Origin of the sequence: Niastella sp. OAS944, assembly GCA_024809215.1 — a bacterium.
GTDB lineage: Bacteria > Bacteroidota > Bacteroidia > Chitinophagales > Chitinophagaceae > Niastella.
Window position 1 is genome coordinate 115,344 of the sequence record JANUBW010000011.1, and the last position, 115,343, is coordinate 230,686.

The 115,343-nt window shown below is 44.5% G+C and carries 80 protein-coding genes (2 of these 80 cut by a window edge); 22 read left to right on the forward strand and 58 right to left on the reverse strand.

Annotated elements, in window-relative coordinates:
• The 5 genes from GGD38_RS32005 to GGD38_RS32025 all read right to left on the reverse strand — a co-directional run.
• Positions 1–410 carry the 5' end (the start) of a DUF5018 domain-containing protein gene (locus GGD38_RS32005; protein WP_375296441.1) on the reverse strand. It extends 1,273 nt beyond the left edge of the window, so 410 of the gene's 1,683 nt are visible here — the first part of the coding sequence; its start codon is at positions 408–410; the stop codon falls past the left edge of the window.
• A 60-nt stretch (positions 411–470) separates the two neighbouring features.
• Positions 471–2,177, reverse strand: a complete 1,707-nt coding sequence (locus GGD38_RS32010) for a RagB/SusD family nutrient uptake outer membrane protein (RefSeq protein ID WP_375296442.1) — start codon at positions 2,175–2,177, stop codon at positions 471–473.
• Between the two features lie 20 nt (positions 2,178–2,197).
• Positions 2,198–5,392 carry a SusC/RagA family TonB-linked outer membrane protein gene (locus GGD38_RS32015; protein WP_375296443.1) on the reverse strand — a complete coding sequence of 1,065 codons (3,195 nt, stop codon included), beginning with the start codon at positions 5,390–5,392 and terminating at the stop codon, positions 2,198–2,200.
• A gap of 48 nt (positions 5,393–5,440) precedes the next feature.
• Entirely contained in the window at positions 5,441–7,288 is a 1,848-nt protein-coding gene (locus tag GGD38_RS32020; RefSeq protein ID WP_375296444.1) for an FAD-dependent oxidoreductase, read from the reverse strand.
• A gap of 252 nt (positions 7,289–7,540) precedes the next feature.
• Positions 7,541–8,755, reverse strand: coding sequence for an AGE family epimerase/isomerase (locus GGD38_RS32025; RefSeq protein WP_375296445.1), 1,215 nt, complete (start codon positions 8,753–8,755; stop codon positions 7,541–7,543).
• A 177-nt stretch (positions 8,756–8,932) separates the two neighbouring features.
• Here GGD38_RS32025 and GGD38_RS32030 point away from each other — a divergent pair, with 177 nt between their 5' ends.
• Positions 8,933–10,165 carry an ROK family transcriptional regulator gene (locus GGD38_RS32030; RefSeq protein ID WP_375296446.1) on the forward strand — a complete coding sequence of 411 codons (1,233 nt, stop codon included), beginning with the start codon at positions 8,933–8,935 and terminating at the stop codon, positions 10,163–10,165.
• A 460-nt stretch (positions 10,166–10,625) separates the two neighbouring features.
• The gene (locus GGD38_RS32035) at positions 10,626–11,840 is read left to right on the forward strand and encodes a copper amine oxidase (protein WP_375296447.1); all 1,215 of its coding nucleotides are present in this window, start codon (positions 10,626–10,628) and stop codon (positions 11,838–11,840) included.
• 63 nt (positions 11,841–11,903) lie between these two features.
• Here the strand turns inward: GGD38_RS32035 and GGD38_RS32040 are convergent, their stop codons facing one another.
• On the reverse strand, positions 11,904–12,941 hold the full coding sequence (locus GGD38_RS32040; RefSeq protein WP_375296448.1) for a Kelch repeat-containing protein: 1,038 nt from the start codon (positions 12,939–12,941) through the stop codon (positions 11,904–11,906).
• A 276-nt stretch (positions 12,942–13,217) separates the two neighbouring features.
• Between GGD38_RS32040 and GGD38_RS32045 the strand changes: the two genes are divergently transcribed.
• On the forward strand, positions 13,218–13,595 hold the full coding sequence (locus GGD38_RS32045) for a VOC family protein (RefSeq protein ID WP_375296449.1): 378 nt from the start codon (positions 13,218–13,220) through the stop codon (positions 13,593–13,595).
• A 161-nt stretch (positions 13,596–13,756) separates the two neighbouring features.
• Positions 13,757–14,542, forward strand: coding sequence for an RMD1 family protein (locus tag GGD38_RS32050; RefSeq protein WP_375296450.1), 786 nt, complete (start codon positions 13,757–13,759; stop codon positions 14,540–14,542).
• 74 nt (positions 14,543–14,616) lie between these two features.
• On the opposite strand, the gene GGD38_RS32055 is transcribed toward GGD38_RS32050, so the two are convergent.
• The 4 genes from GGD38_RS32055 to GGD38_RS32070 all read right to left on the reverse strand — a co-directional run bounded on the left by GGD38_RS32055 (position 14,617) and on the right by GGD38_RS32070 (position 21,245).
• Positions 14,617–15,231: an SET domain-containing protein gene (locus GGD38_RS32055; RefSeq protein WP_375296451.1), complete on the reverse strand. Its 615-nt coding sequence runs from the start codon at positions 15,229–15,231 to the stop codon at positions 14,617–14,619.
• A gap of 727 nt (positions 15,232–15,958) precedes the next feature.
• Positions 15,959–18,319 carry a beta-L-arabinofuranosidase domain-containing protein gene (locus GGD38_RS32060; RefSeq protein ID WP_375296452.1) on the reverse strand — a complete coding sequence of 787 codons (2,361 nt, stop codon included), beginning with the start codon at positions 18,317–18,319 and terminating at the stop codon, positions 15,959–15,961.
• Between the two features lie 253 nt (positions 18,320–18,572).
• The gene (locus GGD38_RS32065) at positions 18,573–20,279 is read right to left on the reverse strand and encodes a DUF885 family protein (protein WP_375296453.1); all 1,707 of its coding nucleotides are present in this window, start codon (positions 20,277–20,279) and stop codon (positions 18,573–18,575) included.
• A 48-nt stretch (positions 20,280–20,327) separates the two neighbouring features.
• Complete coding sequence (locus GGD38_RS32070; protein WP_375296454.1) at positions 20,328–21,245, reverse strand: dihydrodipicolinate synthase family protein; 918 nt, start codon at positions 21,243–21,245, stop codon at positions 20,328–20,330.
• A gap of 188 nt (positions 21,246–21,433) precedes the next feature.
• Here GGD38_RS32070 and GGD38_RS32075 point away from each other — a divergent pair, with 188 nt between their 5' ends.
• From GGD38_RS32075 to GGD38_RS32085, 3 genes are all read left to right on the forward strand, one after another.
• Positions 21,434–22,312 carry an AraC family transcriptional regulator gene (locus GGD38_RS32075; RefSeq protein WP_375296455.1) on the forward strand — a complete coding sequence of 293 codons (879 nt, stop codon included), beginning with the start codon at positions 21,434–21,436 and terminating at the stop codon, positions 22,310–22,312.
• Positions 22,313–22,744: 432 nt separating this feature from the next.
• Positions 22,745–28,666, forward strand: coding sequence for a T9SS type A sorting domain-containing protein (locus GGD38_RS32080; protein ID WP_375296456.1), 5,922 nt, complete (start codon positions 22,745–22,747; stop codon positions 28,664–28,666).
• Positions 28,667–28,919: 253 nt separating this feature from the next.
• Complete coding sequence (locus GGD38_RS32085) at positions 28,920–30,848, forward strand: T9SS type A sorting domain-containing protein (protein ID WP_375296457.1); 1,929 nt, start codon at positions 28,920–28,922, stop codon at positions 30,846–30,848.
• Positions 30,849–30,919: 71 nt separating this feature from the next.
• Here GGD38_RS32085 and GGD38_RS32090 read toward each other — a convergent pair whose 3' ends face one another.
• Positions 30,920–33,703 (reverse strand): hypothetical protein, encoded by a 2,784-nt coding sequence (locus GGD38_RS32090; RefSeq protein ID WP_375296458.1) that lies wholly within the window; start codon positions 33,701–33,703, stop codon positions 30,920–30,922.
• 505 nt (positions 33,704–34,208) lie between these two features.
• On the opposite strand from GGD38_RS32090, the gene GGD38_RS32095 reads away from it, so the two are divergent.
• Entirely contained in the window at positions 34,209–36,449 is a 2,241-nt protein-coding gene (locus tag GGD38_RS32095) for a DUF5723 family protein (protein WP_375296459.1), read from the forward strand.
• A gap of 75 nt (positions 36,450–36,524) precedes the next feature.
• On the opposite strand, the gene GGD38_RS32100 is transcribed toward GGD38_RS32095, so the two are convergent.
• A complete protein-coding gene (locus tag GGD38_RS32100; RefSeq protein WP_375296460.1) occupies positions 36,525–37,109 on the reverse strand; it encodes a DUF4136 domain-containing protein in 585 nt (194 codons plus the stop codon).
• Between the two features lie 710 nt (positions 37,110–37,819).
• A complete protein-coding gene (locus GGD38_RS32105; RefSeq protein WP_375296461.1) occupies positions 37,820–39,955 on the reverse strand; it encodes a response regulator in 2,136 nt (711 codons plus the stop codon).
• A gap of 75 nt (positions 39,956–40,030) precedes the next feature.
• On the opposite strand from GGD38_RS32105, the gene GGD38_RS32110 reads away from it, so the two are divergent.
• Both GGD38_RS32110 and GGD38_RS32115 read left to right on the forward strand, forming a co-directional pair.
• A complete protein-coding gene (locus GGD38_RS32110) occupies positions 40,031–40,435 on the forward strand; it encodes an Hpt domain-containing protein (RefSeq protein WP_375296462.1) in 405 nt (134 codons plus the stop codon).
• On the forward strand, positions 40,432–41,124 hold the full coding sequence (locus GGD38_RS32115) for a LytR/AlgR family response regulator transcription factor (protein ID WP_375296463.1): 693 nt from the start codon (positions 40,432–40,434) through the stop codon (positions 41,122–41,124). Before GGD38_RS32110 ends, GGD38_RS32115 begins: the two co-directional genes overlap by 4 nt.
• 1,007 nt (positions 41,125–42,131) lie before the next feature.
• On the opposite strand, the gene GGD38_RS32120 is transcribed toward GGD38_RS32115, so the two are convergent.
• The 5 genes from GGD38_RS32120 to atpG form a co-directional block, all read right to left on the reverse strand.
• Positions 42,132–43,535, reverse strand: coding sequence for an MBL fold metallo-hydrolase RNA specificity domain-containing protein (locus GGD38_RS32120; protein WP_375296464.1), 1,404 nt, complete (start codon positions 43,533–43,535; stop codon positions 42,132–42,134).
• Positions 43,536–43,649: 114 nt separating this feature from the next.
• On the reverse strand, positions 43,650–44,132 hold the full coding sequence (locus GGD38_RS32125; protein ID WP_375296465.1) for a DUF4442 domain-containing protein: 483 nt from the start codon (positions 44,130–44,132) through the stop codon (positions 43,650–43,652).
• 63 nt (positions 44,133–44,195) lie between these two features.
• Positions 44,196–45,410: a diaminopimelate decarboxylase gene (gene lysA, locus GGD38_RS32130; RefSeq protein ID WP_375296466.1), complete on the reverse strand. Its 1,215-nt coding sequence runs from the start codon at positions 45,408–45,410 to the stop codon at positions 44,196–44,198.
• A gap of 213 nt (positions 45,411–45,623) precedes the next feature.
• The gene (scpB, locus tag GGD38_RS32135) at positions 45,624–46,811 is read right to left on the reverse strand and encodes an SMC-Scp complex subunit ScpB (protein ID WP_375296467.1); all 1,188 of its coding nucleotides are present in this window, start codon (positions 46,809–46,811) and stop codon (positions 45,624–45,626) included.
• 9 nt (positions 46,812–46,820) lie between these two features.
• Positions 46,821–47,702 carry an ATP synthase F1 subunit gamma gene (gene atpG, locus GGD38_RS32140; protein WP_375296468.1) on the reverse strand — a complete coding sequence of 294 codons (882 nt, stop codon included), beginning with the start codon at positions 47,700–47,702 and terminating at the stop codon, positions 46,821–46,823.
• 368 nt (positions 47,703–48,070) lie between these two features.
• Between atpG and GGD38_RS32145 the strand changes: the two genes are divergently transcribed.
• The 4 genes from GGD38_RS32145 (at position 48,071) to lpxB (ending at position 51,172) form a co-directional block, all read left to right on the forward strand.
• Complete coding sequence (locus tag GGD38_RS32145) at positions 48,071–48,721, forward strand: SDR family oxidoreductase (protein ID WP_375296469.1); 651 nt, start codon at positions 48,071–48,073, stop codon at positions 48,719–48,721.
• A 115-nt stretch (positions 48,722–48,836) separates the two neighbouring features.
• A complete protein-coding gene (surE, locus tag GGD38_RS32150) occupies positions 48,837–49,634 on the forward strand; it encodes a 5'/3'-nucleotidase SurE (protein WP_375296470.1) in 798 nt (265 codons plus the stop codon).
• Positions 49,634–49,927, forward strand: a complete 294-nt coding sequence (locus GGD38_RS32155; RefSeq protein WP_375296471.1) for a hypothetical protein — start codon at positions 49,634–49,636, stop codon at positions 49,925–49,927. The genes surE and GGD38_RS32155 overlap by 1 nt, the downstream gene beginning before the upstream one ends.
• A gap of 129 nt (positions 49,928–50,056) precedes the next feature.
• Entirely contained in the window at positions 50,057–51,172 is a 1,116-nt protein-coding gene (gene lpxB, locus GGD38_RS32160; RefSeq protein WP_375296472.1) for a lipid-A-disaccharide synthase, read from the forward strand.
• Positions 51,173–51,232: 60 nt separating this feature from the next.
• Here lpxB and GGD38_RS32165 read toward each other — a convergent pair whose 3' ends face one another.
• Entirely contained in the window at positions 51,233–51,403 is a 171-nt protein-coding gene (locus tag GGD38_RS32165) for a DUF6728 family protein (RefSeq protein WP_375296473.1), read from the reverse strand.
• Positions 51,404–51,568: 165 nt separating this feature from the next.
• On the opposite strand from GGD38_RS32165, the gene GGD38_RS32170 reads away from it, so the two are divergent.
• Positions 51,569–54,139, forward strand: a complete 2,571-nt coding sequence (locus tag GGD38_RS32170) for a zinc-dependent metalloprotease (RefSeq protein WP_375296474.1) — start codon at positions 51,569–51,571, stop codon at positions 54,137–54,139.
• A gap of 115 nt (positions 54,140–54,254) precedes the next feature.
• On the opposite strand, the gene GGD38_RS32175 is transcribed toward GGD38_RS32170, so the two are convergent.
• The 8 genes from GGD38_RS32175 to GGD38_RS32210 form a co-directional block, all read right to left on the reverse strand.
• Positions 54,255–54,716 (reverse strand): hypothetical protein, encoded by a 462-nt coding sequence (locus GGD38_RS32175; RefSeq protein WP_375296475.1) that lies wholly within the window; start codon positions 54,714–54,716, stop codon positions 54,255–54,257.
• Between the two features lie 576 nt (positions 54,717–55,292).
• Positions 55,293–55,688: a group III truncated hemoglobin gene (locus GGD38_RS32180; RefSeq protein ID WP_375296476.1), complete on the reverse strand. Its 396-nt coding sequence runs from the start codon at positions 55,686–55,688 to the stop codon at positions 55,293–55,295.
• Complete coding sequence (locus GGD38_RS32185) at positions 55,685–56,452, reverse strand: ABC transporter permease (RefSeq protein ID WP_375296477.1); 768 nt, start codon at positions 56,450–56,452, stop codon at positions 55,685–55,687. Before GGD38_RS32185 ends, GGD38_RS32180 begins: the two co-directional genes overlap by 4 nt.
• 7 nt (positions 56,453–56,459) lie before the next feature.
• Positions 56,460–57,170 (reverse strand): ABC transporter ATP-binding protein, encoded by a 711-nt coding sequence (locus GGD38_RS32190; RefSeq protein WP_375296478.1) that lies wholly within the window; start codon positions 57,168–57,170, stop codon positions 56,460–56,462.
• A gap of 123 nt (positions 57,171–57,293) precedes the next feature.
• Positions 57,294–58,526, reverse strand: a complete 1,233-nt coding sequence (locus GGD38_RS32195; protein ID WP_375296479.1) for a nitrous oxide reductase family maturation protein NosD — start codon at positions 58,524–58,526, stop codon at positions 57,294–57,296.
• 4 nt (positions 58,527–58,530) lie between these two features.
• On the reverse strand, positions 58,531–59,550 hold the full coding sequence (locus tag GGD38_RS32200) for a nitrous oxide reductase accessory protein NosL (RefSeq protein WP_375296480.1): 1,020 nt from the start codon (positions 59,548–59,550) through the stop codon (positions 58,531–58,533).
• A 54-nt stretch (positions 59,551–59,604) separates the two neighbouring features.
• Positions 59,605–61,584, reverse strand: coding sequence for a Sec-dependent nitrous-oxide reductase (gene nosZ, locus GGD38_RS32205; RefSeq protein WP_375296481.1), 1,980 nt, complete (start codon positions 61,582–61,584; stop codon positions 59,605–59,607).
• 182 nt (positions 61,585–61,766) lie between these two features.
• Positions 61,767–62,240 (reverse strand): c-type cytochrome, encoded by a 474-nt coding sequence (locus GGD38_RS32210; RefSeq protein ID WP_375296482.1) that lies wholly within the window; start codon positions 62,238–62,240, stop codon positions 61,767–61,769.
• Between the two features lie 310 nt (positions 62,241–62,550).
• On the opposite strand from GGD38_RS32210, the gene GGD38_RS32215 reads away from it, so the two are divergent.
• From GGD38_RS32215 to GGD38_RS32225, 3 genes are all read left to right on the forward strand, one after another.
• On the forward strand, positions 62,551–63,150 hold the full coding sequence (locus GGD38_RS32215; protein ID WP_375296483.1) for a Crp/Fnr family transcriptional regulator: 600 nt from the start codon (positions 62,551–62,553) through the stop codon (positions 63,148–63,150).
• 360 nt (positions 63,151–63,510) lie between these two features.
• On the forward strand, positions 63,511–64,071 hold the full coding sequence (locus tag GGD38_RS32220; protein ID WP_375296484.1) for a ferritin-like domain-containing protein: 561 nt from the start codon (positions 63,511–63,513) through the stop codon (positions 64,069–64,071).
• 208 nt (positions 64,072–64,279) lie between these two features.
• Complete coding sequence (locus GGD38_RS32225) at positions 64,280–65,752, forward strand: MFS transporter (RefSeq protein ID WP_375303695.1); 1,473 nt, start codon at positions 64,280–64,282, stop codon at positions 65,750–65,752.
• 50 nt (positions 65,753–65,802) lie between these two features.
• Here the strand turns inward: GGD38_RS32225 and GGD38_RS32230 are convergent, their stop codons facing one another.
• Complete coding sequence (locus GGD38_RS32230) at positions 65,803–67,224, reverse strand: chloride channel protein (RefSeq protein WP_375303932.1); 1,422 nt, start codon at positions 67,222–67,224, stop codon at positions 65,803–65,805.
• A gap of 213 nt (positions 67,225–67,437) precedes the next feature.
• On the reverse strand, positions 67,438–67,599 hold the full coding sequence (locus GGD38_RS32235) for a hypothetical protein (protein WP_375296487.1): 162 nt from the start codon (positions 67,597–67,599) through the stop codon (positions 67,438–67,440).
• A 56-nt stretch (positions 67,600–67,655) separates the two neighbouring features.
• On the opposite strand from GGD38_RS32235, the gene GGD38_RS32240 reads away from it, so the two are divergent.
• On the forward strand, positions 67,656–67,952 hold the full coding sequence (locus tag GGD38_RS32240; RefSeq protein ID WP_375296488.1) for a hypothetical protein: 297 nt from the start codon (positions 67,656–67,658) through the stop codon (positions 67,950–67,952).
• 31 nt (positions 67,953–67,983) lie between these two features.
• Here GGD38_RS32240 and GGD38_RS32245 read toward each other — a convergent pair whose 3' ends face one another.
• From GGD38_RS32245 to GGD38_RS32360, 24 genes are all read right to left on the reverse strand, one after another.
• On the reverse strand, positions 67,984–68,736 hold the full coding sequence (locus GGD38_RS32245) for a hypothetical protein (RefSeq protein ID WP_375296489.1): 753 nt from the start codon (positions 68,734–68,736) through the stop codon (positions 67,984–67,986).
• A 192-nt stretch (positions 68,737–68,928) separates the two neighbouring features.
• A complete protein-coding gene (locus GGD38_RS32250; protein WP_375296490.1) occupies positions 68,929–69,204 on the reverse strand; it encodes a zinc ribbon domain-containing protein in 276 nt (91 codons plus the stop codon).
• A gap of 294 nt (positions 69,205–69,498) precedes the next feature.
• Entirely contained in the window at positions 69,499–70,797 is a 1,299-nt protein-coding gene (locus GGD38_RS32255) for an MFS transporter (protein ID WP_375296491.1), read from the reverse strand.
• Between the two features lie 64 nt (positions 70,798–70,861).
• Positions 70,862–71,521 (reverse strand): bifunctional 4-hydroxy-2-oxoglutarate aldolase/2-dehydro-3-deoxy-phosphogluconate aldolase, encoded by a 660-nt coding sequence (locus tag GGD38_RS32260; protein WP_375296492.1) that lies wholly within the window; start codon positions 71,519–71,521, stop codon positions 70,862–70,864.
• On the reverse strand, positions 71,521–72,528 hold the full coding sequence (locus tag GGD38_RS32265) for a PfkB family carbohydrate kinase (protein ID WP_375296493.1): 1,008 nt from the start codon (positions 72,526–72,528) through the stop codon (positions 71,521–71,523). Before GGD38_RS32265 ends, GGD38_RS32260 begins: the two co-directional genes overlap by 1 nt.
• Positions 72,528–73,928, reverse strand: a complete 1,401-nt coding sequence (gene uxaC, locus GGD38_RS32270) for a glucuronate isomerase (RefSeq protein ID WP_375296494.1) — start codon at positions 73,926–73,928, stop codon at positions 72,528–72,530. The genes GGD38_RS32265 and uxaC overlap by 1 nt, the downstream gene beginning before the upstream one ends.
• 109 nt (positions 73,929–74,037) lie before the next feature.
• Positions 74,038–75,693 (reverse strand): UxaA family hydrolase, encoded by a 1,656-nt coding sequence (locus GGD38_RS32275; protein WP_375303933.1) that lies wholly within the window; start codon positions 75,691–75,693, stop codon positions 74,038–74,040.
• Positions 75,693–77,207, reverse strand: a complete 1,515-nt coding sequence (locus GGD38_RS32280) for a tagaturonate reductase (RefSeq protein WP_375296497.1) — start codon at positions 77,205–77,207, stop codon at positions 75,693–75,695. Before GGD38_RS32280 ends, GGD38_RS32275 begins: the two co-directional genes overlap by 1 nt.
• Positions 77,208–77,386: 179 nt before the next feature.
• Positions 77,387–79,324, reverse strand: coding sequence for a glycoside hydrolase family 88 protein (locus tag GGD38_RS32285; RefSeq protein WP_375296498.1), 1,938 nt, complete (start codon positions 79,322–79,324; stop codon positions 77,387–77,389).
• Positions 79,325–79,440: 116 nt separating this feature from the next.
• Positions 79,441–81,087 carry a glycoside hydrolase family 28 protein gene (locus GGD38_RS32290; protein ID WP_375296499.1) on the reverse strand — a complete coding sequence of 549 codons (1,647 nt, stop codon included), beginning with the start codon at positions 81,085–81,087 and terminating at the stop codon, positions 79,441–79,443.
• Positions 81,088–81,574: 487 nt separating this feature from the next.
• A complete protein-coding gene (locus GGD38_RS32295) occupies positions 81,575–83,275 on the reverse strand; it encodes a RagB/SusD family nutrient uptake outer membrane protein (RefSeq protein WP_375296500.1) in 1,701 nt (566 codons plus the stop codon).
• A 33-nt stretch (positions 83,276–83,308) separates the two neighbouring features.
• Positions 83,309–86,578, reverse strand: coding sequence for a TonB-dependent receptor (locus GGD38_RS32300; protein ID WP_375296501.1), 3,270 nt, complete (start codon positions 86,576–86,578; stop codon positions 83,309–83,311).
• A gap of 149 nt (positions 86,579–86,727) precedes the next feature.
• Positions 86,728–87,822, reverse strand: a complete 1,095-nt coding sequence (locus GGD38_RS32305; protein ID WP_375303934.1) for a FecR family protein — start codon at positions 87,820–87,822, stop codon at positions 86,728–86,730.
• A gap of 232 nt (positions 87,823–88,054) precedes the next feature.
• The gene (locus GGD38_RS32310) at positions 88,055–88,639 is read right to left on the reverse strand and encodes an RNA polymerase sigma-70 factor (protein WP_375296503.1); all 585 of its coding nucleotides are present in this window, start codon (positions 88,637–88,639) and stop codon (positions 88,055–88,057) included.
• Between the two features lie 111 nt (positions 88,640–88,750).
• Positions 88,751–90,355: a glycoside hydrolase 43 family protein gene (locus tag GGD38_RS32315; RefSeq protein ID WP_375303935.1), complete on the reverse strand. Its 1,605-nt coding sequence runs from the start codon at positions 90,353–90,355 to the stop codon at positions 88,751–88,753.
• A gap of 254 nt (positions 90,356–90,609) precedes the next feature.
• Positions 90,610–91,587: a pectinesterase family protein gene (locus GGD38_RS32320; RefSeq protein ID WP_375296504.1), complete on the reverse strand. Its 978-nt coding sequence runs from the start codon at positions 91,585–91,587 to the stop codon at positions 90,610–90,612.
• Positions 91,588–91,612: 25 nt separating this feature from the next.
• Positions 91,613–92,479 carry an alpha/beta hydrolase gene (locus GGD38_RS32325; RefSeq protein ID WP_375296505.1) on the reverse strand — a complete coding sequence of 289 codons (867 nt, stop codon included), beginning with the start codon at positions 92,477–92,479 and terminating at the stop codon, positions 91,613–91,615.
• 374 nt (positions 92,480–92,853) lie between these two features.
• Positions 92,854–93,588: a rhamnogalacturonan acetylesterase gene (locus GGD38_RS32330; protein ID WP_375296506.1), complete on the reverse strand. Its 735-nt coding sequence runs from the start codon at positions 93,586–93,588 to the stop codon at positions 92,854–92,856.
• A gap of 376 nt (positions 93,589–93,964) precedes the next feature.
• Entirely contained in the window at positions 93,965–95,377 is a 1,413-nt protein-coding gene (locus GGD38_RS32335; RefSeq protein ID WP_375296507.1) for a polysaccharide lyase family 1 protein, read from the reverse strand.
• An 11-nt stretch (positions 95,378–95,388) separates the two neighbouring features.
• On the reverse strand, positions 95,389–97,029 hold the full coding sequence (locus GGD38_RS32340) for a DUF5123 domain-containing protein (protein ID WP_375296508.1): 1,641 nt from the start codon (positions 97,027–97,029) through the stop codon (positions 95,389–95,391).
• 21 nt (positions 97,030–97,050) lie between these two features.
• The gene (locus GGD38_RS32345; RefSeq protein ID WP_375296509.1) at positions 97,051–98,904 is read right to left on the reverse strand and encodes a RagB/SusD family nutrient uptake outer membrane protein; all 1,854 of its coding nucleotides are present in this window, start codon (positions 98,902–98,904) and stop codon (positions 97,051–97,053) included.
• A 10-nt stretch (positions 98,905–98,914) separates the two neighbouring features.
• Positions 98,915–102,145: a SusC/RagA family TonB-linked outer membrane protein gene (locus GGD38_RS32350; protein WP_375303936.1), complete on the reverse strand. Its 3,231-nt coding sequence runs from the start codon at positions 102,143–102,145 to the stop codon at positions 98,915–98,917.
• 316 nt (positions 102,146–102,461) lie between these two features.
• Complete coding sequence (locus GGD38_RS32355; protein ID WP_375296511.1) at positions 102,462–104,282, reverse strand: RagB/SusD family nutrient uptake outer membrane protein; 1,821 nt, start codon at positions 104,280–104,282, stop codon at positions 102,462–102,464.
• Positions 104,283–104,300: 18 nt separating this feature from the next.
• A complete protein-coding gene (locus tag GGD38_RS32360; RefSeq protein WP_375296512.1) occupies positions 104,301–107,498 on the reverse strand; it encodes a SusC/RagA family TonB-linked outer membrane protein in 3,198 nt (1,065 codons plus the stop codon).
• 521 nt (positions 107,499–108,019) lie between these two features.
• Between GGD38_RS32360 and GGD38_RS32365 the strand changes: the two genes are divergently transcribed.
• Positions 108,020–109,060 carry a LacI family DNA-binding transcriptional regulator gene (locus GGD38_RS32365; RefSeq protein WP_375296513.1) on the forward strand — a complete coding sequence of 347 codons (1,041 nt, stop codon included), beginning with the start codon at positions 108,020–108,022 and terminating at the stop codon, positions 109,058–109,060.
• 156 nt (positions 109,061–109,216) lie between these two features.
• Here GGD38_RS32365 and GGD38_RS32370 read toward each other — a convergent pair whose 3' ends face one another.
• Entirely contained in the window at positions 109,217–109,483 is a 267-nt protein-coding gene (locus GGD38_RS32370; RefSeq protein WP_375296514.1) for a hypothetical protein, read from the reverse strand.
• A 340-nt stretch (positions 109,484–109,823) separates the two neighbouring features.
• Between GGD38_RS32370 and rpiA the strand changes: the two genes are divergently transcribed.
• Both rpiA and GGD38_RS32380 read left to right on the forward strand, forming a co-directional pair.
• The gene (rpiA, locus tag GGD38_RS32375) at positions 109,824–110,507 is read left to right on the forward strand and encodes a ribose-5-phosphate isomerase RpiA (RefSeq protein ID WP_375296515.1); all 684 of its coding nucleotides are present in this window, start codon (positions 109,824–109,826) and stop codon (positions 110,505–110,507) included.
• Between the two features lie 148 nt (positions 110,508–110,655).
• Positions 110,656–112,095, forward strand: a complete 1,440-nt coding sequence (locus GGD38_RS32380) for a PLP-dependent aminotransferase family protein (protein ID WP_375296516.1) — start codon at positions 110,656–110,658, stop codon at positions 112,093–112,095.
• A gap of 59 nt (positions 112,096–112,154) precedes the next feature.
• Here GGD38_RS32380 and GGD38_RS32385 read toward each other — a convergent pair whose 3' ends face one another.
• The 4 genes from GGD38_RS32385 to GGD38_RS32400 form a co-directional block, all read right to left on the reverse strand.
• The gene (locus GGD38_RS32385) at positions 112,155–112,763 is read right to left on the reverse strand and encodes a molybdenum cofactor guanylyltransferase (protein WP_375296517.1); all 609 of its coding nucleotides are present in this window, start codon (positions 112,761–112,763) and stop codon (positions 112,155–112,157) included.
• Positions 112,764–112,798: 35 nt separating this feature from the next.
• Entirely contained in the window at positions 112,799–113,086 is a 288-nt protein-coding gene (locus GGD38_RS32390) for a SelT/SelW/SelH family protein (RefSeq protein WP_375296518.1), read from the reverse strand.
• Between the two features lie 289 nt (positions 113,087–113,375).
• On the reverse strand, positions 113,376–114,863 hold the full coding sequence (locus GGD38_RS32395; protein ID WP_375296519.1) for a rubredoxin: 1,488 nt from the start codon (positions 114,861–114,863) through the stop codon (positions 113,376–113,378).
• A 166-nt stretch (positions 114,864–115,029) separates the two neighbouring features.
• A protein-coding gene (locus GGD38_RS32400) for a molybdopterin-dependent oxidoreductase (protein WP_375296520.1) crosses the window boundary here: on the reverse strand, positions 115,030–115,343 show its final stretch. Its footprint extends 3,205 nt past the window's final position; 314 of the gene's 3,519 nt are visible here — the last part of the coding sequence; the start codon falls outside the window, past its right edge; it ends in the stop codon at positions 115,030–115,032.

The window sequence follows — 115,343 nt, forward strand, 5'->3', positions numbered from 1 at the left end:
GTTGCTTTATCCAGTTCAAGGTCGGCAACCTGTTTGGCCACCAGTACATAAGAACTTACAGCACCATCGCCCGAAGTAACCTTTAAATTTACAGGGCTACTGAGGTCCATAGGCTCACCTAACCCCGGCAACAATGTTGCATCGGTGGGAATTGTAGCTCTTACAATGAGCCTTTTAAGATCAGTGGCGTTATCAGATTCTTCGGGTTGAAAGTATGGAATGGAAAAGTAGAAGGTATCGTTGCTGAAACGAGATTCAAATAAACGTTCTTTGCCCTTCCCTTCCAATGTCATAAACATATCACTGATAACATTTCCACCGGCGCGGGGCACAGCATCTGCTTTTCTACAACCGCTTGCTATGCCGGCGGCAATTGTAGGGATAATTATATATGCTAGTAAATTCTTCATTGCGTTGTGTATTTGGTTTTCGTGAATTGCCCATTGCTTATTGCCTATTGCTTATTGATTTTACCAGCCTTTAATTTGTGTAAGGGCTGTATTATTCAGCAATTCAGCTGTTGGAATAGGAATATAGTACAGGGCGCCGGTAAACTGCCTGTTGGTATTATCGGCATTTACTACTTCATAAGTATAGCCTCCGCCGGCCGGTGTAATTTTATGTCCTTTAAAACGTACATTATTCAAAACCGTATGTGCTTTGCGCCATCTTCTCAGGTCCCAGTAACGATGCCCCTCAAACGCCAGTTCTACTTTACGCTCATGCTCTACTGCCTCCATCAATTGCTCAACAGTTGAAGCATGTGTATTAGGCAGCTTTGCCCGGTTGCGCACCTGGTTCAATGATTGCTGGGCACCGGAAATATTATTCAGTTTGGTAAGGGCTTCGGCATGTATCAGTAATACCTCGGCATACCGCATTTCAATCCATTGCTGCGTACTGCCATTTATAACAAAATTTGCATTGGCCGAATCGAGCATCTTTCTTACATAATACCCGGTCACTGTTTTGCGGGGCTCGGGTGTTGTACCGTATTCAACATAACCTTCGGCACTGCCGGGGGTGGTGTTAATGATCCTGTCATTTTTCCATTTAGCAGTATTAAACAGAATAGTAGCATAGAAACGCGCCTCGCGGCCTGCATACGGATTGGCAGCATGTGTAGTATTGCTCCATAGGAATTTTGTACCGTCATTCATTTCAAACTCATCAACCAGGTTGGCAGTAGGCACACCATATACCAGGGCCTGACTGCTTGCATCCAACGGTGGCACAAAACCCAGGTCGTACGTATGCGTTACTTGTGGCGCAACAAAATTCAAACTAAACAATGATTCCTTGGTTGCCTTATTGGTAAACACATTGGCAAAATTGTTTTCCAACGCATAATAGCCTGCGTTGGCCAGGTCAATTACAGACTGGGCGGCATTGGCAGCATTTTGATAATAGGTTTGAGCGTTTGCAGCATTTACACCGGTAAGCTCATCGCCATTGAATTGTTTTTTATCGTACTCTGCAATTGATGCAGCATATAACCAGGTACGGGCCAACATACCATAGGCGGCGCCCTTGGTGGCACGGCCTGTTTGGGCCGTGCCCCATTGCACAGGCAGGTTCTCTGCGGCATATTGAAAATCAGCAGCAATGAATTTCCAGCAATCTTCTTCTGATGAACGCTTGTTCTCTTTGCTGGTGTACTGGCCCATATTATCGAACAGAATTACACTGCCATGTAATTTCACCAGCCAGAAATATACATAACCTCTTATAAATCGGGCTTCGGCCTCGTATTGCTTTTTGGCTGCATCGTCAACCTTGGAATATTTATAAATAGCATCGATGAATTCATTCAGGCGGCGAATACGCTCATACCCATTGCCCCAGTAATTTAACTGCGGACCTGCAGCATTTACCCGCGAAGCGTCGCTGGCCAGAATGTTAACCGTGCCGTTACCCGATACGGCTGAAGTATATTTCATAATGTCGGTCAATGCATCGGTGGCATTGTCGTACCCAATAGGAAACTGCCCGAACTTAAACCTGTTGAACTCTCCATAATTCTCAGCCAGGTATAATGGAATATTTGCCGGGTTGCTCCAGATGGATTCTTCAGAATATCTGCTGGTGGGCATAACGTCTACTTCACACCCCTGCGTCATCATTACCACACCTGCCGCCAGCATTGTATTTTTTATGATAGAGATTATTTTGCTCATAGCCTTCTTTCAATTTTTGATTAGAGAGTAATGTTTACGCCACCTGACACCATGCGTTGTTGTGGATAGAAACCATTGTTCACGTTGGGCATTTCAGGATCGAGGTACTTGAGTTTATCCCAGGTAAACAGGTTAAAGCCTGAAACATAAAAACGTACTTGTTTCAGTTTGGCTGCACTAAGCCATTTTGCAGGGATTGTATAACCCAACTGCGCCGATTTCAAACGTACATATGAACCATCGCGCACCCAGCCCGAATTAGCATGAGCGTTATGCGCACTTAAGGTTGCTTTGTAAGAGCTAAGGCGGGGGAATTTTGCACCTGGATTATCAGGCGTCCATGAATCTTCTACGAGGTAATAAGGAGAGTTACCAAAATTGTAGAACGTTTTTGTAAATGGTGTATTATCATCAATACCCGACACATTGCTTGAACCTTCATAGGTTCCGGCCAGGCTTACATTACACAGGGTTGCACCCTGGATCAAAGCAGAAAAATCAAATCCTTTATACTTAAGATCTATGTTCAAACCAAACATAAGCTCGGGCGTATTGGCGCGGCCAATAAAGGTCATATCATCGGTACGGGTTAAACGGCCATCGCCATTGAGGTCTTTATATTTGAAAAAGCCAGGTGCAACATCACCACCGCTCGGAGATATACCATTGGAAGCTTCTTCCCAGTTCTGGTACATACCTTCAACTACAAAACCCACTTTTTCTCCTACACGTCTGCCAACGGTACGCATCCATTCAGGCAAACCAGCCTGTTCATTTCTACGAATGATCTTGTTCCTCGACCAGTTGAGGTTACCGGTTACGCCATATTGGAATTCTCCAATATGATGATTATGTCTTATCTGCAGATCGAATCCACGGTTATCTACTTTACCGTAGTTAAGCCGTGACGGATAATAACCACCCAATGAACTGGGGTATAATGCTGTAACGTCTGCAAGAATGTCATCGGTCTTTTTATAGAAGAACTCAAGATCAACACCTAATAAACCATTCAGGAAAACCGACTCAAAACCACCATTTATCATGGATGATGTTTCCCATCTCAGATCAGGATTAGGCACCGCATTGGTATAAAGACCAGCTACGGGACTTCCGCCAAACACATACACCGGTTTGGGTGTTAAACCATAAGTTGCCATATAAGAGAATGGCGGTACATTCCACTCGGCACCCATTTTACCATACGATGCTTTTAATTTTAAAAAGCTTACTGTTTTGCTTAGCTCATCAAAGAATGACTCCTTGCTTATCACCCAGCCCAAACCCACACCGGGAAACGCTTTCCAACGGTTTTTTGGCGCAAAACGTATTGATGCATCCCAACGATTTGCCACTTCAAACAGGTACTTGTCTTTAAATGAATAGTTCAGGCGAACTACATAACCAGCTCTTCTTTCTACGGAATCAAAACCGGTTGGACTGATCCAATCAAGTTGATCCTTACTTCCATAATTTATTTGTTGCAGATCGGCAATGGCAAAATTGCTGGCGCCGGTAGAGAAATTATTGGTTTGGTATTGCGACCACTCATACAAAGCCAATGCGTTCACATTATGATCCCCGAATGTATTGTTATAAGTAATACTTGGCTGGAATGTTTTGCGGTTGTACTGGCTATATGCCTGGCGCAGGGTAGTTTTTGTGATACCGGGCGGATTGGGAACCAGTTCAAAATCACCGGTCACCTTTTCACGGTCGCGGCCCATCATCTGATAAGGGCTCAGCCAGTTCTTGGTCTCTGTTATATTTCTATCGTACGCTACCAGTAATTTTCCTTCCAGGCCTTTTACCCAGGGCGCCTTCACATTAAAGGTCATGTTACCCTGAAAAACGTTTTCCTGCCTTTTTTGATAACCCGATTGTTCTACAGCAGCAATGGGGTTTACCCAGCCGGCACCGGCGCGATAGGCCACCGGCAATCCATTGGGGGCGTACTCAGGCAGGTTAGGCAACATACGAACAGCCTGATAGAACGGGTTCATATAAGCGTCGTTATCTGGCGCTATACCGGGCGTATTGCCCAATTGTTGACGAACAGCCAGATCGAGCGATGCAGAAAAAATATCATTTAACTGCGCATCAACGTTGGTGCGTGCATTGTACCGTTTATAATCGGTATTCTTCACTACCCCATCCTGATCGAAATAGCTGAGGCTTGAAAAGAATTTTATTTTTTCACTACCACCACGAACCGTGATGCTGTGCTGTTGCGAAGTGGCATTATTACCGGCCAGCATGCCCACCCAATCAGTATTTCCCAATAAAGGGTTGGTATTGGTACCGTTTCGTACAGCGTCAATTTGTTCCTGTGTATATAAAGGCGCCACAGGACTGGCGCTGGTATGCATATTATAGTCGTTATCCATTTCAACGCCCTTATTATACCAGGTCATGTAATCGGGGCCATTGAGAAATTTAGGAAAACGGGTATTACTGTTTACGGTTACAGCGCCATCATAACTTACAGAAGGCTTTTGGTTCTTACCTCTTTTGGTTGTGATTAGAATAATACCATTGGCGGCCTGCAATCCATATACGGCGGTTGACACGGCATCTTTTAAAAAGGTCACACTTTCAATTTCACTGGGGTCCAGGTTACTGAACGAAGGGCGTTGTACGTTGTCGATAATGATCAATGGCCCACTGCTCACATAACTGCTTACACCGCGAATACGCAGCATGGCATCGTCGTTACCAGGCCGGCCGCTTTGTTGAACGGCAACCAGTCCAGGAACGCGACCGGCAAGCATATTGGTAACGTTCATGGTTGGTGCTTTCTTTAATTCGTCGCCATTGATCTGTGCAACAGACCCTACTACACTTCCTTTCTTTTGTTTACCATAAGCTACCACCACAACCTGTTCCATATCGTTGGTGTTATTGGCCAGTTTCGCCATTACCTGAATACCAGCTTTGGCTACAATGGTAAGGTCGGTAAAACCGGTTCGGGAAATAACAAGGGTAGCTTTGTCGCCGGGAATTCGTAAAGTGAATTTACCGCTGGCATCAGTAGCCGTTCCCTGGGATGTGCCTTTAATTACTACAGATGCACTTTCAAGGGGCGCACCATCTGTATTGGTTACAATACCCGACACCAATTGTGCCTGGCCGTAAGAAAAATGGTGACACAGGAGTAGGAATGCGCAAACGCTCATTGCGCGTACTGCCAACAAAAAATGCCTCAAATGTCTCATACAGTTACATTGGTTAAAAAAGTGGAGGTTGCTGGTTTATTCGCCGGGTTATTCAAGACTTCCTGAAATAAGTACCGGCTTTTCATAAGGATGAAGGTATTGATGAAGCAGAACGGCAATGGCCCGCCTGCTTAATGGATCTGCAGCACCGGCGATTTGCACGCCGGCACTTTTCAGATCCTTAAACACCTGTTGCTCTGATATAACCACACCAGCCTGCGTTATGATCTTTACGATCTCCGGCACCGTGCACAAGGCGCCGGAAGCAGACCAGTAATTTTTTAAAGAAGAATAATACAACCTTAGTCCCTGCACCAGCTCATAAGCCGGCATTGGTTGGTTGGGGTAGAACCATGTTTGATTGGCCCACATATACGGCACACCTGTTCCTTTAAGAATTCCGGTTGCGCCTATTTTTTGTATGATGGTGAATTGCGGGTCGGTAGTTGGTACATCTATGAACGGCATAATGTACCCGTTGGCGTTTAATAAAGCAGTTTGTACATCGCGAACTTTCAACTTAGCGGGTTGCACCTGTTGTTGCACACACAGCGCCGCCATAATACCTGCGGCCTGGCCCAGTTGCATTACAACCGGCTGCAGCCGTGTAGCGCCATTTACAATGTTGCTTACGCTTATACTTTTTTCGGCTACTATTAATCCATCAACATCCTGTGGTATTAAACTGCCCATGGGCACGTTGTACGATGGCACTTTTATCTTTACAAAATCTATGGTAGGCGCCGATATATTTTTAAGATGGTGATGATCTATAGTGTAGTCGCCTACAGCTATGCCGGTACGGTATAATGGGTCGGCGGTTTCGTAAGGTTTGGCTACATGTGGCAGCGTAAAAGTAACCAGTCCCTTCAGTCTTCTCGATTCGCGATGATACGCGATCATCGGCAACTTATCGACCGTGGTAAATTCATCATCGGCAAGCCCAAGGTTCTTATAACCCAATACTGTTTGCAGATAATATACAAACCGCAACGTATGCAGTTTGGCTTCTTTTAACAACTGCTCCCTTTCGGCCGGTGTTTTTTCAATAAGGTTTACGTAATAATCGTTTCCGCACTTGGGCCAGTTGATCATGTATTTGTTCTTTGGCAACCGGCCATACTGCATCATTTTGTAGCAATTGTTGCTAGGGCTGTCGAATGATGCGGGATCGCTTACATCGCAACTACAATCGAACACATGCTGATCATATCCTGCTGGTTTGGAAATTGTTTTATCAGCGTTCTTACCATAATCTTTTAAAACAGCTACATAAGTGAGGTCCTGAATAATGTCGTTCGCTTTTTCGGGAGCCTGCTCTTCGCCGGTATCGTGCCTGCTGTCCATACCAATACGATAGCCTGCACCAGCGGCAGCCATTACATCGCCCAGTTCGGTAGCGTCAATTAATATAGTAGCTGAAATAATGCGTTGCTTCTTGCCCTGGGTTACAATAACTGTCCATTGTTGCTGCTCGCGTTTAACACTTACCCAGTTGGTGTTGTACCAGATCTGCAATGACTTTTCGGCCCCAGCCATTTTTTGCAATAGCTGATTGCCAACATGTGGTTCAAACAAAGTATTGCTTACCCAGCCTGTTTCAACAGAATCGGCGCCGCCGTAATAATTATATAAGTGTTGTCTGAATTCGCCCCATAAACCAGCGGGCATGCGATGGTTGCCATCGATGGCCGACACACCTGCAGAAGTAAGCATACCGCCAAGCCAGTTGGTAGCTTCCACTATCAACGTGTTTACGCCCATACGGGCCGATTGAATGCCAGCCATTGTGCCGCTGGCGCCGCCGCCAATGATGAGCACATCTGTTTTGGTAACAGGTTGAGCCGCCATGGAAAGGCTGCTCATAAGCAGTAATAGTATCAGTTTATATTTCATTGCAGCATTCATTCTTTTTACGGTCAATGGTCAATGGTGAATGGTCAATGTAAAGCTGCAAGCCGCAAGCTTTAAGCTGCAAGCAAGCAAATCGTTGTTCGTGAATCGGCAATCGGCAATCGTGAATCGGCAATAGTGTCCGAAACTTCAGGCCTCGCGAGTAGTGAAACGTGAAACGGCAATGTGAAAGCGGAACTTTATTACCTCTATCAACTTTTCAACTTCCTCGTCAACTCGTTAACAGGTCATTCGTCAACTCTTTTCCAGCGTCTTCCACACCTGATACAACGCCCTCGGAATATGAAAACACCCTTTCCACTTCCCCCCTTTCTGATTCAGCAGCACTTCGCCCTGGCGGTTCAGGTAGCCGAACCATTCGCCAAATTGTTCATCGCGAAAATGCGCCCAGGTATAATCATGTACTTTTTTAAACCATTTCATGCAACGCTCATCACCGGTCAATGCGTATCCTTTTGCCAATGCAACCAGCGCTTCCACATGCACCCACCATAACTTCTGGTCCCACTCCAGTTGCTGTGGCGGAAAACCAAGCACATCCATAAAATACAGGATGCCGCCATGTTCTTTATCCCAACCATACTCAAGCGTATGCAACATAATGTCACATGCCTTGCGTATCAACGCCTCATCGTTCAGGCGTTTGCCAAGGTCCATAATAAACCACATGGCCTCAATGGTGTGGCCAGGGTTAATAGTTCTTCCTTCAAAACTGTTGCTGAACCTGCCATCGGCATACACGTTCTCGAGGATGAGACCGTATTCTGATTTGTAGAAAACATCCATCACCTCATGTATCACAACAGGCGCCAGTTCATTTACGCGGTTAGTACCTATAATGTGCTCCAATTCCAACGAAAGGTTGCACAGGATCATGGGTAAACTAAAACTTTTTAATGCGCGGGTACCAGCATAGGCTTTATTATAAACACCTTTCCAGTTATGCTGCCTTCTGATGATGTTCTCAAAAGTATTTACTGCAATTTCTTTGTAGCGGTCTGTAGGCAGTGCTTTATCGAGCGAAGCAAAGGCCATGGCTGCAAAACAATCGCTGAAAATATTATAAGGTTGAACCAGTGGTTTGCCCTCGGCCGTGAGTGAAAAGTACCAGTTGCCCTGATCATCCCGGCCATACTTCTCCATAAAATCGGCGCCATGCAGGGCCATTTTTAACCAGGCGTCGTTTTTAGCTACATTATTATACATATAGCTGAACGTCCACACTTCGCGTCCCTGCAGCCACATAAATTTATCGGTATCATACACTTTTCCATCACGGGTTAAACAGGTGAAATAACCACCGTTCTGCTCGTCTTTACTGTGGTTCATCCAAAAAGGTAACACACTCTCAAGCAATTCGTTACGGTATAATTCAGCGTATTGTCCTATCGATAGGTCGGTTTTGGTTTTCTCTGCTACTAAATCAACATTCCTTTCATCAGCAGTCATAGTTCGGTAGTATTTAATTTATTTTATCTTTGCTGAGTAAATTTATAATTATTTTTATTTAATAGAACTTAATTACTAAAATATTTTATTTACAAGATACCTAGAACATCTTTTTCTTATTAAGAATCACTGAATTACCTTAGATAATTAAAAAAGTATTAAAAGCTTTATACCTCCATGACTGGCCAGCAAAGCATTTTTGAACTATTTTCGGATGAAACCACCTCGGGCGTTGCGTTTAAGAACAAAGCTTTAAAGCGTACGATCATCAATCACCTCGATGTTATCGGCAACACCACTATTACCGATCTGGCGCAGGCATTGAACATCAGCGTGCCTAAGATCACCAGCCTAATAAATGAGCTTATTAATGATGGATTGGTAAAGGATTACGGTAAGGTGGATTCGAAAGGAGGGAGAAGGGCCAGTATGTACGGACTGGTTGCTGAGTCGGGCTTTTTTATTGGGGTAGACGTAAAGAATTACTATGTGAACCTGGGCCTGCTCGATTTTAAAAAGAGCCTGGTATCGAGCGAAATGCATGTGCCTTTTGTGTTGGCCAACACCCAGGAATCGTACGACCAGCTTATAAAGATCATCCAACGTTTTATAGAAAATCTGTCGGTGCAAAGCCGGAATATCCTGGCAATGTGCGTGAACCTGTCGGGCCGCATCAACAGCGAAAGCGGTTACAGTTATAGTTTCTTTCATTTTCATGAAGAACCGTTAAGCGCTACCATTGAAAAAACAACGGGCATTCGCACCTTTATCGAAAACGATTCGCGGGCCATGGCCTATGGCGAATTTCACAATGGTATTGTGTGCGACGAAAAGAATGTGCTGTTTGTGAACCTCGATTACGGTATTGGTTTGGGTATTATGATCGATGGAAAGATCTATCGCGGCAAATCGGGTTTTGGCGGTGAGTTCGGACATATTCCATTATTCGCGAACGAGATCATTTGCCATTGCGGTAAGAAGGGCTGCCTCGAAACTGAAGCCAGCGGCCAGGCGCTGCTGCGTTTGTTCAAAGAAAAAATAGAACAGGGATCGTCGTCTTCCCTGCTGCAAAATCATAAACAGCCCGATGATTTGCGTTTGGCCGATATTATTCAGGCCACCAAAAATGAAGATGTTTTGAGCATTGAGCTTATTGCCGAAATAGGCGAAAAAATAGGCCGGGGCATATCGGTGATCATCAATATTTTCAATCCAGAGCTGGTAATTCTCGGCGGCACCCTTGCCGAAACCGGCGATTATATACGGCTGCCCATACGCAGTGCACTGAACAAATACTCCCTCAGCCTGGTGAATAATGATACCCAGCTGGTTATGTCGAAACTGCATGAAAAGGCAGGTGTTATTGGCGGGTGTTTGATTGCCCGGGATAAGTTGTTGTCGATGAGTTAGTTCACAGTTCACAGTTCACAGTTCACAGTTCATAGTTCATAGTTTACAGTTTATAGTTCACAGTCGGGGCTCGCGGCAGGTTTCCAGTTACCAGTTTCCTGTTTCCGGGTATTCAATTTCGGGACTCGCGATCATGCTCCGGTTTTTGGTTTGCCGTTCCCAGGTCCTTCAATTCCGGAGCTCGCGACTATTGGCTTCCGGGCTTACCATTTGTTTGGATCCACCCCACCGCGAAGGCACGAATGTTCGTATCTGCATTGTACCATTTTCAACAAGGTCAGGAAACGGGTGGGAAAACTTACGAGTTGACAAATGCGCGGCCTTCACTACCCTTCAGTAGATTTTAATCGCTTTCTCATAAAATTCTTCTTCACTTATGACTTATTCATAAATATTATAATTAAGTTTGTTATAGTTAATAATATTTTTTATTTACTCACTCTATTTCATCCTAATTATTATGAAACTGCTGAAGAAACGATCACTTTCCCCATATATGTTGGCTTTAGTCGCTGCTCTGATGGCCCACGCTGCGGCAAAAGCGCAGGAAACGCCAACCCTGGATGCTGAAACAAATAAGAAACTATTGAATGCTTCGCAAGGCGCCATAGTAGATCTGCCCGGCAGTATATTGACGGAGAAACTGCCTATGAATTCTTACCAGAAAATAGTGATGCCCGGGCCGCAATACCTCATCTCCGATGATCCTGAATATATTCGGGTGCCCGAGGCCATTGCCTTTCGTGAGGCGGTAGAGCCTGGCACCGTTCGTTTCTATTTATATAATGTAAACGGTGTAAAAGAGCCGCAAAAGATCAACACCAAAATAATAGCAGTTATAAAAAATACCGGCAAAGCGCCCATGCACCTGCGCATGCTTAAATTCTCTTCTCAAAAACCAACCACCAGTTATTTCTATGCCGGCAAACAGGGACTGGCCGATTTCTTTGCATCAACTCCTCAAACCACTTTCCGCACCATTCAACCTGGTAGTGTTGTAGCCATTGACCCTGCACAGGAAAAATTCACTGTGAAATACGATGAACTGGTACATGGCATTTATGAATTTGTAATTGATCAACCCGGTGAAGTGAGTGTGTTGCAAACGAGCCCGTCAACATCAACGACAGCGGCTTTTGCCCGCATCACCAATGTATTACCCGGTAAAAGTCAAAGCGGTGCCGGCCGTGGTATTTTTGGTGTAAGCAATTATCGGCTGTTAACCCAAAACACAATCGATACAAAAAATGGCGTATCGCAGATCATTGTAGCCGATGGCAAACAAGATACCTGGGTATTGGGTAAAGAAAGCACCAGCGGCAGAATAGCAACGCTGGCTGGTAACTATGGTGTGATGTATAATATGGAGATAAAATGGAAAAGCACCGATGGACGTGGACTTGCACTGGTTACCTGGAACTCACGCAGCGATAACGGCCAGTGGTGTGGCGCTATGGCCAATACTATGGTGGTTAGCAAAGGAAAATTCAAAGACGGCATTATACAATTACCTTCCGATAAACTGGTAACGAAAAAAGCGCCGGAAGCGGTGCTGGTACAGGTATTTCCACCGGCTGCAAACGGCGAAGAGCAAACGATCAAGCTCACTTATTCGCCACCAGGCGCCTCCTGCTTACCTACTCCGCTGATATTTATTCCTGTTACAATGGAATAATTATTACGTCATGATAAATGAAGAGCCCCGCCAATGAGCGGGGTTCTTTGTTTATGTATTGTGTTAATCGCCTTCTACTTTTGAAACAAAGGGATTGAACTCAAACATATTGTCCATATAAAGCGTACCATTATTACCCGTTAGTACAAAACAACGGTCCTTTACCACAAAGGCCACCGCGCCGGTGCGGGGTTTATTTTCGAAACCAGTAAATTCAGTCCAGGTATCGGTATCGGCTTTATATCCCCAGGTGCTGGTAACATAAGCGCCGTTTTCACCGGTAGCAATAAAGGCGTAACCACCTTGCACAAAAGCCACTGCATTCTGGCGAATAATGGAAGTATACCTGTCGTCGTACGATTCATTACTGTAATTATACAGCGGACGTTTGGTTGTCCATTTATTGGCCGGCGGCGGATCGTACTGATACAACTCTTTTTGAATTTCGCTACTGCTGTTAATGCCGGTAACCATATATCCTTTATTGTCTAATGTAAAGGCAACTGCAGCGCGGGTTTTGCTAGGGAAGCTTGCTCTTTCAGTCCATTGTTGGCCTTTAGGCTGCGAAGGGTCAAACTCCCAGGTATCGTTAAAAGCTTTACGGCCATTGGTGCCGCCGCACACATATGCTTTTCCGTTGATTACAAAAGCTGTTGCATCATAACGAACATCGCCGGGCATGGCATCTTTTTCGATCCAGGTTTTGGCAATGGGATCGTATTCCCAAAAATCGTGCATAAGCATTTTGTCGTTGTACCCGGTACCAATGTATCCTTTACCATTAATAGCAAAAGCAACACTGCCATTGCGGGGCTGGCTGGGCAGAGATGTTACCTGGGTCCAGTTGTTGTTATCAACATCGTAGGCAAACATATCGTTATAGGCGCCGCCATTATATGTCGACGTGCCCGTTAACACATATGCCGTGTTATTAATAACAAAGGCTGCGGCTTCACTTCGTGTGTCGCCTTTGAAATCGGCGGCAACATGCCAGTTACCAGAAAGTTCGGTAGAAGAAGATGGATCTCTTTTACAAGAAGAATAGATCACTAAAGTGCAAAGCAATGCATAGCGTACAGGTTTCACGTACACACTTTTCATGAGTAAAATGTTTTATTGTTTTAGACAGGTATACCACACCTTGACAAAAACGTTGCATAAAACACTTGCCCCGGAGCGCTAAGTTGTTCCTAAAATCGATTAAATGGGGTTTGGGGCGGATGGGAGGGGTTGGGGAGTCTATCAACCTCATAAATTACCGTACTTTTATACTATCTATTAACCTGCACGGTTCCCTGATTTGTACGCTGATTCTTAAAACGGAAATCAAACACCGGAAGCCTGGCTAAAGCTTTGCTTCCAGAAAAATCAGATGGTATGAAAATCAGACTAACCAGCATTTACGTTGAGGACACGTTTAAGGCATTTACCTTTTACACGGAAGTATTGGGATTTATGCAACGTTATTATTTGCCAGATGGCTATCTGGCTATTGTGGCCTCACCTGAGGAACCCAATGGCACCGGTCTATTGCTTGAACCAAACAGCAACCCCATTGCATCTACTTACCAGAAAGCTTTGTACGATGCAAATATTGCGGTGATCATTTTTAGTGTAAACAACATAGAGGAAGAGTACGAACGCCTTAAAAGTAAAGGGGTAGTATTTACAAAAGAACCTACCAATACCGACTGGGGCATTGAAGCCGTGTTTGATGACACCTGCGGTAATCTGATACAATTGCTTCAGCTATAAAATTCTACAACATATATGAATAGCCGCGGGGCCAGGCATCCTTTATTCCCAATTCCTTCCTTACATATTCTGTGTTAAGTGTTTTTGAAGCCTTTTGCGTTAAGCATTTAGCTTTCGTACCTTTAAGGATAGAATGGGATAAATGGATAAAAAGGATGCATATGTTGAAAGTTTTATCAATACAAATAGCCGACAGCATTGATATTAAACAATTTAAGACTGTGTTTAAGGCCGAGTTGTTGCACGAGGATTCTGACGAATTGTTTTACCGGGTTAAGTCGAACCCACAAAAGTTTGCCTATATTTTTAAATACGGCATTGTAAGCCTGTTAAGTTATAACGAGGTGGAAACGATGGCATTTATTCAGGCCATTACCCCCTATTGTAAGAACCCGCTTGAACAGCATATAAGCGATGAATTTGACATTGAAGTAAATGCAGGCCGCAATAAACTTGGTTATAATAAAATTGAGATCGAGAACGCTACCACCGATAGTCTTCGGCTTATTATGCTGAATGTTTCGCAATCGGTTGCATTAGATCATTTCAGTCAGCAAACCAATTTATTGTTAGAAGAAACAACCCGGCACACCCAAATACTGGAACGCAAAGGGCGGCTCGATCTTTCGGGCACCAATCTGAAAAAATTCATTGGACGTACGCTTAATCTTAAAAACCGCATCGAAGCCAATTTGTATATCTTCGATTCACCAGAAGAAACCTGGGAAGATGAAGAACTGAACCGGCTCGATCTTGGCCTTAAAAAGACATTCGACTTACAGGCCCGTTTTAGAACTATTCGGGAAGGGTTGGAAATTGTTAAGGAAAACCTCGACCTGTTTAAAGATCTGCTTCAATACAGGAATAGCATAGTGCTGGAGTGGATCATTATAATACTGATACTGGTAGAAGTGATCAATTTATTCATTGAGAAACTTATGAAATAGCCGGAAACGACGAAACATCATTACAGTCTCCTGCTAAAAAAAAAGAGCCCCGATTCATCATCGGGGCTCTCTGTTTATGCTAATACTTTTTTACTTTTTACCTTTTTCTTTGCCACTTTTCCGTTCACTTTTTTACCATTCACTTTCGTTCCATTCACCTTGGTGGCTTTTCCGTTTACCTTCTTGCCATTGGTAGTTTTACCATTTACCTTCTTGCCGTTGGTAGCTGTACCATTTACTTTAGCACCATTAGCAAGCAGTTTCTTTTTCTCTTTTTCATCGATACGGATGTTATGGCGTATCACCTGCCAGTATTCGGGACCATAGCCTACGAAGATCTCACCACCGGCTGGAATATCTTTAGTTGCTTCAATAAATACACGCACCCCTTCTTCTACATACTCAGCATTGTTGTTTAAATCTTTAACACGCTGCAAACCCCGTGCGTCGTTGGCATAGCGGGCCAGGGCCTTTTTATCGTTCAAAGCATCGATAACAAAATTCCGCTTAACATAATAGATATAAGGGCTTTCGTCTTCGTCTTTCTGCACTTCTTTCCAGGTCCTTGTTCTGCCTTTATACTCTACAATACGGGTTCCTTTAGGAATGAATTTTTTGGTAAATAATCCTTTTCCAGCGTTGGGTAAGGTGGATGTTTTAACGTACAACTGTTTCTCCAGGAATGCCATTCAATAAATAAATAAGTAGTTTAAAAGATGCTTTTACTATAAATCAAAACCAACAGGCCATTAACCGTACTATATATTGGTTTATTGTGTGAATTACGATAATATTCCGTTTGCCAGTAACCGAAATCCTAAAAATTTAACAGGCGCCGAAGATAAGAACTAAAGTTAAATTTTTTACATGCCGTAATTATCTAACCTGCATATTCTCATCCACTACCGGCAAAAAGATCAATTTCTGTTTCAGGCAACATCGTTTGCTCAAGACAAAAAATACTGCGTTTTGTTGCCGGCAACGTTCCCGGAATTTGATCTGCGCCAATTATGACCATACCTACATCAATAGCTTTACACCTTTCAATTGGCGGGCCACAAACGATAGGATCCAGACTTTTACCCCACGAACATCAATACAAATTTACACTTACCGCTCTTTACACACTTCACTCATCGGTTTTCTCCCACCTACCCTTCACGGAATTTAATCACCAGGGAAAGTTTCCATTTGGCTCAGCTTGCTAAAATGTTAATTGTAAGCCAGTTACATTTTGGCCTACCAATATCGCTTTTACTGATAATAATAATCACACCACCTTTGATGCTACCTCAACTTCGGCAACTCCTTCAACAAAATGTAGTTGACGAGTTGACAAGGTTACATAAAAAGGCCTCCCGATATACCGGGAGGCCTTTCCTTTATCAACCATATCAACTTTATTACCTTTTCGACTTACTCTCTCATCATCCTCACTTCACCATACACCGGACCTACCATGTTATTGGTTGCAGGTTTGAAGGTAACTTTCACTTTATCTTTTCCCTTTGTAATTTCGGCAGGAATGGAATATACTATTTCATAGAATTTACTTGACTTGTATTTGTTAAGGTCTTCTGTGGCGATCTTTACATCATTCACCAGGATATCGAAAGTGCGGCCGCGATTATCCATTCCCCAATAAGAACACATTAAACTGTTCACTTTTTCAGCATCCACTTTCATGTTGAATGAAAAATAACCACCCGGATATGCCACCCTGAACTTGCGGGTATGCTCTTCGCCTGTGTTTACTTTGTCGCCGGTAAAACCATGATCACGCTCAGGCTGCATTTCACCCAGGCGTAACAGATCAACCGTTTTTATTTCTATCTCACGTTTCCTTTTACGCTCCGCTTCATATACCTTTTGCTGTTCGGCCCAGCTTTGCGGTGTAAACAAGTCCCAGTACACACTATAAAATTCCTTTTGCACCTGGTTAAATGGCACCAACGTAACCTCCTGTGGCCGGCCTACATTAAGGGAGTGAAAAACCAGGGGTTTGTTATTATCTGCACTCAGCCATTTGGCAGGGTCAGTTTCTGAAGATACCAGCACCGGAATACCCGTAACCGGATCGGGTTCTTTATTACCAAACACACCTGCCAGCACCAATGGTCCATAAAATACCGCCACGCGGTTGGGATTGTCGGGCATTGACTGGGTATACAATTGCAGATCGGGTTTAAAAGTAACTGCGTCTCCGGTCTTCCACGTACGGGTTATGGTGAAATATCCATTGGCATCGGGTTGAATATTCGTTTGCCCTTTTCCGTTCACCGCTATCCATACCTTTTGTTTTGCCCAATATGGATTGCGTATACGCAAGGGAAACGATACCGGCCTGGCTGCTTTAATAGCAAACCGTACCCAGTTGCTTTGCGGCAATTGTGTTTGTTGTTCTATCACTACGCCTTTTTCTTTCCAGTTCAATTTTGAAGCTATGAACAGGTTTACATACAGGCTGCCATCCACACCCTGGTAGTAAATGCTTTCTCCATACTTAACATGGTTTTCCATACCTGAACCTACACAGCAGGTAAATGTATTGAACGAATCGCTAAACTCTTTTTGAGTACCCATGCGCAACGGCACAAAATAACACATCATGCCGTCGTTATGATTTTGAGAAGAAAGGATGTGATTGTTCAAAGCACGCTCGTAATAATCCATCAGTTGGGCCGATGGCTGCAAGGCAAACATATGCCGTGTTAACTTCAGCATATTGTAGGTATTGCAGGTTTCCATGGTATTATCGGTAAGCGTTTCATTGAGCTTGCCGGCCGGCCCCAGGTATTCATAGTTACTATTACCCCCAGGCGCATAGGTATGATCGGTTACCACTGTTTTCCAAAAGAAATCGGCAATGGTTTTGTCTTTTTCGCTGGCAGTAAGCTCGTACCGGCGAATACAACCAATAACTTTTGGGATCTGGGTGTTGGAATGTTTACCGGGAAGAATATCTTTTTGCAGTGCCAGTGAATCAAGAATGCGTTTATCGTGGAATTTGTACGAAAGATCGAGGTACTTTTTTTCACCGGTGAGTGCAAAGGTGTTCACCAGCACATCGTTCATACCACCGTATTCACAAAACAACATGCGTTGCAACGAACTATCGGGCAGGTTGCGAATGATGTGGGCCGTCCAGTCGGCCATGCCTTTTTCTACCGCCAATGCCTGTTTGTTATCGCAGTACAGGTACGCATCGAGCAACCCGGCCATGATCTTGTGCACCGTATACCAGGGCGACCAGGCGCCGTTAAGATCGAACCCACGTGAACGGATATTTCCTTTTTCCACTTCGGCCCACATGCTGTCTTCTTTGGGAATGGCGCCTACATACCCGTTTCGTTTTGGCTGCACTTCGGCCAGTTCGGTAACTATATAATTTACTTTATCGAGAAATGTTTTATCGTGGGTTACGGCATAATGCATAGCGCAGGCAGATAAATAATGGCCAAGACTATGGCCCGCCAGTCCGCTATTTTCCCAGCCACCATACCGGGCGCCTTTTGCTTTCAGGTTGGCATGCTCCCTAAAATCGGCCAGTAACCTGTCGGGTTCTACCAAACGCAGGTAACGCACATCTGCCTCCATAGCTGTTTTAAATGGCCCATCGAGCAATTGTACATCCTGCAGGTGAAAGCCATATGCCTTTATCGGAACAACCGGCTTTACCTTCATTTTGGGTTGTTGCTTTTCGGGCACATAGCTCTGGGCCTCTAATACAAACCTTAGCAGGCATAGAAAAATTGTGAATACGAGGTGCTTTTTCATTTTTGGGAAAGGTTATTGAGTTCTTAGTTCTAAGTTTTTAGTTCATAGCCTGAACTTCAGGGCTCGCGAGTAAGAGTTTCAGGTTGCAAGTTTCGGATTACCGTTACAGTGTACGGCGTGGCGTGAAACTGAATTTGCTTATAGCTTACAGCTGTATTTATTTCACGTTTCACGTTTGCCGTTTTACGAATAACGAGGCCGGGAAATTTGGAAACCATTGCCGATTCACGATTGCCGATTGCCGATTCACCATTCACCTGTAAAACTTCCACTCCGCTTTATAATCTTTCGGAATATTCTGATTGGTAAGGATAGCCCGAACCATTGATACCGGCATGGCGTTTTCCTGCAACACGGCATCGTGGTATTGGGCAAAGGTCATTTTACCACTGTCTACCAATTCTTTTTTCATGGCATAGAATTGCAGTCCGCCAATCATATATGCCAGCTGGTACAACGGACTGTAGCCACCTACAAATGAACGGCGTACTTCGCCTTCGGCATTGGCGCGTTCGTGGCCAACCCGGTTCACCAGGAAATCGATGCATTGCTGCGGCGTCCATTTACCCAGGTGATAATTCAACGAAAAGATGATGCGGGCGCACCGGTGCATTCGCCAAAACAACATACCTACCCTATCTTCGGGCGATTGCGGAAACTGCTTATCCCACAACAACATTTCCCAATACAGGGCCCAGCCCTCGATCCAGAACGGCGTTTCAAAATTGCGGTACATTTTGTACCGGTTGCTCATAAAGCCTTGCAGGTGGTGGCCGGCAATAAGTTCATGATGTACAGTTGCCCGTGAGAAATGCGGATTGTTACCCCGCATGCTCATCATTTTATCGCCCTCGTCCATGGTGTTGGTGGGGTAAGAGACACTTAACACTTCACCACCCGTAAAGAAGGGATTTACCAACTGCCGCTCCGGCGTCATCATGATCATGCGCCAGGTTTCTTCGGCCACAGGCGGAATGGTGAGCAGGTTATTCTTTTTCAAAAAATCAACCGACTCGTTATACAACTTCATGATGGCCTCTGGTTGTTTACCCGGCGGCACATACGTGTTCTTTACTTTTTCAAGGGCAGCTTTCCAGTCTTTCCCAAAACCCATTTGCTCTGTAGCCTTTAGCATTTCGGCATCGCACCAGGCAAATTCTTTATTGGCTATATCTATCAACTCTTCAGGCGTGTAGGGTATGAACTCCAGTTGTAACTGCCGAACGATCTCTTCTTTCCCAATGGGATAACCGATAATACCGCTGCCATCATCTTTTCCGCCGGGCGCCGCTTTCGATCTCTTTTGCCATAGTTGAGCATAGGCAGTAAGCGCGCTATCGAGCCCTTTATAAGTATTAGGCAGCCACCAGGTATATTCAGGATCATACCCATTATAAAAATCGTGTACGCTTTTAAGCGCAGCCTGTAATCCTTTTACCGTACCCTGTGCCCTACGTATTAAGTTGATGGGGATAGAGGAATCTTTCTCCAATGACTTCATCAGGTCGCCAATATCCTTTGTAAGGGCTTTCATATTGTAGGCCCATTTCTGTCCTTCTACAGCTCCGGCGCGTGTGCGTCCTTTTTCCAACGTATAGATCCAGGGAGAAATAGTAAACCAGATTTTCAGCTGGTCACATTCTTTTTTCTCCACCTCCAACAAACGCAATTGCTCATCGAGGTTTCTTTTAAAAAGAATATAATCTACCCGGCTGCCGGTTGGCAGGCTTTCGTAATTCAATTGTTGCAATTGTTTCAGGTAACCGGAGTATAGTGTTACCAGCCGCTCGCGGCGGTAAGGCGAATTCTCAACAAAATAAAAGCGGGTAAGACTGCCCCTGTCGGCTTCGTATTGCACCATCAGGTTGTTTACTTCGCTCGATTGTTGGTATAAAGTTGTTTGACTAATGACTGTTGCTGTAGATAGCAAGCAGAGGATAAGAATAAGTAGCTTTCTCATAATGGTTTTGGTTTACTAGTTCACAGCTCATAGTTCACTGTTCACAGTTTATAGAGCCATTTTCATATACTCAGGCAATACCGGCCTGTTAGCTATACCTTCATTAATAACTTTCAATACCCGCTCACGCTCCTCGCCTACTAACGTTAAGCGGGGCGCGCGAACGTATTCTGATCCCAGGCCAACCTGCGCTTCGGCCAGCTTAATATATTGTACCAGTTTGGGATGAATATCCAATTCAAGCAATGGCATAAACCAACGATAAATGGCGCGGGCCTCATCGAGCATACCTGCTTTTACCAGGCGGTAAACGGCTACCGTTTCGCGCGGGAAAGCAGTTACCAGTCCGCCTACCCAGCCATCGGCGCCCATTACCAATTCTTCCATGGCCAGGGTATCAACGCCGCATAATATCTTATACCGGTCGCCAAAATTGTTGATCATGCGCGTTACGTTCGATACATCGCGGGTTGACTCTTTAACGGCCTGTATATTTTCACACTCCAGCAGTTGTTCAAACATCTCGAGCGTTACTTCAATTTTATAATCAACCGGGTTATTATAGATCATAATTGGCAAATCGGTTGACTGCGCTACTGTTTTAAAGAAAGTTAATGCTTCACGGCTGTCGGCTTTGTAACGCATGGGCGGTAATAACATCAAACCTTTGGCGCCCCAGCTTTTACCTAATGCCGCCTGCCTGATAGCTTCTTTAGTGGCGCCTTCAGCAATGTTTAATACCACCGGTACCGGTCCTGCTATTTCGATGGCGAGTTTTACCAGCGTTTCCTTTTCTTCGGTTGTAAGGGTACTGGCTTCCCCCAGGCTGCCTCCCAGCACAATACCATCTACACCGGCATCCAGTTGCGACTGCAATCCTTTTTCAAACAATGGCAGATCGAGGGTATCGTTGGCTGTAAACTTGGTAGTGTAGGCAGGAAAAACACCTTTCCATAATATACTCATTCGTATTAATTTTTAATAAAGGTATTATGAAGCAGTTAGTTGCTCGTAGCCTGTTTTAATCAGTTTGTTACCAATATTAACAAGCTGGCCTCCTTCTGCAATTAATCACTTCTTTACCAATATTAACCTTCTGCACCGGGTTATGGGAAAAAATTGGTAATATTGGTTAAAGACCAAACCAACTGCACATGAAAGTCGTTCAATTTACCATACCTGTTTCCCAGGAACATTCGATCATGGTTCAGGAGGATAAGTTACCACATTTTTATAATCACCTGCACCGTCATAACGAAACCCAGCTTACCTGGATCATCAAAGGCGAGGGCACCCTTATTGCCGGCACCTGTATGCAGCGCTTTCAATCGGGCGATATTTATATACTGGGCGCAAATCAACCCCATTTGTTTAAAAGCGACCCGGCCTATTTTGAAAAGAACAGCGATAAAGACATTCATGCCCTTACTTTATTTGTTGATCTGCGCGGCCCATTTGGAAAGATCATGGAACTACCGGAAATGAACAATGTGAAGAAGTTTATGGAAGCCACCCGCAGGGGATTGCAGGTTCCGCCCGAGCAACAGCACGACATTATGAAAAAAATGATATTGGTAAAGGAAGCAAGGAACGGTATAAGGCTGGCATTCTTTATACAATTACTGCAAACCCTTAGCAGGATAAAACAATACAAATCACTTTCAAACACCCATACCGAAAGCTCCATTACCGAATCGGAAGGCTTGCGCATGAACGATATTTACCAATACACCATGGCGCATTACACCGAGAATATTACATTAAAACAAATTGCTGATGTAGCGCACCTTACCCCACAGGCTTTTTGCCGCTACTTTAAAAAACATACGTTAAAGACCTACGTGGCTTTTTTAAATGAAGTGCGTATCAATGAAGCGTGTAAGAAAATAGTATCGGAAAATTTCGATAGCCTGGCTGCCGTTGCCTATCAAAGCGGATTTAATAATGCTGTTACTTTTAACCGGGTATTCAAAAAGATCACCGGACAACCTCCCAAGAAGTTCCTCACTGAGTATATACAAAAAGTGAACTAAAAAAAATTCCAAGTTCCAAATTCCAAGTTCCAAAAAAGCACCAAAACCCAAGTTCCAAACAATAAACGCCAAATTCCAAGATGCAAACGAAATTGGTTCTTGTGATTTGGAATTTGGGATTTCCTTTTGGAGCTTGGAATTTGAGATTTGGAATTTATAACAATTTATTTCATTTTGTATATAATCATAACTTATCATCGGTTGACAGGCACCGTTAAAAGGATAAGGTCAAAATAAATGTGTATTCCCCAAAACTTTGTTTTTAATTTGACCGCCTGCAATAAACCAATCACCTTTTCCTACAAGTTCATAAAGCCCTCATTGTATCCCCGCCATTAATTTAACCTACAGGTAATTGCTTTCTCCTGCCCACGCGGCAAGGAGCGGCTATGCCATGCTCATAACTGTAAAAAGTGAACAAATACCCTATATATGCAAAAACGTATACCTAAACCATTTACGCTATTTCTTATTTTCTTTTTTCTTAGTAATTATTTATCCGCCACGCCTGAGTGCCCCATTATAACGGGCAGGTTTCCTTTAGCCAATGGCACCACCTCAGATGCATCGGCAACAGGCTGGTACCTGAATGCAACAAATGTTGCCTCTACCGGTTACTTTGCCGTTAAATCGAACCGGTTGCATGCGCAGGAACTGGGTGGTGAGGGCATCTGGTACTCACAGGTGTTTTCAACAACTGGCTATTCCGATTTTCAGGTAGCTGTAAAAGTTTCATCTGAAGGAGATATGAACAGCTCCGAATATGTAAAGATCTATTACAAAATTAACGGTGGTGCAGAAACGCTGCTTGACCAACGCACCGGTAATTTTGGCACCATAGATTTTACGTCGGGTATACTTACAGGCAGCAATGTGCAACTGGTTGTAAAACTCTACAACTATAACAATGGCGGCAGCCAAACTTCTAAATACTATATTGAAGAATACCGTGTGTTCAAAGAAAAAGGCCCCTGCGCGGTTTCTGCAATAAGTGTAACGGCTGCGGCTGCCAATGGCGGCCTATTAACGTGCGCCAGCCCATCGCTTGGGCTTTCGGCCACAGCTACCGGTACCGGTACTACTACCTGGAGCTGGAGCGGCCCTAATGGCTATACCAGCACAGCGCAAAACCCTGTAATTACCGCCGCAGGTACATACACTGTAGTAGCTACCAATAGCACTGGCAGTGGCTCGGCAAGCGTTACGGTTACAGAAAACAAAACTGCGCCGGTGATCACTGCTACCGGCGGCGCCCTGGCCTGCGGGTCGTGTGTAAGTATTAGCGCCTCGTCGAACGTCAGTGGCGCCAATTATAGCTGGAGCGGACCCGGTGGCTTTACATCCACTTCACAAAACCCTACAGTATGTGCAGCTGGCACCTATACGGTAACTGTTACCAACCCGGCCAACGGCTGTAGCGCCCAGCAATCAGTATCAGTAACAGCCGGCTCATCTGCTGCCACCACCTTCTGGCACGAGGATTTTGCCGGTTTAAGCAATGGAACCACCTCCGATGCCGGCGCCACGGCCTGGACAACATCAGTTACCGGTTCGGGTACATATTCTGTTCAAAACAATGAATATAAAGTATCATTCAGCGGCAGCCAGGGCATTGGTACCTGGACGTCGCAGGTAATTGATATTTCTTCTAAAACAAATGTTACGTTTTCGGTTGACCTGCGCAGTGAAGTAGCCAGTTCCAGCGACGCCTTCGAAAACGGCGACTACATTAGGATATATTACAAGCTGAATGGCGGCGCCGAAACTCTGGTATTTGAAGACCTCGCCGGCCTTGGCGGCACCACGAATACCACAGCTTCTACCACGTTCAATTCGTCTTCGCTTAACGGAAGCTCATTGCAGATCATTATTAAAACAAGTAATTCAGATCCTACAGAACGTTACTTCTTTGATAATATCAAAGCAACCGGCACCACCTCCAGTACAGGAACCGTTACCGTTACACCAGCTGTAAACGGAACAGTAACCTGTGTGTCAACGGCGCAATTGTCGGCTACGGCCAGTAGTACCGTTTCTGCCTGGTCATGGGCCGGTCCCAATGGCTTTACCAGCGCCCAGCAAAACCCGGTTGTGAATGCAGGCGGACAATATATAGTAACCGCCACTTTATCTTCAGGCTGTGCAGCTTCTGCTACTATTACAGTTCCTGAAAATAAAACACCGCCTGATATTACGGCTACCGGTGGAACCCTGGCCTGTTTACCAAGCGTTACACTAAATGTAAATTCAACTATTCCCAACGCTTCGTATAGCTGGACGGGGCCGAATAGCTTCAGCAGCAACGCAAAAAATCCAACGGTAACTGCACCGGGTACGTATACCGCCACCGTAACCAACCCGGCCAATGGATGTACTGCCCAGCAATCAGTGTCAGTAACGTCCGGCTCCTCTACTCCCGCCAACTTCTGGCTGGAAGATTTTACCGGACTGAGCAATGGCGCCACTTCAGATGCAGGCGCCACCGCCTGGACATCCTCTACCAGTGGCAGCGGCACCTACTCGGTGCAAAACAATGAGTTCAAAACCTCATTTAACGAACAAGCCGAGGGTGTATGGACCTCACAAGTAGTAAGCATTTCCGGTAAATCGAATGTAACCATCTCTGTTGACCTGCGCAGTGAAGTCACCAGTTCAAATAGCTGGGAAAACAACGATTACATTCGCGTTTATTATAAACTAAACGGCAGCGCCGAAACCCTGGTGTATGAAGATCTCGCAGGAATAGGGTCTTCCACCACCGGTACGGCTTCTACTACCATAACTTCTGAAGCGCTCAACGGCAGCACCCTACAGGTGATCATTAAAACAAACAACTCCGGTCCTACAGAGCGATATTATTTCGATAATATCACGATCACAGGAGGCGATATTACCGGCGAGAGCGTTACAGCAACCGGCGGCGCTATTACCTGTATCAATTCTTCAGTACCCCTGCTGGGCAATGCAACATCAGGTGGTGTAAGTTATAGCTGGACAGGGCCCGGTAACTTTACCTCTACAGCACAAAACCCCGTTGTAACCGCAACAGGTATTTATACTCTAACGGTTCACAACCCGGCTACCGGATGTAACGGTACAGATACGGCAATCGTTGTGTTGAACCAAACCGCGCCGGGCGCCAGCGCCAGTGCCAACGGATCGATTTCCTGCAGCGGAAGTTCTACCGCTACGCTTTCCGGCTCGTCTCCCACTTCGGGCGTAATGTATAGCTGGACAGGCCCGAATAACTTTTCTTCTTCAGAGCAGAACCCCGTAGTTACTGTAGGAGGCGTATATAATTTAACGGTTACCAACCCGGTAAATGGTTGTACCAGCATTGCAAATACAACAGTTACCATGAGCAGCAGCAGTACAGGCACTATATGGCTTGAAGACTTCACGTGGGCCAACGGTACAACCTCCGATGCCGGCACTACTGCCTGGACCACTTCTAAAAATCCGTCAACCGCAGTGATCTCTGTGTTGAATAATGAGCTTAGGGTTACCAACTGTACTACTACCGGTGAAGTTGTGTGGACCTCAGGCGCGGTCAACGTGGCCGGCAAAAACAATATTATTGTTTCTGCCGCAACAAAAAGCTCTGTCATCAACAATGTTCTGATGAATGACAGCGGTGAATTAATGGATTACCTCAGGTTCTATTACAAACTCAATAACGGCGCTGAAGTATTGTTTGCAGAGAAAAGAGGCATCATAAACAACCACAGCACTACACCAACCCCCGTGTCTGTTACTATCCCGAATGGTAACTACAGCACCCTGCAGGTAATAATAAAAAGCAGAGCTACAGCCAATGACGAATTCTATTATGTAGATAACCTACAGATTGTAGCCACCACCCAGTCTGCACTGAATGCAGTGGCTACGGCTACCGACATACTTACCTGTATTAAAAACAGTGTGGGGCTTACAGGCAGCAGCTCGGCTACATCGCCTGTAAGTTATAGCTGGACAGGCCCTAACAACTATACTTCTACTGTACAGAATCCATCGGCTACTGTTGCAGGTATATATACATTGACCGTTACAGACCCGTCAACCGGTTGTACAGGTAGTGATACAGCGCTGGTATCGTTGAACAATACGCCCCCCGGCGCTTCTGCATCGGCAAGCGGACCGCTTACCTGCAACACAGGTTCTTCGGCTACGCTTTCAGGGTCGTCATCAACATCGGGTGTAAGTTATAGCTGGACGGGCCCCAACAACTTTACCTCTGCTGCGCAAAACCCGGCGGTTACTACAGCAGGCACTTATAATCTTACTGTAACCAACCCCGTGAACGGTTGCACCAGTACTGCAAGCGCAACGGTTACAACCAGCAATGCTATTACGAGCACCTGGCTTGAGGACTTTACGCTGGCCAATGGTACTACATCCGATGCCGGCGCCACAGCCTGGACTACCTCTAAAACGGTATCGGCGGCTGTGATAGCGGTGCAGAATAACGAGCTCAGGATAACCAACTGCACCACTACTGGTGATGTAGTGTGGACCTCAGCCCCGCTCGACATGACCGGCAAAACCAGTATCAGCATTTCAGCAGGCGTAAAAAGTTCCATTATCAACAACGCGGTAATGAATACCGATCCTACTTATGGGGATTACATCCGGTTCTATTATAAACTGAACAATGGCAATGAAATACTGTTTGCCGAAAAAACGGCCGGCATTAACAATCACAGCACCACACTTACACCCGTGTCTGTTACTATTCCCAATGGGAACTACAGCACCATGCAGGTAGTGGTAAGAGCAAGGGCGACGGGCAATGATGAATTCTATTATGTAGACAATATGCAGGTAGTAGCAACCGGAGCCTCCAATATAACGGCCAGCGCAACTGGCGGCAACATCAATTGTATTAACAATTCGGTTACACTTCAGGGAAGCTCTGCGACATCAGGCGTATCCTATGCCTGGAGCGGGCCGAATGGTTATACGTCCACTGCACAAAACCCGGCTGTAACAGTACCAGGCACCTACACCTTAACAGTTGCAGCTGGTAGTTGTACGGCAACCGCATCAGCTACCGTAAGCATAGATACAGCGAAACCAAACATTACGGCATCAGCAACTCCGGTACAGCTTACCTGCACCGCTACGCCAGCTATCTTAAGCGGCGGTTCAACAACCCAGGGCGTTACCTATAGCTGGAGCAACCCAAATGGTGTAATAGCCACTACAGCCAGCACATCGGTAGTTAACCCCGGCACCTATACATTAACGGTTAAGAACCCGGTTAATGGTTGTACAGCAGCAAAACAAGTGATCGTTACTCAGAACATTACACCACCACCAGCCATAACGGTAAGCCATGTGGGACGTGTAACCTGCGACTCTCCCAATGCTATTATCACCGGTACTGTTTCAACGCCGGGGTTAAATTACAGCTGGAGCGGACCACAAGGATTTACAGCTAATACGCTCACTACGGCAGTAACAAGAGGAGGAACCTATACGCTTACGGCCACTGACCCCGCTAACGGTTGTTACACTTCTTCAAGTACAGTGGTAGAAGAGAACACAGCAAAGCCAAGCGGGCTGTCTATCACTAACCCGGGTAGCATTACCTGTTTAATTCCAAGTATACCACTCACAGGCTTCTCAATTACGCCCAATGCTACTTATAATTGGACAGGTCCAAATGGATATACTTCTTCTTTAACCCAAATAAACGTTGACAAAGGCGGTGATTATACGCTTACAGTTACGGATACGATCAATGGCTGTTCGGCCAGTCTTACTACAACCGTAGTAGATAATGCACAACCACCGGTTGTAACTATTATTAACACAAGCCCCTTGAGCTGTTCAAACCCTGTAGTTACCTTGGAGGTTGTTACGAACATAGTAAATCCTGAGATCCTGTGGGTAGGGCCTGATTTTATTAGTGTGTACAGAAGCACTACCACCAATATTCCCGGCGAATACTATGTGCTCATAGGTAACCCGGGCAATGGCTGTTCAACTACGGAGTTTACCACAGTAACCGGCGATCTTTCTGAATGTGCAAGAAAAGCTACAGGCACTGCCAGGGCACAGAACACCACATTGCCGAACGAAGCTGTTACTAAGTTTGTGTTTAAAGCATACCCCAACCCGGTAAGCACCAATGGTGTTATTGAATTTACATCGCCGCATAGCACTACTGCTACGGTAAGTATTTACAATGCGCTGGGCACTTGTGAAAAAGTACTGTTTAAAGGCGCTGTAACCGGCAACCGTGTGAACCGCGTGCCCGTACCAGCGAATCAATTACCAGCAGGCGCTTATTATTTTATCATTAATACAGATGGTAAATCGTTTACCGGAAAATTGATGATCATTAAATAAGAAAACCGCTCACTCGATAAGAAGGCCTTTATATATGTTGTACATATATAAAGGCCTTCTCATTTAATATGCTTTTAATGCCCAAATACATATGAATTGATTACATAAACGACAAACACGACACTATACAAGTGTAGTTTTAACAAATATGTGATCATATTCAAAAAAAGGATAGTACGACTTACTAAAGTATTAACGTATTTTGTTCCTGTAATTCGACCCAAACCAATCAACCCACTTAAAATCCGAACCGATGAAACAGTATTACCGTTTATACGGTATTCCCCAGCGGAGAATTCGTATTCCCATTTTATCAGTCATTTCGTTTTCTTTTTTCTTTCTGTTATCAGTTACCACGCAGGCGCAGATCTATAACTCTTATGCAAGAGTTACCAATATTTCAAATGGCGCCACCAAAACAACATTAACAGTATCGAACAAAAATGAAACGTACCACACATTTCAACCAAACGAACCGGTTATTGTAATTCAAATGCAGGCTAATGTTATTGGCACTAATACCAACGACAATGTGAACTTTGGTAATCTTGCGGCTGCTGGTATTGGTAACGCAGGTAATTTTGACGTGGCTGTCATTGAAAGCATTGCGGGCAGCACTATTGTGCTCAAAGACCTTCTGCCAAATAAATTTACCACTGGCGCTAATAACAATGTACAGCTGGTAAGTTTTCAGCTGCTCTCCAGCACCTTTTCTACAACAGGCAATATTAGTGCTGTGGCCTGGAATGGCACTGTAGGTGGCGTAGTTGCATTAAATGTACCAGGCACATTTACCATCAATCATAACATAACTGCCGATGGGCAGGGTTTTCGTGGCGGCGCAAGGTCGGCCAATTCTCAGGATGGTACCTGTGGCTCCGGCACCTATGCCTCCGGCTCCAATACTAATGGTGCTAAAGGAGAAGGCATTTATTTGAATTCAACTACCAATTACACATATGGCCGCGGTAAGCTTCTTACGGGCGGCGGCGGCGGAAGCCAGGGTAATGCCGGCGGTGGTGGCGGCAGTAATTTTTCAGCTGGTGGTGCAGGCGGCCCTGGGTGGGCTTGTACACTCCCCAATAGTGCAGGTGGTTTGGGTGGCATTGAACTTAAAAACCCTATTCTGGCAGCAACCCGTTTTTTTATGGGTGGCGGCGGCGGTGGTGGCCAGGGAAATGATGGTGAATCAACAGCAGGCGCCAATGGCGGCGGTATTGTTATCATTCACGCCAGTACCCTTACAACCGGCTGTTCAGGATCTGTAAGAATATCGGCCAATGGCAACAGTTCGGGTAACGCTACCGGCTCCGGCGCCGATGGCGTAGGCGGTGCAGGTGCAGGCGGCACTATTCTTTTACATGTTGGCAATTTCAATATAGCAGGCACCTGCACCCTGAATGTTCAGGCAAATGGAGGTAACGGTGGGAATGTAACAAATAATGACACGCATGGCGGTGGTGGTGGCGGTGGAGAAGGCGCCATCATATATGGAGTAGCTATTCCGCCGGCAGCCATAAACAATAGCGCCGCGCCCGGAACCGGCGGAAAAAACAGCAGTGCATCTAACGCCACCAGCGCCGGCAGCGGAGCCAATACCCCCGGTTCAATTATCAGTGGTGTAGGCGCTGTACTGCCTGTACGGTTGATCCATTTTGCCGCTGAGAATATCAATAAAAAGGCTGTATTGAATTGGACGGCCACCGACGAAGCCAATATCAGCTTCACCATTTTACATTCCACAGACGGCGTTAATTACAAATCCATTGGTATTGTAAACGGAACAGGTAATGCCAGTAAGGCTACCAACTATTCATTCACCGATGCCAATGCAGTTAACGGTAAAAACTATTACCAACTGCAAATAAGCGGCGATGCTACCAGCCGTATAAGTTACTCAAGTGTGGTTTGGGTAAATATGAATGAAGAAAAAAGCCTGGCTGTGGCCTGGCCTAACCCGGCGCATGATCACTTTAGCATTAAGGTGAGCAATGAGTATGCAAACAAAATGCACCAGGTTGTTATTACCGATCTTACCGGTAAGCTTATGTATACTAACATATATAAACCCGCCGGTGGTATTATTACCGTAACACCTGCCCAACAGTTCAAACCAGGTATGTATATCTTCAAACTTACCAGTGAAGGATACGAGCAGTCGGGCAAGTTATTTATTCAATAAATATTTTGCTTATAAAAAAAATGCCCCGTTTTTGACGGGGCTTTTTTTTTGATGCAAGTAACTTAACTCATCTACCACTTAACAAGCGTAAGCACATTGGCATTCCCCTGCCCCACTTTCACATGCACATAATAAACGCCTTTACCAAGGTTGCCTATCCATAAGGGCAGCAGTTGTTCACCTTTATTTAATTGCAACGACTGGCGGTGATATATTCTGCCGGCAATGTCTGTTACATACAGGCTCGCTATCGACTGCTTTGATGCATGTACATAAACATTAGTAGTAGCTCCTGTTGTAGTAGAAGGCCGCAGTTGTACAAATTCGCTGCTGTTCAACACAACAGACTGTATACTGCTGTATAGTACTTCGTTTTGCGAACCGGTTACCACCAACCGGTAATATACAGTACCGCTGCCGGGCAGGTTGTCGGTATAGTTATACAATGCCTTGCCAGCTTCGCCATTTACCTTGCCTATACTTACAAAATGGCTACCATCAACAGACCGTTGTACTTCAAAATATTTCGGTGCTGTAGCTCCTGCTGTATTCCAGGATAAGCCCACCGTTGCATTGGCAGTCTTTTGTGCAGTAAATGCTTTTAATTCCATGGACAACACCACCGAGCTGCTCGATACACTAAACTGGGTGAGAATATTGAAAGAGCCATCAGCACGTGCATAGGGGTTTAAACCACTGGCTGGCGCACGGCCGCTCATTTCAACGATCTGCGTTCCGTTCGATCTGATGATGCTGGTTTGTGTTCTATCAAAAGATGCCTGTTCTTCATTACCCTGCCATTTCAACGCCAGCATAACATTGCTGCCGCCGTTCACATTCTCAGACACCAACCATGTTCTTGAAACGCCTGAAGCATATATGCCACCAGGGATCATTTGGTCGTTTACTGCAACGGTAAAGTGATCAACGGTGCCGGCATTGGTGAGTTGAATGGGGTTATAAGCCGTGGGAGTTGGCCCTATTGGGAACAACACAGCGCCATCGGCCGCATCAACCTGTTCAATACGTAAACCGCCCAAACCGGTATTAGCGGCGCCTGTACTTCCATTGCCGGTAACTATCCAGCTGGTGGCAGGGTCGGTAAAAGGAGCGGCGGTAATGGTGTTACTACCGGTTTTCATGGTAATGATATTTGTGCGGGTCACCAATTTGGCGGTTCCACCCAATACCAGGTTATGGCTTACATCAACGGCGCTGCTTAAATATTTATTACCGCTGCCATTGATCTCGAGCGAGCCATGATTGGCAGGGAAAACAGTTTGATCACGTGGGGCTGTATAAGCAACAGTTCCCAACAAATTGTAAGGACCTGTCATATTATCAACAATACCACCGCTGATAGTTAACCGGGCTGCATTTTCAATTGCAATACTTTTAAAGAAAGCGGTACCCGTTCCATCACTGATGTTTGGCATATTAGGCGGCCAGTTAGGCACCAGCACATCGATGGTATTATCCGGTACACCACCGCACCAGTTCAATGGTTCTTCCCATTTAATATCCTTTGTCCCCAGCCAGGTACCCGATCTGCGAACAGTTAGCGTTACCGCATTAGATGATGCCGGCGGACTGCAGGCATTGCTGACGGTTACCCTGTACTTCCAGCCATTCATAGCTGTTGTTACTCCGATAAGCGACAGCTTGGTAGAGTTTGTACCTACATTAGTCCAGGTGGTGCTGCCAGAACCGTTGTCAGTTTGCCATTGATAGTTCAATACAGTACTTCCTGAGGCAGCCACCCTAAATGCAGTGTCGGTATTGGCACAGATGGTAACATCAGTTGGGGGGCTGGTAACAGCCGGCAATGTTCGTACCTGCAAAACACTTGAATTTGTGTTTGCTGCACAGCCAACATAAGGAGAAGGGTAAGTAGCCGTAAGGCGTACGTGATAAGAACTTCCCTGGGCTCCATTAAAATCTGTGATCTGTAATGTTTGCGTTTGACTACCGCTATAAACAGCATTATCAACAACATCGGTAAACGTAGAAGAAGCAAGGGGCTTCATTTGCCATTTATAAATAATTGCAGCAGCACCGGTTGCCGTATCAGTAAAAGTAATATCATCCCCCGGGCAAATTTGGTTAGCTATCGGCCCCGGATAAGGCGCCTTCCATACTGGCAGCGGAGATACATTCAACGTATCTAATGCTACACTTGTATTGGAACATGTGCCAAGGGTAGCTGTATAGCGAACTAAGTAATTATTCATACCCATCGTTATCGTAGGGTATAAGATCGCATTGGTATTAAAGCCTGTATAACCATCGGCTGCGCTTATATTATTCCATGATACGCCGTTATTGGTACTCAATTGCCATTGATAGGTATAACCGGCAACCAGGCCTACCGAACGTGGGTTGTTTTGGGCGCCTACACAAATAAATAACCGCTTGGGAGAATTTTCAACAGCAGGAGATTGGTTTACAGTAAGCCTGGCCCCGCCTGAAATGATTGTACCGGTAGCATCAGTTACTACACACCGGTACAACCTGTCGTTGAGCCCGGTAGACACATTAGGAATGGTTAATGTTACAGTTGTTGCTCCGCTGTATGTGGCGCCGTCTGCAACATCGATATAAGTGCCCCCGTTATTAGTGCTCTCCTGCCACCGAAAGGTAACAGTACCTGATGTGCCCGACACACTTCCAATGGTAAAAGAAGGATTGCTGCCGCTGCATACAGTTTGTGAAACTGGCTGTTGCCCCAGTACCGGCAATCGTTTATTACGCGAAAACGCAGCCGATACAATACATAAAAGCCATAATGTACAAATGATGATCCTGAGTAAAAGCCTCCAATGTGAACGCGAGGCAACGAGTGTAAAGGTTTTCATACGAACGGAATTGTTTTAAATGGGTTGGGTATTTGATATTCAATCAAAAGAGGTAATTGATCAATGGTGGCTGGAACGTACGAGGAAATGGTCCAGGGTTTTCATTAATGATGCAACGTTAAATGTAGGAAGTTTTCCAGTTTTCGCATATTCGTTACATGTATATAAAGCGAAGACATATGAATATGAACAACCCTCATAATTAACCCTGTAGTAATGGCAGGAATATAATATGTAAAAGAATTCTTATCGCTCAATCAAAATTATACCGCATAACGGGCGTTCGTTATTACTGCCCGGCCCACACAATAGGGTTAAAGTAACACTATCACCTATTCGCCTAAATAAGTATAACCCGTTAAAAAACAGGCTTTAAAAACCAATTTACCGCATATATAATCCGTTACATTTCAAAATACATATAATTTAATTTACCTTGCGGCGTTTTAGATAACAATAATTAAGTTCAATTTAACCGCTTAAAACACTTAGCAAACCCCAAGTCATGAAAAAACGCCTTGTATTAGGCCTGATGAGTTGTGTACCCTTGTTTGGCTTATCTCAACAGTTTACAGGATTTACTTACGACAATTACTCAGGAGTTCATGGAGTTTTGCAAAACCCGGCCAATGTTGCGGGCAGCAAATACAAAGTGAACATTAACTTCTTCTCATTGAGCGCTCTGGCGGGTAATAACGCCTACGAGTACAAGAATTCCAAGTTCAAAAGCTTTGATTTCTCAGATCCCGAAGAGAACGTGGATTACTTTAAATCGGATAATGCCGATAAAAAGAGCCTGTGGTTCAATACCGACATCATGGGGCCCTCTTTTATGTTCACATCGGGTAAAAAAAGCGGTGTAGCTCTGTACACCCGCGCCCGTACGCTCTTGAATGTTTCTAACCTTAGCGACAAAACTTTCCGGTTTTTGGGTAAAGGCGACGCCGACGCCCTGTATGGCACGGATATCAATGAGGAAGGCTTACAGTTAAAGTCACACGCCTTTGCTGAAGCTGGTTTAACCTATGGCCGTATCATTTACAGCACACCCCAACATTTGCTGAAAATGGGTATCACAGGTAAATATGTGGTAGGAATGGCCGCCGCTTCTGTTTACTCTAAGAAATTAAGAGTGAATCTTGAAAAGAACGATTTCATCAATAAACTCGAAGGTGACCTGAACGTACGCTATTCAGATAACCTCGATGGAGTTGATGATGATTATGAAGACATTCTTGATAAAGCAACTGGCAACCATGGCCTCGGCCTCGACCTGGGCTTTTCATACGAATGGCGCCCTGAGAACGGTACCTGGCTCGATAGGGACCAAACCCCTTATAAAGTGCGGGTGAACGCTTCTATCAACGATCTCGGTTCGGTTAAATACAAAAACTCAGCGCACGGCAACAGCTATACTATTGACGCCTCTGGTAAAACTACCGATGACCTCGACAAAAAAGACGGGGAAACTTTCGATGAGTATTTTAGCCGCCTCGAAACCGTGGGTATTCTTAAAACCGCTACCCGTGCGGCCGATATGAAAGTTAAGTTGCCCACTACTTTCCGTTTCGATGTAGATTACCATATTTACAAACGCCTGTTCATTAATGCTGGTACTATTGTGAACATGGTGGGTAAAGATAAAAATGAAGTAAGCGCACATTACGCAACTTCATTTACCATCACACCACGCCTTGAGAAAAAATGGTTCAGCCTTTATTCGCCCATTTATTACAATGCTGTGAATAAGGATTTCTCATGGGGTGCAGGTCTTAGAGCTGGTTTCCTGTTCCTGGGTTCAGGTTCTATTCTGTCGAATATGTTCGGAAACCAGAATATTAGCCAGGCTGATGTTCACTTAGGTTTTACCCTGCCTATTTACCAACGTGTAAAAACAAAACGGCATAAAAAAGAAAAACCTGTAGAGGAAGTAACTAAAACTGAAGTAGCACCTCAACCTATTGTTGAAACAAAAACAATAGTTGAAACAAAGGTTGATACCGTTGTAAAAAGCGTTGAGGTAATTAAAGAAGTAAATCGCGATAAAGACAACGACGGTGTTGTTGATGAAAAAGACGCTTGTCCTGATGTTCCCGGTGAATTGGCCCTGGCTGGTTGCCCCGATAAGGACAAAGACGGCATTGCCGACAAAGACGACAAATGTATTGATGTAGCTGGTGTTGCCAAATACAATGGTTGCCCAATTCCTGATACCGATGGCGATGGCATCAACGACGAAGAAGATAAATGTCCGCAAACTGCAGGTACCGCCAAATACAATGGCTGCCCCATCCCAGATACTGATGGCGATGGTGTTAACGATGAAGAAGACAAATGTCCTTCTACACCTGGTAAACCCGCCAACAATGGCTGTCCTGAAATTAAACAGGATGTAGTTAAGAAAGTAGCTATTGCTGCTAAGAGCATCTACTACATGTCGGGCAAAGACGTTATTCAAAAAGTATCGTATCCTAAACTCGATGTAGTAGTTAAAGTTCTGAAAGCTGATCCTGCACTGCACATCAGCATTGAAGGTCATACCGACAATAAAGGTAATGCGGTAAGCAATCTGAAATTATCGGCCAAACGTGCTGATGCGGTTAAGAACTACCTGATCAAAAAAGGTATTTCTGCTGATCGTATCGCTGCTCAGGGCTTTGGTGATTCAAAACCGGTTGCTCCTAATACCACACCTGCCGGTCGTACTAAAAACAGAAGAGTTGAATTGCACCTGAACTATCAATAGTCAACAGGCAATTGGCAATAAACAAAAAAACCTCCCGGCAAGCCGGGAGGTTTTTCTTTTTCATCAGTTCTAAACTTATTTCTTTACCACATCAAACTTGCGGAAGATGGAATTTACACTGCTTTGAATTTCCCTTCGGGTAAGGTTCCTGCTGTTTACATCATCGGTCGTCCAACCCTGCCAGATGGTTTTATCGGTATTGGCATCAACCATGGTAATGGTTAATGTACCTTCCCTTACTTCTGCAGTACCATAATCATATCCCATGAATGTGGATGGATAGTAAATGGTACCCCAGCGACGATAGAATGGGTTATAGAACATCCGCTGGTATGGCGCCGAGTAAACGGGGTTCGATGTTTCGCGGCTTGTTTTCTCAACCAACAGGTCATAGCTGATCAACACATCGGGTCTGGTCTTAACTTCCCGCCAGCCTTCTTTTTGCAGCTTTGTGTTCACCAGTTCATGCACATTCTTTTTCATAAACTCATTGTGCCTGTTCTTGTCGTTCTTTTTATCTGTATCTATCCACGCATATGTTTTATACCGGCTGAAATCGGCCGTTTCGTCTTTTTCAACGTAGGCCGGGGCAGCACAGCCAACCGCCAGTATAATGGGTAAAATCAGAACCGGAATTGCCTTTAATACTCGCATATTCATTCCTCCTTTTTGGGTTAAAATCACCTCTATAATTTACGTTGAAAAGAATGTGCCGGTGTATAAGGCTTTGTGAAAGTATGCTTAATGAAATGTTAGCGTTTTGGTGTTCCCCCACACAAAAAAAGGCAGCCCCTAAGAATAGGGGCTGCGAGTCACATGAGAAAATTATGCAGCAACCGTAGTCGTTCCGGGTGATTGCTGCGGCTATGTTTTACCCGGAAAAGATATATGATAAAATAATTATCGTTAATGTAAACGTAGGATAGGTTGATGGTATAGTTAAGGTTTGCCCAAAGCCCCCTCAGACACACAGGTTACCCGGTATAAGTATAAGATTGTAGTGCAATAAATTTTGGATTAATCAGAGGACAGCTCGCTAAATACTGAAAATCTGTGTGTTGACAGGCTAATGGTGTTGCCTGAATTGGCTGTAAATATATACTTATAGAAGAAACATTCAATGGAATCTTTCTCATGGCTTTGTTTTTTCGGCTAATACTAAACTATGCTATACAAATGAACAGGTATGCAAGATACAAAGCTCCGGGGATAAAACCCGAACTATGATTAAGACAATGGAAATTTAGTTGTAAATGGGGAGAGGCATGACAATTTTAACCCTTTTTGGGTATAGGTTTATATTGGTTGACGAGTTAACAAGTTGACGAGGAAGTTGAAAATCCTACTTCTACCACTTAAAAGCGTACACACTACGCGCGTAACGCAGACACTAAATAAGAAATCTTCGAATGCAGCTCCTCGGGTCTAAATGGTTTATGAATAAAATCGGTGAATCCTTTTTGAAGCAGATCATCCTGCATATTATCATACACCGCAGCAGTAAAGGCAACGGCCGGTATTGTTGCATTGATCTTGCGTATTTCTTTCAGCGCAGTGGCGCCATCCATTTCGGGCATTTCAAGGTCTATGAGCAACAGATCGAAAGAACCTTTTTTAAACTGGGCCAGCGCTTCACGGCCATTGGTGGCCTCGCTTACCTTAATGCCCCATTTTGTTAAGAACCGTTTGGCTATCGACAGGTTCACCGGGTTGTCTTCTGCTATCAGTAACCGTATACCTTCCAGTGAATCGAGGTGTTTTATATTTTCATCATTGATGTAGCGTTTGCGGTTCTCACAGATCTTCAGTTCAACCGTAAAGTGAAACGCACTTCCCTTCCCCTCTTCACTCTCCAACAACAGATCGCTGTTGAACATATTTACTATACGTTTGGTAATGGCCAGTCCTAAGCCGGTTCCACCATATTTACGTGTTGTATTTACATCTGCCTGGGTAAAGCTATCGAAGATCTCTTTGTGTTTGTTTTTAGGTATGCCTATACCCGTATCCATCACAATAAACTGCAGGGTCGATTTTGCACTTGATGAGAACAAACGGCGAACCGCCATTGTAATGGCGCCCTGGTGTGTGAACTTAAGGGCATTGGCCAGCAGGTTGCTTAGCACCTGGTTCAACCTGGTTTCATCGGTATAAAATTCCAGGTCAAGGCGGTCATCGATATCTATTTTAAATTCCAACCCTTTCGATTTTATCTGAGGCGAGAACTGTCCGGCCAGTTTTTGCATGAACTCTTTTATGTTCACCGGCACATCGGCCAGTTCTACTTTGCCGGCTTCCATTTTATTATAATCCAGGATATCGTTAATGAGCATCATCATGTGCTCAGAAGAGAATTTCAGAATGTCGAGGTGTTGCTTTTGCGTGGGCATGTGCTCTTCCTGCAACAATAAATTTGAGGCGCCAATAATACCGTTCAGCGGTGTGCGCAGCTCATGGCTCATGTTACTAAGGAAACGTGATTTCGTTCGGGCGGCGGCTTCGGCTTTTTCTTTAGCTTTCATAAGCTCAAACTCGGCCATCTTCACATTCGATACATCGAGGATACTGATCTTGGTATAACCTGTTTCTTTATAATTAAAAGGCACTACGCTTACAAAACCATAAAATGTTCTACCCGTTTTTGCAGTAAGCGTAAGCTCACCCTGCCAGGGCCGCGATTCACCCGATAATTGTTCTTTTATTGAATTGAACTGTTGTACATGATGCTCTTCGAACCACATTTCAATATTGGTGCCTTCAATTTCGGGTTTCTCGCTTACCTCAAACAACTCCAGGGCGCGATTATTACAACTGGCAATGATGTTCGTTTGATGATAAACAATAAATACGCCATCGAGCGAGGTATTGAAAATGGTATCACCAAAGATCTTTTCCTGTAAAATGGCCACCTCATTGTCTTTATTCACCTGCAATATTGAATAAGAGAAGATGATGGTCATGGCCAGTGATATCACCAGGTTGCCACTGTATAACTGAGCATACAGGGCTTCTGTTATTTTTTGAATATCGTTTACGTATGGACAAATTTTTACACAGGCCAGCGATGCGATAACAGTAATGGAGTATACAGATAACAGTTCCTTAAAGTTGCGGCGAATACTAACAACAAACGTCAACACTACGAAGTAAGGAAAGTAAAGCAGGTATCCCCCCGCCCTTAGCCCTTCAATATAGCATATAACAATTAAGTAAAGATTTATATTTATGACCGCAATAATGCGCCCCGTCTCCAGTTTTCGTCGCGACCCAAAATAAAATGCCAATAAAAAGAAATAAGCGGAGGTAATATTTACTAACGCACTTATATAGAGCTTATGGTAAAAGTAGGAGAATACGGAGAAAAAGTTAAGCAGCAGGGCAAGTAGTATGAACTGGTTGAAGCGGATGATCCTTTTACGTAGTTCCTTGGAAACACCCTCATGCAAGCCAGAATGAACTATCTCCCTGTAAATAGAGTAGATCAGATATAATATTTTCTCCTTCATAGAGTTATTGGATTAGAACTGAAAGTTCTATTTACGGATGACAATTTAACGAAAAAATGGACAAACTATTTTCTAATGAACGGATCAAATTTCTCTAAAAAATTCATTTTCAACGAAAAAATTGACAGCGAGTACCTTTATAGTTTATATGAAGATGATTACCAGTACATAGAGGAGATCTTTCAAACGACCCTTACCCATTTTGATGAAGATTTCAAAGGAATACAACGGGCATACGAAACTGATAATTTATCTGACCTTAAAAAGGCAATACACAAAATGAAACCAACGTTTGGATTTGTTGGATTGCCGTTAGTTCAAAATATTTGCAGGGATTTTGAGGATTTTTGCCAAAAAGCAACTTCTTCAAATGAATTAACGTCAGAATATCAGCAAATTGTAGTTACATTAGCAGAGAGTAAGGAGCTGATCGCATCGGAGTACAACAAGTTGAAAGAATTCAATTCCAATATTTTATGAAATGGACCTGTGTCATTGTTGAGGATTTGCAGGTAGCCGCTGACTATCTGGTAAAATGCTGCGAAAAGAGTGGGTTGTTACAAGTGAAAGGCCACTTTACCAATGTTGAGCAGGCGCTTGAGTATCTGAATAAAAATTCTGTTGACATATTGTTCCTGGATGTGGAAATGCCCGGCGCCTCCGGGTTCGACCTGCTCGATCAACTCGCCTACTATCCCAAGGTCATTCTCACCACTTCCAAATCGGAATACGCTTATAATGCTTTTGAGTACAACGTTACCGACTTTTTGAAAAAGCCGTTTACGTATCAACGTTTTCAGGAGGCGTTGAACAAGCTTACCACCGCTGCCGGCGATAATAATATCAGCAGCACCGCTACCGACCATATCTTCATTAAATGCGATGGCAAACTGGTTCGGTTAAACAATGATGATATCTTATTCATTGAAAGTATGGGTGACTATGTGAAATTTGTTACCCCCGACAAAAAGTACATTACCCACAATACCATCAAGAACCTCGAAGAAAAGGTTAACCGCCTAACCTTTATCAAAGTACATCGCTCCTACATCATCAACATCAACAAGATCGACGACATTCGTGAGAACGATCTGTTTATCAAAGGGAACGAGATCCCTGTAAGTAAAGCGCACAAGGCTGATGTATTAAAGCGTTTAAACATTATATAATTTTCGTCGAAAATTTCTTTCTATTTACCGGCATTATACCCCCAAAGAGCTAATAATTTTCTCTTTGCCGGTTCGTGTACCCATCTTTGTTCTCACGAAAAATGACCCCTAAAAGCAGAACTATATATACTGTGTAACTTATTAATTGTGACGGTTATCAATTATAAACCCTATCCTTAAAACGGAAGAACAAAAAGTGGAATCCTTAGCTATGAAAACTAGTGTGAACTAAATCTCCAGCCTGCTCATGATACGGATTTCATTACCGGTCTCCCAAAGAGGCCGGTTTCTTTTTTATATATATACCCTCACACTCATATTACATATTTACCCCATTCAACCAGGGTTTTCTACCTAAAAATCGAAGGTTTCTATTTATTAGTCGAATAAAGTTGATCACGGGTCAAAGATTGGCCATCTTTGTTGACGATCGAAATATCCTGTACAAAAACCGAAAGACCCCGTAAAAGGGAAAAATCCAGTAAAAAGGCGTCACGGAGCCTGATTACCGAAGAAAAGCCAAACCCGTTTTATATCCAACAATCCATGAAAACCAACAAAAAAATCTCCTCGAGAAAAAACCCTAAACGATCCGATCCGATGAAAAAACCAAACATTTAAGATCCATTATCTGAAAGGAGAGCCCAAAAATCTGAGCCTATAGATGAATTAAATTTTACTTAGAGACTACCCAAAGATTATTGAATTAAAAAACCGCCCCGTGAGGCGGTTTTTGCATAATATGTTAATAGGCCAATGGGCTAATGGTAATAGGCCCGCCTGAGTTCTAAGTTTAGTGTTCCGAGTTTCTAATTGGGCTAAGTGCGAGTGGCTTGCGCCAACTATTTTGACATCGCTTCGCTCCGCCTTTTTTGCTTATTAACTTTAACATTCGCGAACCCCACTCACAACTCACCATTCACCACTCATGTATAACCTCCATCAACTCTTTCAACTATATCAACTTTTCAACTCCTTGTTAACTCGTCAACGTGTTAACTTATTAACTATGTCAACCCAATTTCATAATGCAACTCTGGTATCTCTACGTCAGTAAAACCTTTCTTCAATAACCGCTGTCTGAACTGTTGCTGTACATCATATTCACCATGAACAAGGAACAATCGCTTAATATCACGCGGTTCCTGGCAGGCAAGAAACTGGCTCAGATCTTCATAATCACCATGGGCACTCATGCTATGAATAGAACCTACTTCGGCATGCACTTCATGCATTACACCATAAATATGCACTTCCTTTCGGCCCTGCAATAGGCGGCCACCCAATGAATCGGGTTCGCAATAACCCGTCATTAATATTGTATTGCGGCTGTTCTCAATATTGTTACTAATATGGTGTTTTACCCTTCCGGCTTCAGCCATACCACTTGCCGAAATAATGACACAAGGTTCGTTACGGAAGTTCAACAGCTTCGATTCCTGTACCGTTTTTACAAACTTCAATCCTTTAAATCCAAACGGATCTGAATCGGACTCAAGCACCTTTTGAATTGTTTTGTTGAAATAATTCGGATACCGTTTAACCAGCTCTGTTGTTTTTACGCTTAACGGGCTATCTACAAAATAATCCAGATCGGGCAGGCGGCGTTCCAGCTCAAGCTGGTTCAAATGATATAATAATTCCTGCGTGCGGCCTACACTGAATGCCGGAATGATGAGCTTACCTTTCTTTTGCAGACAGGTTTTTTCAATCCAGTGCAGCAATTGATCGGGCGTGGTAACATTCATTTCGTGCAGACTGTTACCGTAGGTTGATTCAAGAATAATATAATCAGCTTGTGGGAACACAGCGGGTGAACGTAAGATCACATCGCGGTAACGGCCAACATCACCACTGAAGGTAATATGGGTTTCTTTACCATTCTCTTTTACTTTCAGGTTCACTACGGCGCTGCCAATGATATGACCGGCATCGGTATACATCACTTCTACAAAATCATCGATCGCATGCCATTTTCCATAATCAACAGCTTTAAAAAATTGAAATGAATTTTCTGCATCCTCCACTGTATATAATGGCTGCAGGTATGGCTGCCGTTCGGCTGCTCTTTTCTTGTTCAAATACTTAACATCATCTTCCTGTATTTCGGCCGAATCGGTGAGTAAAATCTGGGTAAGCTCTTTGGTGGCCGGTGTGCAATAGATGTTACCGGTAAAACCATCGGCGGTAAGTTTGGGAATAAGCCCGGTGTGGTCTATGTGGGCGTGTGATAAAATCAGATGATCAATTTCAGATGGATTAAATCCCCAGTGCCGGTTCAAATTACTGGTTGCCTGCCCCAATCCCTGAAACATTCCACAATCGAGTAAATACTTCCTGCCATTATTCAATGTTAGCAAATGCTTTGATCCGGTAACGGTACGTGCAGCACCGTGAAATGCGATCTTCATTATTTCTGAGTTTTTGAGTTATTCAGTTGTTCAGTTATTTAGTTGGTTGGTTCTTCAGGTAAACCTCTTGCTCAAAAGTTAACTTAAAACTTACGAACTTAATAACTGAATAACTTATGAACTGGTTTTTGCCTTAAACGACCATGTAATAAAACATTCAGCAACCTTTTCACCCTGCGCATTCGTACCAACAGAAGTTGTTACACAGGTTTGCGGTTCGCCGGTAGCAATAGCTTTTTCAACAACACTCAACAACAGATCACCATCTTTACATTCAAAACGCGTTCCGCCGGTAGCCTTTTTAAAATACCCTGCTTCAAACTTCACAACAAGCATCGATACGGCTGGTTTACGCTCGCTTACAATTGCCATTGCGAGTGAGCCCGTGCTCATTTCCGCAGCCATGGCCAAACAGGCAAAATAAGTTGAACGAAAAGGATTTTGCGAGAACCATTTGTACGGCACCGTCACCACACAATGCTTTTCATCGATCTCCCTGATGCGAACACCCGAAAAGAAAGCCGCGGGCAATTTCCACAAAAGAAATAACCTGAATAATACAGGATTATTGAGTCGTTGTATGAATTTATTTGGCATGGTGGTAAGGTTATTCAGTTATGAATGTAAATAAAAATCCCGACGGAAACCGTCGGGATAATTTTATAAAACTTCAATTTGATTTTTCAGCAGGTCATCAAACTCATCGCGTTTGCGAATGAGGTGTGCTTTACCATCTTTTATCAGCACTTCGGCAGGCTTCAGTCTTGAGTTAAAGTTCGACGACATTTCGAAGCCATATGCGCCGGCATTATAAAACACCAGGTAATCGCCTTCGCGCACTTCATGCAGCTTACGGTCCCAGGCAAAGGTGTCGGTTTCGCAAATATTACCTACCACCGTATAGATCCTTTCGGGACCATTGGGGTTTGTAATATTCTCAATATGATGATATGCCTCATAGAACATAGGCCTGATGAGGTGATTAAAACCACTGTTAACACCCGCAAATACGGTGGCCGGGGTTTGTTTTACCACATTGGTCTTTACTACAAAATAACCGCATTGGCTTACCAGGTATTTGCCTGGTTCAAACCAAACCTGTAGTTTTTTACCGCTTTCTTTTTCAAAATTCTTAAATGCTACGGCCATCTTTGCACCCAGGGTAGCCACATCTGTTTCGGGATCATCGGGTTGATAAGGCACTTTAAACCCGCTGCCCAGGTCAATAAACTCCAGGTCGGGGAAATGGCTGGTGATCTCGAACATCACTTCCAACCCTTCGAGGAACACACCTATATCTTTGATCTCGCTTCCGGTATGCATGTGCACCCCGGTAACTCTTATTTTGGTACTTTTTACAATACGTTCAATATGCCTGATCTGGTGTATAGAGATACCAAATTTGCTATCGACGTGGCCGGTTGATATTTTGAAATTACCACCAGCCATAATGTGGGGGTTAAGCCGGATGCAAACAGGATAGCTGCTGCCGAACTTATTGCCAAACTGCTCTAAGATAGAAATGTTGTCGATATTGATATTTACACCCAGCTCTTTTGCGGCAACGATTTCCTGAAAGTCTACGCAATTGGGGGTGTACAAAATATTCTTGGGATCGAAACCTGCCTTCAGGGCCAGCTTTACTTCATAAATGCTCACACAATCAACACCAGCGCCCAGGCTATTGACATACTTTAAAATATTAATATTGGTAAGGGCCTTACACGCATAGTAAAAACGGGCATTGATCTTTTCAAAACCCTTCTTCAGTTTCTCGTATTGCTCTTTTATTTTTTCGGCATGGTACACATACAGGGGTGTACCGAATTCGTTCGCTAACTGAATTAAAAACTCTCTTGATAATTGCTGTGCCATAGTATGCGAATATACGGCTGAAAGCTGAAAGCTAAAAGCCAAAGGCGAATACAGCCCCAGGCCCCAGGCTCCAAGCCACAAGCTGCAAGCAAATGCAGAAATACAGGTGAAAGCTTAAAGCCAAAAGCCCAAAGCAAAAACGGGCAGGCAGCCCTAAAAAAAATGCGCATCGGCCAACCGGCTAATGCGCATATTCTATATAAAATGTTGTTCTTACTTTTTTTCTTCGTCTTTTTCATCCCCGTCATCACCGGCTTCATTTTCATCATCATCGCCGGTTTCTGCGTCTTCAGCATCTTCCTCATCCTCTATCTCTTCTTCTTCGGCTTCTTCCTCGTCGTCACCTTCTTCTTCCTCTTCTTCTTCAAGCTCTTCTTCCTCTTCAACATCTTCCTCATCAGCCTCTTCCTCTTCTTCTTCATTCTCCCCTTCTTCCTCTTCCTGCTCTTCGTCGTCTTTGTGCTCTTCTACCAGCTCACCATCTTCATCAACCACAAAGGAAGTAGAATCGTCATCGGCTTCAGCTTCTTCGCCTTCTTCTTCAATTTCCTCATCCGAAACCTCTTCTTCATCAAAACCTTCTTCAGCTATTTCATCAAAAACCTCACCCGCTTCTTCATCAAGTGCTTCGGCTTCTTCTGCTATAGCTTCTTCATCGGTCTCCTGTTCCAGGCCGCCTTCAGCAGCTTCTTCTTCAGTTCCTTCTTCGCTATATGTGAGCTCAGTACCATTCAGGTGTGTGCCGTTAACAGAAGGCGTTGCTTCTTCTTCGGTTGCTTCTTCAACTCCCCGGCCTTCAGCAGCCTGCTGGGCAGCACCTTCTTCGCTAATAGCGGTAGGCACTACTATATTATCGTCGAATACTTCTTTCAGTTTGGGCAGGTCATCGGTTGTGTTCAAACCGAAATAATCCATGAAGTTCTTTGAAGTGCCATACACCAGCGGATGGCCGGGCAGGTTCTCATTACGACCTGTAATAACAATGAGGTCTTTTTCGAGTAACTTCTGAATAGCGTAGTCGCTGCTCACCCCGCGTATAGCCTCAATTTCAGACTTGGTAACAGGTTGTTTATAAGCAACGATACTCAACGTTTCCAGCGCTGCTGTAGATAAGCGCTTCAGGAACTTTTCACCGTTCAGCTGGGCAACGGTCTTATGGAAATCTTTTTTGGTAAGGAACTGCCAACCGCCCCCGCTCTCACGCACTTCAAAGGGATAGAACTCTGCTTTGTATTTCTCAAGTATCCCTTCAATGGCAGATTCAATCTGATCGAGCATGATCTTATCCTCCATAAAGCCAAAGGCATTATTGATGAGGTCAGTGATCTCCAGTGTAGTCAATGGCTTTTCACTGGCAAAGATCAACGCTTCAATATGGGGTATCAGGTTGGAAATTTCCATCAGTAAAGTTTAACCTTGTAATGCCGCGGCGCCGCTCACGATCTCGGTCAGTTCGGTAGTGATGGCAGCCTGACGGGCCCGGTTGTATGAAATTTTGTAGTTCTTTAATAACTCGTTGGCGTTTTCGCTGGCTTTATCCATAGCAGTCATACGGGCGCCGTGTTCCGATGCGTTGGCATCGAGCACTGCTTTGTACAACTGGGTGTTCAGGATCTTTGGCATAAGCTCGGCGATCAGCTCATCTTTGGCGGGCTCGAAAATAAAGTCGCTTTGTTTAGCTCCTTCTTTCTTTTCAACTTTAGGAATGGGCAGGAAGCGTTCTACCGCAAACCGTTGAACGGCAGCATTACGGAATTCGCTGTATACTAATTCAATTACATCATATTCCTTAGCCTCGAAAGCTTTTACAGCAGCCTGAGCGGCAGCCTGTACGTTCTCGAATTTCAGGTTCAGGAAAAGATCTTTATAGGTATCGCTAACCTTGAATTTGTTCTTTTGGAAAAACTCATAGCCTTTTTTACCAATAGCCCACACATGTAATGTGCCTTTGGCTTGCTGGGCGGCATATTTTTCATTGATAACGTTGCGGGCAGCTTTAATTACGTTGGCATTATAAGCACCACACAAACCACGATCGCTGGTGATAACGATCAGCAACACTTTTTCAACGGGGCGTTCCACAGCGAGGGCCATGCCTGCATCACCTTCAGAGTTACTTACGATATTGCTAAGTACTTCCTGAAGTTTACGGGCATATGGACGCATTTGGATGATAGCATCCTGGGCTTTTCTCAATTTGGCAGCGCTTACCATTTTCATTGCTTTGGTAATCTGCTGCATATTCTGTGTAGCCTTGATCTTATTACGAACTTCTTTTAACTGACCTGCCATGTTGAAAAAGTTGAATAGTTGACCACTACCAGGTAAATTATCTCTACAATTAATTAATAATCAACGAAATACAATCAGTTAACCTACCTGTAGTTTTAATCGGCTGCAAAGGTAGCGGAAAGCGGCCAAAATTCCACGAAATTTTACCCCGCGCAAGGCCTGCGCGCAGTTTCAAGTTCTTAGTTTTTAGTTCTCAGTTTACTCTTTCGAAGCTCGATATTAATTGTTACCTCGCGTCGTTCGTAATTTCGAGTTTCAGGTCCCGGGTTGCGGGTTTGCTTTAGCCTTACAGCTTTAAGCTCTTTCTTTATTCACAAAATCCACTATATGTAACAATTCGTATATATTAGAAGTAACACCCTTCACGCATGCAAACCATTTTTATAACCGGCGGAACCGGGTATATAGGCTCCCGGCTTATCAGCGCCCTGCTGCAAACCGGCAATTTCCATATTAAAGCCCTTGTGCGCAAAGGTTCGGAGCATAAACTCCCTAAAGGCGTTGAAATTATTACCGGCGACGCGCTTAACGCCGCCTCCTATAGTGCCAAGGCCCAATTGGCCGATGTGTTTATTCACCTCATAGGTGTTCACCACCCTTCCCCGGCCAAAAAAGATGCGTTTGTGACCATTGACCTGGCATCGGTTGAACAGGCCGCCTCAGTAGTGCAACGCAACCACCTGCCCCATGTTATTTACTTAAGCGTAAGCCAGTACCCCAGCCGGGTTATGAAAGACTACCGCTCCGTACGGGCAAAAGGCGAAGCCCTGTTACAAGCAACCGGCGCTCAATGTAGTTTCATAAGACCCTGGTATGTACTGGGCCCCGGTCATTGGTGGCCTATATTGTTAACTCCACTTTACGCCCTGGCCCGGCTACTACCCATTACCCGTGAACAAAGCCGGCAGCAAGGTCTTGTTACCATCAAACAAATGACAGGCACTCTTCATTACGCCATCACTCATCCGCCAGAAAATGGTGTTCGTATTTATAATGTTCCTGACATAAAAGCGTTCTAGTTATCCATGTTTTATGTATGGCAAAAAGGATGTGACAATGGTCCATTCTTACCATGTACTTATTTCATGTATTTCACGCATTTGATAGATTTTTTCAGCATTTTTGTTATAAGATATGGCAAAAAAGAAGAAAGCAGTAAAAGCGGCTAAACCCGTTATTCTGATAACAAACGACGATGGTATAACAGCACCGGGTATACACAATCTGGTTGAAGCAGTAAAAGACCTCGGAAAGATTGTTGTTGTTGCACCCGACAAGCCTCAATCGGGTATGGGACACGCCATTACTATTGGCCAACCCTTACGCCTGAGTGCGGTGAGCACTTTTTTCGATGGAGTGGAAGCCTACCAGTGCTCAGGCACCCCGGTAGATTGTGTAAAGCTGGCTGTAGACAAGATATTACGGCGCAAACCCGACCTGTGCCTGAGCGGTATTAACCACGGCGCCAATCACTCAATAAATGTTATTTACTCCGGCACTATGTCGGCCGCAGTAGAAGCAGCCATCGAAAGCATTCCTTCGGTGGGTTTCTCTCTACTCGACTACAGCATAGAGGCCGATTTTACCGCCGCCAGAAAATATGCCCGTATTATTGTTGAACAGATGTTGAAAACGAAGCTGGAAAAACATACAGTATTGAACGTAAATTTTCCCCCGGTTGCACCCGAACTTATAAAAGGCATTCGCATTTGCCGGCAGGCGTATGCGAAATATGAAGAAGACTTTGTTGAACGTAATGACCCCAACGGCCGCAAGTATTACTGGCTTACGGGCGAGTTTGTGAACTTCGACAAAGGAAAAGATACTGACGTGTGGGCCCTTAAAAATAATTACGTGAGTCTGGTACCGGTGCAATTTGACCTAACCCATTATCAACTGAAAGAAAAGCTAGAAAAAACCTGGAAACTGTAATGTTCAAAAAAGACAACCTCCGCTTTGGCATGTTGCTGGGCTTTATTGCCCCCTTATTAAGCCTTATTATCTATTATTTCGTCAGATTCAGAGCATATTCCTTCATGGACTTTCTGGAATTTGTAGGCTCAAACAAAAACCAGATCACCGCTATTTCTGTTCCCTGTCTGGTAGCAAATATAGCCCTGTTCACTTTTTACATCAATACCCGCCGCGACAAAACCGCCAAGGGAATTTTTGCTATTACGCTTATATATGCGATAGCATCTTTGGTGTTGAAATTTATACTATAGAAGATACATGGCCCCCTCCCCTTGCCCCTCTCCCGGAAGGGGGAGGGGGATATCTACCTGGCTCGCTTGCGTTACTCGTCAACTTGTCAACCCGTCAACTGTTCAACTACAATCCCTTATCTTTACCCCATGCGTTATTATATAATCGCCGGTGAAGCATCAGGGGATTTACACGGCAGTAATCTTATCAAAGAGATCAGGAAATCAGATACCACAGCCAACATCCGGTGCTGGGGCGGCGATAGAATGCAACAGGCAGGCGGCGAACTGGTAAAGCATTACCGTAAACTGGCTTTCATGGGCTTTTGGGAAGTGGCCAAAAACATTGGCACCATTCTCAAAAACCTTCAATTCTGCAAAGACGATATCTCCAAATACAAACCCGACGCACTCATTCTCATCGATTACCCGGGTTTTAATTTACGCATAGCCGAATGGGCCAAACAACAAGGCTATAAGATCATTTATTATATTTCACCACAAGTGTGGGCATGGAAGGAGAACCGCGTTATCAAAATGAAGAAATGCATTGATAAAATGCTGGTGATACTTCCGTTTGAAAAAGACTATTACAAAGACAAATGGAACTGGGATGTTGAATACGTAGGCCATCCGTTGATTGAAGTGGTGGAAGAAGCGCAACTGGCTCCTGGAAATAAGCCCCTGGCAACAAAACCCATTATTGCCTTATTACCCGGTAGCCGTAAACAGGAGATCCTGAAAAAGCTGCCCATCATGCTGGAAGTAAGCCGCATGTTCCCCACCTATCAGTTCATTGTGGCCAAAGCGCCGGGACAGGAAGACAGCTTTTATGAATCGGTGCTTGCCATGTATCCCAATGTTTCGGCTGTTCGCGATTCTACCTACAATTTGTTATTACAATCCCGCGCCGCATTAGTGACCTCAGGCACCGCCACACTCGAAACCGCGCTGTTTGGCGTTCCCGAAGTGGTTTGTTATAAAGGCAGCAATATTTCTTACCAAATAGCCAAAAGGCTAATTAAGGTGAAATACATTTCACTGGTGAACCTCATTATGGATAAGCTGGTGGTGAAAGAATTAATTCAGAATGAATTAACACCCGGCAATTTGCGTAAAGAACTCGACTCCCTGCTGAACAACGAAGCCACGCAGCAGCAATTAAAGACCGACTATACCAGCTTGCGCCAACTGCTTGGTCAGGGCGGACATGCCTCGGCCAGGGCGGCGCAGATCATCAAAGAATATTTACAGGGAAATAAATAGCCTCTGAGCATTTAAGAAGCAGTTACCGGTTTCCGGCCACCGGTAACTGGTAACTGTCTCTTATTTCTTCATCAGTATCAGCTTAACAATAATAATCACTATTGCAACAAGGAACATAAACAGGGAGATCCTGTTAATGCCATGCATATAACGCATCCAGGGCGTATGTGGTGCATTGGGGTCACGTTTCTTAAGATAGAAGTACTCCTGTAGTTGTCTCCAGATTCCCATACGGTTAATGTCGCTTTAATCTATTACAAAAATACTTCATTTCCATTTGTATTCAAATTAGCAAATAAGCACATTAGCCAATTAGCACATTCTTCTTCCTTCCATCCCAAAACAAGCCGGCATACATAAAACCGTGAGTATATTGATATACCTAAAAACACATGTATGAAAAATTTCCTGAAGGTCCTGATCGTAGCGCCGGGCTTGTTGCTAACTGCAGCCCATGCACAGGATAAAAAAGGGGTCGCCTACCCCCCACCAGTGACCGATACTGCCAAAAAGAAACCTGCCGGTATTACCGATAAAGTTAAAAGCAGCCGTAAAATTGAAGGCCTGTTCACCCTGTACCAGGATACCACTAACGGTAGCGTACAACTATATGTGAAAAAGAACCAGCTTGGTAAAGAATATATCTACCAAAGCTTTTCAATAAGTGGTCCCAACCAGTTGTATTTGAACCAGAGCATGCACCGTGCTACCCTGGTTTTCAAGATCGAAAAAGCATTTGATAAGCTGGAGTTCTCACGTGTGAACACCCGGTTCTGGTACGATAAAAATAACCCCGTTAGCAAAACGGCATCGGTTGACAAACCCGAAGCGGTTTTCCTGGTTGAAAAAACCGTTAGTGAAGATGCCGATGGTTACCTGATAAGCGCCGACGGATTATTCATCAGCGAAAAGCTCGATCCTGTAAAGCCGCTTTTCCCGCCCGGCATTCCACCAACGGCCATCTTTAACCTGGGTATGCTGAACACCGCCAAATCGCGTTACGCCAATGTTCGCTCATTCCCCAACAACTCAGATATAACAGTTGACCTGGCTTACGATAATCCAGCCCCTTATAATTCAGGCACCACCGACATTACTGATCCCCGTTATGTACGTGTTCGTATGCAACACAGCCTTATTGCCATGCCCGAAAATGATTTCCGTTCACGCCGCGACGATCCCAGGGTTGGCTACTTTTCACAATTCATAAACGACCAAACGAGCATCAGCAACGTTCCATATAAAGACATTATTCATCGCTGGTATTTGAAGAAGAAAGACCCTAATGCAGCCGTTAGCGAACCAGTTGAACCCATTGTTTACTGGATAGAAAATACCACACCGGTTGAATATCGCCAGATCATTATGGATGCCGGGTTAAAATGGAATGAAGCATTTGAAAAAGCAGGTTTTAAGAACGCCGTTCAAATGAAAATAATGCCCGATGATGCCAACTGGGACCCCGCCGATATCCGTTACAATGTCATCCGCTGGGTATCTTCTGCATCACCTACCTATGGCGCAATAGGCCCCAGCTTTGTAAACCCAAAGACGGGACAGATCATTGGCGCCGACATAACCATAGAATGGTTCTCGGGCAGCTCAACGCCTATCTTTGATGAACTGTTCAAAGGCTTTGCCGCTACCGGTAACTTACAATACCCGGGTATGGACCCGCAACATGAAGCCAATTGCTCACTGGCCAATGAACTAAAGGGCCAGTTACTAACAGGTATGACTGTGCTCGACGCCAGCGGCGCATCGGCCACGGAAGTAAAAGAAATGCACAAACAATTCCTGGTTTATCTCATTATGCATGAAATGGGCCACACCCTGGGCCTGAACCACAATATGAAAGCCAGCCAGATGTTGTCGCCTGCCGAAATAAACAATACAGAGATCACACATAAAATAGGGCTTATAGGTTCTGTAATGGATTACCCGGCCATCAATATTGCTTTAGACAAAAGCAAACAGGGCGATTACTACACCACTATGGCCGGCCCTTACGATGTGTGGGCTATTGAATACGGTTATACCCCATTTAGTGAATCCGAAGAAGCAGAAGGCCTGAAAAAGATCATTGGCCGCAGTACCGATCCCAAACTCAATTTTGGTAACGATGGCGACGATATGCGTGCACCTGGTAAGGCCATGGACCCACGGGTTAATGTAAATGAACTTACCAGCGATGCCATCGGTTATGCCGAAGACCGTTATAAAATAGTAAACCAGGTAATGGGCAAACTGGTGCAGAAATATACCAAGGAAGGCCAGTCATATGCCGAGCTGCGTTCACGCTATGGCGTACTGCTTAGTCAACGTTTTGCCATGACATCGGCTGTTAGCCGGTATATAGGCGGTGTATATGTTGACAGAAGTTTCCCCGAACAGAAATCAGCTACCAAACCATTTACCCCGGTTGACCTTGCCACCCAAAAACGGGCTATGGATGTGCTTACAAAATATGTATTTGCACCCAATGCCTTTGATGCCGATGCACAGGTATATGCTTATTTGCAACCACAACGCCGTGGCCTTACGCAGAACGGTACCGGTGAAGATTATCGCATTACTGATAACTTATTGCAGGTACAGGCTTCCGGCGCTTTATCGCACCTGTTACATGGCGCTACTTTGCAACGCCTCACCAATAGCCGTTTATATGGTAACCAATACAGTGTTGCCAGCATGATGAGCGATTTGCAAAAAGGCATCTTTAGTACCGATATAGCAACCAATGTAAACGTATACCGCCAGTACCTTCAAACTTATTTTGTACGGCAACTGGTGGCTATGGTTGGCGTGCAAAACCAACAATTTGATGATGTATCAAAAGCATCGGCCCTGTATACTTTGAAAAAGATAAAAACACAATTGGCCACTGCAGTTTCAACCAACGAAGAAACCAAGGCGCATCGCGCCAACCTGCAGTTCATTATTGAGAATGCACTGGAGAATAAATAAGTGATTTCTGATTTTGAGATTTAGGATTTTGAGAAACTTTAAAAGGTGGGCCTCCCGATGCATCGGGAGACCCACCTTTTTTTTAATTGTTAATCTCAAAACAACACAAGCAGTTCTACCTGAAAAATCTTGCCAGAGGAATAGACTTCTTATTACGGTTCATAACTGCCTTTAAACCCTTTTCAATTGCATATACTTTATCGCGGGGATCTTCTTCATTCAACGCCAGCGAAAGATCGCAATAACCGCTTTGCGGATTGAATGTCATAATGAGAACAATGATCTTTTGTCCCCAGAAATTGAAGGCATTATTATGCACCAGTTCAAGCGTAACTTCTTCAACATTCTCATCAAACAGTTCATAACCATACTCATCAATAGAGCGTAACTTCTCCTTAGCGTGTTGTTTTTGAATGGTAACGGTAATAAACGGGCCAAGTGGGTTTTCTTTACCTTTTTCAAGGTTCAACAACAGAATACGGGGAATGTTCCGGTTAATGTAAGTTTCAATGCGTTGGATCAATAGTTTGTCAATGGTGTAAGGGCCCAGGTGTTTCTGCAGGCTGTAACGTTGCATAGCTCAATTAGTTTTGAGGTGATAATATATGTATGCTATATACAAGCTATGCTGCTAATCAGAGGCGTTTATGTGTTAAATTTAGCAATTGGGCATCATATGACAAAATTTAGTTAACTGGTTAACGAGTTAACAAGTTAACAAGGTGATGTAACCAACAACCCTAAAACTATGAACTAAAAACTAAGAACTTAAAACTAACCCTACATACTACCCCCTATTGCTGTTTAAACAATACGGGCATTATACACAATCAGTGTGTCTATTATTTGCAAACCGCCCCCTGGCTATGTTATTTTTACATCAGAAAGCAAGCAAACAAAAACCTTAGACTACCTCTGAAACCTTTATCCATACCGTATCCTTAAAAAACCCGTAGGTAAGAACGTACCCTTGCAGTTCCCAACCTTAAGCCCGTTTATAATCCGTACACAGAGACCTTAGAAAACAAAGTACAAGTACCCTGTCCAAAAATCCAATGAAAGATCAATGAAAACGCCTTTTGGAAACGCCAAAAGAGATTGTCTCCCCATCCCGATGGCCATCGGGACGGGAGATTTTTTTATTTACAGGCTATTATAAAATTGATCTAGGATCGTTGGAGGGATGCACTTTAACCAACATCATTGTTGCTATGGACCGTGCCCGTTGTTTTATCAATTCGGCTTTATCGCCTTCAAACAGTTCATCAACCGTTGCCAGGAACAATTGCTGCCAACGTTCAAAATGGGCGGCAGTAAGCGGCGATTTCTGGTGTAACTGCACATGCGCTACCATCGGATTGCCTTTAAACCCACCGGTTTGAAACAGAATATTCTCCCAAAAATCATACATACGGGGTAAATGCTGCTCCCAATTCACCCTGGCAACGTCGTTAAACAGGTAGCCAATGGTTTCATCGAGCTTCACCTTGTTGTAAAAGGTATCAACCAGTAATTGTATATCCGCTCTGTTACTAATATCCTTTTTCATAAGTCTTTTCTATTAAATTTTCTTACCGACCACCACAGCGGCGTAAAGGCCCAGGCAATCATAATGAGTACAGTGGCAGCCATACCCCATTGATTACCAAAGAAATTACTAAATATGGCGCTGGTGGCGCCCATTAAAGCCGAAATATCGAGCTTCAATAAAATTAGAATGCGCGCCAGGTCAACAGGATTTAAACAACTGAACACCACCATTGGTTTTTCCATTGGGTAATCCATGAACTGGAATAATAAGAATAATACAATGCCGTCAAAAATAAGGGTAAAATAGAACCATAATAAAATGGCAACACCAATTCCTTTTGCTTTATCCCTCGTAAGTACCGAAGCCAACAGGGCTATTGACACAAAAACAATGGTCAACAGCAAGCCCATGGCCGTCATCATTAAACCAACATCGGTTGGTGCATAAATAAGCACCGGCAGGCCGCACCCCACTAAAAATGCCACACACATTGATGAAGCCAGCCCTGTAAAAATACTTAGCCAGATATTTACCCGCCTTAGTGGTTGCGACACCAACAGTTCAATAAACTCGGCCGCATTGTACACATAGATGGTTGAAAATACGATGCTCACCAGCGGAACAATGATCAATACCAGGTTCAACAGGCTTAAGATCCCTTTTGATGGATTGTCTTCAAGATTGAACACACTGAATGAGATCACCGCTAAAAACACCGTAAAAGCAATGATGATCCTGTTGCGTAACAGATCGAGCAAAACATATTTAATGATCTTTTTCATGGTTATTCTATTTAGCGGCCGCCATTACATGTGCAATGGCGCGTGATAATTTATTTTCACCGGTATCTTCCTGCAACTGGGTAAGCGATTTATGAAATCGAAGTTTGCCTTCTTCCATATAAATCACTTCGGTAACTATATCATCGAGGTCGCTTAAGATATGCGAAGTGATCAATACCAGCTTGCCCTGTTGTTTTTCTTTCCTGATCTTGTCTTTCAATATTTCTGTTGATAATGGGTCGAGGCCGGCCGTGGGTTCATCGAGGATCAGCACATCGGGGTTGAATAAGAATGCCAGCGAGGCGCTTACCTTTTGGCGGGTACCGCCCGACAATGTGCCCATTCTTTTATTCATCATACCATCAAGTTTGAACAACTGAATAAGTTCTTCATCCAGGGGCCCGGCCGAATGTTTGCGAATATCTTTCATCATATCCAGCACTTGTGCAATGGTCATATTCTCGGGATAGCGGCCAATTTGCGGCATGTACCCAATGTTACTACGGTATAGCCAGTTATGTGCAATGTTCTGCTGGTTGAAGGTTATAAAACCACTATCGGGCACCACCATACCTAACAGGCATTTTATAAAAGTAGTTTTACCCGAACCATTGGGACCTATAAGCGAAATAGTTTGTCCTTTATTGCAGGTGGCGCTTACGTTGTCGAGCACTGTAAGTTTAGAGAATCTTTTCGTAACATTAGTTGCTATGATCATAAAATAAAGAGTTACCGGTTACCAGTTTCCGGTTGCCAGGCCTTGAATGTTGATCAGCCTGCCAGCAATCGGGGTCTCCGAATTTTAGTCCCGGTAACCAGTAACGGGTAACCGGGAACAGTATTATTTAAATGCTTTCATTCGTGGCTGATCGTCTTTCAGGTTCTCAGGAATAAAACCGGGAATTGTTTTCTCGGCTTTATCGAGCAAACTGGCAATGAAACTGCGAAACAACATCATGGTTACCGGGTTGCGCTCGGCTATCATGGCATATACACTTACCGGTCTGTAGGGTACATCTCCTACCCCATCGTGATTGAGGTCGTAGCCTTCATATTTATCCCAGTAATTGCTATTGAAAGTGTTTAACACCAATGTTCCATTGGTTGCCACATCAAAACTGTTTGCCTGAAAGTTGTTTTGGGTAATAGTATTATCATTACAGCTGGCCTGTATCTTCAGGGCCCAGCCATTATTATAAAACACATTCTGTGTTACATTAATGCGGTTGGTTCCTTCCATATAAATACCCGTGGTATTGCGTACAAACCGGTTGTGCTGTATACGGCTGTCGCTGATTTCTTTTAATAAAATACCATAGGCAGCGCTGCCCCAGTTCTCAAAAAATATATTCTGCACCATGGTAACGCCCTTTGAGAACATGACGGCCACACCGGCGCCATTATTCCTGAACTGGTTGCCAACATACGCATCGTCGTTGGAGAACATAAAGTGCAACCCATAACGCACATTGCCGGTGCTTACATTATTTTTTATGGTAGAATGGGTCACAAATTCAAAATAAATACCATCGCGATGGCCGGTAATGGTATTGTTCATTATTTGCATACTGTCGCTCTTCCAGCAATGAATGCCATTGGCTGAAGTAACTTCGTTTATGGCGTTTGAGCGAAGCTCATTATTTGCAATCGTACAGCTTACTGCATGCTGACTATATATACCAAAGAAAGTATCATCGAGTTTGTTGTTTCGGATGGTAACGTTACGACTGTTCACTATTCGAATGGCAGCAATATCATTGTATCCTGAATAGCCGCTGTGTTGCACCGAAAATCCTTCTATCACTACATGGCTGCTTTTGATCACCATGATCTCGTTCTTTTTTTGCCCGTCGAGCACGGGGCAACCAACACCTTTTATATAAAGCGGTTTATTTACAACGATCGTTGGCTCACGATAAACGCCATGCTCAACAATGATCGTGTCGCCCGGCATTGCGTTGTTGATAGCCTCCTGAAGCTTTTGCAACGGTGTAGCCGGACGAACGATCCATGTTTTGGCATGCGCCGTAATTGTAAACACAACGAGGCTTATTAGCATGCATAGGTTTTTCATAAGATCATTGTTTGATATTATTCCATAACACATTTTCGCCGTTCACTTGTTGTTTACTTTGTTCCCTGTCCGCTTCTGTGGCAAATGCTGCGGTATTGCTTCCCATAGGACTGTGCAGTTCGCTGCTGCGCAACAGGAAACCTTCACCGGACTTAACAAACTTTGCCGGCGTGTTGTAATTGAGCAGGTAGATACCTGCATTTTTGGTTTTTTCTGAATTGTCGGATCTTAAAAACGAGGTAATGCAGTGTATGTCATCAAACTTATACACCTTTCCTTTTTGGGTGATGACCTCACCGCCAAACCGCTGATCTAAAATGGTCATTTTGCAAAAGTCGCAGGCCTCTTTTCCAAACTGAATAGGTTGTGGGCCGGTGCTGCAACTGCTAACAAACACCATTGTAATAATGGCAGCGGTGGTCAATTTGGTCCTTACATTGATAAACGATCTGTTTTTTCTTCGTAGTTCCCGCCAGGTAAGTAACACCAGCACGAGGCCTACACCGGTGAATATAATACCACCGGTACCAGGCACCGACCATGCGCCAAAGTTGAGCAACTGTTTAAAGCCGATCAATGGCGGTTGGTAGGTCATGCCGGGCACTTGTATAGGCGCTGCCGGGTCGAGGTTATGTCCATAATTATATTCCCAGTAATAAAAATCAACCAAGGCTACCAGGGCAAACAACAGGTAACATGCCACCCAGGTAATAAATAACCATCTACGGTTAACGAGTGCAGCTACTGGGCCAAACAGCACAAACACCCCTATTATATAAGGCAAAACGGTAAATTCAAAAAAGTCGTTTTCATGAAGGGTACGCATGCCTATATAATGGTTCAACCCGTTCACCACTTCTACATCGCCACCAAGTTTATTGGCATAGATCTTTAACTCAAGTCCTTCGGGATATTGCGGGGCCGATAGCTCAATGCGCCAGATAGGAAAAATGAGCATACCAATCAGCGACAGGGCGCAGATGACCGTTATAATTCTTGAAGCTGTGGATAACCTGTTGTTCATAACTGTTCTTTTAAGTAACCGTGACACGGATCGGAACCGTGCCACGGCTTTAATCTACTTAGCCGGTTCGGCATCATTTGTTTTACCCAAACTAAAACTTATAGGTACATTATTGCCAGGAGACGATACACGGATGTAACCACTCATTTCCTGGTGCAGGGCACTACAGAAGTCGGTACAGTAGAATGGATATACACCTGCTTTTTCGGGCACCCATTTAAGCGTTTGTGTTTCACCGGGCATTATCAGCAGCTCGGCATTATTGGCGCCTTTAACTGCAAAGCCGTGGGGTATATCCCAATCCTGCTCAAGGTTGGTGACGTGGAAATATACTTCATCGCCTACTTTTACGCCCTCGATATTATCAGGTGCAAAGTGACTGCGAATAGAGGTAGCATATACGTGTACTTTATTTCCTTCACGCACCACTTTTGCTTCCTTCTCTCCTTTTGTTACATATTGGTTTGCATTATCATCGATCTTGAAGAGCTTAACTGAGTTCTTCGATACCAGGTCGGCGGCAATTGCCTGTGCATAGTGCGGTTCGCCAATGGTAGGAAAGTCGAGTATCAGCTGCATTTTATCGCCGGAGATATCGAACAGTTGGGCGCTTTGCGCCAGTTCGGGACCAGTGGGCAGATAACGGTCTTTTGTGATCTTGTTATAAGCGATCACATATTTGGCATTTGGTTTTTTGCTATCGCCACCAGGTACGCACAAGTGACCAATTGAATAATAAGTAGGCACACGGTCGAGCACTTTCAGGTCTTTGATATTCCATTTCACAATTTCTGATGACACAAAGAATGAAGTGTATGCATTGCCTTTGCCATCGAACTCGGTGTGTAAGGGGCCTAAACCTGGTTTTTGTACTTCGCCATACAATGCGGCTTCGTATTTAATAACAGGAATGCCTTCAAACTCGCCATCAAATGCTTTATCGGCAATGGCCTTTTGCATTTTTGCATAAGAGAAAACGGGGATCAGCGCAGCCAGTTTACCGCTACCTACAATGTATTCACCGCTGGGGTCAACGTCGCAACCGTGGGGCGATTTAGGACAGGGTATCAGGTAGCAGATATCTTTTAACACAACCGGGTCGAGCACGGTTACTTCGTTCAGGATCTCTGAAGTGGCCTGGTGTGTTTTTTCATCGTAACGGCTGCGGCTATACTTCGAAGCTTTCTTAATGCCTTTACCCGCTTTCAAATATTCTTCTGCCTTCTTCCAGTTAACGGCAAGAATAAAGTCCTTATCGCGCTGTGAAGCATTTACTTCAAGCAGGGTATTGGCCTGTTCTGAATTATAACAGCTGAAGAAAAACCAGCCATGGCTTGGGCCTTTACCGGCGTGGCTCAGGTCGAAGTTAACGCCGGGTGTTTGCAGCTGGAAGGCAATATCCATGGCGCCGCTGGTTTTATCAACGCTGATAAAGCTGAGCGAACCTTTAAAGTTCTGTTTGTAAGAACTAATGGCCACATCCTGGTTATCGCCAATGGGCACACTAAAACGGGTACCTGCTACTACATATTCCGTATTCTCTGTAATGAATGGCGAAGAGTGGTTACCCGCACTGTTGGGCAATTCGATGATCTCGGCAGTACGGAAGGTTTTAAGATCCACACGGGCAACGCGGGGCGTATTGTTGGCATTGGCAAACACCCAGCGGCCATCTACTTCGCCATTGGTTTGAGAAAGCTCGGTATGGTGCAGATCATCCCACGGAACAAAGCCATGCGTAGTGTTCAACATGCCTTTGCTGTTCTCGCTGTAGCCATAACCTTTTTCAGGGTCTACCGAAAACACGGGAATAACGCGCAGCAAGCGTCCACTGGGTAAACCGTATACAGATAGTTGTCCGCTAAAGCCACCGGAAACGAAATTGTAGAATTCATCATATTTACCGGGGGCCACATAGGTTTTCGCGGCTGCATCTCCGCTAACTGCTGTAGCCGCATTGTTGGGTTTGCAGGCCTGAAGCCAGCTGGCAGCAGCTACAGTTAGCAGGAGAAAAGTTTGATTGAAGGGTTTCATAAATTTTTTATTAGGAGAGTGTATTTATTGATTGTAACATAGAGATTCTAAGAGCGTGTTGCCGGTTACCGGGTTCCAGGTTCCAGGTTGTTGCAGGTTGCAAGGTATTCCCTGCAACCTGTACCTTGTAACCTGTAACAGTATGCTATTTATAACTTTGCTTCTCTTAATTGACTATTCCGCTACTTGACACCGTCGTTCTTACGCATGTACTCATACGCATTGCGGGCTTCTTCATCGGAGAGATTTTGATTAGGCATACGCACTAAACATAACTCAAGCATGGCCTGCGCCTTGGAGTCTTTTTCCAGCATTTCGTCTGTGTTGGTAACAAAGTTTAAGATCCAGTCGGCTTTGTGGCGTTTGGTAACATCTTTCCAACCGGGGCCTACCAGCTTTTCGTCGGTAAGCTTGTGACATGAAGCACATTTCACTTCATATACTTTCAAACCAGCATCGGCCATTTTAGTGTCGAGGGTTGGGCTAACAGCAACATCTTTGAATTTACCTGCGCCTCTTTCAGGATCATAAGAAGGATTGCCTGATTCTGCAGTGGCTGGCGTTGATCCATTAGTTGGTGTTTCCTGCTTTGCAGCATTACCTGAGCAGGCGTATAAACCCACAGCCAAACTCAGGATCAAGAACATTTTTTTCATACCAGGTGATTTATTTTAATTGATTTACAGTACAAGATTACGCTGCCACAAAAGGGGCCTTTATGATTGAAGTCATACGGGGTAATGACAAAACTTTAACACGCTGGTTACAACAGCAACACATGACAGGGATCATAAATAACTGCTCGCGATAAAAGCCAGTGTGGCAACGACTTTCACACACTTCACATCATTCTCTTTCGCTATACATCAACATAGCCGGCTGATATAAATCATCCCCACTGCTGTATAAGATCATGTGGCCCGCAGACCACCCGCGTTAGTTTTGAGACTGTTAATCAACCATTCTATGATGATCGATATTGACCTGCTGCTCACCTGGGGCGCTACTTATAAGAAAGTGAAATGCGATGAAATCATTTTTCAGGAAGGGGCATGCGCCAACTTCTACCACCAGGTAGTTAGTGGTTCGGTAAAATGGGTAAGTATAAATGAAGAAGGCCGCGAGTTTATTCAACTAATGGTTGAAAAAGGCGAAAGCTTTGGCGAACTGCCACTGTTCGATGATGGGGGATATGCAGCTACCGCCATTGCCGAAGAAGACACCGTTATCATCAGGCTGCATAAAAGCAACTTTCTGCAATTACTTAAAGATAACCCCGACATACATTTTGCATTTACCAAATTACTGGCCGTACGTATGCGGTTCAAATTCCTCACCATTCGCGAGCTGGCATATTACAGTCCGGAACACCGCATTAGCACACTGCTGAATTATTTAAAGAAGAACCATAAACATACCTGCCCTGTTTGTCATCAAATAAAATTAACAAGGCAACAAATAGCCGATATGACGGGGCTTCGGGTTGAAACGGTTATCAGGGCCATGCGTCACTTGCATGATAAAGGCGAGTTGCATATTGATAAGGGGAAGGTTTATGCTCCTTAGAAGTTCACAGTTCATAGTTTTTAGTTCTTGGTTCTTAGTTTCGAGTTATTGAGTTGTTCAGTTATTGAGTTGTTCAGTTTTCGTTGGGCTTCGCTGCGCTCGCTCTGTGCCTGGTGGACTGGCTGCCACCAACTTAGTTTTTGGCTTCGCTACGCCTTCCTTTCAACTTCCCGTTAACTCGTCAACCAGTGAACTCGTCAACTTGTATTCCCTCTATCAACTTTATCAACTTTTCAACTTAACATTACCAACAATTCATTTCACTCAACATTGATCCACAACTTTGTAAGGAATGATAATTGCAGCCCTACAACAGGCAAGCCCACTGTTAAAACAATAACTAATCTAAAAACACTATCTATGGCTATTCAAAGCAACGCAGGCCCACAAACAACAGCCCGCTCCTCGGTTATGCCCGATTCAAAATTGCACCAGTTCTTCATTCAACAACTACAGGATGTTTACTGGGCCGAAAAGAAACTGGTAAAAACATTACCCAAACTGGCTGATGCAGCCACATCACAACGATTAAAACAAGCCTTTAACGATCATCTTGAACAAACGATCAATCACGTAACACGACTTGAAAATATATTTCGCCTTTTTAATGAAGAACCCAAAGCATTGAAGTGCCCGGCCATGGCTGGTATTGTTGATGAAGGCGCAGACATCATTGACGAAACTGATAATGGCAGCGCTCAACGCGATGTTGGTTTAATTTTCGCAGCACAAAAAGCAGAACATTATGAAATTGCCACTTACGGTGGACTGGTAACGTTAGCCCGAACCATGGGTCATGATGACGCTGCAGAGTTGCTCGATCAAACATTGGCCGAAGAAAAAGTTACTGACAGCTTACTTACCCGTATTGCTGAAGAAGAAGCAAATGTGAATGCAGTAAACGAAAAGTACGAGGAATAGCAGGCGATCGTGTAATGTAAAAGCTGTACACAATTCAATGTTGTGTACAGCTTTTTCTTTTTTAAGACCATTGCGTTAAGGAAATTATAAATAATGGTTTTAAACCATACTACAGAACAATATGTATAATGCCGCAATAATATCCACAAATGAAATGCGTTCTCTTTTTGAGCGTTAATATTGTAGTACCATTAATCGAGGCAGCGTGATGAAACTTCAACCATCAGATCAATTAACCAATGCCCAGGTAAAAACCGGGTTGCATTTGATACTAAAGGACGGTCTGGCTACAGAGACCATGAACACACTCACCGCAGGTACCTTTCTGGTTGCCATTGCCTTGTATATGGGCGCTTCCAACGTGCAAATCGGTGTGCTGGCGGCGCTTCCTACCCTCACCAGTATTTTTCAACTTATTTCAGTATGGCTGGTGCAAAAGTTCAATAACCGCCGCGCCATAACCGTTACCGGCGCTATTTGCGCCCGCTTTCCATTATTACTTATAGGCATTCTGCCTTTATTGTTCTCTAACACAGCAAGTGTTGGGGCACTTATATTTTTGTTATCGTTCCAATACCTGTTTGCCGCTGTTGCAGGTGGCAGCTGGCACTCATGGATGCGCGATCTTATTCCGCAACAGATATTGGGGAGTTACTTTTCGCACCGCAGCCGGCTGATGCAAATATTAAGTGTTACCCTTAGCCTGCTTATAGCCATGAGCATCGATCACATAAAAGCACACTACCCCCAACATGAGATCACAGCTTATGCCTGTATGTTCATTATCAGCGGTATAACCGGTATGTGGGGTGCTTACGCCCTGGCCCGCACACCCGAACCAAAGTCGAAACCCATTCACAATAATATTGCAAAGCTCTTCGGCAAACCGCTCACCGTGCCTAATTTCAGAAAGCTGCTGGTGTTCAATTCCTGCTGGATCTTTGCCTTCAACCTGGTTACGCCTTTCTTCGCAGTTTATATGATGAAGACGCTCGGCCTGCCATTGTTGTATGTAATTTGTTTGAACATTGTTAGCCAGGTAAGCAGTATCACCTCCATTAAATTGTGGGGTAGTTGTTCAGACCGTTATAGCAATAAGACCATCATTCGTATTTGCGCCCCGGTTTATATTGCCTGTATTATGGCCTGGTCAATAGTGGGAATTATGAGCGCAGCCTTTATGCTGCCTGTACTAGTGATAATGCATATACTAATGGGCGCATCCAACGCCGGTATCACTCTGGCGCTTCAAAATATTGGTTTAAAGCTGGCCCCGGCCGAGGAAGGCATTGTATACCTAGTTACCAAAAATATTGTAACAGCGGTATTTTCTGCCACCGCCCCATTAATTGGTGGTTTGCTGGCCGACTTCTTTACCAGCCATTTTGTTATTCACTTATTTGGGCGTGGCCAATGGAACCTGTTCTTTATGGCTGGCGCCGTTGTAGGCGTTCTTAGTATGAAACTGCTAAGGTCGGTTCGTGAAGAAGGCGAACTGGATAAAAAATTTCTCGTTGCCGAACTTCAACATAACTTTAAAAAACGCGTACGCAACTGGCACCACATGCCTATTTTACGCCGCTATTTTTACCTGCGCTCTGCCATAGTTGTAAAGAAAGGATTGCATCTCGAATTTGATGATCTTATTGAATTCAAAGGCTGGGATCCTAAGAAGAAATGAGTTAGTTAACTCGTTAACCAGCTAACTCGTCAACTATTTGCTGCTTTCAATTACTTAACCTCAGTAATATTCTCTCCTTTATCAACGCTATCAACTTCATCAACTTTTTCAACTTCTTCCTCAGGAATAGATTCATGATGCACATACTGAATGAACTGCATCTTCAAATGATCGTAGAATGAATGCCTGTCTACCAGATAGGCCACTAATGTAGCACACATGCCCGCAAGCATCAGATGAAAGATCACATTATGGCGGTCGGTCATTTCAAGTACTAAGATGGCCGAAGTAAATGGCGTGCGGGTAACGCCGGTTAAAAAACCAACCATGCCGGCAAGAATCAACAGGTTTACATTAGTACCTGCAAAACCAAACCATTCACCCATAACAGCGCCAACGCTGGCGCCTGCCGTTAATGCGGGTGCAAACACCCCACCGGCTGCTCCACTGGTAAATGATATAACAGGCCCAACCATACGGGCAATAGGCATATACCAGGGCAAATGTTTATCGGCAGTAAATAATGTATGTGTCATTATTTCTTTACCACTGCCCAACACCTGCTCGCTGATAAAATAGGCCATGGCGGCAAGTCCCAGGGCGCAGAGAACGTTATAAACAATGCGTTTTGAAATATTGAACGAACGCACCCACTTCATGATAGACAATATTACCCGGGCCATACCACTTCCCAATACGCCGGTAACAATGCCCACGGCAATTACGCCAAAGAAAATATAGCCCGATAAATTACTTACATCGGGATATCCCAGGTATAAGTAAGGGCCCAGTAACATTTGAGCGGTTAAACCAGCAATGATAACGGCGGTGAACAACGCTGTTTTAAAATAACTGATGTGCGTACGGGTTACTTCTTCCATAGCAAATACTACCCCACCCAGCGGTGTGTTAAATGCCGCGGCCAATCCGGCAGCTGCGCCGGCCTTTATCATATTGCGCTTTGAGATCTTGGGCCACCACGATGGTAGTATTTGATTGATGGCTCTGAACACCGAACCGGCAATTTGAATGGTGGGCCCTTCTCGGCCAACTACCCCACCGCCAAACACCATAACAATACTCGATACTATTTTCACGATGATGATGCGAACGCTTAATAGCTTTCCTACTTTATCAATATACTTTGGTGTGGCCAGTTCTACAGCAGCTATTACTGCAGGTATACCGCTTCCACGGGCAGCGGGTGCAAACTTAAATACCAGCCACCAGCCAACAACAAAACTTATAGGGGTAATAATGAACAGCCACCACACACCATGGTGCAGCACCCATGCGGTACCCATTTCGGCCCAGGCAAATAATTTGGCGTATAACACAGCAATAAGTCCGGTAATCACCGATGCTATCCAAAAGGGAATAGCCTGCAATAAATTGTGCTTGAAGCGTTCGTTATGCAAACGGTCGTACACCCGTTTTAAACGACTGCGAAGTGGATTGATGATCTTGTTCATATTTATATTACGCTGCCTGTTACAGTAATAACAATCCTCACCAGCTGGTCGGTCTTCTTTGTGGGTTTACTGGTATGGAAAAAACTGCAGAAAGATCGTAGGCTAAGCAAACAGGCTTATTCGGCCGCAAAGATAGCACAGGGGTAAGCTATCGCACATTAGAATAATATGAGAATTTGAAGGTGAGAACATTGATCGAAGGCTTTTAAGAAATCACAACACATACATAATCATGCAATTATCTCTTGTAAGATGATTTGCATGGCTTGTAAGTTGTTTTACATCGCTTGTAAGCATGTTTGCAACGCCTGTAGGTTGTTTTGCATGGCTTGTAAGCATATTTACATCGCCGATAGGCATATTTTCTTCAGCCATAACATGATTTACTTCGGTGATAGGCTATGCCGGCATGGCCGATAACCATATTTTCAATGGCGATAACCACATTTTTTTCAGCGGTTCGCTTGTTGGCCTTGCTTGCACGCTTGTTTGCCTCATTTGCAAGCTTGTTTGCCTCGTTTGCAAGCTTGTTTGTGTTGCTGGTTCACTTGTTGGTGATGCCCGCCCGCTTGTTGGCCATGCCAGCGTGCCTGTTGAAGTTGACAGTTACCTTGTTGGCCTCACCTGCACGCATATTTGTGCAGGCGGTTACCTTGTTTGTTTTGTTTGTAAGCTTATTTGCTTTGACGGTTTGCGTGTTTGCTAACGTTGCACGCTTGCAAGCGTAACTGGTTCACTTGTTAGCACATTTTACATGCTTTAAAAGCTTACGCCCACGCCTATCAGCGCGTTTACCGAACCAAACCTGTACTTTTTATCGGGTTCAGCAGGTACCCCGGGTGGGTTGCCAATTGGCTGCGGTGGCGCCTTATCGGTTGCCGTTGCATTAAAGGAATTGAGATCGAAGAGCAGATGAAATCTTTCGTTCAATTTATATTGCAACCCCAGGCTTATTTGGTAACAGAATGAGGTGGGCAGTTTTTCTTCTTCATTTTCACCACCAGCAAATGCGGGACCGGTTGCGTTGTAGGCCCGCCAGCTAAATGCAGGCACAGCTGTTTTTAAGATCCCGGCGCTGATCTTTGTAACGAGGTTCAATTTGTTTTCGGTTAGTGGTGTAATATAAAAGCCACCAACCATAACCTTTAGTAGTTTCCAGTCATCGGCATTTACATCAACATCGGTAGCGCTTACGTAAAAGTTTCTTTTTATATATTCTTCAAGCCCTTCGGGGATTTGTTTATAGGCAGCATAACCACCTGTTAGCAACAACCCTACATTTTCCTTTATATAATAACCCAATGTTATATTAGCAGCCATTCCGGTTTTGGCCATACCGGGCTGATCTTTGGCATCGATACCCGGATATTCTTTTTCACCAAACTGCCCTATGGGGAAAGAAGGACCAGCAGCAACTTCAGCAAAGAACTTTGGTGTTTTTTGCTGGGCATTTACACTGAAAGAAGCGATAAGGGCAACCGTTAGCAGCAGCCGTATTTTATAGTGTTTCACTTAAAAAGGTTGTGAACACTAATATAAAACAATATGTGGTTAAGAAAACCCAAAAGTAGCTGGGGTATCAAACTGGCTTTGATACTACGTACAGATATAAAGTGCTGTTCGTTGACTGAACAGCACTATATGTATTACGGGTGTAAGATTTTAATAGATCAGTGTCCATAAGTAACGCCTTGCTAAGCTATATTATTCAACAGCAAGGGGATGTGATTTCCAGCGCTCCAGTTTGTGTATGTTACGGGTATAAAAGCCGGTGAGGAAACCAGGAAAGCCAACCTCTTTTAATTTTCCTTTTACCCGTTCCTTCATATCATCAACTGTGATGTTCCGCACTGTGAATTTTCCATCCTGGAAACAGTGACTGCAATACATTTTGCTTATGGTGCCATCCGCATGGGTTCCACCGTTATCCCGTTTCATTTGCATACCGCAGGATTGACAGCATTTGTAGGCTCTTTCCATAACAGTCGATTTTTAGATTAGGAATATTGATTTTGGAATATTTCTAATTTACAAAATTTCGGCACACAACGAGCACTAAATGGCAATTGTTTCTATTTTTTTTGCATATTAAATCTGCACTGGGTCAAAATTTGCCCCTTCTGCGGTGTTTTTACGCATTTTTAGCCAGAGGGATTAAAAATGGGTTTCGGGAATTTAATTGACCCTGAACACAATAAATAAACTTATAAAAGCGAACGGGGAAGAAACCGTTTTAGCGGAATCTTCCCCGTTCAGTTATATTACAAGCTTATTCTATGCTAATTCTACTCTCTTCTCTTTTGGCACCAGGAAGTGCATGATCAACCAGGCCAGCAGGTAGGCGCCGCCACACACTGCAAACATGATATAATATGCTACTTCAATTTTTCCAATAGCGCGATAGTGCACAAACAGGTTCTTTTGAACAGCTGCAGAAAGCAAAATACCGCCTAATGCACCAAACATACCGCCAATACCGGTTACAGAACCAGTAGTGTGCTTGGGGAACATATCGCTCACTGTAGTGAAAATATTGGCGCTCCATGCCTGGTGTGCCGATGCGGCAATACCGATAATGATAACGGCAAACCACATATCAACACCACCTGCCAGTTGCGCAAATATGATGGGAATAACAAAGAAGGCATAAATGAGCATGGAGGTTTTACGGGCTTTGTAAGTTGCCATGCCACCATTGATGAATTTCATTGGCAACCATCCACCGAAGATACTTCCTACTGTAGACATAGTATATACTACGGCTACGGGTAATGATACAGCTGTTCCCTTTAAACCATATTCACTGCCCAGGAAATCGGGTAACCAGAAGAGATAGAACCACCAAATAGGGTCGGTAAGCAATTTTCCAATGGCAAAAGCCCAGGTTTGTTTGTAAGTAAGCAATTTTGCCCATGATACACTTGGCTTAACCTGCTCCAATGCGGGGGCTTCATCTCTGTCGCTATGAATATATTCATACTCGGCTTGTGATAATTTCTTTTGCTTTTTGGGCACTTCATAGAACATGAACCACAAGATCAACCAGAAAAAGCCTAATACACCGGTTATAATAAAGGCCCAATGCCAGCCTAAAGTAACCACTATCCACGGAACGGCGATAGGCGCCAGAATAGCGCCAACGTTGGCGCCGGAGTTAAATATACCTGTTGCAAGCGCTCTTTCTTTTTTAGGGAACCATTCGGCCACTGTTTTAATAGCGGCAGGAAAGTTACCTGCCTCAAAAACACCCAAAAAAGCGCGGGCAACGCCAAAACCAGTTACGGTATTAACGGCTGCGTGCGCTACCGCGGCAGCACTCCATAAGGTAGTAGCTACTGCATAACCGATCTTTGTACCCATTTTATCTATCACCCGGCCAGCGAGCAATAAACCAATGGCATAAGCAATTTTAAAAGCGATCTCCACATTTGCATAATCGCCATCATTCCACCCCATTTCAGTGGTGAAAGTGTCTTTTAATAAACTGATAACTGCGCGATCGAGATAGTTGATCGTGGTTGCGAAAAAGACAAGGCCGCAAATGGTCCACCGGTATTTTCCTATAGCTTGCATGTCAGTCCTTTTTAGGGAACAAAGACGTGCCACGTTAGGGGAACGTGGCACGGTTCGTTAATTATTATTTGATATTATTTAGAATGTCCAATACTGCTTTTGTCTGCTGCGTGAGCTTATCGTACTCTTTGTTCTGCAATACAGCTTTGCTTATGAGCTTGCTGCCCATACCTACAGCCACCACACCAGCATCGAACCACTCTTTAATATTTTCAGCGGTTGTATCTACCCCACCTGTGGGCATAAACAACAACCCGGGGAACAATTCCTTAATAGCTGCAATATAAGAAGGCCCTACTACGCTACCGGGAAAGATCTTCACCATTTTAGCGCCGTTCATTTCGGCCGTGAAAACTTCGGTTGGTGTTAAACAACCGGGTATCCATAACAAACCGGCGTCCTGTACCAGTTTCGCTACAGGCGGAAACACCACGGGGCTGATGATAAAATCAGCACCGGCGTCAATGAACTTTTGTGCATCTTCAACAGTTTTTACTGTTCCAATGCCCAACAGCATACCGGGCATGCTTTCCTTCACTACTTTACGTAATGCCTTGAAATTCTCTACAGCTTCGGCCCCACGGTTGGTATACTCTACGGCTTTAATGCCGGCAGCATACAATGCCTTTAATACGTCAATGCTAACAGTGGCGTCTTTATGAAACCATAATGGCAGCATTTTTTGCTGCTGTATCTGATTCAATATATCCTGTTGGTTCTTCATTATTGCTTTATAGTTGCTTTTATGTCTTCAACCGATTTATTGGTTGCATCGCCCTTAATGAACAATTTTTGAAAAGCGGCTGCCGTGGCAAATTCAACTATCTGCTGCGGCGTATGCTTATTGTAAAATCCATAGATCAAACCAGCCATATAGCAATCGCCACTACCCACTTTATCAACCACGGTTTCGGTTGTATACCCATGCGAAACATGCAATTTGTCGTTGGTATATAAAGTGGTATAATATACAATGCCTTTATGATCGAAGCGGAAGGTGTTGGCCACCGCCTTACAGCGGGGGTATTGCTTTATGATCTCTTTTGAAGTTACCAGCGCCTGTTCAAGGTACATTTCCTTTGTATCGGTTGTAACCAGGTCGGGGTGAACCGGTATCTGTAACATTTTTTCAGCCGCCCACACATTACCCATAATAACATCACAGAACGGGGCCAAACGCATCATTACTTCATGTACCGGAACACCGTACTGCCATAATTTGGCGCGGTAGTTAAGGTCAATAGAAACGGTGATGCCTTTTTTGTTACATACCTGCATTACCTCGGCACATACATCGGCGGCATCGGCATTCAGCGCGGGGCAAATGGCGCTTACATGAAACCAGGTCACTCCTTCGAGCAATGCATCCCAGTTAATGGTGCCTTTTTGCAAACGCGCAAATGACGATTCAGCGCGATCGTATATAACGCCGGCATTCTTAACATCCAACCCCTGCGGCAAATAATAAATACCAACACGCTGGCCACCGTATTGAATGGCCGTAGTATCGATATTCCATTGCTGCAGTTGTTTTACTAATTGTTGCGATAAATAATTATCAGGTAAGCCTGTACAGTACTTTACCGGTATTTTCCAAAGGGCCAGCGCACGGGCCACATTCAGCTCAGCGCCACCTACGTGTATAGGCATTGCTGAATTTGCCAGCCATTGACCATCCATATCAGGTGATAACCTGAGGAGCAATTCTCCAAAGCTTAATACATTCCCCATTACCAGTTGAAATAAGTTTTAGCGTTGTTAAAACAAATGTCCTGTATCACTTTACCTACCCAGTCAATATCGGCAGGTAATTCGCCATTTTCAATATCATCGCCAAACATGTTACACAGCAAACGGCGGAAGTATTCGTGGCGGGGGAATGAAAGGAAACTTCTTGAATCGGTTAACATACCTACAAACTTGCTCAGCAGTCCCATGTTCGAAAGGGCGTTGATCTGTTTGGTCATGCCATCTTTTTGATCGAGGAACCACCAGCCCGAACCAAACTGAACTTTACCTGCTACGCTGCCATCCTGGAAGTTACCGATCATGGTAGCCATCAGTTCATTATCGGCAGGGTTCAGGTTATAAAGAATAGTTTTAGCCAGTTGATTATCTGTATCGAGCCTGTTCAGGAATTTAGACAATTGACGGGCTTGTGAGAAGTCGCCTATTGAATCCCAACCGGTATCGGGGCCCAGCTGTTTCAACATACGGCTGTTGTTGTTACGCAACGCACCAAGGTGAAACTGTTGTACCCAGCCTTTTTCCCAATCCCAACGGGCAAATTCAACCAGCATAGCCGATTTGAATTTCAGGTTCTCTTCAAGCGACAGTTCTTTACCACTTCTTATTTTATCAAAGGCGGCCTTGATCTCCGCTTCGGTATAATCTTCGGCATAGATCTGCTCAAGACCGTGGTCGCTTACGCCACAACCCATAGTGGCAAAAAAGTCGTGTTGCTTTTTCAACGCCTTCAGGTAATCGCCGTAGCTGCCAATTGAAGTATTTGAAGCAGCTTCTACTTTACCTACGTAATCGTTAAATGCAGCAGCTCCATCTACATTCATCGCCTTATCGGGACGGAATGCAGGCACTATTTTTACTTCAAAGCCATCGGCTTTAATTTTTTTATGGAACTCGAGGTTATCGATGGGATCGTCGGTGGTGCACACCACTTTCACATTCATCTTACGCAACAAACCGCGAACAGAGTATTCCTTTGTTTGCAGTTTGGCAGTAGCCTCTTCGTATATTTTTTTTGCTGTTCTTGAATCAAGAATATCATTTATTCCAAAGTAGCGTTGCAGTTCGAGGTGCGTCCAGTGGTATAAAGGGTTACGCAGGGTGTAAGGAACGGTAGCGGCCCATTGTTCAAACTTCTCGAAATCGCTTTTTTTACCGGTAACGTAGTCTTCGTTGATACCGTTGGTACGCATTGCACGCCATTTGTAGTGGTCGCCATATAACCATACCTGGGTTAAATTTTCAAACTGGGTATCATTGGCAATTTGATCGGGAGGTAAGTGGCAATGATAATCTATTATGGGCATTTGTTTGGCAAACTCATGATACAGCTTTTGAGCAGTGGGTGTTTGCAATAAGAAATGCTCGTCAACAAACTTTTTCATTTGGCCTGTTTGGTGGGGTGGTCCCCTACTATTTTTTAAAAGGTTAAATTCTCGAAACTCAATATAAACTCAAAAGCGCCCCGATCTTTGATCGGGACGCTTAATAACATTATAACGATACTCCTCGCTTCCAGGGGATGAAGTCATCCTGGCCATGGCGAACGGCACTGATCTCCAGTTCACCGCTTGCCACCTTGATAACATAATCCAGTATACGCTCACCAGCCTGCTCAATTGTTTCTTCACCTTCTATAATGGTGCCGGTGTTGATATCGATGATATCACGCATTTTGTTATATAAAGCGGTATTGCTCGATAATTTAATTACGGGTGCAATGGGGTTACCGGTTGGTGTTCCCAAACCTGTGGTGAACAACACCACATTGGCGCCGCTGGCTACTTCGGCGGTGGTTGATTCCACATCGTTACCGGGTGTGCACAGCAGGGTTAAACCCTTTTTAGTTACTTTTTCGGTATAGTCCAGTACATCTGCTACCGGTGAGGTGCCACCTTTTTTAGCAGCGCCGGCCGATTTAATAGCGTCGGTGATCAGGCCGTCTTTGATATTACCTGGTGAAGGGTTCATATCGAAACCGCTACCTACAGCCACAGCTGCGGCATTATAGGTTTTCATCAGGTGCGAGAAGCGTTTGGCAATATCTACCTGTACGCAACGGTCGCTAAGCTCCTGTTCTACCCCACACAGCTCGGGGAATTCAGACAGAATTACAGAACCGCCCAAACCTACCAGCAGATCGGATGTATAACCGATGGCGGGGTTGGCCGAAATACCTGAGAAGCCATCGCTGCCACCGCACTCGAGGCCAATACACAGCTTGCTCAGCGGAGCAGGCTCGCGTTTGGTTTGGTTGGCAAGGATCAACCCGGCGAATGTATGTTTTATAGCTGCAGCCAGCAGATCGCTCTCAAGACCAATCTTCTGTTGCTCCAGTATATACAATGGTTTTGCGAAGTTGGCATCGCGTTTTTTGATCTCCTCTTCGAGAATGGATACCTGTGCATTTTGGCAACCCAGGCTCAGCACGGTAGCGCCGGCGCAGTTGGGGTGCGTAATGTAACCAGCCAGCAGGGCGCATAATGCCTGTGCATCCTGACGGGTGCCGCCACAACCACCTTCGTGGTTGAGGAACTTAATACCATCTACGTTGGGGAACAAACGTTTTGCCTGTTCATCACCGGCTTCAGAACGAATATCAGCGTTCAGAATATCTTCAACGCTTTTACCGGTTTTGTATAATTCTATCAGTTGTTGTGCCTGATATTTATATTTCTTGTTACGGCCGTAACCGAGGTCGCGTACCAGTGATTCCTGCAGTACATCGAGGTTACGGTTCTCGCAAAACACCATGGGTATTACGAGCCAGAAGTTGGCAGTACCTACCTCGCCATTGGCGCGATGATAGCCCATGAACGTGCGGCCGGCAAATTTCGATACATCTGGTTGTTTCCAGTTGGTTTTTCGCTCGTCACTGATCACGAAATCGTTGGCTGCGTGTTTTACGTTTGCGGTTGAAATAAGGCCGCCTTTTTTAATGGGCGATTGCGCCTTACCTACCAGTACGCCATACATGAAAATAGAGTCGCCTGCGTTCAGATCGGTAGCAACGAATTTGTGTTTTGCAGTGATATCTTCCAGCAGGGTATATTCCTGCCCGTTCAATGAAACGGTTTCACCTTTTGATAAGTTGGTCAATGCTACAACCACATTATCGTCTTCATGAACTTTTAAGACCTTTTTCTTCATTACGCCAATACTTTTTTGGTCTGATGTGTTTGAATTGTTTTAGCTACGCCGGCTTCCAGCAAAGAGGCCATATTATCTTTTACGGCTTGTGCAAAACCAGGGATGGCACTCAGGTCGGCACCCCACAGTGAGGTATCGGCCAGTACTTCATCGGCCAGTTGCGCCGGTTTTAACTTGCTCCATTTTTCAAAGAAATAGGCTGCAAAGTCGTCCTGGATATGGTACTCTTTACCTTGCCATTCACCGTAAAATTTATCCTGTTTTTTGCTTACGGGCTTCAAAAATAACAGATAAGCAGCAAATCCCAGAGCAATATTCTCGGGCACTGCTTTTATCCTTTCAGCATATTTCAGGATCACGGGCACATTACGCATCTTCATTTTTGAAGTATACTGCATGGTAATGTTTATCCAGTGGTGTTCAATATTCGGGTTGGCGAAGCGGTCTAATACCTTTGATCCGAAAGATGCGGATACGCCAGGCTCAACGTCGTAGGGAATGCCGGTTGCTATTTCATTTAACATCAGCTGACTGATAAATGTTTGCATTTGGGCATCGTCCATAGCCTGTTTAACGGTACCAAAACCAGCCAGGTAGGCCAGTCCGCACGATAATGTATGCGTACCGTTCAGCATCCGTAATTTCAGTTCTCTGAAAAGGTTGATATCGGGTGCAATTACAACGCCTTCATCAACCGAAGCGAAAGTAAGCACCGATTTTATGTGCTCGCCGCCCTCAATGGCCCAAAGGCGGTAAACCTCAGACATGATGAGCAGGTCGTCTTTAAATCCAAATTTCTTTTCCAGTCCTTCACGGAAGGCGGCATCTGGTTTGCCGGGAACAATGCGGTCAACCAGTGAGCTGCAGAAGTAGTTGCAGTTCTCGAGCCATTGAATAAAGGTATCGTCGAGGCCGTTCAGGTGCGCCAGCTCCAGTACGATAGACTCTAATTTTTTACCGTTATCGGGGATCAACTCCGTAGGAACGATCACCATACCGCTTTGGCGGCTACCGTCGAACGCTTTGTAACGCTCTAACAGGAAGGCCAGCAGTTTACCGGGGAAAGAAACGGGTGGCAGGCGATGTACATCGTCCTGTACCAGTTGAATACCCACCTCGGTTGTATTTGAAATGATCACCTGCATGTGCGGGTTGTGTGCACATTTAAGGATCTCGCTCCACTCGTCTTTTGCGCTCAGTACACGGCTGATAGAAGAGTTGATAATATTCTCTTCAATGGTTTTACCATTCTCAAGGCCACGCACGCATTGCGTATACAATCCATCCTGTTTATCGAATGCAGAAGAATCGCTGTCGGTTGATTTAACAATTACCACCCGGCCATTGAAAACGCCCTGGCGGTTGGCTTTATCAATAAAATAATCAGGTAACCCGCGTAACAATACGCCAGTGCCGAACTGTAACACTTTTTCTGGAAGATCAAATACTGACTCAGCAGGTGTAATTACATCCTGCGCACTGATATTTTTCAGGTTATACCTCGAAAGGATCATACACTACGCTTTAAAAATTTAAAAATCTCTTTTTTAATAATTGGTTGATCGTTTTATTGACCGGCCACATGGGTTCAACTTTGCAATATCTATCGTTTAGGCTTAATACCTATCCTGCACTTTCCTTGTTACCTGCCGGCTAAATGCACTTAGTGTAGTGATCGCCAGCGGCTAATGTATTACTTCTTCGCACCCTGCTGCAGCAGCCATTTAGCCAGTTCATAAGCTGCGTTGGCATTTTCATACTCTGCTGGTATTTTTCGGCCATCGGTGTACTCGTTGTACAACCAGGGATCGCCTACCGCAAACACAGTTCCTTTGCCATATTTGGCTGTTGCCATCACAATATCATTCTCCAATTTTACCAATGGTTTGGCGGGCGTCTTGGTGTCAATAATGCTTATTTCCTTCAGGTACGTTTTTTTAGTGGTTTTAAACACTTCATTACCGGCGGGAATGGGCACGGCGCCGGTTTCGTATTGGTTACCCTGTACGAAGTTACGGCCGCGGTTGGTGAAGGTGATGCCAAAAGCATTGGCCAGTTTATTGAAATGGGCCAGGTCGCAGTTTACACTGTCGTTGGCCATCAATACCAGCACACCGCCTTTTTTAACCCACTCACTAACGGCTTTTACATGTTCTTCGTTTACATAGTTGGGGTTCTTGTTATCTTTTAAACCATCCGGGTCAACAACAATGTATACATCGGTTTTTGACAGGTTGGCGGCTGTTGGCGCTGCCTCAAGGGTGCTTAGTTTTGCGCCATAGCTGCTGAACGCCTGGCCCCAAAAGCTGAAACCATTATAGCTCATTTCGTTCCAGGTATAGTGGGTGGGGTATTTAAACCCGTTCAGTTCTTTTTTGTCTTCGTGGTTGAAATAGTAATCTACCGTTACCGTTTTTCCTTTACCTACCAGGGTAGCCGGCATGTTCTCCATTTCAGCACCGGCCAATAAAAATGCGCCAATACCTTTCCAGTCGTTCACGATCACTTTTTCGCGCATATAGTATTCAAAGCTGCCATCGCGGTAGGGTTTGCCACCAAGGCCCGATACAGATACGGTACCTTTCAGCTGAACCTGTCCGTCGGCATTTTTGTCAACGAACTCTTTTAATATACCGGCATATCCTTTTTGCGCATTGGCCCAGTAAGTAGCGGGCAGGTAGCCTTTACGAATACCTTTTGCAATGGTATATACCAGCATTGCCGAGGCCGATGCTTCTAAATAGTTCTTTGGTGCGGTGGGCATATCAACGATATCGTACCACACACCGCTTTTGGGGTCCTGTACTTTGGTAACCGCTTTGGTAAAGCGGTTTAAAATGCCAATGATGGTATCGCGGCCGGGGTGGTTGGCGGGGAAGAAATCCAACGCATCAACCATTGCCATTCCATACCAGCCTAAAGCGCGGCCCCAGAAATGGGGTGAATTACCGGTTTGTTTGTTGGCCCATTGCTGTTCTTTCGATTCATCCCAGCCATGGTATAATAAACCGGTTTTGGGATCGCGTGCATGCCGTTCTATGTCTGCAAACTGGCGGGTGATATCGTTAAAAACGGTGTCTTCGCCAAACAACATGGCGTACTGGGCGTAAAATGGTTGTCCCATGTACAAGCCATCGAGCCAAACCTGCCAGGGATATATTTGTTTATGCCAAAAGCTGCCTTCTTTTGTACGCGGGTGATGCGCTAATTGCTCGCGCATGAGATCAGCCGCTTTTTTATACTTTGCTTTTTCTGTAACCTGGTACAATAGCAATACATTCTTTCCATTGTTCACGTGGTCAATATTGTACTCATTGGCCTCGTAACCTCTGATAGTACCATCTTCATTTACCCAGGCATCGATGCTTTTTTGAATGTATTTGTAATAAGCAGGATCGCCGGTGGCATACCACAAGGCTTCCATACCTTTTAAAACAACACCCATATCATAACTCCATTTCTTAGGCTGCCGGGCCAGTGAATCGTTCCACCAACTCATAACCGAGGCGGCCATACCTTTCGACCAATTTTCTTTACCCGGCACTACCCCTTTTGCGGCGGTACCTTGCTGGGAGTAGGCATTAATTGAAACTGCACTGCTAATGACAAACAATACGTGTGAAATCTTCATGGTTGTTTTTTTGAACAGGTTCCAGGTTCCATGTTTCAGGTTGCAGGGGTTACAGGTTTTAAAGACCCTGTAACTTGTAACCTGTAACGGCTATTTATTTGATTAAGGTTTCTTAATTATTTAATTGTCATATTATGTTCAGATGCTCCAAACTCATATTGTATCTTCTCTTTAGCTTTTGAAGCATCGGTATTTTGAATATTAATGTTCTTTGTTCTTTCGCCGGCCACACGGAACAACAGGTCTGAATCTTTTTTATAGATCAGTTTATCGAAGGTGAGGCGATCACTGTTAATGATATCTACAACGGGGTTGGTTTGATTGCTCAATATGGTAATGTTCTTAAAGGTAATGCCCGATGCTTCCTGGCAATCGATGCCTTTTTCGGCCTGCAACTGCATGTTTTCGAGCAGAATATCCTTCACATGCATTTCGGGTATGCCCCTTATGAAGATGCCTTTTGCTGCGCCATTACAAACCACATTCTTTACTACAAAATTTTTGAACTGGGGCGTGGCTTCGGTAACCGGTAAGGTTTCCACTTTTGGCAATTCTCTTTTTTCACCCGCCAGCGCTACCGGGTCAACCGACATATAATACATATCGAACAAAATGGCTTCGCCCGGAATGTCGATCATGGTGATGTCGTTGATATAAATATTTTCTACAATGCCGCCGCGGCCACGGGTGGTTTTAAAACGCAGGCCTATATCGGTGCCTATGAAGGTACAGTTACTGATCCACATGTTGCGGGCGCCGCCGCTCATTTCACTGCCTATTACAAAACCACCATGGGCATGGTATACTTTACAATCGCGGATGATCACATTCTCGGTTGGCATACCTCTTTTTCTGCCGGCCTCATCGCGACCGCTCTTCATACATAAGCCATCATCGCCAACATCAAACACCGAATTTTCGATAAGTACGTTCTTACAGCTTTCTACATCAATGCCATCGCCGTTCTGCGCAAACCAGGGGTTCAGCACGGTAACGTTGCGCACGGTAAGGTCTTCGCTCATGAGGGGGTGCAAACACCAGGCGGCAGAGTTTTGAAAGGTTACGCCTTCAAGAAGCACCTTTTTACATTTAGTGATCACAATCAGGTTGGGACGCAGAAAATCTTTTATGCTTTGGTAGAACTCGGGCGTTTTTTCGGGCGAAATTTCGCCGGGGTTCTTCAGTTTGGTGGCTTTAAGCCATTGCTGCGAGGGGTACCAGCTTTTACCGTCTTCACTTACCACCCCACCCGACTCGGTAAATCTTTTCCACTGGCTTTCGGTGAGCTTGTCTCTTCTTATCTGACGCCAAACTTCGCCACCGCCATCAATAACGCCCTGGCCGGTAATGCCTATATTGGTTGCATTGGTAGCAGAAACCGGGCTTTGGTTGCGCATTTGCGGCAAGCCTTCCCAATTGCCTTCTACCAGCTGATATTCATTTTTGTCTTTGGTGAATTGTAATAAAGCGCCTTTTTTCAGGTGCAGGTTCACATTGCTTTTAAGCACCAGCGGGCCGGTTAGCCATAACCCGGCAGGTACTACCACTACCCCACCGCCCTTTTTATTAACGGCATCAATGGCGGCATTAATGAACTTCGTATTTAACGTGCGACCATCGGCTACGGCTCCAAACTTTGTGATGTAAGTAGAGTCTTTTTTAAAACTGGTTTGTTGTATCACCGGTAATTTGCCCTGGGCCCATATACCAGAAGAAGATGCCATTAAACCAATTACTGCTGCTGCTTTAAACCAATTGTTCATTACACGTTATTTTCTTCAATAATATTAAAATGCAAAGGTATTGAGCCTCGGGGACCAATCCGATGATTTAACGAGATGTAAGCGTACGCCGGCAGTATAGTATTTGGAAAAGGTAGTTTTGTGCTTTCAGCGCTTAGCAAGACAATCGTTTAAATAGATGTAAGTTACAGGCTGCAAGTTGCAAACCCGACCCGTCGGGACACGACGATGCAGCCTGTAACTATTTAATACCTGTTTTTCAGGGCAATTGTACACAGATATTAGTACCCACCGAAACGAATAAGGAATTTTATTTACGCAAACGTTACCGGCAACGATAACATACGGATTGGAATAAAATGCTGGCAATCAACGTAAAATTACCCAGAACCATACCCCTTTACGCGACTGCCAGCAGGAAGATACCCGGAGCCGGGACATGGCAGGTTCTCCCAAAACTGCCATATTCACCAGCCGGTAATTACACTATCAGAGCAAACAAAGCCTATTATTGATATCCTTCATTTTGTGTAAACTCGCCTTTATTGGTAACGGCGTCAATTTGTGATTGTGGTATTGGCCGTACTGTATGAAAGGGTTTTATATACTGTGCGGCATCGGGGTTAAGCCTGGTAACGCGGTCAATCAGCTTATTGGTACGTTTCAGATCGAACCAACGTAATTGTTCACCGGCCAGTTCCCTTGCACGTTCATCCAGAATAAAATCGAGGGTTACATCGGCCGCTGTTATTTGCATAGCTGCCTCATGGCCCGGAATGGCTGCCCGGGTACGGAGCTTATTCAGGTGCGCAGCTGCATTACCGGGGTTGCCTAACTTAAATTCAGCTTCTGCGGCTATCAAATGCATTTCGGCCAGTCGCATAATATATACATCCCGGGCGCTTTGCGCTTCATTGAACGAGGCACGGGTTGAATCTTTGAATTTCTTTAGCGATACATACCATTTCCTTTGGCTGGGGATACCCTTGGCGTTATACACCCTCGACATATCGTAGGTAGTATAAGGTTTGGCATTCGAAATATTGGTATCGATGGCAACTTTAGGTGTATAACAAACCGTATCGCCTACTTTGAAACTGGAAACGGTCTTTGTAAACGCATTGCCGGCAGTAGTTGCTTCTTTATTGGCATACCAAACCGTTTGAAACGAAGCCTGGTAACGGCTATCGTCACTTTCATTGAACATATCGAGCAACGCTTTGGTAGGCATATATCGGTTAAAAGGCCGGCCATTGGGTATATCGCGCACCAGAATGCTTGAGTTAACCTGGTCGTACACCTGAAGGAATAACATATGGCCGCTATTGCTTCCGCGGCTATGCCCCGTTGGGAAGGCAGATGTTGCCAGGTCGTTGTTCGACAGGTTGGTTGAATAGTCAATAGCCCAGATCACCTCTTTGTTCTTAAGGTTGCCCATATTCCACAGATCGCCAAACTTTGGTGCAAGCGTATAGCTATAATCCTTATTACCGGTAATAATATCCGTGGCCATGGCCAACGCCTGCGCGTTCATTCCGCGGGTTAAATACATACGTGCCAGAAAGGCTTTGGCTACCGGTATGGTAACCCGGCCATAATCAGTAGAAGATTTTGATAAATTCTTTACCGCAAAATCAAGGTCTTCGAATATCAGCGTGTAGAACTTATCAACCGGTGCTTTGTTGGCGGTTGATTCAACAACCCCACCAGGCGTAGCTTCGGTGGTAAGATGAACGCCACCCCATGTTTCAACAATGTGCCAGTAATAAAAGGCACGTAAAAAACGTAACTCCGCAGAACGCGTTGTTTTTTGTGCAGCGGTATAGTCGGTAACATCATTAATTTTTGCCAGGCCATCATTGATCAAATAAATAGCCGCATAAAAATTATCCCACTCCAGGTTAAGCGCTGCGGTGTTACTGCCCTGCAGGTTATCGTACCGCGACAGTTGCGTTAATACATCGCCACTACCATTTGTCCAGATGTCGGTACCCATTTCTGCAAGACTATACCCTTCCTCTTTGCCATACCAAAAGCGGGTATATGTATATGCTGCGTTAACCAGTGTTTCAAAACCTTTGGCAGTTGTATAGGTTACGTCGGGTGTTAAACCACTAGGATTATTCTCTGTTAATTTTTTATCGCATGACGAAAACACCACAGCACCCGTAAGCACCCAAAGCAATATTTTATTTACTTTATTTTTCATATTGCAGTAATTGAATCAATAATTAATTAGAATTTAGAACTCAATATTTAACCCTGTAACGATCAGCTTTGTCAACGGCCTGTCAAAAGAGCCTTCACCTTCCGGATCATAATCTTTCTCTTTTGCAAACGTGAAGTAGTTTTTAGCGCTTACATACCAGCGCAGATTGTTTATATGAAATTTCTGGCTTAGCGTTTTTGGAAGCGTGTACCCCAGGGTGATATTCCTGATCTTTACGAATGAACCATCCTTATAACCGAGTGTGGAAGCAAATGGCAGCGAGGCCCTTGATATATTGCTGTTCGGCCGTGGATAATCATTGGTTGGGTTCTCGGGCGTCCAGTAGTTTGCTTTGGCGCCGTTCTCAATAGCGTTAGGCTCATACTTGTTGGCATAATCCGAAACAAAAGTTTGTCCAACCCGGGCAAATACATAAATGTTCAAATCGAAATTCTTATAGCTGATATCATTGCTGAACCCAAGTGTATAATCGGGTACGGCTGAACCTACTACTACTCGGTCGTAAGTAGCATCCAGCTTTCCATCGGGCGTGCCTTTACTGCCGTTAACGTCGGCCACCCGAATATCGCCGGGTTTGTAACCAAAACTCCTGGCCAGGGCCGAATCGGCCGTTTGCCAAATACCTTCTTTTCTGAAATCATAGAACGATTTCACCGGCGAGCCTATGAACAAACTGCTGGCTACGTCATTCATTCCGTTCACCAGGTCGGTTATACGTTCTTTATTGCGGGTATAGGTGATGGTGCTTGACCAGGTAACCTGTTTTTGCACATTCACTGTACGTAATGAAACTTCTATCCCGTTGTTGCGGGTCTTTCCCACATTCTCTATTATTTTGGTGTGGCCCGATGAGCCGGGTAATGGGCGAAGCAGTAACAGATCGCGTGTTCTTGAATCGTAATAATCCACACTTGCTGTAATACGGTTTTTGAACAAGCCGAAGTCTAACCCGATATTTTGGGTACCTGTAAGCTCCCATTTCAGGTTGCGGTTACCATTTTGCGGGTCATAGCCATATGCCAGCATACTTACATCATTCCACGAAAAAGGAATAAGAATTAAACTGGTGGTGGTAGAATATGGTTTAACAGCTGCATTACCTGCCACACCATAGCTGGCGCGCAATTTCAGATCGCTGAACAATTGTTGGTCAGCCATAAAACCTTCATCGATCACCCGCCAGGCCACAGCCGCAGAAGGGAAGAACGACCAGCGGTTCTCTTTTAACAATACCGAAGACCCGTCTGCACGGCCGGTTAATGTTAACAGGTATTTGCCTTTATACCCATAATTCAATCTGAAGGCGCCCGACAACAGGTCGCTGCCAATGTAGTTACTCCAGATGCTGAGGTTTGCCGGGTTGTTCAACAATGCATTCCAGGCCTGACCAGGAACAATTTGCCCCGTACCCTGTGCATAAGAGCTATCAGTTTTATTAGAAAGATAACTGGTTACAGCGGTTACATCAATATTGTGATCGCCGAACTTCTTATTCCAGGTAATTATATTTTCCCAAATAAGGTCGGTTTGGGTGGCATTGGTAACTTTTGCCAGTGAACCGGTTGCAGTAAAGCGGGTAATGGTATTTTCACCCAGGAACAATCCATTACGGCTGCTGCTGTTTGTTATACCCAGGTTCGAGCGTAATGTAAGATTGGGCAATGGCTTCCACTCGGCATAGGCAGAAGATAAGATGCGGGTGGTATTTGTTTTATTGATATAAGCCCCGGGCAATTCTTCCAACAGAGGGTTAACCTGGTTGGCATTACCGGGAATTCTTACTATAGAGCCATCTGTATTATAAGGAATGAAATAAGGAATTACTTTATTGGCAACATTTAAAATATTATCGGTACGCCTGTTCTCATTGTAATAAGTTAACTGGCTTTGCAATCCCACCTTAAAGGTGCCTATAACCGTTTGGTCGATGTTCAGGCGTAAGGTATACCGGCCACTGTAATCGTTGTTAAGAATTCCTTTTTCCTTAAAATAGTCGAACGAAAAGAACACTTTTGTTTTTTCACTACCCGAGGCCACATTTATGCCATAGTCCTGCTGTGAACCTTTTTTTAAAAGCAGTCCGGGCCAGTAGGTATTTTGTCCACTTTGTACTGCGGCCAGGTCGGCTTTAAATAAACTGGCATCGTCTGCCGCTGAATTCCATGCGCCTGCTGTTCGGGCGCCCTGGCGCTTCAGATCGGCAAACTCCTGCGCGTTCATCGGCTCGGGATAACCTGCCACTTCGTTAACGCCATAATAAACATTGGCGCCTACTCTTATTTTTCCGCTGGCCCCTCTTTTTGTAGTAATGATAATTACGCCATTGGCGCCGCGCGAACCGTATATAGCGGTGGAAGACGCATCTTTCAACACCTCCATCGACTGAATATCGTTGGGGTTAATATCCTGGAAGTTGGAATACTGAATTCCGTCAACAATAAACAAAGGTGTGTTTTGCGCCAGTACAGAGCGGGTACCCCGCACAGTAACATTCACGCTTGATCCGGCGCCGCCACTGGTACGGGTGATATCAACGCCAGCCACTTTACCCTGTACGCTTTCCATTACGTTGCCGGCAGGAACCTTTTTTACTTCATCGCCTTTGAGTGAAACAACAGCGCCGGTAAGGTCTCTTTTCTTTACTGTACCGTAACCTATCACTACAATATTTTCAAGGCTCGAAGCGGCAGATACCAGGGAAATGCTGATCTGCGTTTTATCGCCCACTTTTATTTCCTGGCTTTCGTAGCCAACATAGGAGAATACCAATACATCCTCATCATCGGCAGTAATGTTGAATACGCCCTGCTCATTGGTGGTGGTGGCTTTTGATTTTCCCTTTATGCTCACTGTTACGCCTGAGAGGGGAACGCCGTTTGGGTCAGTTATTTTACCCGTTACCTTTTTTTCTGCCGTTTGCCGGCCGGCATCTTCATTGATCACAATGAGGCCGTTCGACATGAACCGGTAGGTCAATATGGTTTGGGAGAACAGGTTGTCTAAGGCCTGGCGAATATCAACATTTTCGAGGTTGATGGTCACTTTTTGCCTGATGTCTGACAACTTGTTGTTGTAGAGGAAACGATAGTTTGTTTGCTTTTCGATATTGATCAAAATGCCGGCTATTTCGGCATTTTTATACCGGAGATTCAACTTATCCTGGCCAAATCCCCTGGCTGAAACCTGTAGCACACAAACAAGTAATAAGAAAGAAGTCATTTTCATAACAAGCAGCGCATTGGAAAGCAACGGGCGTTTTTCACCCGTTCTAAAAGTTTTCATACATTAGTATTATTATGGGTTAAGAAATCACTTCCCTTTCCCGCCTGCCAGCGGGTTCGGGATTATACAACACCGAAAATTTTAACCTGTAATGCCCGGAGAATGCTGCCAACATTCTCCGTTTTTTTTTGCCTACGTAGGATGCATATTTATTTTGTCGATTTTATAAATACCTCATTATTACTGATCGATACATCAAAGTGAACAGCTTCTTTTAGTGCCATAAAAGCCTGTTCAACTGTTTCGGTTTGCAGGGAACCGTTGAAAACCAACTGCCGGGCGGCGTCATCTTCAAAATAGATCCTGATATTGTACCATCTTTCCAGCTTAAGGGCCAACTGCTCGAAATTGTCGCCACGAAACTCAAGCCGGTTATACACCCATGCTGTTTCAAGATGTTCATTATCTTTTACCGTACTGTCGATCCTGATTATGTGTTGGGCTGTTTGGGAAGAAGCGGTGGAAGCCGGATTCTTCGCTATACCTGCATCGGAACTGTTAACGGGCAACACGATCTTTTCGTTGGGATGCAGATATACCGGCTTTCCGCTTTTATCGCCCTTGCGGGTGATTTGTACCAAACCCCTGATAAGAGTAGTTTCTATTGTTTTTTCGTCGGGGTACGACTTTACATTGAATGCGGTACCCAGTACTTTTATATCGATGCTGCCGGCATGAACAACAAAAGGCTTTCGCTGATGCGTGGTGGCATTTTCAACATGCACCACATCGAAATAAGCTTCGCCTTCGAGGGTTATTTCACGAACGGGGCCGCTGAAATTAGCATATACTATGCGTGAGCCGGCATTCAACCAAACAGTTGAGCCATCGGGCAAAATTGTTCTTGTTTTACTTCCTTTTGGCGCTATTACTTCATTGGCAGCAAGCTCATTGTGTTTTTTATGCCATACAGCAAATAGCCAGCTGCCGGCAATGATGGCCGTTATGGCCGCCGCCGCCCAATATAATTTTCGCCATTTTTTTATACGCACCACCGGAGCAACATCCTGCTTTACGGCCGATTCGGCAGCCGCTAATTGTAATATGCGGTTTATTTTGTCATCGGCTGCAGGCTCTTCGTAGGCAGAACTGTTTACAGACCATAATTGGTGCAGCATATCATATTGCTGCATCAGTTCGGGATGCTGTTGCAATAAGTTGTTTAATTCATCCTTATCCTGTTCTGTAGCATCTCCGCTCAAGCTGCGAGACAGTAAAAACCAGATTCTTTCGGGTGTTTCCATTTTGCGCCAAATGCGTTTATGTATATAAAGACAGGCGTTTTTGAAAAGACCATTAAAGTAATAGAAGATTTTTTTTCAAAAAATGGAGGCAGGTACCGGTTACCGGATGCCAGTTGCCGGTGCTCAAAATTGGCAGATTGCGAATTATAACAATGTGTTACACGTTATAGGATTCAGATTACACAAGCGCTCGATTGGTTTACCCTGGCAACCGGAAACTGGTAACCGGCAACTATTGTCCGTTGACTTTTACATCGAATCCTTTTGAAACGCGGTTCACATTAAGTTCAGCACATATCTTTTTAATAGCAATAGCCATTTGCACATCAACTGTGTTGAGGGAAATATTGAGAATTTCGGCTACTTCGCGGTGTTTGAGGCCGTCTTCGCGTACAAGTTTAAAGATCATTTTACAGCGGGGAGGTAAATTATCAACTGCCTGTTGCATGCGTTTCATCATTTCGGCAGTTACCAGCAGGTTGTAGGGATCGGTTGCTACCTGGCCGGCTTCAATATCCAGATCATCGAACGGCGCCCTGATAAGCTCAGTGGCTTTTTGTGAAATGGCGTTCAGCGACCTGTTCTTAACGGAGACATATAAATAAACAGTGAGGTTCTCTATTTCGTTTATGCGAGCGCGATTGCTCCACAACTTTACAAACACATCTTCCACAACTTCTTCAGCAGTTTCTGCCGAACGGGTAATAGCGCGGGCGAAATGGTGCAGCCGTTTGCTGAATAGTTTGTATAATTCTGCCAGGCATTGTTCATTTCCGGCATGTATACCATCTTGAATATGTGGCAGGCTAAAGGTCATACTTTTTTCATAAGCAAGCTAACGCTGATAAAAGTAGGCATTTTTTGGTTATAATGAAATAGCTATTATACCCGTGGCACGGTTTGGGACCGTGTCACGGGTTGTAGATAACTATTCTACTCTAAACCAATCGACATCAGCGAAGCCCGCATCGTTGGTAACGGTTGTACGGGTGCAGAACAATCCAACTTTTGCGCCGATCCATCTGCCCGGCAATGCCTTAAATTCATCACCGGCCGGGATAAATTCCTTTCCATCTTCACTATACGAAAAACTACATTTGGCCCCTGCGCTTACTTTAACGCGCAAATAAGTAGTGGCACCTGAAATTTTGCCAATCATTTTTTCCTGCTCTGGCTTGCCGGCTTCGGCGCCTTTACAGATCACGTATGAGAGGTATATTCCATCCTCTTTTTTGGTAAGCGCCACGTAGGCATAGTCGGAACCCATGATCACCAAACCTGTTCTTTCATTTGCCAGCCTTGGTTTGAAATCGAGCTTCACCGTAGTGGTAAATTCTTTTGCCGGCCATTTCTGCATTAACACATTGGGCACAAACCATAAGTTCTTTGCAGTATCTGACCACATGGCCGAGAACAACCGCAGTTTGCCATTGGCCGGAAATGCCCAAAACGGTTTGGGGTTCGCCTGCCATTGCCATTGCAATCCCAGCGTGTTGCCATTGAATTCATCAGACTCCTGTGGCGTTTGTACCGGATATGTTTTACCAACATTTGGTTTTTTATATTCCAATACCGGTTCGCCTTTTCCGTCGCCATCTTTATCAACACCTATCACCGGCCAGTTATTTACCCACTTCATCGGTTGCAGGTGAACGATACGGCCGTAGGCATCAACATCCTGAAAGTGCAGGAACCAGTCTTCACCGGTTTTAGTATCAACCCAGGCGCCCTGGTGCGGACCATTGATGGGGGTGCTGCCCTGGTCCATCACTACTTTTCTTTCGTATGGGCCATAAATATTTTTTGAACGCATCACCAGCTGCCAGCCGGTACCAACACCACCGGCAGGTGCAAATATGTAGTAGTAGCCATTGCGTTTATAGAACTTGGGGCCTTCCAGCGTTGGGTCCTGATCGTGACCATCGAATACCATAACACCACCGTCGAGGACTTTGGTACCGGTAGCGTCGAGCTTTTTCACCACTACGATACTTTTTATTCCGGCGCGGCTTCCTGCATAGGCATGAACGAGATATACTTTACCATCATCATCCCATAACGGACAAGGATCAATCAATCCTTTACCACCTTCCACCAGAATGGGGTCCGTCCAGGGGCCGTTAATGCTTTTTGATTTAACTACATAAATGCCAAAATCCGGATCGGGATAATAAATGTAAAACTCACCGTTGTGATACCTGATAGCGGGCGCCCATACGCCCATACCGTGGCGGGTTTGAGAAAAATGCTCGTAGGGCGGCTGACGTTTTAGTGCATGTCCAATGATGGTCCAGTTCACCAGATCTTTTGAATGCAGGATGGGTAATCCCGGAATGCCATCAAAGCTGGATGCTACGAGATAATAATCATCGCCAACCCGGCAGGCATCGGGGTCTGAATAGTCGGCATACAAAACCGGGTTCTTGTAAGTTCCGTTTTTGTTATCACTCACCCATACTTTTGATACGTAGGGTTGTTGTGCGGTTGCGTAAATACTGAGGAGAGAGAAACTTAATACAAACAATCTTTTCATTACTATATGTTACTTTTTCTTAAAAATATTCTGTCGTAAAACGGCAAACGTGAAACGTGAAAGTATTCCCGAACTTTGAAACTCGCTTCTTCGGCAATCGTGAATCGTGAATCGGCAATAGCTGCCGAAATTTCTGGCCTCGCTAATTAATGCGAGTCTCAAATAAAGAACTATGAACTAAAAACTGAACACTAAGAACTGCATTTATCTTTATCAACTCTATCAGCCTTATCAACTTTTCAACATATCAACCTTTATTTCTCCGGCTTCCAATTTCCAAAGATATTCTTCAACGTATAACTCTTCGCCTCCTTCTTCGTTAACTGATGCGACCAAACAGCACGGCCTTTGGCATTAGCGCCTGGCCCTTTGCTATTATATTCGGCATAATAAGCCGTTTTTTCGTTCCCGGGATTACGCCAGTTATCCCAACCGGTAGCACTGATGTGCTCACCCATATTGGTATTGATAAACACGGTGCGGGCATGTGGCCGCCAGGGCCTGCCCAGCAACACCTTTTTGGCAGCCGTATCGGCCATCAATGTACAATCAAGAAATACCAATCCAAACTTTTGCGCGGGCGTAGTTGATGCCGCTGTTATATAACTGTTCGAAAGACTTTTAACAGTACACCGTTCAAACAACACCGTAGCCGGGCCGAAAATAAAATCGGTGGTCCCTTCAATAAAGCAATCTTTGTAATACTGGCGGCTGCTATCGATACCAACGTACAGCGTATCCTGGTTGCCCAAAAGACTGCAGTTAAATACCACACAGCGATCGCCTTCGGCATGCAAGGCCACGGCCTGCCCTACCCTACCCGATGAGTTTTGAATAGTGAGATTTTCGGCCCAGAAATCATTGCCTTTTACCAATACGGTGTAGGAATTAAAGGTGCTGAACTTGTCGCGCCCCGAGGTTACATCTTTACCGCCCGGCAATGGCTTGCCACTAAAATCATCATTGGTGATGATGGTGCTGTCGCGGCTTTCGCCTTCTAATTTAATGTTTGTCTTCCAGGAGGGGATCACCAGCTTTTCTTTATAAACACCTTTCTTAATAAAGATGGTTACCCGCTCCTGCGAAAAATCGCGCATGGCATTTACCGCCTCCTGAATGGTTTTATAATTACCGCTTCCATCCTGCGCTACTACTAAATGCGTTGGATAGGTTTGTTGGGCGAAACTTATTACAGGAAGTAGTAAGATTAATATGATGCTTAACTTTCTCATTTCTCTGTTCTTCATTTTTCATTTCTCATTTCAAAAACCCCATCTCCATTAACCACTGTTCACACAAAGTGGTCCATTGTTGGGTTGAACCGGGATTGTTGCGAAGCGCAATGTTATGACCGCCCTGTGGAAAAATATGAATGCTGGCTGAGATCTTTTTCTCAAGCATTGCCAGGTATAAGTTCAAACTATTACGTGGGTCAACCGCTTTATCATCCCATGCGTGTACCATAAAACATGGTGGCGTTGTGGGTTTAACCTGTAATTCCATGGAGTATTTGTCTACCATTTCTTTGGATGGTTCTTTTCCCAATAAGTTTTCGCGGCTGCCCTTATGCGTATATGGCCCCATGGTTACAACGGGCGAAACAAGCAGCGTAAAATCGGGACGAAACGAAACAGCATTGAGCGAATCGCCAATGGCGGCCACATCATCGGTTACATTTCCCAACATAGTAGCCAAATGCCCACCAGCCGAAATGCCCATAACACCGATCTTGTTTTGCTGTAGTCCCCAGCGGCCGGCATTAGCACGAATAAGCCGGATGGCCCGTTGTGCATCTTGCAAAGGCCCTGACTCGCGTTGTGCTAAATCGGGTGAGTTAGGCAAGCGATAGTTCAACACAAAAGCGCTTATACCCATGGTATTAAACCATTTAGCCAATTGAAAACCACTGATCTGGTAGGATAAATGATGATAACCACCGCCGGGACAAATGATAACGGCGCATTGTTTATTTTCCTGTAATGAAGGGAAGAAGGCAAACATACCCGGCGCGCCTACCTGAAACACCCGTTCGTTATTGATGCTATCTTTTAAACGCATGCCTTTGGTATTGGGCATTTTACCTGCCGGCCATAGCGGAATGAACTCCTGCGCGCTTCCTGTCATTGTGACAATTAAACAGGCAAAAAACAAACAAATCGTTTTATTGAACATGAAGAGAGTTTTTCGAGGTGTCGAAGTTATCACTTATCTCACAAAAATGTGCCATCCCGATGAATCGGAATAGCACTCATTACAGACGATTCACACGTTATTTTAGTTGCTACTGCTTAAGAAAGCGCAGTAATACTTTTTCATTTAAACGTTCTACTTCAGCATTCATCAATTTTCGGAAATCGTGAAACGGCAAACGTGAAACGAGAAAGTTCAATTTCAAGACTCGGAACGATATTTTACCTCGCTTCATTCTGGGCAATAGCAAGCCATTAAGCAAATTTTGCTTCAAAAATTGCCTATTGTTCATTGCCAATTGTCTATTGTTATTTTCTCACTCTTTCTGCAAGCTCGGGTTGTAAGCTCTTTATGTTTTTCAACACAATTTGCGCTATCATACGCGCGCCCAACTCATTAAAATGGGTGTTATCTTCTTTTCCTTTGGGATAATTTGGATGCTCATCGGGAGCCAGGTGATTAAACAACAGCTTCGATTTATCTACCCCCCACTGCTGATACAATGCCTGTGCTTCTTTATCAAGGTCTATCAGGGGTACGTTTTGTTCTTTGGCTACGTTGCGCACTATTTGCGCATATACATCATGCGTTCCTACAATATGGCCGGTTGAATCGAAATTGCGACGGGCCACGGGCGTAAGTAAAACGGGGTTGGCCTTTTTGCTGCGTGTATCGGTAATATATTTAACCAGGTTTGCTTTAAACTGCTCTTCGGTGGTATAGCTCTTTTTTGTTTTTACTTCATCATTATGGCCAAACTGAACAAACACATAGTCGCCTTCCTGTAAGGCTTCAACTATGGGTGTCCAACGGCCTTCTTCCATAAACGTTCTGGTACTGCGGCCGTTTTGTGCACGGTTATCGACCGTTACGGTTGAATCGAAAAAATAAACGAAGGGCATGCCCCAGCCATTCTCAGGATATGTACGCGGATCTTTTTTTGCCATGGTTGAATCGCCTATAAGCCATATAGTGATCTTCTTTTTTGGCGGCAAGGCAAATGCGGCAAGTATCATTAGTCCTATGAATAATATCCTGTTCATGGTTTATTGTTTAAAAACTTATCGGCAATCGTGAATCGGCAATCGGCAATGGTTCCCTAATTTTCTGGCCTCGCTAATCGTGAAACGGCAAACGTGAAACGTGAAATAAAATACAGCAATAAGCTACAAGCCAGCGCGGCGCTACAAAACTCGAAACCCCAAACTTCATCAATTCCCTAGTCAACTCGTCAACTTCTATTCCTTTATCAACTTTATCACCTCGATCAACATTTCAACTTCCTTGTTAACTTGTCAACTTGTTAACTCGTCAACTTGTATTCCTTTATCAACTTTATCACCTTTATCAACATTTCAACTTGTCAATCTTTCAACTTCCTCGTCAACTTGTTAACTTGTTAACTTGTTAACTCCTCACCTACTTAACCAACCCATTAACATACACCTCTATATTCGTATACTGTTTATCAATCGTATACATACCAGCATCTGCCGCATCATTAGGGTTTAATTTATGGGCTGCCTCCCAGTCATCGGGTATACCATCCTGGTCTTTATCGGCCAATGCAGGAAGGCTCCTCAATGCCGGCCAGGCCTTTACAGTAGCCTCATAAGCTGTACCATGGGGATAGCCGCCCTGCACATCTATAAAGCGGCCTTTGCGGTGTTTTACATCATTTATTATGCGTTCATCGAGCGTATCGCGGTTGGGCGAACTGCAACCAACACTTTTCAAAACCAGTTCAAATGCGTCTTTAGCCGACTGGGTTGTTACAGGTACACTGGCAAATGGTGATGTTGCTTTTGCCTGTGCGGGATCATCGGCGTTCTTTTCACCCAGGCGTACGCCCTGCCAGTTGTTACTGCTTACTTCATGAGAACCATCCACATAATTTCCATCAACAAACCATTTACCATAGGGTATTTTGGGTTGTTTGCTCCAGGGGTTCACTACCTGGTACATTACGTTCTTTTTTGTTTCGGGGCCACTGCGATAGTAGTTGTTCACGATATTGTAATTACCACCTTCGCCGGCATAGGCATTGTTGCCGCCCCAGTTGTAGATGATGTTATTTCTGAAATCAACATTCTCCTCAGGTATATTTCTTATACCATCAAAGCGGGGGTTACGGCTGTTGCAATGCGCAAACAGGTTATGATGGGCCGAGGTATGTTTACCACCCCAAATGCCGCCATACCCATGGTGCTCAAAATCTTTATCGCCTGTTTCAAAATGATAGCTGTAGTTCAATGGTTCCGATATCAGGTTCCATTGTAAGGTGGTGCTATCGCCGCCGTATACCGAAAACGCTTCATCTGTGCTCCAGCTCATAGAGCAATGATCGATGATAATATTTCTGCGCCGGGTGCCGCCAAAAGCGTCGTCACCGCCGCCACCATCAACCATGCCTTTATTCTGGTTCTTATCGCCCATGCGGAAACGCAAAAAGCGAACGATGATATTGTCGCCGCTTAACCCAACGGGATAGTCGGCCAAACAAATACCATCGCCGGGCGCTGTTTGCCCGGCAATGGTAATGTCGCCTTTTATTTCAAGCTTCGATTGTAAATGAATGGTCCCAGATACTGCGAATACGACAATGCGTGAACCTTTTGCTGTTACGGCTTTTCGCAAACTTCCGGGCCCGTCGTCATCGAGAGTATTCACCACTATCACTTTACCGCCACGGCCGCCGGTGGTATACTGGCCAAACCCTTCAGCACCGGGAAAGGCAATGGTTTGGGCTTTCAATGTTGTGCCGCTTACCATCCAAATACCTGTGAGCAGTAAAGAATATCTCAACGCTCTTTTAACTAAACTATCGCTCATAATCTTTATAATTATTGTCTCCAGCGGGGATCGCCACTGTCTGACTTACCTGCAAATGTAATATCCTTTATAAGGAAATTGTTAGTTGTAACATCGGTAAACAGGTCTGTACCGGGTTTGGTATAATCAATTATCCCATTAATTTGGTCAGATGCAAACGTTACATCTGATGTTTTATAGTTATTGCTTGTAGTTTGGGGCGTTCCCGACCGTATTCCTTTTGCCGTGCCTAAAGGAGACAGGATTTTTGAGATAATGTTGTTTGTAAAGGTAAACCCGCCAGACATGGGCAAGGTTCCACAATCGATAAAATACCGGCCATTACCTACTACATTGTAAAAGGTATTATTACTTACTGTTACCGATTGAGAGGCTGCACTGCCATGTAATATAATTGAGTACCCAATCTTGGCAATGGTGCAATTTGTAATTGTTATATTATTAATTGTACTGGTTGTGGAATTATGGATCAGTGCATAAGTACCATTTGCATTGTTGTCGCCAATATCGTAGATCAAACAATTGTTGAACGTAAATTTATTGATTGTGATAGATGCGGCCTGAATACGCATGGGCGTGTTCACCAGGTTGCGAATGGTACAGTTCTCAAAAATGATCTCGTTGGTAGTTGAGGCTGTTGACTGGTTAAAGATATAATTGCGTTTTGCACCAGAAGCATCACCATTCTCATACCCGGTAATATCAAGGTTCTCAAATTTAATAGTGCCGGCATTAGCTGGTAATGTTATGCCATTAAAAGCCAGGATGGGTTTATTAGCCCCGGCTTCGCCCCAAATGGTAAAGGACACGTTATTGGGAAGAATAATAGGCGTTACTGCCGTATTTGTATTCACAGTAGTATATTTTGTTCCCTGACGCAACACAAATATAGTACTGTCTTTAACCGTCAACAACAAAGTTGCCAGGTCATCAGTGGCAGCTACATAAATGACATTTTTGCCCTTTGGCAAATCGGCCGGCAATGTGAATGCCTGGGTGCCACGAATGAGGGTATCATTGTACAATATGGCCGTGTAAGCTTTGGTAGGCGTAAGGTTCGCGATCGTTTTTGAACCTGCCGTTTTCTCAGCAGCGGTGATATCGTACTTTGTTCCAATGCCCTGGGAATTCACCAATATAAAGTGACTTACTTCGTTTGGCGTTTTCCAATTCAGGGTTACCGTATAAGGCGTTTTATCAGCGTCGGTTACCGGGCTCATGAGCTGTTCGGTAGCTGTTTTAAAAGTAACTACTTCCCATTGTGATTCAGTTTTTGTACCAGTGGTATCAAGCCCCTTAATTCTTGCCGAATATCTTGTAAGCGCTTTAAGCCTTTCGGGAATTATAAAATTCTTATACCCATCTGCATCCTGTGTTACACTATTAACTGAATAAGTATATATGATCGGGGCAAATTGCAAACTATCTTTAGACAGCTCGATGGTGTAAGAGGTAGTGCCTGATTTCGCTTTCCAGCGTAATGTTACTGCAATGCCATCTACAACAGCGCCTACAGAGGTAGGCCTGAACAAACGACTGGCGCTTTCATCGGTATCCCAGTCGTTATATTTTTTACATGATACTATACCAGTGGCAATAATACCAGCCAGCACAGCTATTAAAGAGATCTTATATAAAGATGTTATTTTCATTTCTACGATGATTAAAGGTTATTAAAATCCGTATGCGTTCTTTAATGTTCCATTCGACTCGGCTATGATAGAGTTGGCAATGGGATACAGGTGCCGGTTTGGTACACCGGCAGGGTTCAACCCACTGCTGAACAGATCAACACGGTCAGAGTACAGGGTTTTGTTGGCCGGGGTTTGTGTTGACAGCCAGGGAATTTTTGTATAACCGGCTATATCGGCCGTTCCTTTATCGTTATAGAAATTTATACTGTCTTTTTCAATGATCTCATTACCTGATTTGTATTTATAGAACAAGTAGGTAGGCAAGGTGTTCCATGCACCTGTTCCTGAAAGCATTTGTTTAAACCCATCCCTTTGTTCCTGTATCTTACTTACCAGCAGGTTCCAGCGGATGAGATCGTATTTACGAATGGCCTCGCCGCCAAACTCATAAGCGCGTTCATTTACCAACGCATTGAAGAATGACTGCTGATCGCCTAGTGCATTTACATACGCATCTACCTTTACTGCCTTATCGGCATCGGCAAAGGCGCGGTTACGCACTTGCTTCAATGCATCTTTAGCCAGCCCGGTAGGGCCGTTAAGGGCATTTTCAGCTTCAGCAAACATCAGCAACACATCGGCATAACGCATGATAGACCAGTTAACACCATAACCAAATTTACCGCCGGCGGCTTTGTTCATAGCAGCCCAGGTTGAATTCATAAAGCGTTGGTCCCATTTGGCAAAGTTGAACGACATGGGGTTGGTTTGAAACACTTCCTTAACTTCTGCGGAACCATTGCTATAAGAATAATAGGCTATGGTTGCATCGCGGCGCAGGTCTTTTTGATCGAACATATAAAAATACCAGGCCGTTGTATTTACCACGTTGGCATTGTTGCCAAACCCATATTTTGAATTGGTGTAAAAACGAATTCCGATTGAATAACCCATTTCGCCGCTGCGGCCCAAACCATTGGCCACTTCGAACAGGTTTTCCTGGTAGGCCGCATCCATTTGATAAGAGCACAATTTTTTCCAGATATCTACATAGCTGGCATTTAGCTTATGTACATTCTGGGCCATTATCTCCTGGCATTTTTTACGCGCCAGCGTATAATACTTTTCCCAGTTACTTCCTCTTTCGGTTACATAACTTCCGTTACGGTTACGTAAAGAATAACCACCGCGAAACAGGGCAATACGTGCAGTTAACCCTTTTATAAAACCTTTTGTAATCCTTTCTACCGTTCCATATGTACCACTTCCTACCCAGGGAACATAAGCATCCGCTTCTTCGAGGTCGGCGATAAGGTAATCATAGATCACATCGCGATCGGTAGGCTCAAGATATACATTCGACAGATCGTATTTGGTTGGCTCGGCTTTATATGGCACATCGCCCCAGTTCTTCACCAGCTCAAAATAAGCCAGCGCACGCAAGGTAAGCGCTTCGCCCAAAAAAGCCTTCATCACTGTTGAATCTTTTGTTTTCATTACCGCGCTGTTCCTGATACCATCCACACACAAATTAGCACGCTCTATCAATTTGTAAATGGTTGTCCACTCACGGGCAATAGCACTATTATCGGGCGTTCCCAAATAATTAGATAAGCCCCGGTTGGTGTTCTCTTTATAAGATACATTGTCGGCGCCTACCACCTCTATGTCAGAATTGGTTGCATAGTTCAGCGGTAAACGGGCAGAGTACAAATAATCCTGAGTAAGCAATGCATATGTACCGGTAATCGCAAATTCGGTATATGCAGTTGATGAAAATACCAGGTCGGGGGTAAATTCAGAAGGCGAAGATGTATTTAAAAAGTCTTTTTTACAACCTGTAATAACTAAACCAGATATGGCAAGGGATAAAATAGATAGCTTCATTTTCATAGCAAGTCAATTAAAATGTTACGTTAATACCACCTACAAAAGAGCGGCTTTTTGGATAAGCGGAATAATCAACGCCAGGTGTTACCGGCGGGCTTCTGCGGGCATCAACTTCAGGATCGAACCCTGTGTAATTGGTCCAGGTGTGCAGGTTATATGCCGTTACGTATACCCGTACGCTGCCAATGTGCGCGCGTTCCAGAATACTTTTAGGGATGGTATAACCTACGGTTATGGTATTCAAACGCAGGAAAGAACCGTCTTCAATAGCCCATGAATGCAGGGGTGTTACTGTCATTAAAGGACTCCAGATAGAAGCATTCTGATTTATGTCCATCAGGCGTTGCGGATTGGCATTGGCGCCCTGGGCCACATTCAAACCGGTTTCAGGATCGATGATCGTAAAACGATGGTTCAGGTCCATATCGGCCAGAATGTTCTGGTATTTTCGGCTGAGCAAAAAGGTTGTATAATCTATTTTATTAGCATTATAAATATCGTTGCCATAGGTCCAGTTAAAAAACGTCATAAAGTCGAAGTTCTTATAACGGGCGTTCAAACTAAACCCACCCTGGTGTTTGGGGTTGGCATTTCCAATCACCGTTCTGTCGTTCGCATCGATCTTGCCATCGGGTTTACCTTCGGCACCACCTGAAATATCTTTAAACTTCAAAATACCAGGACCGAAATAAGATGGAGAGATCACTGCGCTATTATCGGGCACACCGCCAACCAGGTCCCATTTCTTTGTGGTGTTGTTGAAAGTGAAATCATCAAACGTATACATGCCATCGGTTACATAACCATACATTTGACCGGTAGGCTCTCCGGCTTTTATCAAATAGTCTTCCAGTGGTTGGGCAGTACCATTCCAGCCAGACGAATATAATTTATAATTCAGATCACCATTGGGAAAATCATCAACCCGGTTTTTGTTGAAGCCAATGTTAAATGATGCGTTCAGGCTGAAGTCTTTTGTATTAACGATACTACCATTGAGGGTGAGTTCAATACCCCGGTTGGTTGTTTGTCCTACATTTTTTAACTGGCCGGTATAACCCGAGTTTGTTGGTACAGGCTGTTGCAACAACAGATCGCGGGTTGTGGTCAGGTAAAGTTCAACACTACCACTCAGGCGGTTGTTAAGCACAGTGAAGTCAACGCCGGCATTTCTGATTACAGAAGTTTCCCATTTCAGCTCGGGATTGTAAAGTAAGTTGTCAGGGATAAAATTACGTGCTTCCGCTTCGCCCAGGTAATACGGTTTATTTTCATTGCTGGTGATATATTTCATTTGCCATTGGCCGGGCGGTATCTGGTTGTTCCCGGTTTCGCCATAGCTCAAACGCAGTTTCAACTGGTTTAACCAGGAAACGTCATGCAAGAATTCCTCCTCAGAAATTTTCCACGCAGCGGTTCCGGCACTGAAATACCCCCATTGGTGTCCTTCTGCAAATTTGCTTGAACCATCGGCACGAACGGTGGCATCAAAAATGTATTTGTTGTTTATTTCATATTTAACACGGCCAAAATAAGAACGCATCCGCTGGTCTGCAGCAATATAAGTTACCGTTGGTATGGGCGTACCAAAATTCATATTGGCCAACGCATCCTCATACTTCATATTGGTAGGGAAGAAGCGCGATTCGTTGGTTATTGTTTTATACCCGCTCGACAAGATCTCCTGCCCTACTACTACATTCAGATTATGTCTTGGAAAAATGCCGGCTTTATCAAATGTGAAAAAGTTAGAGATGCGATAAGAAGAGCCGCTCAGCGTATAAATATTGGCAATGGGCTGACCAGCATATTGCTGGGCCTGTGAGGTATGAGGGCCCCACACATTATCGGTACGTTCGTTCCTGAATTCAAAGCCGCCTTCTGAACGGAAACTTAAGAATGGAAATATTTTCCAGGTAAGCCCGCCGTTGAACGTACTGTTCAACCGGCTTTGTTTTTTATATTCATCGTTTGCCGATGCAAGTGGATCGTATAATAAACTTTGATCTTCGGCAGTAATGGCATCATCATCAATAACACCCTGATCAAATTCACTTATACCGCGGGTAGGTGCATATTTAATAGAGTTACGTAAACGGGTAGTGGCGCCGGAGCCTACGTTTACCCCTGCCCCATCAACCTTCATCCAGCCAAGGCGGGTATTGAGGTCGAAAGTAAGTTTAGGATTGATCTCGCCATTGAGTTTAAAATCGAGATTGTTTCGTTCATAACCAGAACCGATCATAACACTCTCTTCCTTGTTACGGGTAAGGTTCAAACTAAAACGTGCGTTTTTGGCTCCGCCACTCAACCCCACATTATAATATTGTTGTTTGGCATTGCGGCCGAATACTTCATCCTGCCAATCCCTTCCTTTTATTGATTTATAAATATCAAGGTCTTTAAAATTACCATAGTAATTTTCGAATGTGGATGACTGATCGATCTCATGTTGATAACGCACGTACTCATACGGGTTCAGCACTTCCAGCTCTTTGGTTATTTTTCTGAAGCCATTGTAAGCATTTACGTTAACATTGATCTTACCGGCCTTACCTTCTTTGGTTGTAATGAGGAATACCCCATTACTGGCGCGGGAACCGTAAATAGCGGTGGAGGCGGCATCTTTAAGGAAGGTAAATGTTTCGATGCTCGACATGGCAATATTGTTGATATTGCTAACAGGAAATCCGTCTACTATATATAGCGGTGAATTGTCCTGTGAAATAGAAGTACCACCACGCAGGCGTACTTTAATTTCGGCATCGGGTGAGCCTTCTGTTGTGGTGATCTGCAAACCGGCAATTCTACCTGTAAGGGCTTCAGCCGCATTGGCCACCGGTGTTTTCATCAGCTCTTTACCACTAACAATAGCTACTGCGCCGGTAAGGTTCTTTTTCTTACTGCTACCGTAACCAATAACAACTACATCTTCCAGGCTGCTTTCTTCTTTTTCCAGCTGCACAGTAACGTCGGCTGAACCATCGGTTGCTACCTCCTTTTTTTGGTAACCCAAATAAGTGAAGGTTAGCACCACTTTACCCGATGTACTGTTAACCGTTAATTTAAAGTTTCCCGAACCATCGGTTTGTGCACCGTTGTTGGTACCTTTTACCAACACGCTTGCGCCGGTGATAGCAACACCTTTGTCGTCGTTTACAGTACCTCTGATTGTTCTTGTTTGGGCAAAAAGGAAAATGGGAAAGAAGAAATGAAGGACTACCAAAGTAATTCTCATACTCATATGGCTAGGTCATTTTGGGGTTTCGTACAGCCTTAGGCGGCGTTTTCACAAGCCGGAACCTGGCGTATTTAATAATTAACAATCGCTTTTAACATGAATCCAATGTCAATTATAGCGAGGTATTTCTTAAAATCTAACAATCGTCAGTCTTTTTTCTATGCAATCGTTCCCGGCAACGTTGTAAATGACGGAGACTAGTTGGAAAGACCATGACAAGTTTTAAGAAAATGTTTTCGTATGTGCCGCGAAAATTGAAAGGGTGAGCCCCCATGACGGAGACCCACCCTGTAATTGTCCATTGCCTATTGTCTATTGATTATTGATACCCCGGATTCTGCGTCAACTGTCCCTGGTAGGCCGACAGTGTTGCCTGATCGAAGGGATATAACTCACTTTTGCCTGAAACAAAAAAGCTGGCGAAGCCTGTACTCAAAGGTTTGTTATCAATAATTGGAGTTGCTAAATAACCCCGCCAGGCCACTGCCGTCCAACCCGTAAGGGGTGAAGGTTTCTGTTTGGGCTGCCAGAAAGGCTGCGCTGTTACCGACGTATTTGAACCATTATAAAACTGTACCTCTTCACCTACGTTTTTATAATAAATAGTATCGGGCACATTGGCGTATACACCGGCGCCGGCCTGCATATCATCAATCTTTTTTCGTGTATCGGCAAGTTTAGCTGCCAGCTGGCCCCAACGCAACAGATCGTATTTGCGTATGCCTTCATGTCCAAACTCAAGGTAACGCTCATTGGCAACCGCATCAAAGAATGCAGCCTTGGCAGTTGGCGTAGTACCCATTTTACTTTCATTACCTTTATAGGCTCTTCTTCGAACTTCTTCAAATGCACTGATAGCCTGTGCGGTTGGGCCGCCATTTATTTCATTCACCGCTTCGGCATACATCAACAGCACATCCGAAAAACGGATCATCGCCCAGTTGTAGCCTACATTCAACACAGTACCGGGCAGTAAAGGCACGCGCCAGTCGCGCCGGTATTTACCGGTGTTCAATTCACTAATGCGGCGTACTCTTTTTACATTGGTTGCATTGGGCACCTCGTACCACGTAATGGTTACATCGCGACGCAGGTCTACCGAATCGAATGCATAAAAATAATTGGGCAACATAGTAATACCGCCGCCACCGGCGCCATAACGCGATGCATTGTTGAGCACAGGCCCATCGTAATTGCCCATACGGCTGTCGCTGTTACCATTACCACCACCGGCGCCTACTTCAAAAAGTATTTCACCCTGTGGGTCATATGCAAAGCTTGTTACTTTACGCCAGATGTCCTCATAACTGGGGTTCAGGGTATGCTGATCTCTTCTCGCCATCAACTCTTCACATTCTTTTTTGGCTATTTCATAATATTTCAGATAGTCGCTGTGGCGCTCTATCTGGCCATTGCCACGTAATGAATAACCGCCTCTGAACAAAGCGATCCTGGCACGCAATGCTTTGGCTGCGCCTTTTGTTATGCGTTCGTTGCGGGCAACTTCTGTTCGCCAGGGCAACATGTCAATAGCGGTTGCCAGGTCGGCAATGATCTTATCGTATGTACTATCGCGATCGTTACGTGGAATAAACAAACTTGTTTGTTTATACGAGGGTATCATTGGCGCCGGCACATCGCCCCAGTTGCGGATCAGTTCAAATAAAAACTGCGCCCGCAGCGTAAGCGATTCTGCATACAATCTTTTCAATTCTTTTTTCTCGGTATCGGTGCCATCGGTATACAGTTTCATTTGCGGTATTTGCTCAATACACAAATTGGCCTTTTCTACCCCACGGTATAACTGGCGAAAGGGATTAGAGATCTCTGCATTGGTCAATAACAATTGATACCGGCCAACTCCGCGGCGACCGTTGTCGATACCGCCACTTACAATGCCTTCATCAGAATCATAAGGGTAATACATGCTGATGCGAATACCATATCCATTGTCGCCCTGTAATTCATCATATACACCCACAACGGCCATGGTGGCGTTGGGCACATCTGTAAACACTTCAGGAATGGTATAACCCGACTCCGGTTCAACCTCAGTATACTTTTTGCAACCGGATGCAACGGATAACAGAACCAATATAATAGAGGCGGTAATTATTTTATGCAATCGTATATGCTTCATACGTCATTCGTTTTTTTGTTAGAAAGTAACATTTACACCAAACACCCAGGTACGTGAACGGGGATAAGCGGCAAAGTCAACACCCGGTGTTAACGGATCAGTCCTTCGGGCCGTTACATCGGGATCGAAGCCCGAATAACTGGTGAGTGTTGCCAGGTTGTTCACAGTAGCAAACACGCGGAAGGTGGAGAGCTTTATTTTATTGATCACCGTTTTTGGCAATGAATAACCCACTGTAAGGTTGTTTATACGCAGGTAAGAACCATCTTCCACAGCCCATGAATGCAACCACCAGCGTTGTACCCGTACAGGTGTCCATATTTTAGCGTGCTCATTAAGCGCCGCCAACTCTTTAGGATCGGTAACCCGCACACCCTGATCGTTGATATTTGTCCACCTGTCTTTCATAATATTCAACATATTCAGGTTGGGAAAAGCGCCGTCGGTCCACTCAAGTATGTTAGCGTTGTAAATGTCATTTCCGTAAACAAAATTCACAAACACACTCAGGTCGAAATTTTTATAAGAGAACTGGTTGTTCCAGCCGCCGGTGAATTTCGGATTGGCGTCACCGATAACGGTTCTGTCGTAATCGGCGGTTATTACGCCATCGGGCACGCCGTTGGGGCCACTGATATCGCGCCACTTTAACATACCAGGCTGAGGAGTTCCATATACACTGTTACTGGCAACAGTTGGTTTTATTGTGTATATACCGGCATTGTAATTAAAATCATCTATCGGGTAAAAACCTTCGGTTATAAAACCATACATTAAACCGGCAGGCTGTCCTACTTTTACCAGGTAGTCATCTACACCATCGCTACCCTGCCAGCCTGAGTTACGGGTAAGAAAATCGGGGCCACCTAAATTCTCTATCTTGTTCTTGTTAAAGGAGATATTGAAACTGGTGTTCCAGGTAAAATCTTTTTGCGATACCGGTATTGCGTTTACCTGGAATTCAACCCCGCGGTTGCTGGTAGCGCCCAGATTCTGCAACTGTGTGGTATATCCTAAAGTTGGTGGAATGTTCACCGACAGCAACAGGTCTTTGGCCGAGTTCTTATAAACATCTACCGTAAAGTTTAACCGGTTGTTCAACAAGGCCAGGTCCAGGCCAAGGTTCATAGTAGTATTGCGTTCCCAACGTAAATCGGGGTTACGCAGTGCGGTTGGGGCCACACCGGGCTGTATAATATGGTTGAAGGCATACTGACCGGTTACGCCGTATAATTGCAGGTACAGCAGGTTATCAATGCGATTGTTGCCCACCGATCCGTAACCGAAGCGCAGTTTTGCATCATTGAGCCATGTAATATCTTTCATAAAGTCTTCCCGGCTAAAGCGCCACGCTACCGAACCTGATGGGAACACCAGCGTTCCGTTATCGCTGCTGAATTTTGAGGAACGATCGGCCCGCAGGTTAAAGGTGGCTGAATATTTATCATCAAATTCATAACTGGCGCGGCCAAACAATGAGAAGATGCGGCTGGGCGGTTGTTTAAAGGTAGTTGGCAATGGCTGTGACGAACCGGGCGGCGCAGCACCGGCGCCCATATTCTCCAATGCTTTTTCTGCTGTAATGTCCGATGGGAAATAGCGCGTTTCAAATGTGCTTTGACGGCTTCGCTGGTCAACAACCTCCTGCCCCACCAGTACGCTGATATCGTGTTTACCTTTATAATTGGTGAGATTATATTGCAGCGTATTGGAATTGCTGAGCGTATTGTTGTATTGTTCGCCTATTGATGCCGTTGGCAGCGACGCAAAGTTGCGGGCGGTTGAGGTTATCTTGCTAAAGAACTGATCGGATTCCACTACCGAATTATCATAACCAAAGGTTGATCTGAACGTAAGGTTCTTCACAATGGTATAACTGAAAAATCCGCTGAGGTAAGTAGCCTTTGTAAATTGCTTCCTGTATTCAGCCTTTGTTAATATTACCGGGTTAATGGCGCCACTGGAAGCGAGAAAATAAGCTTCGTCAAAATCATCGATACCACCTGTAGCTGTTGGCAATTCGAACGGACGGTAATTGATGGCATGGCGCATACGGTTAGTGGCGCGGGTGCCGCTGTTGGTGGTGCCTGCGCCTCGAATAGTTTGATCGAGATAGCGGGCATTGAACCCGATCTTTAATTTATCCGAGGCTTTATGATCGAGTTTGAAGTTCACCAGGTAACGATCGAAACCTGATTCAATTTGAATACCATCTTCTTTATTGGCGGTAAGACTTAAATTATATTGTGTATTATCATTGCCGCCATTCAGCGAAACGTTTTGATTGCTGAATTTAGCATCGCGGCCAAACACTTCCTTTTGCCAGTTGATCATTGGAATATCTTTGTACACATTCAACGTATCCCAGGTGCGACCATAGGTTTGTACAAAGCTGGTGCTATCGGCTATGTTACCGCGGCTTCTTTCATATTGCCAGCGCACAAAATCGTAAGGGCTCATAACGTCCATGAACTGGGGCAGTTCGCGCCAGCCGAAAGAACCGTTGTAGTTGATCTGCGTTTTTCCCGAACGGCCACCCTTGGTAGTTATGATGACCACCCCATTGGCAGCACGGGCGCCATAAATAGCCGTGGTTGATGCATCTTTGAGTACGTCGATAGATGCAATGTCCTGTGGCGAAATAACACTCAACGCATTTTCAACCTGCACTCCATCCACTATATATAATGGTGAGTTGTCTTGCGTAATGGAGCCGCCGCCACGTACCCGAACAATGATGTCGGAACCGGGTGCACCTTCCGATGCAGTCACCTGTACCCCGGCCAACCGGCCCTGTAATGCTTCGGCAGCTGATGAAAGGGGCACATCTTTAATTTGCCGGCCTGCCAGCGATGAAACCGAACCGCTTACTTTACTACGCGGAACGGTTTGGTAACCGATCACCACTTCGGCCAGTGTGGTGGCATCGCGTTCGAGCTGAACCTTTAACTCTTCCTTGTCATCGGCGGTTACGGTTATGGGTTTGAACCCAACACTCGACAAGGTTACACTTACATTTCCCGAACCGGTGATGGGTATGGAAAAATGTCCGCGGGCATCGGTTTGTGCCGAGCGTCCCCCTTTCACGCTTACTGTAACGTTCGATGCCGGTTGTCCCTTATCATCGGTTACAGTACCAGAAATTTGCCTCGTTTGAGCCTGAAGAAAAAATGGAATGAATAGTAGCAGCGCTAGTAATGGTTTGAATTTACTCATATGGCGACACTTTTAGGTTTTAAGCAATAGAAGGCTTTGCGAAAAGCCGTTTAACAGGCAATCGTTTTAACCACCAGCCAAAGGGTGGTCAACTGCATAACATGCACAGTACGGGGTATGCGAAGGTCTTTGCTACGCCCAAATACAGGGCCGCCTCAAAATCAGTGGGTTCGGAGAAAGGGCTGATAGTTATGGGAGAATAACTACCAACAAGGGAGGTACAAAAAGCCGGTATAACAATACTTAGGTCCTATCGGGAATAAATGACGTCCAATATTCTAATTCAATTTTAACCAGATATTTTTGAATATTACAGTTTCCACATGGCTTTTTCTGTGCAATCGTTCCCGGTACCAATTGACAACTGGCAATAGACAATAGGCAAAGAGACTCGGGAATATTAGGAGGGCCCGAAAATCGGCAACCCTTGCTTCCGGCAAGCCGGGACCTATTGCAAATTGCAAATTGATCAACAGTCTTATTGAAAAAGACTATTTTTATCTGTACTTTGCTGCCACACTGTGAAATTTGAGACTGTAACCATAAAGGATATTGCCAGGGCGTTGGGACTTTCAACTTCTACCGTTTCGCGTGCATTGCGCGGTAGCTACGAAATAAGCCCCGAAACAAAAAAACTGGTACTTGAATACGCCGAGAAAATTAATTACCGGCCCAACCCGATCGCTTTAAGCCTGAAAGAGCGCAAAAGCAGGTCGATTGGGGTAGTAGTTAGCGAGATTGCTAATACGTTTTTCTCGCAGGCGATCAATGGAATTGAATCCATTGCGTACAACCGCGGGTACCATGTTATTATTTCCCAAAGCCACGAATCGTACGAGCGGGAAAAGGTGACCATTCAACACCTGGCCTCGCGATCGGTGGATGGGTTGTTGGTATCGCTGAGTAACGAAACCATCGATCTTTCGCACTTAAAGGAGCTTCATGACAAAGGGCTGCCGGTAGTTTTCTTCGACCGCATTACCAATGAAATAAATACACACAAGGTAACCGCCAATAATATAAAGGGCGCTTTTGACGCTACCCAACATTTGATAAATAAAGGATTTACCCGTATAGCGCATGTTACCAACTCGCAAAACCTAAGTATTACCAAAGAAAGATTGCAGGGGTACCAGGAGGCATTGCAAAAGAATAACCTGCCCTTTGATGAAAAGCTGGTGCATTATACCCTGCATGGCGGTATGATATATGAGGAAATTGAGGATGAGATAAAGAAAATGTTCGGCGGCCGCCAAAAACCCGATGCCATTTTAACGGCCAGCGATCGTATTACAACTTCCTGCCTTACAGCGTTAAAGGCTGCCGGCAAAAAAATACCTGAAGATATTTCGGTGGTTGGTTTTACCAATACCAATATAGCCGAGTTGTTTAACCCGCCATTATCGGCAGTGCGCCAGCCGGCATTTGATATGGGCCAGGCGGCTACCGAGTTGCTCATTTCTATTATTGAAAGCAAACGGCCGGTTACAGAGTTTGAAACCAGGATACTGGATACGGAACTTTTTACAAGGGAGAGTTCGGAACATCCACCGGCTTCTTAGTCTTAGTTTTAAGTTCTCAGTTTTGAGTTTCGGGTTTCGGGTTCCGGGTTTCAATCCACGACTTAATGTTTCATATCGATCGTTTCGATCTTTTAAGCCATCGTTCAATTTGTTTAAGCCTGCCTTTTGATGTTTTAAATGGTCATCTTTTTCAATTTACCCATCGTTTAATTTTTCAAATTGGTCGATTTGATCTTTTAAGCCATCGTTCAATTTGTTTAAGCCTGTGTTTTGATGTTTTAAATGGTCATCTTTTTCAATTTTGCCATCGTTTAATTTTTCAAATTGATCGATTTGATCTTTTAAGCCATCGTTCAATTTGTTTAAACCTGCCTTTTGATGTTTTGGATGGTCATCTTTTTCAATTTTGCCATCGTTTAATTTTTCAAATTGATCGATTTGATCTTTTAAGCCATCGTTCAATTTGTTTAAGCCTGCGTTTTGATGTTTTAAATGGTCATCTTTTTCAATTTACCCATCGTTTAATTTTTCAAATTGGTCGATTTGATCTTTTAAGCCATCGTTCAATTTGTTTAAGCCTGCCTTTTGATGTTTTAAATGGTCATCTTTTTCAATTTACCCATCGTTTAATTCAATTGAACGATCGTTCAATTGTTCAAACCGATCATTTAGTGTTATGAATTGATCAATTTGATCTTTTAAACCGTGGCTTAATTGAATTAAGCCATCGGTTGATCTATTAAATGTCACACTTAATGTTTCAAATTACACTAATAACGATTTTTCAAATTATCTTCACTTTATGCTTACGCAGGATGAGATTAAAAAATTAGTAGCGCAACAGGCAGTTGAATTGGTTCAAAACAATATGACTGTTGGTATTGGTACAGGCTCAACGATCTACTGGCTTATTATGGAGCTGGGCGAACGTGTAAAACAAGGCCTGTTCTTCAGGGCCATTCCTACTTCAAAAAGAACAGCCGCCCTGGCTGCCGAACAAAATATTCCACTGGCCGAACTGAACGACGTTACTTCTATAGATATTACCATCGATGGCGCCGATGAAATTGACCCCAACCTGCAACTAATAAAAGGCGGCGGCGGCGCCCTGTTACAGGAAAAAATGGTAGCGGCTGCCTCCCGCGAACTCCTCATCCTCGCCGACGAAACAAAGCTGGTTAAACAGCTGGGCAAATTCCCCCTGCCCCTTGAAGTAATTCCCTTTGGCTGGAAACAGGTACAACGGAAAATAAAAGAAGTATATCATATTGAAGCCTCCTTACGGATTAAAGATAATCAGCCTTTTGTAAGTGACCACGGCCACTACATTCTCGACTGCCCCTTTCAGCAAATTGAAAACCCCGATATTTTATCATATGACCTCAACGCCATCCCCGGCGTGGTTGATAATGGTTTGTTTGTGAATATGGCGGACCTGGTGTTGGTGGGGTATGGGGATGGTAGAACAGAGACGCTGCATCGTTAGTTGACGAGTTGACTGGTTGACGAGGAGTTGACAAGTTAACACGTTGACAAGTTAACAAGGAGTTGAAATGTTGATATGTTGAAGGGAGAGCCTGTTCCAGATCAGATTTACTTTTCGTACCTTCAACTATATCAGATTCACCCAACCAATGCACAAAAACAAACTGAGCGGCACAGATCACCTGTACCTGCAGATCGCGGGCAACCTTGAACAGATGATCCAGAATGAGATCCTAAAGATCGGCGACAAGCTGCCTTCGGTTCGCATGCTGAGCGATGAATATGGCATTAGCATGGGCACCGCCTTTCAGGCTTACTATTATCTCGAGGGAAAAGGTCTTATTGAATCACGACCAAAATCGGGCTACTATGTTCGCTTTACGCAAAAACGCTTTCCCGCTTTACCCGCGGCGCCCAGGCCTGAATCATTGGCCGATTCCATCAGCGTGGATGATATGATTGCCGCTGTTTTTAAAAAACTAAGCGCTACCGATGTTACCAACCTGGCCCTGGCAGCCCCAGGTGTTGAGTTGTTACCCCTGGCCAAACTGAACAAATCGCTGGTGCATGCTTTTCGTCACTCCCCTACCAGTTGTGTTCAATATGAAGATGTACAGGGTAATCCCGAATTGCGGAAACAGGTTGCTCGGATGGCTTTTAACTGGGGCGGAAAAATAAATGAGAATGACGTGGTGGTCACAGCCGGTTGCATGGAAGCATTGTCGCTTTCGTTACAGGCGGTTACCCGGCCAGGAGATACTGTTGCGATTGAAACGCCCACCTTCTTTGGCATTTACCAGGTAATGCAAACGCTGGGACTGCATGTAATTGAGATACCTACAGATGCAGTCACCGGAATTGATTTGAACTATTTGGAAGAAGCCATCAAAAGATCGAATATCAGGGCTTGTGTGTTTGTGCCCAGCTTCAACAATCCGCTCGGCTGTTGTATGCCCGATGAAAATAAAAAGGCGTTGGTTGAACTGATCACCAAACATCGCATACCCCTCATTGAAGATGATATCTATGGAGAGTTGTATTTTGGTCATCATCGCCCGCGCTGTTGTAAAACTTATGATACTGAAGGCTGGGTGCTGTATTGTTCTTCTATAAGTAAATCGCTGGCGCCGGGTTACCGCATCGGCTGGACGATACCCGGCCGCTTTAAAGAAGAACTTATTCGTCTTAAAATGCGACATACTATTTCGGGTGTTACCATTACCCAACATACCATGGCGCACTTCCTGGGCATAGGCCGTTTTGATTATCATTTGAAAAAATTGCGCACGGCGTTGCACACCCAACAATTGCGTTATGTGCAGGGCATTCTCGATCATTTTCCTGCAGACACTAAAATATCGCGGCCGCAAGGTGGTTTTGTATTATGGCTTGAACTGAATAAAAAGGTGAACACCTTTCACCTGTACCAGGAAGCAATGAAGTACCAGGTGTCTGTTGCGCCGGGACGTATTTTCTCTATGCGCGACCGCTATAGTAATTATATCCGTATTGGATATGGAAGACCCTGGGGTGATGAAGTTGAACGGGGGTTGAGAATTATAGGTAACCTTGTTAAGAAGATGGGTTAACGAGTTGACTAGTTGACTCGTTAACTTGTTAACTCGCCAACTTGCCTTCCATTATCACATTAGCAAATTGGATTTATGGGGTGCTCAAAATAAGCCTCTATATCGGCGTTGGAATTATAATTGCGGAAAACATGTTGTGTGCGTATGGCTAGTCTTTGCGTACAACCTTCATCGAAAACAGATTGCAGACTGTAATTATTCAGGCGCCCGATCATAATGCGGCCGGCTACTTTTTCAAGACCGGTGCGGGTATAAATGCCACAAAAGGGTTGGGCATATTCTACATCCTGGTAAACGTAAAAATCAAACTGGTTATCGCGCATGTATTCCTGCAACAGATGGTCGATGGTGGCGGCATCCAGGTCGAGCATATCGCAGGCCAGCAACAACAGGTCTTTATCGGGGTATTGCTGATGAACGCTGAGCAGTCCCTTCAGCGGGCCTTCCACTTCAGCATTATCAACCACTAAAAGTTCGGGAGAAATTTCTTCAACATAGGTATGCACCTGCTGCTCATTTACCGAATAGATCACCGGAAGGTGAAACATGGCCAGCTTCTCATGCATATGTTTGGCCCAGATGGTATTGCGAATAGGCAACAGTCCCTTATCGGAACCCATGCGTTTACTTTGGCCACCACATAATATAACACCTAACAAGTTCTCCATAGTTGTATATACTGGAAGGTGATCAATCAAAGCAATTAATCGTGCACCTTGCGATCGGCATGACCCAGGCTTTTACCCGGCGCCACCACATCGCGCACCAATTGCTTCACTTCTTTAATTTCGAGGAAACCGCCTGCTTCTTTACGATCGAAGACCTTTTGCTCTCCGATGCAAATAGTATACCGCCCACTAACCTCGCTGGGTTTCAGCATTACGCCCCCTAACTCATCAGTAAAGGTGGTCAACAACTCCTGTGCCATATAAGCCGCTCGTAATAACCAATTGCATTTTGGACAATATTCTATCGTAATAGTCGGTTTCATGTAACAAAGATAAGGGTTCAGCAGCCAAGGCGCAAGCGCCCGGCAACCAAACCCTGTTACACACGGTAGAAAAAAAACGAAGTTAAATATGATGATTTTTCGTGAATCGTGAAACGGTCCGCCAGCTGGCGGATGAAACGTGAAAGGGTTCGTTAATTTCCCAAATCCGCTCACAAACTTGCACAACCCCAATTTATTGGCGATCGCCGACAAAACGCGAGCCTCGAAATTGGACAGCCGTTTCACGTCTCACGTTTCACGTTTTACGACTGCCTTTGCCAATTGGCCGTTAAACCTTAATCCCCTCCCCTCTCATAGCCTGGAATTCCGATTTTTCCGACTCACATACCGGACACTGATATGTATCAGGTAATTGACCGAAAGGTATTCCCGGCGCTATATCGTTGATACTATCGCCATACTGTTCGTCGTACACTGTAAAACAGTGTTTGCATTGATAAACAACAGGTACATTCACTGACGCTTTGGCAACCGGGTTCTGCACCACTTCCTGCCGGTAAACACTATGTAATATTTTATCGGCCTCGGTGGTAAGGTCATAAAAATATTTACACAGCGATATCAGGTAAGCGCCCAACTCTTCCTTTTGCACACCGCTTCGAAATAAAATATACTCCCGGCTGTTGGGGTTAAAATCTTTTGTGTACATAATATCGTACCGGTTCATGGCCGCGCTTTTATTACGGCTTGTATTATTCTGTTTGGCAATTACCACCCCGCCAAACAAACCAAACAAACCCGATTTGGGTTTTGTTTTAACAGCAAAGCTGAGCCCATGCGTGCGAACATCATCTTTGTCAAACTGACGAATAATATATCGTTTAAGGTTCAGCCCTTCTTCACTCAGATCTTCAATTTGCCAGTTCAATTCATTGGCAGCATGATGTACGTTTATGCGGTACGTATTCAACACATATTCCCAGGCAGTGCGATCATTTTGGGCAATACCTTTTACAATAAGCGATTTCCAGGGCGTTATGTACAATTGCCCCACTTTTGTTTTCAAACACAGAGAAGCAATATCTTTTAAGAAAGAAACCGGGAAGCACTCATCGCGGCGATAAATACCCAACCAGGTTTTTTCGCCATAACGGTTAAAACCTTCGTAATAGGGCAATGCAAATTTTGGAATGCTCAACTCGGCGCTAACCGGCTGCATAATGAATTGTTCTTTGCTATGCACCATTTCATACAACGCATCGCCATCGGTGAGCGATTTGTTGTTTATAATGAAACCTTCCAGCAAACTGGTTATACGGGGTATATCATCTGAATAGATCAGTCCCTTCCAGCAATAAATAACCGTAGTTTTTGGAAAGCGAATGTATAAGTACCAATAATTATTTACCGGCGATGAAATGAAATTGATATTACCGGTAAAGAAGGGAATGAAACTTTGATTGGCATCAACCAGGTTCAACTTCAGTTGCGGGCGGTAATCGAATAACCCCAGAATATCTTTATAAACACCTTCGCTTAACCAGTTGGCATTTTGAAAAACATCTTCCGCCACATATGAGGTAAGTATATTGGCATACTCATCTTTATTTACTTCATAAACAACACCCAGCTGATCCAGCTCTTTGCGAAACTCTTTTTCACTGGCGCTATCGGCCCGGCAATACAATTGCTGGCGATTACCAAACTGCACCTGGTCTACCCCACATCTTTCAGCCGCTTCCATCCATGCATGCAGGTCACCGGCGGGAACAATGCCACCGGGAAGGTTTATTTTGATATGATGATACTTCCTCATTCTTTTAATTCTTTGTTCTTAAATTATGCTTCTTCGTTCTATTACCGATCGTAAAACGGCAAACGTGAAACGTGAAATAGCTCGCGAACTTTGAGATTGCCAACAAAACGTGAGCCTCGAAATTGGGCGTTTGCCGTTTCACGTTTCACGTTTCACGACATAAATGCTACTTAACCAACAAACTACTTGTAGCATTTGACAAAGTCTCTTCTAATATTCTCTGCACTTCAGGCCTGCACGAACCGCAACCTGTACCGGCGCCGGTCAATGAACACAGTTGTTTGAAATCGGTACAACCTTCATTGATCTTGTTCTTCAAATTATCACTTCCTACATTGTTACAGCTACATACCAGTTTACCCAATACCGGTTCGGCCTTTTTGCCGTTGCGTAACAGCTGCAGGCGTTTTTCATTCAGCTCAATTTTATTGGCAATAAGTTCCCTGAATTCCTGGAACTCGCTTTTATCGCCAATTAAAA

Excerpts from the sequence above, each read along its gene's own strand:
- GGD38_RS32010 (WP_375296442.1), bottom strand. The coding sequence starts at position 2,177 with ATGAGCAAAATAATCTCTATCATAAAAAATACAATGCTGGCGGCAGGT.
- GGD38_RS32015 (WP_375296443.1), bottom strand. The coding sequence starts at position 5,392 with ATGAGACATTTGAGGCATTTTTTGTTGGCAGTACGCGCAATGAGCGTT.
- GGD38_RS32020 (WP_375296444.1), bottom strand. The coding sequence starts at position 7,288 with ATGAAATATAAACTGATACTATTACTGCTTATGAGCAGCCTTTCCATG.
- GGD38_RS32025 (WP_375296445.1), bottom strand. The coding sequence starts at position 8,755 with ATGACTGCTGATGAAAGGAATGTTGATTTAGTAGCAGAGAAAACCAAA.
- GGD38_RS32030 (WP_375296446.1), top strand. The coding sequence starts at position 8,933 with ATGACTGGCCAGCAAAGCATTTTTGAACTATTTTCGGATGAAACCACC.
- GGD38_RS32035 (WP_375296447.1), top strand. The coding sequence starts at position 10,626 with ATGAAACTGCTGAAGAAACGATCACTTTCCCCATATATGTTGGCTTTA.
- GGD38_RS32040 (WP_375296448.1), bottom strand. The coding sequence starts at position 12,941 with ATGAAAAGTGTGTACGTGAAACCTGTACGCTATGCATTGCTTTGCACT.
- GGD38_RS32045 (WP_375296449.1), top strand. The coding sequence starts at position 13,218 with ATGAAAATCAGACTAACCAGCATTTACGTTGAGGACACGTTTAAGGCA.
- GGD38_RS32050 (WP_375296450.1), top strand. The coding sequence starts at position 13,757 with ATGTTGAAAGTTTTATCAATACAAATAGCCGACAGCATTGATATTAAA.
- GGD38_RS32055 (WP_375296451.1), bottom strand. The coding sequence starts at position 15,231 with ATGGCATTCCTGGAGAAACAGTTGTACGTTAAAACATCCACCTTACCC.
- GGD38_RS32060 (WP_375296452.1), bottom strand. The coding sequence starts at position 18,319 with ATGAAAAAGCACCTCGTATTCACAATTTTTCTATGCCTGCTAAGGTTT.
- GGD38_RS32065 (WP_375296453.1), bottom strand. The coding sequence starts at position 20,279 with ATGAGAAAGCTACTTATTCTTATCCTCTGCTTGCTATCTACAGCAACA.
- GGD38_RS32070 (WP_375296454.1), bottom strand. The coding sequence starts at position 21,245 with ATGAGTATATTATGGAAAGGTGTTTTTCCTGCCTACACTACCAAGTTT.
- GGD38_RS32075 (WP_375296455.1), top strand. The coding sequence starts at position 21,434 with ATGAAAGTCGTTCAATTTACCATACCTGTTTCCCAGGAACATTCGATC.
- GGD38_RS32080 (WP_375296456.1), top strand. The coding sequence starts at position 22,745 with ATGCAAAAACGTATACCTAAACCATTTACGCTATTTCTTATTTTCTTT.
- GGD38_RS32085 (WP_375296457.1), top strand. The coding sequence starts at position 28,920 with ATGAAACAGTATTACCGTTTATACGGTATTCCCCAGCGGAGAATTCGT.
- GGD38_RS32090 (WP_375296458.1), bottom strand. The coding sequence starts at position 33,703 with ATGAAAACCTTTACACTCGTTGCCTCGCGTTCACATTGGAGGCTTTTA.
- GGD38_RS32095 (WP_375296459.1), top strand. The coding sequence starts at position 34,209 with ATGAAAAAACGCCTTGTATTAGGCCTGATGAGTTGTGTACCCTTGTTT.
- GGD38_RS32100 (WP_375296460.1), bottom strand. The coding sequence starts at position 37,109 with ATGAATATGCGAGTATTAAAGGCAATTCCGGTTCTGATTTTACCCATT.
- GGD38_RS32105 (WP_375296461.1), bottom strand. The coding sequence starts at position 39,955 with ATGAAGGAGAAAATATTATATCTGATCTACTCTATTTACAGGGAGATA.
- GGD38_RS32110 (WP_375296462.1), top strand. The coding sequence starts at position 40,031 with ATGAACGGATCAAATTTCTCTAAAAAATTCATTTTCAACGAAAAAATT.
- GGD38_RS32115 (WP_375296463.1), top strand. The coding sequence starts at position 40,432 with ATGAAATGGACCTGTGTCATTGTTGAGGATTTGCAGGTAGCCGCTGAC.
- GGD38_RS32120 (WP_375296464.1), bottom strand. The coding sequence starts at position 43,535 with ATGAAGATCGCATTTCACGGTGCTGCACGTACCGTTACCGGATCAAAG.
- GGD38_RS32125 (WP_375296465.1), bottom strand. The coding sequence starts at position 44,132 with ATGCCAAATAAATTCATACAACGACTCAATAATCCTGTATTATTCAGG.
- lysA (WP_375296466.1), bottom strand. The coding sequence starts at position 45,410 with ATGGCACAGCAATTATCAAGAGAGTTTTTAATTCAGTTAGCGAACGAA.
- scpB (WP_375296467.1), bottom strand. The coding sequence starts at position 46,811 with ATGGAAATTTCCAACCTGATACCCCATATTGAAGCGTTGATCTTTGCC.
- atpG (WP_375296468.1), bottom strand. The coding sequence starts at position 47,702 with ATGGCAGGTCAGTTAAAAGAAGTTCGTAATAAGATCAAGGCTACACAG.
- GGD38_RS32145 (WP_375296469.1), top strand. The coding sequence starts at position 48,071 with ATGCAAACCATTTTTATAACCGGCGGAACCGGGTATATAGGCTCCCGG.
- surE (WP_375296470.1), top strand. The coding sequence starts at position 48,837 with ATGGCAAAAAAGAAGAAAGCAGTAAAAGCGGCTAAACCCGTTATTCTG.
- GGD38_RS32155 (WP_375296471.1), top strand. The coding sequence starts at position 49,634 with ATGTTCAAAAAAGACAACCTCCGCTTTGGCATGTTGCTGGGCTTTATT.
- lpxB (WP_375296472.1), top strand. The coding sequence starts at position 50,057 with ATGCGTTATTATATAATCGCCGGTGAAGCATCAGGGGATTTACACGGC.
- GGD38_RS32165 (WP_375296473.1), bottom strand. The coding sequence starts at position 51,403 with ATGGGAATCTGGAGACAACTACAGGAGTACTTCTATCTTAAGAAACGT.
- GGD38_RS32170 (WP_375296474.1), top strand. The coding sequence starts at position 51,569 with ATGAAAAATTTCCTGAAGGTCCTGATCGTAGCGCCGGGCTTGTTGCTA.
- GGD38_RS32175 (WP_375296475.1), bottom strand. The coding sequence starts at position 54,716 with ATGCAACGTTACAGCCTGCAGAAACACCTGGGCCCTTACACCATTGAC.
- GGD38_RS32180 (WP_375296476.1), bottom strand. The coding sequence starts at position 55,688 with ATGAAAAAGGATATTAGTAACAGAGCGGATATACAATTACTGGTTGAT.
- GGD38_RS32185 (WP_375296477.1), bottom strand. The coding sequence starts at position 56,452 with ATGAAAAAGATCATTAAATATGTTTTGCTCGATCTGTTACGCAACAGG.
- GGD38_RS32190 (WP_375296478.1), bottom strand. The coding sequence starts at position 57,170 with ATGATCATAGCAACTAATGTTACGAAAAGATTCTCTAAACTTACAGTG.
- GGD38_RS32195 (WP_375296479.1), bottom strand. The coding sequence starts at position 58,526 with ATGAAAAACCTATGCATGCTAATAAGCCTCGTTGTGTTTACAATTACG.
- GGD38_RS32200 (WP_375296480.1), bottom strand. The coding sequence starts at position 59,550 with ATGAACAACAGGTTATCCACAGCTTCAAGAATTATAACGGTCATCTGC.
- nosZ (WP_375296481.1), bottom strand. The coding sequence starts at position 61,584 with ATGAAACCCTTCAATCAAACTTTTCTCCTGCTAACTGTAGCTGCTGCC.
- GGD38_RS32210 (WP_375296482.1), bottom strand. The coding sequence starts at position 62,240 with ATGAAAAAAATGTTCTTGATCCTGAGTTTGGCTGTGGGTTTATACGCC.
- GGD38_RS32215 (WP_375296483.1), top strand. The coding sequence starts at position 62,551 with ATGATGATCGATATTGACCTGCTGCTCACCTGGGGCGCTACTTATAAG.
- GGD38_RS32220 (WP_375296484.1), top strand. The coding sequence starts at position 63,511 with ATGGCTATTCAAAGCAACGCAGGCCCACAAACAACAGCCCGCTCCTCG.
- GGD38_RS32225 (WP_375303695.1), top strand. The coding sequence starts at position 64,280 with ATGAAACTTCAACCATCAGATCAATTAACCAATGCCCAGGTAAAAACC.
- GGD38_RS32230 (WP_375303932.1), bottom strand. The coding sequence starts at position 67,224 with ATGAACAAGATCATCAATCCACTTCGCAGTCGTTTAAAACGGGTGTAC.
- GGD38_RS32235 (WP_375296487.1), bottom strand. The coding sequence starts at position 67,599 with ATGGCTGAAGAAAATATGCCTATCGGCGATGTAAATATGCTTACAAGC.
- GGD38_RS32240 (WP_375296488.1), top strand. The coding sequence starts at position 67,656 with ATGGCGATAACCACATTTTTTTCAGCGGTTCGCTTGTTGGCCTTGCTT.
- GGD38_RS32250 (WP_375296490.1), bottom strand. The coding sequence starts at position 69,204 with ATGGAAAGAGCCTACAAATGCTGTCAATCCTGCGGTATGCAAATGAAA.
- GGD38_RS32255 (WP_375296491.1), bottom strand. The coding sequence starts at position 70,797 with ATGCAAGCTATAGGAAAATACCGGTGGACCATTTGCGGCCTTGTCTTT.
- GGD38_RS32260 (WP_375296492.1), bottom strand. The coding sequence starts at position 71,521 with ATGAAGAACCAACAGGATATATTGAATCAGATACAGCAGCAAAAAATG.
- GGD38_RS32265 (WP_375296493.1), bottom strand. The coding sequence starts at position 72,528 with ATGGGGAATGTATTAAGCTTTGGAGAATTGCTCCTCAGGTTATCACCT.
- uxaC (WP_375296494.1), bottom strand. The coding sequence starts at position 73,928 with ATGAAAAAGTTTGTTGACGAGCATTTCTTATTGCAAACACCCACTGCT.
- GGD38_RS32275 (WP_375303933.1), bottom strand. The coding sequence starts at position 75,693 with ATGAAGAAAAAGGTCTTAAAAGTTCATGAAGACGATAATGTGGTTGTA.
- GGD38_RS32280 (WP_375296497.1), bottom strand. The coding sequence starts at position 77,207 with ATGATCCTTTCGAGGTATAACCTGAAAAATATCAGTGCGCAGGATGTA.
- GGD38_RS32285 (WP_375296498.1), bottom strand. The coding sequence starts at position 79,324 with ATGAAGATTTCACACGTATTGTTTGTCATTAGCAGTGCAGTTTCAATT.
- GGD38_RS32290 (WP_375296499.1), bottom strand. The coding sequence starts at position 81,087 with ATGAACAATTGGTTTAAAGCAGCAGCAGTAATTGGTTTAATGGCATCT.
- GGD38_RS32295 (WP_375296500.1), bottom strand. The coding sequence starts at position 83,275 with ATGAAAAATAAAGTAAATAAAATATTGCTTTGGGTGCTTACGGGTGCT.
- GGD38_RS32300 (WP_375296501.1), bottom strand. The coding sequence starts at position 86,578 with ATGAAAACTTTTAGAACGGGTGAAAAACGCCCGTTGCTTTCCAATGCG.
- GGD38_RS32305 (WP_375303934.1), bottom strand. The coding sequence starts at position 87,822 with ATGGAAACACCCGAAAGAATCTGGTTTTTACTGTCTCGCAGCTTGAGC.
- GGD38_RS32310 (WP_375296503.1), bottom strand. The coding sequence starts at position 88,639 with ATGACCTTTAGCCTGCCACATATTCAAGATGGTATACATGCCGGAAAT.
- GGD38_RS32315 (WP_375303935.1), bottom strand. The coding sequence starts at position 90,355 with ATGAAAAGATTGTTTGTATTAAGTTTCTCTCTCCTCAGTATTTACGCA.
- GGD38_RS32320 (WP_375296504.1), bottom strand. The coding sequence starts at position 91,587 with ATGAGAAAGTTAAGCATCATATTAATCTTACTACTTCCTGTAATAAGT.
- GGD38_RS32325 (WP_375296505.1), bottom strand. The coding sequence starts at position 92,479 with ATGACAGGAAGCGCGCAGGAGTTCATTCCGCTATGGCCGGCAGGTAAA.
- GGD38_RS32330 (WP_375296506.1), bottom strand. The coding sequence starts at position 93,588 with ATGAACAGGATATTATTCATAGGACTAATGATACTTGCCGCATTTGCC.
- GGD38_RS32335 (WP_375296507.1), bottom strand. The coding sequence starts at position 95,377 with ATGAGCGATAGTTTAGTTAAAAGAGCGTTGAGATATTCTTTACTGCTC.
- GGD38_RS32340 (WP_375296508.1), bottom strand. The coding sequence starts at position 97,029 with ATGAAAATAACATCTTTATATAAGATCTCTTTAATAGCTGTGCTGGCT.
- GGD38_RS32345 (WP_375296509.1), bottom strand. The coding sequence starts at position 98,904 with ATGAAAATGAAGCTATCTATTTTATCCCTTGCCATATCTGGTTTAGTT.
- GGD38_RS32350 (WP_375303936.1), bottom strand. The coding sequence starts at position 102,145 with ATGAGTATGAGAATTACTTTGGTAGTCCTTCATTTCTTCTTTCCCATT.
- GGD38_RS32355 (WP_375296511.1), bottom strand. The coding sequence starts at position 104,282 with ATGAAGCATATACGATTGCATAAAATAATTACCGCCTCTATTATATTG.
- GGD38_RS32360 (WP_375296512.1), bottom strand. The coding sequence starts at position 107,498 with ATGAGTAAATTCAAACCATTACTAGCGCTGCTACTATTCATTCCATTT.
- rpiA (WP_375296515.1), top strand. The coding sequence starts at position 109,824 with ATGCTTACGCAGGATGAGATTAAAAAATTAGTAGCGCAACAGGCAGTT.
- GGD38_RS32380 (WP_375296516.1), top strand. The coding sequence starts at position 110,656 with ATGCACAAAAACAAACTGAGCGGCACAGATCACCTGTACCTGCAGATC.
- GGD38_RS32385 (WP_375296517.1), bottom strand. The coding sequence starts at position 112,763 with ATGGAGAACTTGTTAGGTGTTATATTATGTGGTGGCCAAAGTAAACGC.
- GGD38_RS32390 (WP_375296518.1), bottom strand. The coding sequence starts at position 113,086 with ATGAAACCGACTATTACGATAGAATATTGTCCAAAATGCAATTGGTTA.
- GGD38_RS32395 (WP_375296519.1), bottom strand. The coding sequence starts at position 114,863 with ATGAGGAAGTATCATCATATCAAAATAAACCTTCCCGGTGGCATTGTT.